Source organism: Ruegeria sp. A5, assembly GCF_056543005.1.
Window position 1 is genome coordinate 114,271 of sequence record NZ_JBQGAV010000003.1, and the last position, 115,343, is coordinate 229,613.

The window sequence follows — 115,343 nt, forward strand, 5'->3', positions numbered from 1 at the left end:
GTTGCAGTTTTGCAGATGCTCGACGCCTGGGGCGTGAATCGCGACAATATGGATGAAGCCGAACTGAACAACAGTCAAAGCGCCGAGCGTTTGGCTGACGGTCAGTTAGACGCCTATTTCTACGCTGCGGGCTGGCCAGTTGCCGCGATGGTACAACTGTCGTCGACCAAAGGCATGAACCTGCATTCGTTCAGCGATGAAGATCTGGCCAAGATCAACGAGATCATTCCGGCCTATATCCCTTCGGCTATTCCGGGTGGTGTCTATGAAGGCATAGATGCGGAAACCAAGACCCCTGCGGTCAGTGCTATGCTGGTTGTGTCCTCGGATCTGTCGGAAGATCTGGTCTATCAGCTGACCAAAGCCCTGTGGAACGACAACACCCGCAAGCTACTGGACAACGGCCATGCCAAGGGTAAGCAGATCACGCCTGATACCGCGCTGGACGGTGTAGAGGCACTGGGTGTTCCACTGCATCCGGGTGCCGAGAAGTTCTACAAAGAAGCCGGACTTCTTCAGTAAACGTAACAGACTGAACTGTATCGTCGGTGCCCCTATGTGGGGCACCGCACACTGGAACTATGCGAAATCGGGAGGCCATCATGTCCGAGACCCAGAAACTTGATGACCACGAATTGACAGCCGAGGAACTAGCGGCCATCGAGGAACAGTTCGATGAAGGTGCCGCCGTCCGGCAGGTGACGCCCACCGCTGGAAAAGTTCTCCGTGTTGTGGCCCTGATTTTAGCGTTCTACGAATTCTTCACGGCCGGATTCGGCCTGCCCGCAGACCACTGGCACATGGGCATCTACCTCGCCCTGCTGTTCATTCTGGTCTACGCCACAATCCCGATTGTCGGGGCCAAAAGCCTTTATGCCCTTAAGGTCAGCCGGTTCCGCATCGGTAACATCCCGCTCTATGATCTGGTTTTCATGGCGCTTGGCATCATTGCCGCGCTTTACGTCGGCGTTGCCTGGCGCGGCATTCCGTTCCTTGGGATTGAGGAACAAACGTTCCGGATGGGCAACCCCAACAACTATGATGTATTTCTGGGCGTCGTCATCATCCTTTTGGTGCTGGACATTGCGCGGCGCACGCTGGGCTGGGTGCTGCCCCTTATCATCTGTGTTTTCATCTCATACGCCCTGCTGGGGCCGTACTTCCCCGGACTGCTGCAGCATCCTGGCGTGAATTTCAAAACCTTCGTATCGTCGATGTATTTTCCGCAGGAAGGTATCTACGGCGTCACGCTCTGGGTGGTATCGACTATCGTCTTTCACTTTGTTTTGTTCGGCGTCATCGCGCAACGCACCGGTCTGGGGCAGCTGTTCATCGACAACGCGACTATACTTGCGGGCCGTTATACTGGCGGTCCGGCAAAGGTATCAGTGGTGTCCTCGGCTTTCTTTGGCACGATCTCGGGCTCATCGGTGGCCAACACCGTATCGACTGGAGCATTGACTATCCCCAATATGAAGCGCCTCGGATACCCGGGCCATTTTGCGGGCGGGGTTGAAGCAGCGTCTTCTGCTGGTGGCCAAATCACTCCGCCGATCATGGGCGCTGCGGCCTTCATCATGGCCGAGTTCCTTGAGGTTCCATACACCACCATTGTGATCGCGGCGATCTTCCCAGCAATACTGCACTATGTCGGCGTCTTCGCTGTGGTGCACCTGATGGCACGCAAGCTGAACCTGAAAGGTCTGGCGAAAGAGCAGCTGCCGCAACTCAAAGCCGTTTGGGCGGAAGGCTGGGCCAATATCGTGCCGCTAATCGGTCTGCTGGTGGTGCTGTTTACGGGCTACACGCCGTTCATGTCCGCTTTCTGCGGTATTTCGCTGGCGGTCATCGCGGGCATGTCGCGGATCAAACAGCCACCAACGCTGATCTATGCCGCGGCTTTCCTGGCTTTTGTGCTTTGGAAATTCTCAGATGGCGGGTTCGACCTGACGATGACCGCAATCCTCTGTGGCCTGTCGGTTATCGCCACGCTTAATCCACAGAAACGGATTGAAGTGCCCGAGATGCTGCAGGCGGTCGAGCTGGGCGTGAAATACTCGCTGGCCGTTGGTGCGGCAGCGGCAGCGGTCGGCATCGTGGTCGGTGTGATCAACACAACTGGCATCGGCTTTCGCATCGGCTTCATGGTGACACAGGGCGCAGGCAATCTGGCGTCTGACCTCTACAACATGATCTCGTTTGGCAGCTTCCAGCTGTTTGCCATGGAAGACCTGCAGCTATTCATCTCACTGGTCTTCATCGCCATCGTCTGTATCCTGATGGGCGCGGGTATCCCGACCACAGCGCTGTACATCATGCTGGTATCGGTCGCACAGCCTGCTTTGGCGCAGCTCGGCGTTCCTCCCATCGCCAGCCACCTGTTCGTGCTCTATTACGGCGTGGTGTCAGAAATCACACCCCCGGTCTGTACGTCGGCCTACGCGGCTGCTGCAATTGCCAACTCGAATCCGTTCCGCACTGGCCTGTCGGCATTCACTCTTGGATTGGGCAAGGTGATTGCGCCGATGGCTTTCGTATATGCGCCAGTTCTGCTGTTCGTATCCTCAACCGGCTTCAATTTCTGGGAGTTCACTTACACCGCCGCCAGCTGTATCGCCGGGGTCATCGCCCTGTCGGCTGCGGTTGTGGGCTACTGGCTGAAACCGATGAATGTTGCGGCGCGGATTCTGATGGCCCTTGCGGGGATTATCTTTGTCGCGCCCAGCCTGACGGCAGACCTGATCGCGCTGGCCGTTGCCTCGCCTGTCATCGTCACCCAATTGATCGCGCGCAACCGCAGTCAATCTCCGGCCTGAACTGATGACAGAACAAGTGACCATCATCGGCGCAGGAATCGTCGGCATCTGTTGCGCTTTGTCGCTGCAGGAACGGGGCATTCAGGTTCGGCTGATCGATCGAGGTGAGCCGGGTCAGGAAACCTCGTTCGGGAATGCTGGTGTGGTTTCGCCTTGGTCGATCATTCCGCAAGCAATGCCCGGTATCTGGAAAATGCTGCCCAAAATGCTGCTTGACCCAAAGAGCGCGCTGTCAGTCAGGCCCAGCTTCTGGCCCAAAATGATTCCTTGGGGGTTGCGATTTCTCGGAAACTCAGGAGAAAAAACTGTTCGCGAAGTCTCGGACGCGATGGAGGTTCTTTGTCGCCCCTCCGTCGATCTGTACCGGCGTCATTTACATGGTACTGGGCACGAGAACCTGATCACCGATAGCTATTACATCCACGCCTTTCGCCGACCAGAACAGGCTGATCTGGACGGGCTTGGATATCTTATCCGCCGAGAAAAAGGCGGCGATCTGGAACGCGTCGACGGAGACGAACTGCGCCGATTGGAGCCCGCTATGTCCGAAGCGTTCAAAGGTGCGATCGTGATCAAAGGGCAAGCGCGTGTAACCGCTCCGGGACGTGTGGGAGCGGTTTTGGCCGAAAAGGCGCAAGTGCAAGGTGCTGAAATTGTGCAAACCGAAGTCACCAAGCTTACCCCCGCAGAAGAGGGTGGTTGGCAGATTGCAACTGCGCAGGATACGCTAACCGCCAGCCATGTTGTTCTTGCGGCAGGCGTATGGTCTGCCGACCTGTTGAAACCATTGGGATTGCCTATGCCTCTCGTGGCCGAAAGGGGCTATCATGTCGAATTCCCAACCCCTGCGGTCGAACTGAACAACTCGGTCATGGATGTGGATGCAAAGGTGGTCGCAAGTTCGATGCTTGGGGGGCTTAGGGTCGCCGGTACGGCTGAATTCGGCAGCGCCGATGCACCCGCTGACCCACGGAAGAAGCAAATCCTGTCTCAACAGGCCAAGGCCATGATGCCCGAGCTTGATACAGGTGAGGCGCGGTTTTGGATGGGTCGGCGCCCGTCATTCCCGGACAGCTTGCCCGCAATCGGGCAAGTAAAAGACCAAGAGGGACTCTGTGCAGCGTTCGGGCATTCTCATTACGGGCTGATGATGGCCCCGAAAACCGGCGAGCTAGTGGCGGATATCGTCTCGGATCGCATCCCGAATATCGATCTAGCACCGTATACACCAACCCGGTTTTGAACTTTCAAATCAAAAAAGGACCTGATGACAATGCCAATTTATCAAGGCGGCCAGAATATCTGCGGGGCCTCAATCGGTGTGCTTTGCCTTGAAAGCTATTTCCCAAAGCCACCGGGCCATATCAAGAACCCGTCCAGCCTGCCATTTCCGGTTCTGTATGAAATGATCGACGGGGTGACTGTCCCGACACTTCTGAACAACCCTACGCCGGAATTGCTTGAACCCTTCATCGAAGGTGCCAAACGGCTTGAGGCCGAAGGCGTGCGCGCCATTACCGGCAGCTGTGGCTTTCTTGCGCTGTTTCAAAAAGAACTGGCTGCAGCGGTTTCAGTTCCGGTGTTTGCTTCTAGCCTGATCCAGGTGCCGCTGGCTTATCATATGACCGGCGCGAACGCTCCGGTGGGTGTTTTGACTGCAGACGCGTCTGCTTTGACCGCCCGGCATTTTGAAGGCGTCGGTGCCGCCGGTGTACCGGTGGCGGTGAAGGGACTGGAGGACACTAGTGAATTTGCAGAAGTGATCTTGCGGAATACCCGCACCCGTATGGACACAGACCTGATCGAGGCCGAGGTCCTGAACGCAGCCCGTAGCCTGATGCTTGAGGCCCCTGATATCCGCTCACTGGTTTTGGAGTGTACAGACCTGCCGCCCTACGCATCGCGCCTTCAGGAAGAACTGCGCCTTCCCGTGTATGATCTGACGACACTTGCGCAAATGGCACATTCCGTAGCGGCCCGCGAGCTATACTCTGGATTGATGCCCTGGCAGCGTTAGTGCGTGCCAATCAATTCGAATGAAGGAATGACATGGACCATGGCCGTAACCTCAGGATATCTGAGGTCTTGCAACAATGCCAAAGCTGCAGGAGTGCTATGTGACCATTGATCTGTCCATTTTGATGGCCGCCATTTGCCTCGGGGCAATGCTGCAGGTTGGCGTGGGCATCGGTTTCAGTATCATCGCGGGTCCCCCGATGATGATCCTGCTCGGCACCTCGACGGCAGTTCCCATATTGCTGTTGCTGAATACCCTTGTGTCGGTAGTCGCGACGGACCGTCATGTACTAAAGAACAACAAGCCACTCATTCTTAATGCGATCATCGCATGTTGTGTCGGTGTAGCTGCCGGTCTTACTGTTTATCCGTTGTTGAACGAGGCGTTTGTTCTGGCCTTGACGGCCTGCTTGTTGTTGATCGGTTTAATCACCACCCTGCTTCCCTTGCGCGGCACAATCGGGCGTTTTGGGTTTTCAGCCATTACAGGACTGTCCGGGCTTGCGACCGTCTGGGCAGCAACACCGGGCCCACTTATGGTGTTTGGTTTGATCGCAAAGGGCCGTTCAGCAAAAGAGGTGGCCAAGCTGGTGCAACCCATCGCGCTGGTGGCTTATGGCATTGCATTCCTGTTGCACAGCCTGTCCGAAACGCAGGCCATCACATACGGGCCGCAACTGCTCGGCTTTGTCATAATCACGCTGGTAGGCAGCCTGCTTGGACGGGCAGGGGGCCCTTACTTGCCGCAATCGGTCGTCATAGCCGCGATCCGCGTGGTTTCTTTCATCGCTTGCTGTGTCCTGTTCCAGCGCGCCTATATGATTGCATAATCCCGGGAGGTACACGATGCAACGAAACGACAATCTGGAGAGATTTCCTCGCGCCCGGCTTATGTCGGGCCCGACACCTCTGGAACGTTTGGACAGGTTGTCGGCGGAATTGGGGATCGATCTCTGGCTCAAGCGCGATGATCTGACGGAGCTTGTGTTTGGCGGCAATAAAACACGGCAGCTCGAATTCTACCTCGGCGATGCTCAGCAACAAGGTGCCGATACCATTCTAATCACCGGTGCTGTTCAGTCCAATTTTGTCCGATCTGCAGCTGCGGCGGCCGCTAAGCTGGGGATGCAATCCGTGCTTCAATTAGAAGAGCGTGTCCCAGATATGGACGAAGAGTATTACAGGTCCGGGAACGTATTTTTGGCACAGATTCTGGGTGCCGAGCATATGAGCTATCCCGAGGGCGAAGACGAAGCTGGGGCCGACGCGGCATTGCACGCGCGTGCTGACGAATTGAAGGCCCAAGGCCGCACGCCATACGTCATTCATCTGGGCTTGAATCATCCACCTCTGGGGGCGTTGGGCTATGTCGTTGGCGGACAGGAATTGTGTGCCCAGATGCCCAATTTCGATGCGGTGGTTGTGCCGTCAGGCAGTGGTGCTACGCATGGCGGTTTGCTAACCGGTCTAGCACTGGAAGGCAGCACGGCCCCGGTATTTGGAATATGCGTGCGCAGAGATCGCGAGAAGCAACACGCCCGCATGATGATCGTTCTACAGAAACTTGCAAACTTGCTGGATGTTGATGCCGCTCTATTGCAGGCGCGGATCGATGTCTATGACGATGCATTGCCGCCAGGTTACGGCAAAGTGAACGCAAGAACGCGTGCCGCACTGGAAAAAATGGCACGGACCGAAGGGGTTTTCCTCGACCCGGTTTATTCCGCCAAGACATTCGCCGGTTTGATGCATCTGGTTGAAAGCCAGAAGATTAAACCGGGTCAGAAGGTCATTCTGCTGCACACCGGCGGGCTGCCGGCCCTTTTTGGATATCAAAATGAACTGGCGGACAATCTGACTTGAAGGAAACTCGGCCTCGGAATGCCGGCTTCTGATCTATGGCTCCCATTGGCATTTCAACGCTTGTGCCGTGGGCAGCTCAAATCACTGCTAAATTCAACAATGAGAAAGTACAAGTTATGACAATCACCCGCATCGAAACCGGTCAGCGCATGAGCCGGATCGTCAAACACAACGGCGTTGCCTACCTGTGCGGTCAGACTTCGGACGCGCCGACCGTGGCAGATCAGACGCAGGACATTCTGGCCAAGGTTGAGGATCTTTTGCAAAAGGCGGGCAGCGACAAGACCCGCATCCTAAAATGCGAAATCTGGTTGGCGGATATGGCAGACTTTGCCGAGATGAATGCCGTTTGGGACGCTTGGGTGCCCGAAGGCCACGCGCCCGCCCGCGCCTGCGGAGAATCCAAGCTCGCCCGTGATGTATTGAAGGTCGAAATGATCGTGACGGCAGCTTACGACTGAGCGGCGGCTGATTGCGGTTAATAGGGTAGGTTTTCTGGACCTTTGCAAGTCCAATCCCTCGGAGATTGAGCTATTCACGGTCCAGAAAACACCCTAGGTCTTCGCGTCTGCGTTCGCGTGCCCACATTTGCGTCTCTGAAAGCGATTGCTGACGGGAGATGACGGCGATGCGTTAGTTTCGCAGTTTCACCACCAACTGGCATGTGATGCGCGCCCAGTGGGTTCATATCGATTGACCGAAGTCATCGTCGTGGATTCAAATCCTCACGCATCCTGGGTGAGTCAAGAAACAACGCACGATAAATAGCGCTATTCGAGTGCTATCTCAGAGCATTTTGGCCGATTCAGGACTGCGCTATGCCGCTGCTAATACAGCAAATTATTGCTTTCCGAATTTGACCAAATAGCTGCCGCGTATTAATCGACTTGCAACGAAACGAGCGATCAACTCTTTGTCCTTGCAAGATACGTCCAAGTTGGCCCGGCAGTTTCCCCTGATCCATCCGGCAAAGGAATACGCATCAACTTCTGCGCCAGAGACTTGATGTCATACATTGCTGGGACCAGTGACCTTAGCGCAGTCTTGTCCGTGTTGAACGCAATGTGCAGACCATCAAGCAGGCCGGACCAGGCCGCGTTAAATTCGGCAGATATTTCTTCGATCTCTGGCGCGTTCTTGAAGTCTTTTTCGGACGGATCATCCCGCATCGGGGATACCGCGCTCCAATCGACGATGAGGTCGCCACCGGTGGGCGGGCCGTCTATGCTGTCATCTGGTTTATAATACCGGCTGTGCAGGATTTCGTTGAACTTGAAATAGTGCGCAACATCCTCGCGGTGATCAGGGCCAGGGATGATGTCATTGTCGCCAGCTCTGTGACCAAGGTCTGCGCCTTCCCCTTCATCCATGATTTTCTTTATCGCCTTCAGCGCGGCCTTACGGCGCTGCGACGGCGTACCAATCACCTCGATCACCTCACCTCCAGCTCCGAAATAGTCGGCGTTGGTGATTTGTCGTACCTCATTACCTGTAAATATCGCGGCATCCCCATAAGTATCACACGCTTTGCGCAACCTTTCCCGGATGTAGATGTAAAAACCTCCGATCGTATGATAATCACCGCTTTTCGCAGCTCTTTCATCTTTTGGTGCCGTTTCAACCGCACGAAAGCTCTTTATTTGGTCTGGCGTAAACCTGCGCAGATAAACAGTTGGACCGCGCCCGTTTAGCAATGGCTGGGGGTATTTGGGCAGCAGCTTAGGATTGTTCAGCTCCGGAGTTCCGCCAATCGAATTCATGACATTAGCCGCAAGAACCATGTGGAGCATTTCTTCGACCATAACCTGCCGGATCACTTCGATGGGTTCGGCGTTTACGATTGTTGGCTCAGACCGGTCATACTGGCCTTGTTCGAGGATCGAATAACACGCAGTCGCATAGGGAGGAATGGTAGTGAGTTCAAGAATAAGCGCGTCCTGAAACAGTTTACACAGTGTCGCGCGCTCTTTCTCCAGTTTGTCTGTCGAGGTCATTTTGCACCCCCTTTCCGAACAGCATCCGATATTGCTCTGGAGGCTCGGTAAGCCATTGCCGACATCGTGAGTGTCGGGTTCGATGTTGCGATTGTTGGCATCGATCCGGCGCCTACCATCCACAAATTGTCGTGATCCCAGGTTCGCATTACATCATTAGTCACCGAATTGCGCGGGTGCGTTCCGATCCGATGGGTTCCGACAAGATGACCTGCGCCAAAGAACGTGTATCCCCGGCCGTCATAGGTGAAATATCCGGTGTCAGATGGGTTGTAGGCCGTGTGGTTTCGAATACCCAGGCGCTGAAAAATCTGGGTACAGGTGTCGTACGCCGTCGCCAAACCGGCCCGCGAATAGTCATCCAGATCATAGCTGATCACAGGGCGATATTCACCCATCGGTGTGCGATAGGCAGGATCAATCGTGACTCGGTTGGTCGCACGGGGTAGTTGTTCGACCATCGTACCGATGCGAACCTGTCTTTGAACGTCGTGATATAGTTTGTCACGAAGGGCTTTGCCAAAGAGGTTCTCCTGCTCAACAAAGCGCGCCACATCCGTGTTTGGGGCCCCGGTGGCAAAGTTCCAGCCCCAGTTTCCGATCTCGAGCCTATGTGCGGCAGTTCTGTCACGAAAGGTCCCGTCCCGGAAATTGGCGTAGCTTGACGTCGATCCCGGCCCACGAAACGGACCAACCGGCTCGGGCGCGGAACCCCAAGTCATCATGTAGGGATGATCCATCAGGTTGCGGCCCAATTCGCCGCTGGTCCGACAAATCTCGGAAGCCAGCGCAAGAGTTACGTTTTCCACCGCTCCACCGGCAAGGACGTATTGTTTGCCTTTGGCACGGCGCAGTTCGTATTGCGCGACGCCGGGGAAAGGGTACTTCTTGTAAACGATACCCGAAACCCGACCGCTTTCGGCAAGTTCGACCTTGGACGCCACGGCTTGCGTGATTGTCTTCATGTGATGTTTGCGGAGATGCCTGGCATCATCCAGCGTTTTCATCGCATTGTATTTTGCCTGGATTGGGCAGATCGGGATGCAGCTTGAGTTGCCCTCGCAGCGTTGGCCCATATAAGCAAATGGACCGGTCGATCCTCGCGGGCGAAACTGATGCCGCATCTTGCGGCCCACGGGTATGCCATTGGCATTCTTTGGCTTACGCGGGGTTGAGTTGCGGCCTTGCGGCGTGCGTGAGACTTTCAGTTTGACCGTGTCTTTAGGGTCTTCGCCAATTTCAATGGGCATGCCGTCTGCCCGGGCAAAGAACCCGTCGATATAAGACGAGGGTATCGAGTGCATGGGGAAGTCATATCCTTTGGCAAAGTACCCACGGTTATCATGCTTGCCCGAGGTCTTTATTCCCAGCGCTCTGGGTGTCTGTTCCTCGGCGTCTGCTGAGACGCCGATTTCCCACTCGGCTCTTTCATAGTCGGATCGAATATCCTTGTAGCCAAATGGCCAATCGACCCCCTGGCCGAACCTGCTCTGCATTTCGAAATCTGCGGGCATCATCCGAAGGCTGGTGCCCAGCCAATGCAAGGAGGTTCCGCCATAGGCACGCAGATAGTTGCTGCCGAAGGGCAACGGGCCACGTTGAACAAAGTACCCGTTCGTGTCCGGTTCGGTGCCGCGAACCGCCGTAATGTCCAGCACCGAAGGTGACGGCAAAGTCGGCAGATCCGGATAGGGTGAGTTCGGTGTTTTCGCCAACGAGAGGTAGTACTGATCCAGATAGGATCGGTAGGTCTCCCACGTTTTACCGTGATCTGCACCGGCCTCGAGGATCAGAACTGTATGCCCTGCTGACACAAGCTCTTTCGCCAGAATGGCACCAGAAAATCCGGCCCCGACAATGACCACATCATAGGTTCTGTCGTCGTCTGTAATCGCGTTCATTGGCCCGCCTCCCGTTTCCGAGGAGGTTCAAGCGCCCAAGCACCAAAACCCTGCTGCTTTGCCCCCATGGGATGGGCACCGATGGCGTCCCAGACCAACCCTTCCTTGTACGAGCGTGTCGAGATGATCTTGACCACATCAAAGCGAGAAGCGCCGTAGCTTTCGCGCCATTCTTGCGAAAGCGGGACCCACTGACCCGTGTACCAAAGCTGAATCAGCGAACGTGCAATCGGGCCAAGGCACCTGTCCGACAGGTATGTTTGGCGGATAATCTGATCATCGTCCCCTTGCCCGAGGGATTGAGCGTGAGACAGAAACCGGCTCAAAATCTCTTCTGGTAGAACCTGTCGGAATTGATGCCAGTATTCCCCGGTGCACCCGGTCCCTTGCAACTCGGCACTATTGTAACCCGTCAATGCCGCGCTGACCGTCAGGAAGGCCTGATGGGCGGGACTGTTGTCATGCTGTGACATGGCGGTCTCCATCAATGGCATCCACGTAGAACCCGCGCGGCTCGAAGCAGGCGGGGGGGCTTTCAAAAACCTGTACGGCGACAGGGGTGAAGTCGGTGAACAACCGATGCATGTCCCGTGTCATCGGGAAATCGTTGTTGCCGAGTTTCAGTTTGAATGTCTTGGCGATGCGCTTGCCGTCCTTGTTGTCCAGCATTGCAGTTTCGAAGAGGCCCGAGATTGTCCAGCGGGTCCAAACAGTGCGGCCAAGACCGGTCGCGAATTCTGGGATCGGAGTGCAATTTGTTGTCGTCCACTGATTGCCACTGAGCTTTCCCAAATCGGCGGTCAAATCGTAGACGATGGTTTGCGGGTCGTCGGGGTTGACCAATTGAATCCACCAGGATTTCGGAGAGATTGGCGGATGGCCTTTCATCTTGGCGTTCAGCGACGGCACTTTGTAATTGAACTGCCCCAAAAACTTGGGCTCGCCAAAGGCCTGACGCCCAGCCTTGACAGCAACCGCATTGTCTGCGGCTACGTGTATTCGCAGATGCCCGATGGTCTTGGTCTGATCGCGGCCGTGCAGATACTCGGTCAGGGACATCTTCGGAACGCCGGGCACCCGGTTCGAAGGGTAAGCCAGAAGGTTAAATTCAACCTCGTTCACAAAGCCCAAGGAATTGTCATAGTGGGCGGTGTAGCGTTGAAAATTCAATAGAATGACAGCTTTGTTCTTTCCATTTTCATCGGGGAACTCCGCCACGCACAATCCTGTACCCTTGACGAAGGGTTTGGCGGCTTCGACCGAGGTATACCAATACATCCATTGGCATTGCAGAGAGGCATAATAGAAGGGAAACGTATCAAACTGCTTGGGCAGTTTTGGCATGACACCGGTGACATTCGTCTGATGGCAGCGGTCACCTTTTGATTTCTTCTTAGTCATAATGGCTATGTCCTCCCGACTGGCTTTGACTATCTCGTATGTTTCAAATGTCCTGTGATGAGCTCTCCGTTTTTGCAGTTCCAAGTTTATTCAGAATAGCGCGTGTCTCGGCCAAATCCGGACCATCGAACCCGGCGACTTCTTCAGCCGCATTTTTGATCCGGTTCAGGCAATCTGGTGATGGATCAAGCTTTGCCAGCTCTTTGATCGTACGCAGCAGCGGACCAAAATGCCCGCGGTCCAGCGCCAAAGTGGCAGCCTGCTCGAAATGATCGATACACGCTTCTTCATGGCCTTGGGCAAGCGCCAGACGTCCTCTTAGCCGGGTCAAACCGACAATCCAGAATTGTTCCCCCCCACCCAACGTGATCTGCTCGGCTTCGTCCAAAAGCTCTTCTGCGAGTTCGAGATGTCCGTGCAGGATGGCCGCGTCTGCATAAAGATACAGAAAGAAACTCAACCCCAGCCGGCAGCCGGTATCCCGCCATTCCTGAAGACCAAGTTCGATTTCCTTCAGCGCGCCGTCGCCCAACTCGTTCCGGCGTGCCCATCCGTTCATGATCCGCGCCCATCCACGCCAGAACTGAAACGAGTACTCCTCTGACAGCGCAATCAGATTGGCCGAGCTTTCCAGTACAAGGTCTTCATCACCGCGGAACTGCGAGATCCAACCCAGAAATGCATTTGCAAAGGATTGACTGAAGGGATGCGCTGTTTCTTCCGCGTGAAGCACGGCCTTTTCGATCGCGTCCAAAGCGCTTTTCGTGTCGCCTGACAACCAGCAAGACAGCGCACGATATCCCTGAAGCGCGACGGATAGATCAACGACGTCAAAATCCAGCCCCATGAACCGGTGCTCAAGCGACAGATTGACATCAATCCCTGCCTGCAGATGCGTTAGGGCGTCCTGCGGCTGGCCAAGATATGTCTGCAGCGAGCCAAGTGATCTCTCGGCGGATACAATTGCAAGAGGGCTTTTCAGATCCTGACAAAGCGACACCAGGCGATCCGCATTCTGTTTCGATACAGCATATTCGCCCCCCAGCATTGTCGATCGGAACTGGCCATAGACGACTTTGAACAACCGCTCTGTTTCGCCGTATTCACGACACAAGGTTTGTGCCCGGGCATATGCGGAAAGGACCGAATTGTGTGCGTATCCTCGTACAAACGCCAAAGGAACCGCGATGGTGATTTGCAGATCAATCTCGCGCCGGTCGCGGTCTTGCGACGCAGGCAGTTCCTGCAGACATTCCAGGGCGTGCTGCAGATGGGTGATGGCCTCAACATTTGCAGAATGATCCAATGCCTGGCGCGCGGCCCGCATAAGGTTGAGCTCGGCCGCCAAATAATCTCCGGCCCGCCAATAGTGATGGCCCAGAATCTCTGGCTCGTGTTTAACAATTTCCTTGTAGTTCTCTTCAAGAACCGCCGCGATTTGACCGTGCCATCTGGACGCTGTCGAACGCAGCATGGATTGATACGCCGCATCCTGTACCAAGGCGTGACGGAACCGATATGTGTCTTCCACGCCTCTCAGCCCGGCGGGAACAATCAACTCTGTTTCAAGTAGCTGCTCCAGCGCTCTGGTGATTTCCTGGTCGCTCCATTTCAAAACGTGGCTAAGCAGGTTTCTTTCAAAGTTGCGCCCGATTGCAGCAGCGACCTGCACGATTTCGCGGCTGGCGGATAATCGGTCCAGCCTGGCCATCAAGGAATCCTGCAGAGACTCCGGAATCGCCATGGACAACTCGGCCTTACTTTGCCCCCGGCTTGCCAGCAGACCGGATTCCATTGCCATTTTGGTCAGTTCTTCGACAAACAGCGGCACGCCATCGGTTCGGTCTGCCAACTGGGTCAGAACCTCATCCGAAGGCCGGATCCCCGAAATGCTTTCAACCAGTTTGAAGATATCGCGCCGGACCAGACGGTTCAGCTCCAAGGTGGTAACATGTGACTGGTTTCGCCAGGGTGACTGGAATTCACTGCGGGCGGTCATCAAGACCAGGCAGCGTCTACTTGATAGTTGTTCAACCCATCCGTCGACAAACTCAAGCGTGGAAGCATCGAACCAATGTACGTCGTCCAGCAACAACATCAGCGGTGAAGATTGTTCTAATCCTGCGCAAAGCCGCAGCAACGCTTCGATCAACGCACCCTTTTCCCGTTCAGGCGCCATTGGTTCAGCCGGGATTGAAGTGTCTTCCAGCGCCACTAGGCGCAGAATGGGCATAACACAGTCAGGATCATCGAGACCGAGTTCAGACAAAAACCCGATGATCTTAGCTCGGTTCTGTTCTGGAGTCTCATCAGGTGTCATTCCGGTCAACGCCGTAAGCGCGTTTTTTATCGGGTAAAATGCGCTGCTTTGATGAAGCGGTGAGCCGAACAGAATGAATTGCGACGCATCTTCTTCGGCCAGATCATCGCTCAACCCAAAGGCGATCTTAGATTTTCCGACACCCGCATCGCCGGTCAGCAGCAGCACTTGCCCTTCACCTTCCAGCGCACCCTCCCACCGAGATCGGACCAAGGCAATTTCCGCCGTCCGACCGATGGTTGGTGTTTTGTCGTGTGAAAAGTCTTTGCGCCCCGTTTCGAACCCCAAAACCTTCTGCCGGGCCTCAAACAGCTCTAGCGGAGCGCTAATCCCTGCCAATTTCGGCGCGCCCAAAGACACAAAGTCGAGCCGTTCACCAATCAGGCGTCGTGTTACCTCGGAGATCACGACTTGCCCGACCTCGGCAACGGACTGAATACGGGCCGCCACGTTCGGTGTGTCTCCGAACAGCCACATCTTTTCGTCCAATGACGAGCTGTTGGCGGTGCCAACAACAACGGGTCCGGTATGCATTCCGATGCGAACGTTGGTCGCAACCGGCTGGCTGGAAAATCCAACTTCAATACCCTCTGCCATCTGGGTAATTTCAAGCGCGCACAGCGCGGCCGAATAGTGGCTCGCCTCTTGCGCGACGGGGTAACCAAACACAGCCACAACGCCATCACCTGCATAGTTTGCGATCTCACCGCCAAATTTAGCAACCGTGCTACCGACCAGATCGCGATATTGGGTGATAAGCTCACGATAGTCTTCGGGATCAAATTTTTCGGACAACGCGGTAGAACCAACCAGATCGCAGAACATAACGGTCAGTTGCCGCCGTTCCGCAACATTTTCGGATGCAGGCGTTAGTGGTGCTGAATTGTCTGGCTCTGAGTTTTTGACCGACGCTGATCCGACCAAAGACGCACCGCAGGCCGTGCAGAACTTTGCCTTTTGCAAAGCTGGGGCTCCGCACGCTGTACACGTAAGGGAAAGGGCGTTTCCACAGCTTTGGCAATATTTCGATCCGGCAGGATTGGCCGAACCACAATTTGGGCAATTAACGTCAGGACTTACCAAAATGGTCGCCTTCGTAAGTTTAGATAGATCAGGTCAAAATTAGAAACGATAGAACGAAATCACGGCTTCTTATAACATAATATCAACAATGCGTCGCCCAACAATTCCTGATGGATGAACCAGGCTGCAACTTTACCCGGCGCAAAGCCCCGTGGATCAACAAAATTACAGGGTTTCCTTGGGGCGGCCGGGATCGCCCGACCTACCTTTAGCCGTTGCTCGACCCAGCTTCGGGGCGCACGAATCCCTGAATGCGATCCACGTTCATGACCTGAAAGAATGGGCTCTCGCTCCCTGGGGCCGAAAGAAAAAGGTGACCACTTTTTTTCAGGAACTTCGAAAAATCCGATCCTTTGCTCAGGTGTTTTTTGAATGCCTTTTCGTTTTTGTAGATTTCCACGAACACAATCTTATCGTCATCGCATGGCGGGACCGAGTCCGCGCCACCTGAGTGCACAAGGTAACCCCAGGTATCAGGTTCGTTTTTCTTGACGTCCCTAGCAAGCCGCCGGAGTGCAGCAATACCTTCGGACCGGGTTTCTGGGTTCAGATACCAAATCGCAATCGTGGTTAGCATTTCCTCGCTCCTTTCATGGGTTGGACCGATCGTCTAAATGCGGGTCCAACGGTTTAGTTGCCGCTCAATATTGGCAACGTCACCGGCGGAACGGGTCGCTAATCCTGGGCATTTGTCGAGTTCAATTCTTCACTTACTGCACAGGTCTTTGGCCACCTTGAACCGGTGACACGATTCCGCCGAAAAATAGTCTTTAACAAGTATCCAAGCGGTGATGGCTATGCATCCAGCTGCAAGTCGGCCGCACGTGGAAGAATGCGCCCGAACTCACCGCCACCGAGGCTGTGTTTGACCTGCGTGTATATCATAAAGACGGGCGTAAATCCTGAATTTATGTTGCGACCACGCCTTCTGCGACCCATTCGTCGAACTGGGCCAATACATGATCGCAAAACGCGGCATCGTTGATATGTGCGTCTATTTCGGTCATAGGAACGCGCCCGGGCATGACTTTACGGGCCTCATCCATCATCTCGGCCAGGGCTTCGGGATTATGCGCCTCTTCACCCTCCTTGTCCCAGGCTTCGACCCCGTGAACGGGCAGAAAAAAGTGAACCGGGCCAGTTGAGGCCTCCAATCGGTTGGTAAGCTCCCGCACCCAGGCACGGCGTTCATCGCCATTGAAGACCGAGCTTTTTATCAGGCGATTATGTTCATGGAATGGGCGGTCGGCATACTGGTCAGGGATGTCCTGCCATCCGGCAAAATCCAAAAGATCCAACGCACCCGGTGCGACCAGTTGTGGCGTGCCGACACGCCCGGCATTTGTCACGCGATCCTCACCGCTGGAGACCACGGAACCCGCCATCAGGTTCCCGAATTCCTGCATGCAGAAGTCCATGACGCAGGCAAACGCCCCTTCACCCGCCAGTTTTTCGAATGCCATGCCGCCCATTCCGGTGGAATGAAAAACGGCAACCTCGAACCCGCGCTCTTCCAGCGCTGGTTTGAGCGTTTTCATATAGCGCAGACACGAGGACCCAAGGCTGGTCATCCCGATCAGCGGTTTGCTGCGATCCGGTATTGTGGCAGCTTTTGTGGCACCAACAACAGCGCCGGCCGCTTGCGCAAGCGAGGATTGGCAGATCGAATTCATACCGTAGAGCCCCCCGGCCCACAGGATCATCTGAATGTCCGGAGCCAGTCGGTGCGGCGGGATCAGCGGAGAAAAACTGACGGTCGACACGATGTATTTAGGCACCCCCATGGGCAAGGCCTGTGCACAGTCCAGGGCCAGATCGGTGCCCATAGTGCCCCCGGTCGCCAGCATCCCATCAAATCGGCCATCCGCATAGGCTTGGGCCACGGTCTTTGAGGCACCATCTGACATCACGCGAAAGGCCCTGTTCTCATCCCCTTGCGCGATGACATCTTCGATAGTCATTCCGGCCGCTTGGGCGATGTCGTGCTTGGAGATGTCGGTTGGCTCCAAAGGGTCGCCCAATACCGAGACATCCATCGTCAACACATCCGCGCCCTGCGCCTTGATCGCCTGTTCGATGAACCGCATCTCGGGTTCTTTCGTGTCGTAGGTCCCAATCAGCAGGATTGTCTTTGTGGTCATTGGTTCCTCCTATTCATGCGACCTATGGGCCCCAGACAAAGCGGTGAAAACATGTCGTACAGACACCCCGCAGTCAGAGCTTTATCCAGGCGGTTTTCAATTCAAAGTACTTCTCAAGCGCGTGCAAAGATTTGTCATGCCCGTTCCCGGATTGACCCACGCCCCCAAGCGGAACGGTCAGGTCCGAGCCGCCATAGGTGTTCACATGCATGACCCCGGTCCGCACTTCGGCCACCATGCGATGCGCGCGACTGAGGTTCGAAGTCCAGACTGCGCCTGCGAGCCCATAGACTGTGGCATTGGCAAGCCGGATCGCCTCGGCTTCGTCATTGAACGGGGTCACGGCCAAGACTGGGCCGAAGACTTCGTTCTGAAACAGATGATCCGTTTCTTTGACACCTGCCATTACTGTAGGGGACATATAGTAGCCCCCGGTTTCGGGCAGAATGCGGTTTCCGCCCGTACGACGTTCGGCACCTTCAGCTTCGGCCTTGGTAACGAACTCCAAATTGGCCTCTAACTCGGGCAGGCTATGCACGGCACCAATCTGGCTGTTCAGGTTCAACGGATCACCAACGCGAAAGGCTGCGGCGTAGCGCGTGATCTCGGCGACAAAATCCTCGTAGATGTCCTGCTGCACCAGCAGGCGCGAGCCCGCGATACAGACCTGTCCGGAGTTGCGGAAAATCCCGGCGGCCGAGACCTTTGCAGCTTCCGCCAAATCGGGCGCGTCAGCGAAAACAATATTTGGAGACTTGCCACCCAATTCCAGATAGCAGCGTTTCAGATTGGACCGCGCCGAGTATTCCAGCAGTCGCCGACCTGTCGCGCCGGATCCCGTGAAGACCATGATGTCCACATCCATCGACAAGGCCAAAGCTTCGCCCGCGACCGAACCACGCCCGGTCACCACATTGAAGACGCCATCCGGAACTCCGGCTTCGGCAGCCAGTTCAGCGATTTTCAACAGGCTGAGCGATGCGCTTTCTGCCGGTTTCAAGACGATGGAGTTGCCCGCTGCAAGGGCAGGGGCGATTTTCCAGCTGCCGATCATCAGCGGGAAGTTCCAGGGCACAATCGCCCCGACAACACCGACAGGCGCATGATGCACGAGGCCAAGAACATCGTTGCTCGTCGGGGCAATCTGCCCGTAAATCTTGTCGATGGCTTCGGCATAGTAGCGGAAAGTGGCCGCAGCCGAGAGCGCCTCGGCCTTATAGGCCATATTGATCTCGGTTCCGTTGTCGCGTACGCCTAGCACCGCGAGTTCAAGCGCGCGGGATTCGATCAGATCCGCCAGTTTCAGCAGAACCTTCTTGCGCCCTGCGGGGGTCATGCGCGACCACCGGCCATCCTCAAACGCTGCCCGCGCGGTGCTCACGGCTGTGTTCACATCCGCCGGGCTACCCTCGGCGATTTGAGCAAGAGGCTGGCCGTCGATGGGCGACAGCACCTGATGCAGGGCGCCGGTTTCTCCGGCATAAAAATCGCCATTGATAAAGTGTCCACGTGGGGCAATCTCCTGCACGCGCAAGGCATCGATGGAAGACTGATCCATGAAAGCTATCCTTGTTGGTTCGGGTGGTCGGAATCCACGGCTGGGACATGGGGTTCGGGGCGCAGCTTGTTTTTGAACTCGTAGTACAGCGTGCGAAAATGCAGGATCAGGATCAGCACGATCAGGCAGAACAGGATGGCTGCGATGGGCCGGTCGATGAAGTCCAGCGGCGTCTTGACCCGAGCCATTGCGCTGCGAAGCTTGGTTTCCATGATTCCGCCCAAAACCATACCCAGGATGATTGGAACAATTGGCAGATCAAGCCGTTTGAGGATTAGGCCAAAGACACCAAACCCAGCAGCGATCGCGCAATCGGTGATCGAGTTGCGTAAACTATAAACCCCGACAAAGGCTAAGACCAGGATCATCACACCCAGGAAGCGTGTGGGAATCTGAATGATCTTTAACAACAGGTTTGTCGAAAACAGCAGAAAGACCAGAACGATCACATTCAGCAGGATCAGCGCCATATATAGGGCCATGACGAAATCCATCTGGTTCTCAAACAGTTGCGGGCCGGGGATCACGTTGTGAACATAGAAGACCGACAGCATCATCGCCGTAAGCGCTTCGCCGGGTATACCGAGGGCGAGTAGGGGGATCATCGCTGCCCCCGGCACGGCGTTGTTCGCGGCTTCGGATGCCACCAACCCTTCGGGCGAGCCATCGCCGAATTTGTCGGGATTTTTCGAGCTTTTCTGAGCATAGGTGTAGGACAGAAACTGCGAAGTGAACTCACCTGTTCCCGGCACCATGCCCATAAATACCCCGATGCTTGAAGAAACGGTAGCGATCCGTTTCAGGCCCAACAGTTCCTTCAATCCGGCAAAGATATTACCGCTGACGTGAGTGTCTTCTGGTGCATGGTTCTTTTCCAACAGCAAAAGAAATGCCTGGCTGAGCGCAAACAGACCCAGCACAACCACGATCAGGTCAACGCCTGACGCCAGCCAGCTTTGATCGAAAGTGTAGCGGCGCGTATATTTGACGGGCTCCAGTCCGACCGTGTTCAAAAAGACGCCAAAGGCAGCAAGCATACCTGCTGCAAAGATCTGTCCTCGATGGGCTAAAACGACCAGAACAATACCTAGCAACGCGGCCAGAAAAATCTCTCGGCTGCCAAAATGCGGGGCGATCATGGCCAACACGGGCGAGAGCACCATAAGGCAGATGATCGCAAAGACACCTCCGAAGAATGAGGCTGAATAGGCCAGCGATAACGCCCTGTGGCCTTGGCCGCGCTTGGTCATGGGATAGCCATCATAGGTAGTCAGCGCATTGACCGCTGTTCCCGGCGTGTTGATCAGGATGGCCGGGATCGCGCCGCCATACATGGATGATCCGTAAATCCCCAACAACAAGGTCAGACCGACGATGGGCTCAAAGGCAAAGGTTGCGGGCAACAGGATGGCGATGGCAACGGCAGCGCCCACACCGGGCAGCGCGCCGATTATGACACCACCGATCGAGCCGATGAACAAGGCCACGATGACCTGCCATTGCAGCAGGATTGAAACACCGGACAGAAGGGTATCCATACGTGCCTCCCTACAAATACGTCAGCGCAAAGGCGCGGATCGAGCCGGGAAGGTATTCATAGACAGCCCCTGCCGGGATTTTGACTTGCAGAAACGCTCGGAACACGATGGTGACGACGAAGCCGAACAGGGCTGCGATGCCGATCGCGCCCGAGCCTCGAAACCCTGAACGCAGGGTCAGAAACACCGCGAACAACATGGTGGACGGCAGATAGCCAAGCTGTGGCACCAGTAGGACATAAATCAGGAAATAAGCCACATATTCCAGAGACCGGACCCAAAACCCGACCTCGGCCCAACGACCATCGATCCGATCGGATAAGGCAGAGCTGAGCCAATGCAAAAAGCTGAACAAGACCATGCACCACACGGCAACGGTGGGCCACAGACCGGGTTGAGCAAACCATTTGGTCCGCTTGACGACCTGCGTCTGCTCCCCAAGCTGAGACAGTAGAAACACCGAGAAAGCCAGGAACAATACGGCAAAGACAATATCACCCGGACGGCGATACCGTTTGAACATGTCCTGAAGCGTTCTTGCGATCATTTCATCCTCCCAGCCCTATGAAGAAGGCGCGGAAATCACTGCCCGCGCCTCGATCCGGGGTGTTACTCGCCTAGAATCTCTTCTATTTTGGCGAATGACGCTTTATCTTGCTCGATCTGGGCATTCGAAGCATCGGGATCCTGCCAATAGATCAGCGCACCGGTTTCTTCGGCAAGCTTTTTAGCCTTGTCCGATTGCAGTGCTTTTTGGGCTGCGGCGGTGATTTTTTCGCGAGCCTCGGGCGGCGTGTCTTTGTGAACAAACAATCCGTTCCACAGCGCCAATGGCAGGTCTGGGTTAAGCTCAACCACTGTCGGCGTATCCGGTACCAGAGCGATCCGGTCGCCGCCGATGCTGGCCAGCACGTTCACTTCATCCAGACAGGGCAGAATAAGCTGGAGCGTGGTGTTGATGACATCAACGTCACCGGACGCCAAGGTGTTGCAGTCCAGCGCATCGAACGCGGCTTCGCTGGCAAAGTCGAAACCGCTGCTGACAGCGGCGGCAAAAGTAACCTGCGTGGGTGGCAGAACCGAGCCAAAGTGGCCGAGTGCCACGTCGTTTGACTTGCCGTGTTCCACCAACTCATCCCAGCTTTGGAACGGGGCGTCTTTGCTCGACGCGATTACGAACGGGTAGGTCAGGAAGATGCCGATCGGTTCAAACGGGTTCGGGTTCAATTCAGGAATACCAATCTCGGGCCCGATGACCGGAACACCAATCACAAACGACCCGATCGTATAGCCATCCGCCGGTGCTGTGGCGACTTCGACTGCGCCGGGGAAAGGACCACCACCGCCGCCGGGCTTGTTCACAACAGCTGCCGGTACCCCGTACATCGCCTGAAATTCATCTGCGATCATTCTGGTCAGGACATCTTCAAGATCACCCGGAGGCCAAGGAACCACAAAGGATACCGGCTTTTCGGGGTATTCTGCCAAAGCGGCCGTTGCAGAGGCGGCCATCACGGCTGCAGCAATAAACTTTTTCATTTACACCTCCCAGTGATTGGTTCATTATTTGAACCGTGTTAACAATAATAATCTTGCTTTGTTAAGTTCATTCTGTCAAGGATAACCTCAGCGGAAGGAGGCAAAACACATGGGTGCCGCACTTAATGCCCTAAAAATGCTGGACTTATTCTCAAACACGATGGCCGAAATCGGCCTGAGTCAGGCCGCGCGCCTGTCAGGATTGAACAAGGCGACAGCCCTGCGTCACCTACGAGCGCTTGAAGAATTCGGGTTGATCGAACAAAACCCGCAGTCAAAGACCTATACCATTGGACCAGCTGCGCTGCGGCTTGCGGCACTGCGCGAGATTGCCAAACCCGGCCTTGAAGGCGCGCGCCAGAAAATGCACTTGGCCATGCAGGAGGTTGGCGAAAGCCTGCATCTAACGCTGCTGGAACAGGGCAGCTTGCAAACCGCCATCGTGGTTGAGACAACAAAGCACAGCGTTCGTGTCAGCCTTGATCCAAGCGAGATCATCCCGGTCAACGCGACTGCGGCGGGTCTATGTATGCTCAGCTTTGGCCCACCTTTCCTGCTGGATCGTCTGGATCAGGAAGCGCAGGTACGTTTCACCGAATCCACCCTGACAGACCCGGATCTGATCAAGGAAAAAGTTGCTTTGATCCAGCGGGCTGGCTGGGCCAACAGCAACGGCAGCTACGAAGAAGGTGTTTTTGGTTTTGCAACGCCAATCTTTGGCATCGATCAAATCGCCCTTGGAACCATTTCGATCGCCGTGCCCGAGATTAGAGCCACTCATGAGCGCCTGCCCTTGATCCTGAAATCCCTTCAATCCCTCTCGCGCGATCTGACCGCAAATTTCGGCGGCCAAATGCCCGAGGCCTTTCCAACCGAGTTCCACCCATGAGCGAAAGTGGACAACCCCGGAGAACCGCAACATGAAAGACTCCAACTTTCTTAAGGAGAACAACGCCCGCCATTTCTGGCATCCGATGGCGCACCCGGCCGACAGCCGGAACAACCCTCCGACCATTCTGACCGGCGGGGAAGGAGTTAGCATCATCGATGTGGACGGGCACAAGGCCATCGACGCCGTAGGTGGCCTTTGGAACGTCAACCTGGGCTATTCTTGCGATCCGGTGAAACAGGCGATCGCCGACCAGCTATACGCCCTGCCTTATTATTCGACCTTCCGGGGCACGAGCAACGACAAGGCGATCGAGCTGTCTTACGAGTTGGCACAGTTCTTTGCTCCTGATGGGCTGGCACGCGCCTTTTTCACCTCGGGCGGATCGGATTCTGTGGAAATCGCACTAAAGCTTGCGCGTCAGTTTCACAAAGTCCGGGGCGAGCCTGGTCGCACCAAGTTCATCAGCCTTAAGCAAGGATACCACGGTACTCATTTCGCAGCCGCCTCGGTCAACGGGAACCAGAAATTCCGTGCCGCGTATGAACCCATGATGCCCGGCTGCTTTCATGTGCCCGCACCTTGGACCTATCGCAATCCGTTTGACGAAACCGACCCTGAACGCCTGGCTCAGCTTTGCGTCAAAGCGCTTGAAGCCGAGATTGCGTTCCAGGGGGCCAACACGGTTGCCGCCTTCATCATGGAGCCGATTTTGGGCGCAGGCGGCGTAATTCCGCCGCACAAAAGCTTTATGCCCATGGTGCGTGAGGTTTGTTCGAAGAACGGTATTCTGCTGATCTCAGACGAAATCATCACGGCGTTTGGTCGAACCGGTAGTGAAAGCGGAGCGAGACATTGGGGCGTCCAGCCTGACATCATGACGACGGCCAAGGCGATCACCAATGGTTATTTCCCGTTTGGCGCCGCGATGATCTCGGGGGCAGTTGCCGAGGTATTTGAAAATGACACAACCGGGTTGGCATCCATTGATCAGGGATACACCTATTCCGGTCACCCCGTCGGCGCGGCGGCGGCACTGGCGGCTCTTTCAGAAATCAATCGTCTGCGGATTTGGGAAAACGCTGCAGCACGCGGGGATGAGCTGTTCGAGGGCTTGAAGAAACTGGCTGAAAAGCACGAGGTGATCGGTGACGTCCGAGGGGGCGAGGGCCTTATGTGCGCGCTGGAACTGGTCTCGGACCGCGCAACCAAAGCACCGATTGCCAAACAACTGCCAATACAGGTGCAAAAGGCAGCTTATGAGGATGGTGTGATGGTGCGCGTATCTGGCAACAACATCATCATTTCCCCACCTCTGATTGTCACATCCGACGATGTTGCCAAGATCCTGTCAGCGCTGGATACAGGATTGTCGAGTTTGTAGTCGTCGCGCAGACCCCGCTTGCCAACTGGCGGGGTCAAACCTTAACAGCCTGCAGCTCTTCAAGTAGGTCCAGTAGCTCATCAAGCTTCTCTCGCCCCATCTGCGCCTCAATACTATTTGAAATGGCCAATGACGCTTGAAGGTTGTCTTTCAAAATCTGCCGACCCGCATCTGTAATCATCACCATCGTCCGCCTTTTATCCTGGCTGTCCTGACGACGTGTGACCTGCCCATCGGCTTCCATACTGCGCAAAATGCGGGTCAGACTGGGCAGCAACAGACAGGCTTCTTTGGCGATGGCGCTTTGTTCGACCTCGCCAAGTTCATCCAGCACGCGCAGGACGCGCCATTTTTGCTCGGATATCTGTATATCCTGCAGCATGTCCCTGATGGGGGCCATGATCGTTTCGCGGGCGCGCAATAATGCAATGGGAAGCGACCTTGAGGTGCTCTTGGTATGGCTTTGAGTGTTCATGCCGCCTTCTAGTGTGCTGCCCTAGGAAATGCAAAGATTAACAACGCAACTTCTTGACGACATAATCTCATAATGCTAAACATGTTAATTAATAACGGAGGAATCATGCCGCATTTTCACGTCGAATATTCCGGGAATCTGGAAGACAGGATCGACATGGGCGGTCTGTGCGATTGCATCCGTGCAACGGCCGCTGAGATTGACACCTTTCCGCTAGCAGGCATTCGCGTCCGAGCGATCCGTGTTGATCACTATGCCATCGCAGACGGAAATCCAAAGCATGGGTTCATCGATATCTCGATCCGGCTGCGGGCCGGTCGTTCGCAGGCCGTCAAGAAGGACGCAACGCAGCGCATCTTCGAGGCGGCACGAACCTATCTGGAATCCGCAATGAGCCAGCATTCCATCGCGCTGTCGCTTGAGATGCGCGACATCGATCCCGACCTCTCCCCCAAAACCGGTACGATCCGCGACCATCTGGAGGCCTGACCATGAGTGACCTGCACAAGAATATTGAACGGCTTGATGGTTTCCTTGCCCGTTTCAAGAGGACTGGGATAAAGAACCGGATCGCAGGAGAAGATCAAGATGGGTCAGCAGGGGTGTTCCAGTCGATCTCTCCGGTGGATAAATCGGTGATCTGCGACGTTGCCCATGGCACGGCGGAAGATATCGATACGGCGGCACAGGCCGCGCATAATGCCTTTGCAGTCTGGCGCGACATGCCCGCTACGGAGCGCCGCAGGATATTGCTTAAAGTTGCAGATGGCATTGAGGCAAGAGCCGGAGAGATCGCGCTGTGCGAATGCTGGGATACCGGCCAGACCCTGCGCTTTATGTCCAAAGCCGCCCTGCGAGGGAGTGAGAATTTTCGCTATTTTGCCGATCAGGCGGTTCAGGCGCGGGATGGTCAACACCTGAAATCACCGACACTGATGAACATAACCACCCGCGTCCCAATCGGGCCCGTTGGTGTCATCACGCCGTGGAACACCCCGTTCATGCTGTCGACATGGAAGATCGCTCCGGCACTGGCCGCTGGCTGTACGGTCGTCCACAAACCGGCTGAAGATTCACCGCTGTCTGCGCGGCTATTGGTCGAAATCGCGGAAGAAGCCGGTCTGCCCAAGGGTGTGCTGAACACTGTCAACGGTTTTGGTCCAGACGCCGGTAAGCGGCTGACCGAACATCCATTGATCAAAGCCATTGCCTTTGTCGGTGAAAGCCGTACTGGCAGCATCATTACCAAGCAAGGCGCAGATACGCTGAAACGGATGCATCTGGAGTTGGGCGGTAAGAACCCGGTCATCGTCTTTGACGACGCCGACATGGATCGCGCGCTGGATGCGGTGATCTTCATGATCTATTCGATCAACGGCGAACGCTGCACGTCTTCTTCGCGGCTGCTGGTACATGATACAATCAAGGAAGAGTTCGAAGCCAAGCTGATCGAGCGCGTGAACAATATCAAAGTCGGCCACCCGTTGGACCCTGCAACCGAGATTGGCCCTCTTGTAACGGAAGAGCATTACAACAAGGTCACTTCATACTTCGACATCGCCAAGGAAGACGGCGCGACCGTCGCGGCCGGTGGCGTCAAGGTGGGCGAAGAGGGGTACTTCGTACGGCCCACCCTGTTTACTAACGCTAACAATCAAATGCGCATCGCACGCGAGGAAATCTTTGGCCCTGTCCTGACCGTGATCCCGTTCTCGACTGAGGAGGAGGCGCTGCAGATCGCAAATGACACGCAATATGGTCTGACCGGCTATGTCTGGACCAACGATCTGACCCGCGCGTTACGTTTCACGGACAAGCTTGAGGCCGGAATGATCTGGGTGAACTCGGAAAACGTGCGCCATCTGCCCACACCGTTTGGCGGGGTCAAAGCATCCGGCATCGGGCGCGACGGCGGCGACTGGAGCTTTGAGTTCTACATGGAACAAAAGCATGTCGGCTTTGCCACAGGCCAGCACAAGATCATGCAATTGGGTAAGCTATAGCGGCCCCTCAGACGACAATCGCGCGAAAAACCTTAACTCCAGGAGCAGACCATGGGAGAAATCGTTCTTGCCGCCAAAATGACCCATGTGCCGACATTGCTCATGTCCGAGCAGGAAGGCCCGGTGAAAGGTAAACGCCAGCCTGCCATTGATGGCCACCGCGAGATCGCGCGCCGCGCCAAAGCACTGGGGGCGACCACGGTGATCATCTGTGACACCCATTGGGTGATCAATGCCGGGTTCCACATCAACGCCAATGAGAAGTTCGAAGGCCTGTTCACGTCGAACGAGTTCCCGCAATTCATTCAGGACCTGCCGTATTCCTATACGGGCAATCCTGAAATGGGCGACGCCATTGCTAAGATAGCTTCAGAAAAGGGCGCCTATACTTTGGCGCATCACCTGGACAGCCTCGGACTGGAATACGGCACACTGGTGCCGCTGCGGTTCATGAGCCGCGAGCATGATATGAAGGTTGTCTCGGTCGCGGCCTGGGCCACGGTGCATAGCCATGATGATAGCCGAATTGTCGGCGAGGCCATCCGTGAAGCGGTTGAGGCCAGTGACGAAAAGGTGCTGCTGGTCGCGTCAGGCTCGCTGTCGCACAAAATCTGGGCCAACAAGGACTATGCCGCCAACAACGGCACTTTCACCATCAGCTCGGAATTCAACCGTCAGATGGACCTGCATGTGCTTGAGATGTGGAAGAACGGCGATCATGCCACGTTCCTGAAGATGCCGGGCGATTATGCCAATTTCTGCTGCGGCGAAGGCTCGATGCACGACACGTCGATGCTTTACGGCGCGCTGGGGTGGGATACCTATGACAAGAAATGCGAGGTTGTGACCGAGTATTTCCCAAGCTCCGGCACCGGCCAGACAAACGTTATCTTCCCCGTTTAACAGGAGGTTTCAATGCCCGTTCCAGCCCCCAACCTGTATCCCGACTTCAACACAATCCGGCTGAGCCATGTTTGCCTGAACGTCAGCGATCTTGTTGCTTCGCGCAAATTCTACTCGGAGATTCTGGGTTTGCAGGTCTCGGACGAAAGCGACACACATGTCTACCTGCGCGCTATGGAGGAACGTGGACATCATTGTGTGATCCTGCAGAATTCCGATCAGCCGGCGACTGTCGAGGTCATGGGCTTCAAAACATTCGACGAGGATGATTTGGATCGGGCCGAGGCGTATTTTATATCCAAAGGCCGACCGACCTCATGGGTTGATCGCCCCTATCAGGGCCGGACTCTGTTAACCTCGGACAATATGGGCATACCGCTGGAGTTCTATCACAAGATGGATCGCCTGGAGCCGATCCATCAGAAATACGCGCTCTATCGTGGTGTGAAACCGCTGCGGATCGATCACTTCAACTGCTTCTCGACCAATGTCGATGACAGTGTCGCATTCTACAGTGATTTCGGGTTCCGCGTGACCGAGTATACGGAAGACGAAGACAGCAAGAAACTGTGGGCCGCGTGGATGCACCGCAAGGGTGGGGTGCATGATATGGCCTTCACCAATGGCAAAGGCCCACGGATGCACCACGTGGCCTTCTGGGTGCCAACACCGCTGAACATCATCGATTTGCTCGATCTAATGGCCACCACCGGCTATGTGGACAACATCGAACGCGGCCCGGGGCGACATGGTATTTCGAATGCTTTCTTCCTGTATATACTCGATCCCGACGGACACCGGATTGAGATTTATTGCTCGGATTATCAGACCGTTGACCCCGATCTGGAGCCGATCAAATGGGACCTGAAGGACCCGCAGCGTCAGACGCTCTGGGGCGCTCCGGCGCCGCGCAGTTGGTTTGAACACGGCACATCCTTTGTCGGTGTGGATGTAAACGAGCCAGACCTGTCTGCGTCTCCCATCATCGCACCGTAAGCAAAGTATGCTTGATTTAAAACATCTTAGTATGGGCGGGTTCCATAACTCCGAGGAGGCCTGATGCGCATTGCAACCTACACTGCCAACGGTGAAACATTTTTTGGTGCGATCACTGATGAAGGCGCGGTCGCACTAAACAGCGAATTTGCCGAGTTCAAAAGCCTCTACGAGGTTGTCGCCGCAGGGGCGTTTGGCCAATTGATCAAGGCTGCTGAGGGAAAGCCGGTAACCCATACGGATTTCACCTTTGAGATGGTGATGCCGGATGTCCGCCGTATTCTGTGCGTTGGCGTGAACTTTCCAGATCGCAACGCGGAATACAAAGATGGAAGCGCCCAGCCGAAATACATGTCGCTATTTCCGCGTTTCGCCAGTGGATTTACCGGCCATAATCGCCCACTGATCCGACCGCCTGAAAATCACACGCTGGATTACGAAGGTGAAGTGGCCATCGTGATCGGCAAAGCAGGCCGCCGGATTTCGCAGGACGATGCTTATGGCCATATCGCAGCCCTGACCTTGTGCAACGAAGGTACGATCCGCGATTGGGTTCGGCACGCCAAGTTCAACGTCACCCAAGGCAAGAACTGGGACAAATCGGGTGCCATCGGCCCTTGGCTGGTCCCTTTCACTGATGCCGCGCAACTGGATGGCGCCCGCATCCAGACCCATGTGAATGGTGAGTTGCGTCAGGACGATACGTTGAACCGAATGATGTTTCCGATCCGGCGCGAGATTGAATACATATCAACCTTTATGACGCTTCAACCGGGCGATATCATCGTTACCGGCACCCCAACCGGCGCAGGTGCACGATTTGATCCGCCAAAATACTTGGCTCCCGGCGATGTGGTCGAGGTTTCCGTCGATGGGATCGGCACCCTGCGCAACACCATCGAGGATGAACACGTATGACCCCAGAAGACCATGCGCGCGCTGCCGCAGATCTACTGAATGCAGAAAGGACGCAAGCACAGATCGGTCTTTTGACACTGCGTTACCCCGAAATGGCGATGGATGACGCTTATGAAGTGCAGAATGCCATCTATCGTGCCAAATTGGCGGAAGGGCGCAAGGTCATCGGCTGGAAGATTGGGCTGACCTCGAAAGCGATGCAATATGCTTTGAATATCGACATTCCTGATAGTGGTATCCTGTTTGACAACATGGCCTTTGAAAATGGCGGGACCGTTCCCGCAAGTCGTTTCATCCAACCCCGTGTCGAAGCCGAGATCGCCTTTGTCATGAAGGAGGCCATTGGTGGCGCCGATGTGAGCCGCGATCAGGTTTTGCGGGCGACCGACTATGTTACTCCGTCCATTGAAATCCTCGACACGCGTATAAAGCGGGCAGACCCTGAGACTGGAAAGTCACGCACAGTATTCGACACGATCAGCGACAACGCCGCAAATGCCGGCATTGTACTAGGGGCGGAACGCCACCCAGCGGATGCGTTTGACCTGCGATGGGTAGGGGCCCTAACCTTCCGCAACGGTGAAATCGAGGAAACCGGCCTGGGTGCGGGCGTATTGAATGATCCGGTCGAAAGTGTGGTCTGGTTGGCCCGTCGCATGGCGCAATACGGCCAGAGCATTGAACCCGGCCACGTGATCCTGTCCGGCAGCTTCATTCGCCCGATCGAATGCCCATCGGGTGCGGAAATCCACGCCGATTTCGGATCGTTCGGATCCGTCGACATCAATTTTGCCTAAAGGAGCAGCGACATGCCCGCACCAAAGAACACCTTCAAGGCCGCATTAAAGGCTGGAAAGCCTCAGGTCGGGTGCTGGATCGGAATGGCCGACGCATATGCAGCAGAAATTTCCGCGACCGCAGGGTTCGATTGGTTGTTGGTCGATGGCGAACACGCACCAAACGACCTGCGCTCGACCCTTGAACAGGTGCGAGTGATCGAAAGTTCGGGCAGCGCGCCAGTTGCACGTCTACCGATTGGTGAGACATGGATGATCAAGCAATATCTCGATGCGGGTGTTCAGAGTATTCTGGTGCCGATGGTCGAAAGCGCTGATCAGGCGCGCGAACTGGTGCGCGCGGTGCAATACCCCCCACGCGGCGTCCGAGGAGTGGGATCATCCCTTGCGCGGGCTTCGCAATTTGCCGAAATCCCGGACTACCTCGATACGGCGGATGAGCAGATTTGTCTGCTGCTACAGGTTGAGAACAACGCGGGCATGGCCGCTCTGGACGACATTCTGACGGTTGATGGAGTAGACGGAGTTTTTATCGGACCTGCAGATCTGGCCGCCGACATGGGTCATATCGGCAACGCCGGGCATCCAGATGTTGTGGAGGCTATTGAAGACGCGCTGACCCGCATCGTCGCGGCAGGTAAAGCCGCGGGTATCCTAACACTGGAGCCAGCAATGCAGCGTAGGTGCCTTGAGATCGGCGTGACCTTTCTGGCCACTGAAATTGACGTCACCCTTTTCGCAAAAAGCATGCGCGCCAAAGCGCAAAACGGCCTCGCGCTTTTGCCGCGACAGAACGCAATCGGATCGGCGACAACAGAAAATGCCAGCAAGTACTTACAGCAATTATGCAAACATTGGTCACATAAGGGACAGGTCGAGTTCGATGCAGATACTGGAACCGTTTCTTTTGGCAGTGGCAATGCCGTTGAACTAAAGGCTACGCCAGTAGCACTGGAAGTTTGCGCCTCGGCGCAACAACGCGGTGACCTAGACAGTTGGAAGACGGTGATTTCCGATCACCTAAAACGGTTTGCCTTTCGCGAAGAGCTTGAACTGAACTGGGATGACTAGCGACTTTTGTTTTGCTGGAAATAGTATGGGTTTTTCTAAGCGTTCCTGCCTGCTCGCGTGTTTACAACTCGTTTGTTGTCAGTAACAGGGCGCCGTTGCGATGTCAGAGTATGCGCCAAGATCACTTAGGCAAGCATCTATTTCTAAGGTTATCTGAACACTTGCTCATGGATTACTCCCTAGAATGTTGTGGACGGCACTGCGGCGAGTTTGCAAGAAACCAACAGACCCGTCGGGGTGAATTGATGCGGTCAACTTGTCCAAGATCATCTTATAAGCAATTGAGTTTTATCTGTAAATTCCCAAGAACAAATAAAAGTCTTCTTCTTTTTGTTCTCATTGTTCAGCCGTATAAGAAAAAGAACCGGCTGTTACGTGGTGCAGCAGGGTCATCTAATTGAAAGACCCGCCGGTAGGATATCTCGATGAAGCTGCGGAAGAAGAACGAAACGCTCTTCGCTCACTTCAAACGCGTACTTGGGTTAGGACGGCTCCGATTTTGTGGCCCGTATGGCGCAAATTAAAAATTAACCCTCACTGCCACCGCCCAGAACATACACAAATGGGTCAATATCTTTACCGCACCGTAACAAACACGCAAAGCCTAATCGGGAAGGCGTTTTTTGCCGTGTTCAGATCATTGCATTCTGCGCGCGTAACACTTTGTTTTTGAATAAAACCAGTCGCTTTCTGCCCATTGCTCTGGAAGCATCCCAAACCGGCCTTTCAAGCACGCTGTCGCGCCCGACCAATTTCTACGATCAAAAACTTGCACCAACTACTACGCCAACAGCGGGAACCTCTGTTGGCGCGGTGACCATCGATTTATCTGCAGCTAGCTATTGGCTCAGTACTCGATCGCATATTTCCTGAGCGATTGGCATAGCGCTTGTTGCTGCCGGCGAAGGCGCATTTAATACGAACGTCATACGATCCTGAGATCTGAACAGAAAATCGTCTTCAAGTCGCCCGTCAGGATGAACGATCTGGGCACGATGGCCTGCCACGTAGTGACACAAATCCGGCAATTCAACTTTTGGACAGTATTTCTGAACTTGTTTGAGATAGTAACGCTTTGACACCGCGCTTCGAATTTCATTGGCTATGGCGCAAGGATGCTTGGCAAGAGATCGCCAAAAGCCTGCGAACAAGGCCATTTCACGAAAGTCTGCTGAGCTGAATGACACCTTGGAGTATCTTTCGCGTGCCAATGATATGATGGCATTCGGACCGACATTGATCGATCCATCAATCATAGGCGTCAAATGGATACCTAGAAACGGTAGGTTGGGGTCAGGCACAGGATAAATCAGATGCTTGACCAGTTTGGATTTTCGTTTTGGAAGACGATAATATTCCCCCCGAAACGGTACGACTTTGGCATCGCACGCAAGTCCCGCCATGCGAATTATACGGTCGGATTGCAAACCTCCACAAACAACAAGATGCTCACACCCGATCATACCCTTTAGTGTGATGAGCGCGGTTTTTCCATAACTGTTATCGATGCCTACCAAAGGGGTGGAATATAGAAATGTCCCTCCATTAGCCACGAAGTCCTCAAGGAGTGACCGAGCTATTTGGGAGTAGTCTACAATCGCGGTGTCTGGTAGCCGAACAGCGGCGCACCCCGCTACGTTGGGTTCCACGGAAGTTAGGTCGGCCAAAGACAGGTCTTGAACTGTTACGCCGTTCTGACGCGCGCGATCCGCCAGGTCGCCAAGTCGAGCTTTCTCTTGATCGTTCGTGGCGACTAAGAGCTTCCCGCGTGTCTCGTACTTCAAGCCCTTTGTCTCGCAATAGTGCTTTGTTCTAAGCAGTCCTTCACGACAAAATCGCGCCTTTTTACTGCCCGGCTTGTAGTAGGCACCAGTATGGACCACACCGCTGTTACGGCCGGTTTGGTGACGTGCTGGAGCATCTTCTTTTTCGATTAGCAATATCCGCGCTTTGGGCGCTCGTCTGGAAAGCTCCAGCGCGGTAGCTACTCCGACAATCCCGGCTCCTACTACTGCATAATCGTAAGTTCCGAGATCCATAAACTCTCCTGTATTTTGAGCCCTTGATGTGCTGGGCATAGATCAAACTACGAGGCGGTTTATAAAGTGGCAATACCCGACGGTCAGCTTCGCTTTTTCTGATATTGGCTAAGTTATTGCAAGTTTATAATGCGCAGGAGAGCCTTGGGAAGGCTCAAAAGGGAACCAGACTTCAAAGGCAACAACATGTCCGACTTGCAAGGCAATCGACTGGATGTCCGCTACCCATGATGATGTACCGTTCGTGGTATTCGAAAGTATAGCTGCGGCATTGAAAAACGCCAAAACAAGCGAGATAACGTGGCAGAGATAATCTCATCTAAAGCTCCAGCTTAATACAAACGGTCTGAGATCGACAAGGTCGATCTGAAACAGTTTATGACCCCACCGAACTCGCAGAAAACTCGCCTCAGATTTCTGCTATATGATCCTGCCGCATCGCCTAACGGCAGGCTGCTCATCAATGCCAGCGCACGGAAGTGATCGCTGACCTGCCCGGCGGTCTCAAACAGGTTTATTTGGCTCTCGAGGCTGTTGCAGATCGCGTACAGATTTGTGTTCATTTCGACCTTGGTTCTGCCAATCAGGCGCCCGCGCTCCCTTTATCATCGAAAGACTGAACGCCGTGCGACTGACTCCGAGATATGTTGCGTCAACCATCATGCTCATTTCCTCACCGTTAATCAGCAGCCAACTCTATCAAACTCGGCGCAAAGATGCCTTTATCGCTCCGGTGCTGCCAACGGTTATGTAACGAATTGCGAAGACCGCGTACGCTGGGCGCATCTTGTAGATCTGAGTGACCTTGGTTCTCTCATTGAACGGGTTCCTTAGGTGCTGGCTTTGAGGCCGATCGATCTGACTCGATGATCTAACATTGACCACCTTCAGCCTGATCAGATCGCAGCCGCGCAACTTGCTATCGATTACCATGTTGAAGAGCGCTAGATCTCGATGATTTTCGGCGAGCTCGTGGAACATTTGGATCGCCCAAACGTGTTTTGGTTTCAGCGGGCGCTGTTAACCTGCAATACGCCTTTCGTTCCAGGCTGGACGAAGTGAGCGTGTAGCAGGTAAGTTTGGCGTTTCCATGGCTGATGTTCCGATCCGCCATGCCCGCCAACAACGACAGCTCGGCGTTGATGCAATACAAAATCACAGGATGCAGCATTTGCTCCGATGGCCGCTATGGAGCCAAAAGTGACTGACAAGGCAAATCGCGCCAATGTCGGAAATGCGCTTTTCTATTATATTAACCGCCGTTGGAGCAGAAGCTTTAGGTCGTTACGCGATTACAATTGGTTGAGACGAGTTTGTTGTCGGGCATATGGATATCACATGCAGTTCGGCTCAGTTTTCTAAGTATGGTTGATGGCAGTCATATTCTCGGTCCAATCTATAAAGGCAAACCTCGAAACGAGCGGTAGCTTCCTTGTTGATGCTGGTACTATAATTACGCCCGAAAAGAACGATGTTCGCCTTTAGGGGCGTCCGACCCGTCTGGTGATAATTGACGACGAACGTGTCAATCAAGTGATCCGAGATATTGTTGAAACAATTGAAACCGCGGCTAGTTCGCCATTTGGAGCGGAGTTTCTTAGCGAGGTTATGTTTCAAAAACTTCCAAAAGGGCTTGGCGCGGGATAGCAGCCAATGTCAGTGCTGATAGAAAGGGTGGACTTTCAGGACGCAATATCCATCCGAACCTTGTTGATGCGTTTGTTCTCCAAACTAACATCGTTTCGGTCGTGGCCAGCAGGTTGACGATTGCAATGATTAACGGGCTTTGGGGTATGTCATCCAGTGACAACCAGGCCATGCTGAAGGAAGGCGGTAGTTAGTGTTCCTATTCAATCAGATCCATAATTGGCGTCAAGTATGGCGCATCGATATCGGTTTTACCTAACCAGCGTTCGAGCTAGCTGAGGATTGTCTTTTGGAAGAGATTGCTCATTCGCTGGGCCCACTAAAGGATATGCAAGGTTCACCCGTTATTTTGTATCTCGTTCATTGAACAAGGAAGGAGCGTCAATGGAGTACTGCCAATCTTGCTCAGAATGCAGTTTATACAAGCTTCGCCGCAAAATCCTTACTATTTTTAGTACCTTGGAGGGCAATCACAAATTAGCTTTCGGTTAAAAAGCTTGATATTCATTCGCCAACTAAGAGACCGCCGATGACCAAAAGTTGGCGAATAACCCTTCAAAGTCTTAGCGAGAGACATGACATGCCACCATCCAGCTTGGCGCAATCGGTGTTGTCAATTTCTACAATCTCATACCCTTCACGATCCAACATGTCTGCTGTGCGCGAGAAGCCTGCGGCCATCAGCACCAGATTGTTGAAGCGGATCGCGTTGGCAGCAGCTTCTTCCCCATCAGCAACATGAAGCACTCGGTAGCCCTCAAAGCAGCCTGATGCATCAAGTCTTCGGGTTGACAGGATTGTTTCGGCATCCATCAGTGAACAATCTGTCTTGAAGTGCAAAACGCCTTCCGGTGTAAACACTTCGCGCAGTTTGTGGCCCCACGCGGAGGTGATTTTAGACAGCTCGGCGACACCTTCAGCATCAGTGCGGTCTGATCTGCCCACCAAAATTTCGCGACCCGTTACAAGAATATCTCCGCCCTCGATATGGCCGGGGCCGTTGATTTCCAGAACCGTCTCGTAGCAAGCGCGAAGATTTGGCGCCATTTCTGCCACCTCACCCATCCGCGATGGTGCGCCTGGCCGCATCAGCACAGCGCCTTGCGGCAGGCAAACGGCCGTATCTTCGACAAACTGTGCGTCGGGGAACGCGTCAAGGGGATCAAGTTCGATCACTTCAGCCCCGGTGCTTTTCAGTGCAGCCACGTAAGCCTTGTGTGCCGCCATCATCCCTTCGAAATCGGGGTTTCCAATATCCTTCGCACGCAATCCACCAGCAATGGTCGCAGCCGGGCGGCGGGTGATTGCGCGGGAGAACTCAAAGGTCGGGTCTGACATGTTTCAATCTTTCTGAGGTTCACATTTCGGAGCGATGACTTCGATCATTGCAGGCCCATCTAAAGCGACAGTTTCGCGCAACGCCTGCGCGACAGCCTGTGGTTCGGCCGGAACCTTGGTGAATGGAATGCCAAAAGACTTGGCTGATGCAGAAAAATTCGGGGGCGAAGGATCACATCCTATGACGGTCACACCCACATCCCGCATCGACGCGGCAATTTCCTGGTATCCATGATTGTTCCAGATCACGAAGGTGACCGGCAGGTTTTCATCTGCTGCGGCCATGATTTCAGGCAATGAAAACTGTGCACCTCCATCGCCGACAATGCAGATCGCCCTTGCAGTCGGATCGGCGATCGACGCGCCGATGGCAGCGGGTATCCCGTAGCCGAGCGCGCCATATCCCGTTGCTGCGTTGAACCAACCTCCGGCCCGGTCGTGGTCGTAGAAAAGATTGCCGGCATAAATTGGTTGGGTTGAGTCTCCGACCATCAATGCATTCGGAACTTCTGAGCGAATGGCATTCAGGATTTCGACCTGATGGCGATAGTCCGGACCAATTTCCTCCCAGGCGGCGCGGCGTGTTTTGCTGGCGCGTTCGGCACCGTCGTCTTGCTTTGCCTCATTGGACAATGCCCCAAACAGCGCCGGTACAACCAAATTAACGTCACCTTGAATGGTTAGCGCTGCCTCATGTCGCGCCAGTTGATGGCTGCAGCGATCCACCCGGATCAGGCCTGACCTTCCTGCTATTTGCTCGGTGGCGTACATGTCATAGTCGGTTGGCCCCAATTCGGTTCCCAAAGCCAGAACGCAATCAGCGCTTTCTATCAGCTCGCGTACTGCTTTGAGGCTCGGGCTGGCAGGAACGGTCAGTGGATGTCCGTGCATCATGCCCCGTGCGTTGACGGTTTGCACGACGGGGGCATCGAGGGTTTCAGCCAATGTCTGTAAATCGGTTTCCGCTTTTTTCGCGCCACCGCCCGCCAGAATGACAACTCTATTTGCTTCAGCCAGTTGCCTTGCCGCTTGTGAGATTAAGTCTGGATTGACCGGGGGTGCTGGATCGAGCGTCTCTACTGGTGTTTTTTGATATTTTTCTGCTGCTACATCCAACGGGACCTCTATATGCACCGGCCCTGGGCGGCCGTTCGTCAGGTCGTGAAAAACGCGGTCCAAGACCGGGTCCAGAGCGTTGGTGTCGGGAACTTGTTCTGACACCAACGCAACTGTTCTGGCCAGCCCCAGTTGGTCTGGCAATTCATGCAGATGTCCCAAGCCCTTGCCAAGTGAAGCGGTTTTATTGACACCAGAGACCACCAACATCGGAATTGAATCAGCGCGCGCCTGCGCCATCGGTGTCAAGGTGTTGGTCAATCCGGGGCCGGTGATCACAAAGGTCACACCCGGTTTCCCCGAAACACGCGCGTAGCCATCAGCCATGAAACCAGCACCCTGTTCATGCCTGGGCGTGATATGACGAATGCCCGAAGTCGCAAGACCGCGGTAAAGTTCGACCGTGTGAACGCCCGGAATTCCGAAGACGCAGGTCACATCTCTTTGGCGAAGCTTGGCAACCAAAGCTTCACCGATTGTCATTCCGCTCATGCAACCTCGCGTGATTTGCTGTTGGCGTGATCAATGATGCGAGAAACCGCTGTGGCAAAATCGGCGTCACTAATCGTCAGCGCGACCCGGACCCAGTCTTTCAGACCGTCGCCAAAGGCGGACCCTGGCATGACAGCCACCCCTGCCTGTAACAGATCCCACGCATAAGCTTCGCCATCAAACCCGGTGGCAGAAACGTTGATGAGGGCGAACATTCCCGCCTCTGGGCGATGAACCGTCAGATCCGTTTCTGCTTGAAGACGATCAGCCAGCAGGGTGGCGCGGCCAGAGAAGCGAGTGGCCATGCCGGGGGCAACCTCGGACCCGTCGCGGATTGCCTTTTCGGTCATGTCCGCGATGAAGGGCTGATTGCCAAAGAGCATTGTTTCGGAATACGGCAGCAGCGCTTCACAAAACGCAACTGGTCCGACACACCAACCGCTACGAAACCCTGGGGCAGCATGTGATTTCGAGATGGATGATACACCTATGACACGATCCGCCAGTTTCGGGTCTGCCAATGGTGAAGCAAATTCGGCCTCGTCAAAGATCAGTTCTTCATAGACCTCGTCCGAGATGATCCATAAATCGTGCGCCATGGCGAGCTGCCCGATTTCGGCAATTTCCGTGGTAGTCAGAATTGCACCTGTCGGGTTGTGTGGCGTTGTCAGAAGAATGGCGCGGCTGCGTGGAGTGATGCGTGCAGCAATATCTTCGGCTTGCATGCGAAACCCTTGCTCTGGCCGAAGCGGCACAGGCACGATATCCGCCCCGGATGCACGCACGACTCCTTCGTATGTCGCGTACATCGGATCACCAACCAAAACCTCGTCTCCGGCCTCTGCAATCCCGGACATCACTGAGAAAAGGGCGGTTTGCGTCCCGGGAAAGCACAAAAAGTTCTCGGGTCCGAAGGGCCGCCCACGAGAGGTTGAATAGCGAGCAGCAAGCGCGTCAAGCAGTCCGGCTTCACCGCGCCCGTTGGAATACCCTGTCCGTTGTGCCCGCAAGGAGGTTACGGTGGCTTCTACCAATGCGGCTGGCACGGGCACATCCGGTTCTCCAATCGTCATTTCGACGATATCCACTCCGGCTTTGATAAGGTCGCGTGCTTTCAGGTGTACACCCCATTTGGCACCACCCAACCCCGCTAAACGCTCAGTCACAGATGTGGTCTTCATGGCTGCTCCGCCTCTTTGTTTAATGGTATCCCCAGGATGGCGCTCACGGAGTCCAAGCCGATCCGCGCCAGTTGCCCTTCGGAAAACGCGTCCGGAAGCGCACCGCCTTCCAGCCAAAGGCCGTCGATTACCGCGTTGCAAGCAATGGCCAGTTGCGTTGCCTCCGTTGCAGCAACTGAACGTCCGGTTTCCAGCAATGCGGCGACGATCAGCTCCTCGAGGAGACCCCGGAAATAGTTATAGGTCTGCTGGTGAATGCGCTGCATTTTTGAATCATGTTGCACCTTGTTCAGAAAGCTGGCCCACAACGCCACGGCGCTTGGATCAACGATTGGTGGTCGTAGCGACGCGTCAACGAAGTTGGTCAACTGAGATACCGCGCCTCCCATTCCTGACGAAGCTGCTGTCTGATCGGTTAGCGTATTCATGTGGTGCTCATACGCCGCCTGAACCAACTCTTCCTTTGAAGAGAAATAATGACGGATCAACCCTTGGGTCACGCTCGCGCGGGCTGCAATCTCACGCACCGTGGCACCGCGGACCCCCATCTCGGCGATCAGGTCCAAAGTCGCCAATATCAGCGCCTCGCGCCGAAACTCAGCAGACTCACGTTTAAATTTGCGGCTGTCATCCTGCACGTCAGTGTCATCCATGGCATGGAGTTATTATACACTTGCATAATTGCGAGATTCGAGGCTTACTGCAAGCTGAAATCAGAAGATTGTTAGATATGGACACAGCCGAAGCAGCATCACCCACACCCGAAGCCACTGAGTCCATTGAGGCGATAAAGATTGAGGACCTGCACAAATCCTTTGGTGCGCTAGAGGTCCTGAAGGGTGTCTCCCTGACTGCCAACAAGGGGGACGTTGTCGCAATCATCGGGGGATCAGGCTCGGGCAAATCCACTATGCTGCGCTGTATCAACTTCTTGGAAACGCCGAGCTCGGGAAAAATTACCATAGGCGGTGAATTGGTTGAAATGCACGCCGATGGTAGCCCCGCGAACCGCCGCCAGATCGAGCGTATCCGAACGCGGCTGGCAATGGTTTTTCAGCAGTTCAATCTGTGGACGCATCGCACGCTTCTGGAGAACGTGATCGAAGTGCCGATACATGTCCTAAAGGTGCCAAAGGCAGAGGCTATCTCGCGGGCGCACGACCTGTTGAAAAGGGTAGGGCTTGGTGACAAGGCCGACACCTTTCCGGCCTATCTATCTGGCGGTCAGCAACAGCGCGCCGCCATTGCCCGTGCGCTTGCCGTAGATCCTTCGGTGATGCTTTTCGATGAGCCCACATCGGCGCTGGACCCCGAGTTGGTCGGCGAAGTTTTGAACGTGATCCGTGATCTCGCTGGTGAAGGACGCACCATGCTGCTCGTCACCCATGAAATGAAATTTGCGCGCGAAGTTGCCAGCCACGTTGTCTATCTTTTCGAAGGCCGCATTGAAGAGCAGGGTCCACCTGCCGAGGTCTTCGGTAATCCAAAATCAGAGCGGTTGAGGCAGTTCCTCAGCTCGGTCGCCTGATTCAGTCAAAACAAACTAATGAACCAAAAGGGAGTAACAAAATGAACCTTAAGAAACTGCTTGCGTCCGGAGTTGCCGCCGCCATCCTTTCAGTTGGTGTCGCCAGTGCCGAAGAGGTCAAGATCGGTATCGCGGCTGAACCTTATCCACCATTCGCTTCGCTTGACAGCTCAGGCAACTGGGTTGGATGGGAGATCGATGTTATCAATGCTGTCTGTGCCGCTGCCGAACTGGACTGTGTTATAACGCCTGTAGCCTGGGATGGTATCATCCCATCGCTGACCGGGCAGCAAATCGACGCCATCATGGCCTCTATGTCGATCACCGAGGAGCGGCTGAAAACCATTGATTTCAGCGATCCTTACTACAACACACCCGCTGTGATCGTTGCGGACAAATCGATGGATATCGAAGCGACACCAGAGTCGCTGGCGGGTAAAGTTGTCGGCATTCAGGCTTCGACCATCCACCAGGCCTATGCGCAGGAATATTTCAAGGATGCTGAACTGCGGGTTTATCAGACACAGGATGAGGCCAATCAGGACCTGTTCGCAGGCCGTATTGATGCAACTCAAGCAGACAGCATCGCCATGGCCGACTTTGTAAACTCGGATGCGGGCGCTTGCTGTGAAATTAAAGGCGCCGTTGCAGATGATCCCGCTATTCTGGGACGCGGCGTTGGGGCTGGCGTGCGCAAAGGGCAAGATGACCTGCGTGAGGCGCTGAACAAAGGCATCGCCGCAATTCTTGCCGATGGCACGCACGAGAAGATCACATCGAACTATTTCTCGGCCAGCATTTACTAAGCCGCTGCCGTGAACGGACTGTTGGATTCACTTGGATTGGCGCAGAGCGCAGAGCTTTTGTCGCTCTCGCCGCCGGGATGGGGGGCCAATCTGCTGCGCGGATTGTCCCACTCATTGCAGATCGCTTTCGGCGCTTATGCCCTCGGTCTCGTGATCGGATTGTTCGGAGCTTATGGCAAACTCTATGGCGGGAAGGTCACGCGCGATCTTCTCGCCATCTACACGACGGTGATCCGGGCTGTGCCCGAGCTGGTCCTGATCCTGATCCTGTATTACGTGGGATCTGACATCATAAACAAAATCTCCGCCGCAATGGGCGGGGGTCGGGTTGAGGTCAGTGGTGTTGGCGCAGGCATATGGGTGCTGGGTGTGGTCCAGGGCGCTTACGCGACCGAGATTTTGCGCGGCGCTATTCAGGCGGTTCCGCCCGGTCAGATCGAAGCGGCCAAGTCCTACGGTATGCCCGCCTTCATGACCATGCGCCGCGTGACAATCCCGGCCATGATGAGCTTCGCCGTGCCAGGTCTTGCCAACCTGTGGCTGATTGCAACCAAAGATACCGCGTTGCTCGCTGTTGTGGGATTTAATGAACTGACACTGGAAACCCGCCAGGCTGCAAGCAGCACACGCGCCTATTTTACTTTCTTTCTGGCAGCGGGATTTCTTTATCTCATGGTAACGCTGTGTTCGGGCGGCATCTTCGCTCGGATTGAGAAATGGGCGCGTCGCGGCCAACCCTCCCTTAAAGGAGGGGGCAGATGATTGATTTCAGATCGTTGATGCAACCACATCGCATTGTGATGATGCTGATATTCGCTGGAATCGTTGTCTGGTGCGCCGTCTCTCTTCAGTGGGACTGGATCCCGAAATATGCGCCGCTCGCCCTTCAGGGCATTTGGACGACAATCTGGCTGTTGGTGGTCACCGTAGTTTTGGGTTTCCTACTCGCCGTTCCACTTGGATTGGCACAGGCGGTTGGGCCTTGGTATCTTGCCGCCCCTGCCAAGGCATTTTGCACTATCATCCGTGGCACACCGCTGCTGCTGCAACTCTGGTTATTGTATTATGGGCTTGGGTCTTTGTTTCCGCAGTTCCCTTGGATACGCTCTTCCGAGTTGTGGCCCTATTTGCGGCAGGCCTGGCCTTATGCAGTACTGGCGCTGACGTTGTCCTATGCCGGCTACGAAGGAGAGGTGATGCGCGGTGCCTTCAAAGGGGTCGCCAAGGGTCAGCTTGAGGCAGCCAAGGCATTTGGCATGCCACGTTTCACCATGTTTCGCCGTATCTGGTTGCCGCAGGCTATCCGCAACGTCCTGCCGACATTGGGCGGTGAAACCATATTGCAACTCAAAGCAACTCCATTGGTTGCGACGATCACTGTCGTCGACATTTACGCTGTGTCTTCACGTGTGCGCTCCGACACTTTCATTATTTACGAGCCGCTCATCCTGTTGGCCGTATTCTATATTCTCGTCGCGGGCGTGATCGCATTTGGGTTCCACTGGCTGGAAGTAAAGGTTCTTGGGACTGGAAACCGCAATGGCGGTACCAGTTAGTATCGCCAGCAGCGGAGGGGATCCATGTGCTGCGTCAGCTCCGACCAGTGCTTTGAGTTCATAGCAATCTGAGCTGCAACTTGCATTCAGCTTGGCTGAGTACTGATGGTCGATATCAATATCAGGCCCTACTGGAATGGTGCACAATTATATCTCTGCGCACCAATCCCGGCCGGTTCCGTTCACAGCTCTACAACAACTTTTCCGACCGCCGCTCCGTTTGTCAGGTGCTCATAGGCTGCATCGACATTGGTCCACCCAAACCTCTGTTCGTCAACAATTGGTTTGAGTTGGCCCGCGTCCGCCATTTCCGCCAGAGTTTTCAGGATGTCACCATGGGATTGACGCCCGACATCATGCATCATCGGGATCAGCATGAAGACGACGTGCAGAGACAGACCTTTGAAATGCACAGGTGTCAGATCAATCTCGACCATCGCGACGGTTGAGGCGACTTGGCCATTGAGCTTGGCCGCTTCGAACGAGTTCGTCATGTTAGGCCCACCCACGCTATCAAACACCACATCGAAGCCCACGCCATCAGTGTGTTCGGCCACGTAGTCCTTGACCTTTTGGGTTGTGAAATCCAACGGGCGCGCACCGAGACCCTCGATGAGGGCTAACTGATCCGCTCCACGACCTGTTGCCGACACGGTTGCGCCAAGGTGGCGCGCAACTTGAACGGCAACATGACCAACGCCACCGGCTCCGCCTTGAACCAGAACGGTCTGCCCTTCGCCGACACCGGCGCGCGTCAATCCTTCGTAGGCGGTGATGCCTACGAGAGGCAGCGCCGCGGCTTCTCGCATGCTCAGCGTCTTGGGTTTGTGTGCAATCAGGCGGGCATCCGCATTGATGTACTCGGCTAGCGAACCAGGGAGGTCCATCAAACCACCGGCGCAGCCATACACCTCATCGCCTATGGAAAAACCTCTAACACCTTCGCCAACGGCTGTGATTATGCCAGCAAAATCCATGCCAAGGACCGCGGGTAAATTGGGGGACAGAGGTAGATCCGCGCCCATGCTTCGGATCATTGTATCGACGGTATTGACGCTGGTCGCGGCCACTTTGACGACTACATGCCCAGACGTTGCGACCGGTTCGGGCATTTCTACAAGCTCGAACGGTGCATCGGGTCCGTAGTCGTTCAGAACCATTGCTTTCATTGGGATATTCCTTTTTTGACGAAGTGTCAGGCGCGGCTTTGAACAGCGCACGCCTGACGTGATCATTGTGTTGGAGGACGGATCAGTTGATATCCTGAACCTGCATAACCAGATCGCCCCACTTGCGCTGGTTTTCGATGTCGTGTTCCAGACCCTGTTCATCCGCGATGGTGAACCGTTTGACCGCCGGGGTTTTGCTTGTGGCCTGATACAGCCAATAGGCTTCGGCCTTCAGCGCTTCATCAATGGGTTTGTCGATGGATTCATAGACCATCTGCTTGCAGGCATTGATCGACTCTGCCGGGAATTTTGCGATCCGCTCGGCCAGAGCCGTCACATACGGGCCAATCTCATCTGGCTCCAAAGCCTTGTTTATGGTGCCCAGACGTTCTGCATCATCCGCATCGTAGTCTTGTGCGCTCAGGATGATCTCAAGCGCTTTTCCAAGGCCGGTTTGACGTGCCATGCGCGAAGCACCGCCGCCGCAAGGCAGGATGCCCATTCCAACTTCCATCTGCATGAACTTGTACTTACCCCGCGCTGCAAATCGCAAGTCGAGCGCCAACGCCAACTCGTGTCCGCCACCACGTGCGAACCCTTCCAGCTTTGCGATGGTGGCTTGTGGCACCTTGCTGATCCGCTCGCAGACCGATTGAAGGTCCAAAAGCTGTGCGTCCTCGCGGGATACGGCCTCAGTCGACATATCCTTGAGCAGCTCGGTATCGTAGTGGCAGACCCAGATTTCCGGGTTGGCGGATTGAAAGATCACGACCTTGGTTTCGCGGTCTCGCTCTAGCCGCATGGCCAGACTGTTGAGGTCGGCCAGCATTTCCTGGCCTTGCACGTTTACGGTGCCAAAGTTGAATGTGACTGTTGCGATGCCGTTTTCAACAGCAACGTCAAAGGTTTGAAAGTTCTCATATTTCATCAGACAGTCCTTTCTTGGGCCTCGACGCGGCACGCGCGAGGGGTAAGGGAGGTTAAAGTTGGAAGCGCGTCTGGCTTTAGCGCAGCGCGGGTCAGTTGGTCTGGTTAATCAAACCTTTGATCGTGTTCATGACGTCGGCGACGTGAGTTTTGTCCAGTGCTGCGGCATGTGGATTCGCGAAGGCACCGCTGTCATTGTCAAAATAGGCACCTGACGCATCAGCGAACCGATCACCCAATGCCGCATCAATCAGGATATCAGCGCCGATGTTCATATCGTTCCCGGCTAGGCCGAATCCTTCTTTCACCATCTTTGAGGCCAACAGCGATCCCGGATTTACCGCGACCATGACGGGTGCATCGGACAGAGATTTGGCCCATTCCCGGGTCCAGATGGTGATCGCCAGCTTGCTTTGCGCATAAGCCTCCATATCAGCCAGCGGGACACTACCCTCCAGTGCATTAATATTCACCGGGGCCTGCGCTGCCGATGACAGGTTCACGACGCGCCCGGCGGCGGGAATGATCGGCATCAGCAATTCTGTGAGCAGATAGGGTGCGAGTGTGTTGACGACAAAGCGGATGTCCTGCCCATTCGCAAGCACGGTTTGCGGAGCTTTCAGCACACCTGCATTGTTGATCAACACGTCCAGTTTGTCATGTTTGGCCTTTACGCTCTCAGCCAGTTCTCGCACTGCGGACAGATCGCTCAGATCAGCGCTATAAGTTTCGACATCGCCGCCGACTTCGGAGGCCGCGCTGTCCAATTTGGAGGTACTGCGTCCATGCAGAAGTACTTTGTGTCCATCGGCGGCCAGCTTCTTTGCCGTGAGCAAACCAATGCCGTCGGTTGAACCTGTAATGAGTATAGTCTTGGTCATTGATCTGATCCTTTAGGAAAAGTCGGGCAGTACGGTATCTGCCAAGTGTTCGAGGGTCGTATCGATGGGCGCTTGATTGAACCGTAGGTTCAGTGCAACGTGATTGACCCCAAGCGTTTCTATTTCACGTAGATAGCTACGCAGGAAATCGGTGCCAGACTGAAACCCAAGATGGATCGGGCGCGGTGGTGCGGCGTGATTGGCAACGACATCGATATACAGGGATTGCATGACAGGCTTGTCTGGCTGGCCCGCTTCCTTACCGCGCCTCCGATAGTCCGCAATAACCTGCCTTTGGGCAGTCGCATTGCGCGGATAGGTCATCCAACCATCGCCGTTCTGCGCCACCCAATCGGGGGATTGCTGGCTACCACCCGTAATAATCATCGGCAGGCGGGTCCCATGCGGCTTTGGCAGCAGGTCAATCCCGCCAGACAGCGTACCCTGTGCACTTTCACGCTCGGGATAGTCCAATCCAACGGCGCGGATATAGTCAAAGCTGTCGCGGAAACGTGCCCCGCGGTCATCATAGCTCTGGTTCATTGCCGGATACTCCTCAGGCCGGTCCCCGGAGGCTACACCCAAGAGCAACCGTCCGCCCGAGAGCACATCCGCGCTCGCCGCCGCCTTGGCTACATGAGCGGGGTGACGCAATGGCAGGATCACGCTCGCCGTTCCAAGGGCAATTCGGTCCGTCACCGCAGCAAGCGCACCCAGATAGACAAATGGATCGAAAATCTGTCCTGCATCACCAAAGCTTGGAACGTTGAATGGCACGTCGCGCAGCCAAAGTGATGCAAACCCGAGGTTCTCCGCTTTCCGAGCCGCTTCCAGATGATCCCGAAGCGTGGGCTCTGCACCGACTGCATATGCTTCGAGCGGCAACACTAGGCCAACGCTCAGCCGTCCCGGTCGAAATACCCGGTTATAGGCCACGTTGATTTGGGCAAAATCAGCAGGCTGCATTTTATCCAACATGTCCGGCTCTCCTTTAATAGCGCACCAATGTGCGGCTCTCGATGCTTTTGCGAATGGTGTTGACGTTTGAATCTTCGACCATATCAAGCGCACTATGCGCGATCGACGGAGCACCTCGATTGTCATAGATGTTGAAGATCGCGACCTCATCCGGCGTCATCTTCGATTGATAAATCCACTCATGCCTGGGGTTTCCTACCAGCCCCATTATTTGCCCATTGCGGTCGGGATAGATCAGGTCCAGTAAGATCCAGTCAGACGGTTCAACTGATGACGGGCGAACAAAGCCCAGGGGTGCTGAGTTGATAGGATGATTCACAGGGCGCCACACATTAACAAAAGCATAGTGACCGCGCGCCCACTCCGCTGCGGCCTCGGCACCCAAAAGATCGACAAGCCGCTGTTCGGCTCCGTCCTTGCTATAGTCACTGTGGACGTTGCGCGCGGGTTTGCGCGTCGCTCCTGGGTCATCTATCCGAACCGTGTGATCAAAAACCACAACCTCGCGCGCACCTAACTTGTTCGAGAGCATTGCCGTTAGCTCCGCATCGTATGTCGGTTTCCAGACCTCGCCGGTAAAATCTTGTATCTGCGTTTCCAGCAGCGCGAACTCAACAGCATCAGACGCAAATGTAACTGTGTTGCTCGTGGTGCGGGCATCTGTCAATGCAACAGCCGTGCTGGCCAGTTCGGGCGAAATCAAATTACCAGCAATCCCGCCTGCATCTAGTTCAAAGGCTTGCCGCCAGGGCTTGTGAACGTGGTAGTTGACTGTGGCTGTTCGCGTCATCTGCGTCTCCTTCCCATGCCGAGTTGCATCCATGAAGGGGATTTAACGCTAATCTATTTGCGTATAAACTGCCCATTCATGGATTGATAATTCGGGTTTGCGATATAATGGGGCTTGATACAGACGCGCTGAGATTGTTTGTGGCGGCGGCAGAAAGGCTGAACATCAGTGCGGCGGGGCGCGCTTTGGGCATGGCTCCAGCTGTCTCGAGCGCAAAGCTTGCCAAGTTGGAGCAAAGCCTGGGTTCCGAACTGTTACATCGCACAACGCGCAAAGTGTCGCTGTCTGTTGAAGGTGCCGATTTCCTGCCCTTCGCCCGAGAGATTATTGCGCAGGAAGAGGCGGCACTTACGGCGTTGGGCAAACAAACAGCGACCATCCGCGGTACATTGCGCTTCGCTGCACCCAGCACCTTTGCTCAGCTCTACATTGCACCAATCCTGCCGAAATTTCTTCAACAGCACCCCGATCTGACGCTCGATTTGCGCCTGTCGGATGTGCAGTTCGATCTTATCGAGGGGAGTTACGACCTTGCACTAAGAAATGCGCCGCTTGTCGACACCAGCCTGAAAGGCCGAAAATTGGCTGATGACCGACGCATACTGTGCGCCGCGCCGCACTATCTTGACACATACGGCACACCTAAAACACCTGCCGATCTAAAAAGCCACCACCTGATCGCTTTCCAAAATCGCCAATTGCGCACGCTAACGGGAAAGGCAGGTGAGAAAGCCACATTTGATCCAGCGATGGCCAAGGGTCAATTGATCATCGACGACGGCCAAAGTCAGGTCTGCGCCACTCTGGCCGGCGCCGGAATATCCCTAAACGCACTATGGAGCGTGTATGATCAACTGAAATCGGGCCGGTTGATGCAAATTCTGCCAGACTTTGAGGCTACGGAAGACAATGTTCTATGGCTTATCTATCCCAAGTCCAACGTATTATCTCCCAAAGTTCGGGTATTCATGGATTTTCTGATCACAGAGATTGGCTCAAATCCACCTTGGGAAACATGATCCCAATATTGGTCAAGCGCGCCTTAAGACATCACGGCACTAGTTTCGAGAAATGCACGGGCAGGGCATGCCTTGTACAATAGCAATAGCAAGGTCTGCCCAGCGGTTAATGAGTTCGCGTGAACGCGGCCAACGCGCTTGTAGCGAGTGACATGAACGACGAGCTGCATCGGAGCATCTTGACGGTTTGCCCAAGACTGGTTCAGGTCATTTTATTGAAAATTCGAAATAGCAGAAATTCAAACCGCCGCAGGCAACATTAGTTAGTAGAAAGGTAATACCCACTGTCAAAACGCAATACACCGTTGCATTTGACACTTGATTTTATTGGTCGGAGTGAGAGGATTCGAACCTCCGACCCCTGCCTCCCGAAGACAGTGCTCTACCAGGCTGAGCTACACTCCGACCGTGGCGCGTGATCTATACCTCGTCATATTGATGTGCAAGAGGGATTTTGGGCGTGCACACATATGTCGTCGCTGGATTCGAGGGGTGATTGAAACCGTTCTCCTGATCTGCGATTTCGCTGAGTTACTGCAACGGATTTGTTCGATACAGTCGGATTTTTGTTCCGCCGTGATCAACGATTGGGCCGGGGGGAAGCATTGGCAATCGCGTTGCGCGGGCAAGTCCGGGTGTGGTGGTGATGATGCCCACACGCCATCGTTGGAAACGACTGGATAATACCTTGCCTAAACTGCCATAGAGCGACCGCAGGCGCTTTTCATCACCGATGCGTGCCCCGTAGGGAGGATTGACGATGACCAGCCCAGCTGGGCCTTCTGGTGGTTTGATGTCACTGACCGAGCAGTGCTGAAATCGGGTGGCATGATCCACATGTGCTTGCTGGGCGTTGGAGCGGGAAGCCTCAATCGCGCCTGCATTACGATCTGAGCCATAGAACCTGAGCTCTGTTTCGGGCGGATCGGTTTGGGCGCGCATATCTTGCCAGACATCTGGATCGAAGCTTGCCAAATCTTCGAATGCGAACTGACGTGAGCGGCCTGGGGGCAGACCAAGTGCAATTTCAGCCGCTTCGATAACGAATGTTCCAGAGCCACACATCGGGTCCAGAACCGGTTCAGACCCGTCAAACCCACACTCACGCAGGAACATCGAAGCCATTGTTTCCCGCATCGGGGCCTTGGCGACTGCAGGCTTATGACCGCGCTTGTGCAAGGGCTCGCCGGATGTGTCGACGGAGATCGTGCATATGTCTTTTTCGATTCTTAGCAGCACACGGACTTTGCCATCGGGTGAGACTGAGGTGCCGAGCCCCTCGGATATGGCTTGTTCGATGCGCTGTCGCGCCGCTCCTGCATGATAGATACGAGATTTGCGGCAGGTTGCTTCGACCTTCACGGGAATGTCTGGACTGAGATAACTCGCCCACGGAAATTTTCGGGCGCGCTTGTCCAATTGCGCCAAATGCACGGCGGGGAAACTGCCCAGTCGCACCAGAACCTTGTTGGCACCGCGCAATTCCAGATTGGCGCGCCAGACTTCCGGCCAATCGCCACGGCACACAACACCACCTGGAACGATCCTGGCGCCTGAGAATCCGCGCTCGATGACCTCGGCACACAAAGGCGTTTCGAGCCCTGGAGTGGCAATCAGAAAAATCTCGAATTTATCATTGTTGTCCATTGTGGTTGCTTACACCGGTTGATCAGCTTGTGCGACACGCAAATTAAATGGGCAAATTGTTCTGAACGACCGTAAGCTCAAAAGAATGTGACATTCCTTTTCGATTTTGGGCGGTAACAGGTTTGCGTTTGCACTCATCCCCGCGTAAAGGAGCCGTGATCGGAAATACGCCTGCGGATTCTGGTCGGATAATGGCGCTTTCGCGACCGGACAGACGGGAAATTTCGTGTTATTTCCTGGCATCATTGTAAGATGGCGCGCAGCAGGCGCAGGACAAAGGCTTGGAAGAACGTAGCAACATGCAAACTTTCAAACTAAAAAAAGGGTTGGATTTGCCGGTTGAAGGCGCGCCCGAACAGAAAATCCAGCCGGGGCCTGAATTCTCGTCGGTTGCCGTTCTGGGCAGTGATTATATCGGATTAAAGCCCAAGATGCTGGTGCAAGAGGGCGACGCGGTCCAGCGAGGAACGCCGTTGTTCTGCCACAAGGATGAGCCCGACGCGATGATGGTCGCGCCGCTGACCGGCAAGGTCGTGGCAATTAATCGCGGGGCGCGACGTGTATTACAGAGCGTGGTGATCGAGGTTTCGGATGCCAATGACGCCGGCATAGATTTCTCGGGCACCGGCGATGCCGAGACCGCCGAAGGTGTTACGGCCAAGCTATGCGCGGCCGGGCTGTGGACTTCTTTCCGGACACGTCCTTATTCAAAGATGCCCGAACCAGGCTCCAAGCCTACAGCAATCTTCGTGACAGCCATGGACAGCGATCCACTGGCAGGTGATGCGGCATTGGTTATTGCGGATGCGGGCGAGGCATTTGCGGCTGGTCTTGCAGCTGTCTCAAATCTGACCGATGGCAAGACTTATCTGTGCCAGCAAGAGGGGGCATCCATCCCCGGTTCCGATCTGCCCGGTATAGAAGCGGCTGCGTTTTCCGGGCCACACCCCTCGGGCCTTGCTGGAACTCATATTCACTTCCTTGAGCCGCTGGGAGGGGACAAGCAGGTTTGGACCATTGGCTACCAGGACGTGATCGCGATCGGTCGTCTGATGCAGACCGGTCATCTGGATTCAAACATCGTGATTGCTTTGTCTGGACCGGGCGCGCGCCAGCCGCGCCTGATCCGCACCGTGATGGGCGCGTCGACGGATGACCTGACCCGGGATGAAGTGAACGTCGACGGGATCGCGCGGATCATCTCGGGGTCGATCTTGTCGGGGCAGCATGCCGATGGTCCGACCGCCTATCTGGGCCGTTTTGCGCGCCAGATCAGCATTATTCGCGAAGATCATGATCAGCACACACTGGGCTGGATTCTTCCTATGCCTTCGAAATATGCGGTACAGCCTGTTTTGGGATCGGCTTTTGCCAAGAAGCTCTATTCATTCACGTCAAACCTGAACGGTGGTCGCCGCGCGATGGTGCCGACGGGTGTATTCGAAGAGCTTATGCCCCAGGATTATCTGCCGACGCAATTGCTGCGGGCGCTACTGGTGATGGACACCGACACCGCGCAGGCGCTGGGTGCACTGGAACTGGACGAAGAAGATCTGGGCCTTGTGGGCTTTGCCTGCCCTGCGAAATATGAATATGGGCTGGCGCTGCGCGACTGCCTCACCAAGATTGAAAAGGAGGGCTGATCCACATGGGTTTGCGCAGCTTCTTCGATCGGATCGAGCCGAACTTTACCAAGGGCGGCAAGTACGAAAAATATTTCCCCATCTACGAGATGGTGGAAAGTTTTATCTACACTCCGAAAACCGTCACGACCGTCGCGCCGCATGCGCGCTCTTACGTGGATATGAAGCGGATCATGACCTACGTCGTGATTGCTACGATCCCCGCAATCCTCTGGGGGATGTATAACACCGGCTATCAGGCAAACTCGGCCATTGCTACGTTGGGAACGGATTCGGCAACAGGCTGGCGGATTGCGATCCTGCAGGTGTTCGGCATCTCGCTGAACCCTGACAGCATTTTCGCCAATGTGATGCATGGATTGATGTATTTCCTTCCGATCTACATTACCACACTGGTTGCGGGCGGTATTTTTGAGGTCATCTTCGCCACTGTGCGCGGCCATGAGGTCAACGAGGGTTTTCTAGTAACCTCGATGCTTTACACACTGATTATGCCTGCGACAGCGCCATTGTGGCAGGTCGCGTTAGGCATCATTTTCGGTGTCGTGATCGGTAAGGAAGTATTTGGCGGCACGGGCAAGAACTTCCTCAACCCAGCGCTGGTCGGACGCGCTTTCCTATATTTCGCCTATCCCGCGCAAATGTCGGGGGATTCAGTCTGGACCCCGGTGGATGGATTTTCCGGTGCGACTGCTTTGGGTATCTCCGCTGCTGAAGGCGTTCAAGCACTGGCGGCCGACGGGATCACCTGGGCCAATGCCTTCTTCGGGCAAATTCAGGGTAGCTTTGGAGAAACATCGACGCTGGCTTGCATGATTGGCCTGGCCTTCCTGCTGATGACCAAGATTGCCAATTATCGCCTGATAGTGGGCTGTCTTGCGGGCACCATAGGCTTCACGCTTCTGCTGAATCTTATCGGATCGGACACAAATCCGATGTTCGCGATGCCTTGGTACTGGCATATCGTTCTTGGGGGCTACGCCTTTGGTCTGGCGTTCATGGTAACCGAGCCCGTTTCGGCCAGTCACACCAATATGGGCCGCTACATCTATGGCGCGCTGATTGGTATCATGGTTGTGATGATCCGCGTCATTAACCCAGCTTTCCCAGAAGGTATGATGCTGGCAATCTTGTTCGGAAACGTTTTTGCGCCGCTGATCGACTATTTCGTCGTCCAGGCAAACATCAAACGGAGGGCGCGTCGCCATGTCTGATACGCAATCCAATGAACCCAAGGGAGCGATTGCCAAGTTTCTGGCTGCTTCGCCAGATTCGGTTGGCAAGACTATCTTTGTTGCCGTTGCCGTCTGCCTTGTAGCCTCGATGGTCGTGTCTGCTGCTGCGGTCAGCCTGCGCCCGGTGCAGGAAATCAACCGTTTGAAGGATAAGCAAGTCAACGTTCTGCAAGTTGCCGGCATCTACGAACCAGGCATTGATGTGACCGAGGCATTCGCTGCCTTTGAGCCGCATGTACTGGAATTGTCTACAGGTGAATTCGTTGACGATCAGTTCGACGCGACCACCTTCGATGATATAGCTGCTGCCAGCGATCCAGAACTGAGCGTCGCTTTGGACGATGACCCGGCTGGGATCGGGCGCAAGTCCAAGTACCGCGTAATCTATCTGCTGCGTGATGATGCCGGGGCGCTCGACAAGGTAATCCTGCCGCTTCACGGCTATGGCCTCTGGTCCACGCTCTATGGTTTCATCGCGCTGGAAAACAACGGCAACGATATCTACGGCCTGCAGTTCTATCAGCACGGTGAGACACCGGGCCTTGGCGCCGAGGTGGACAATCCTCGCTGGAAGGCGCTGTGGAATGGCAAAAAGCTGCGCGATGATGCAGGCGATCTGCAAATCACCGTTGCCAAGTCGCAGCCTGCGGCAGGCCCCGATTTCTATGTCGATGCGCTGGCTGGTGCCACGCTGACGTCGGTTGGTGTCGATAACCTGGTGAAATTCTGGATGGGCGACGCGGGCTACGCCCCGTTCCTGGCCAAACTGCAAGCAGGAGAGCTCTGATGTCTCAGACCAAGAAAGAGATGCTGGTCGACCCGCTTGTCGACAACAACCCGATCACGCTGCAGGTGCTGGGCATCTGTTCGGCGCTGGCGGTGACCTCGTCACTGCAGGTGTCTATGGTGATGGCGCTGGCGGTGATCTTCGTGACCTCGTTCTCGTCTTTCTTCATCTCGTGCCTGCGCAACCAGATCCCCGGCTCAATCCGGATCATCGTGCAGATGGTGATCATCGCCTCGCTGGTGATCCTGGTGGACCAGATCCTCAAGGCTTATGCGTTCGAGATTTCCAAAACGCTGTCCGTCTTCGTCGGCCTGATCATCACCAACTGCATCGTGATGGGCCGGGCCGAGGCGTTTGCCATGAAGAACCCCCCGGTCGCGTCCTTTATCGACGGCATGGGCAACGGCATGGGCTATGGTCTGATCCTGCTGCTGGTCGGCTTCATTCGTGAGCTGTTTGGCGCCGGGTCACTGTTCGGTGTCACCATTCTGGAGACCGTCAACAACGGCGGCTGGTATGTGCCCAACGGCATGCTGCTGCTGCCGCCGTCGGCTTTCTTCATCATCGGTCTGATCATCTGGGCCTTCCGCACATGGAAGCCGAACCAAGTGGAAGAGCGTGAATACAAAATCCAGCAGGTAGAGGCCCACTGATGGAAGGTCTGATTTCACTGGCCGTAAAGGCCATCTTTGTCGAAAACCTTGCGCTCAGCTTCTTTCTGGGGATGTGTACCTTCATCGCTGTTTCGAAGAAGATTTCAACTGCGCTGGGTCTGGGCATCTCGGTCATGGTGGTGCAGGCCATCACCGTGCCTGCCAACAATCTGCTGCTGAACTATCTGCTGAAACCGGGTGCGCTGGCTTGGGCGGGTTTCCCGGATGTGGACCTGACCTTCCTTGGACTGATCTCGTATATCGGCGTGATTGCGGCGATGGTTCAGATCCTAGAGATGGTGCTGGATAAGTACTTCCCCCCGCTCTACAACGCGCTTGGGATTTTCCTGCCGCTGATCACTGTAAACTGCGCCATTTTGGGTGGTTCACTGTTCATGGTGGAACGCGACTACAATTTTGCCGAAGCGGCGACTTACGGTCTGTCCTCTGGCTTTGGCTGGGCTCTGGCGATTACTGCGATGGCGGGTGTTCGGGAAAAGCTGAAGTATTCGGACATTCCCGATGGTCTGCAAGGCCTGGGCATCACTTTCATCACCGCTGGACTGATGGCGATGGCCTTCATGTCCTTCTCGGGCGTGAAACTGTAAGGAGGGCGGAATGGAAACCTTTGGCTTAGGTGTAGCCCTTTTCACCGTTATCGTTCTTGGTTTGGTTGCCATCATCATGGCGGCGCGGTCCAAGCTGGTTTCAACCGGTAACGTGAACATCACCATCAATGGTGAGAAAACAATCTCGGTCCCGGCGGGTGGCAAACTGCTGCAGACGCTTGCGGCAGAGAAGCTATTCGTGCCCTCCGCTTGTGGTGGTGGTGGCACCTGCGCGCAATGTCGCGTGCGCGTGCATTCCGGCGGTGGCTCGATCCTGCCGACCGAGGAAAGCCATATCACCAAGCGCGAGGCGTCTTGTGGTGACCGGCTATCCTGTCAGGTTGCAGTCAAGCAGGATATGGACATCGAAGTTCCCGAAGAGGTCTTCGGCGTCAAAAAATGGGAATGCACGGTGCGTTCGAACGAGAACGTAGCGACCTTCATTAAGGCTCTAACGCTGGACCTGCCTGAAGGCGAAGATGTGAACTTCCGCGCCGGTGGTTACATCCAGATCGAAGCGCCTGCGCACCAGTTGGCCTATACGGATTTCGACGTCGAAGAAGAATACCGCGAGGATTGGGATCGCTTCAATCTATGGCAGTACAAATCCGTCGTCGCCGAACCGATCGAACGTGCCTATTCCATGGCCAACTACCCGGACGAGAAGGGCATGATCATGCTGAACGTCCGCGTGGCGTCGCCCCCTCCTGGATCCGAAGGCATTCCTCCGGGTCAGATGTCGTCGTATATTTTCAACCTGAAACCGGGCGACAAGGTCACAATCTCAGGTCCCTTTGGCGAGTTCTTTGCTCGCGAGACTGAAAAAGAGATGGTCTTCATCGGTGGTGGTGCTGGTATGGCCCCAATGCGCAGCCATATCTTTGACCAGCTTAAACGCCTTGAAAACCGCAACCGCAAGATCAGCTTCTGGTATGGCGCGCGGTCGAAGAAAGAGATGTTCTTTGTCGAAGATTTCGACACGCTGGCCAAAGAATTTGATAATTTCGAATGGCACGTTGCGTTGTCGGACGCCCAGCCCGAGGATGACTGGAAAGGCTACACCGGCTTTATCCACAACGTTCTGTTCGAGGAATATCTGAAGAACCACCCCGCACCCGAGGATTGCGAATACTACATGTGTGGTCCGCCAATCATGAACCAGTCGGTCATCAACATGCTGCTGGATCTGGGCGTGGACCGCGAAGACATCATGCTCGACGATTTCGGCGGATAAACAGAATCGATCGGTTCCAACCCTTGGGACCGACCATTTTCATATTGGGTCTGATGTTGGGCAGGCTGCCAATATCAACGTCTGCATTTGGCGAATTCCGCATCATGTTTTGCCGCATTGGGCAGCAGGTCTTATGTTAACCGGATGGATTAAAAGGCTTATCGCATCTCAAACACCGCCTGATCGGACGGTGGATCTGCATTCTTTGGCGCCTACAGAAAAATTCTACGCAATCGGAGACATTCATGGGAGGTTGGATCTTTTACAACGGCTCCTGCCTGCGCTGGATAACGACTGTCCGGTGGTGTTTGTAGGCGACTATGTTGACCGGGGCGGATACAGCGCGCAGGTGTTGCGTCAGCTACATCACCTCGACACGAACCCCGAAACCCGGGCGATCTGCCTGAAAGGCAATCACGAAGATATGCTGCTTGGGTTTTTGTCCGATCCAACACGGATGGCGCGTGTCTGGCTGTATAATGGCGGTGCTCAGACTTTGGCTTCGTTTGGGCTTGCGGATATTGACCAGTCCAACCCGCAAGCCGTTGCCGAACAACTGCAGCAAGCGATGGGACAACCGCTTCTGGACTGGTTACAAGATCGGCCGCTGACCTGGACGAGCGGGAATGTAACGGTTGTTCATGCCGCGCTTGATCCTTCGCAGCCGGTCGATCGGCAACAGGACAGAACTTGCCTTTGGGGGCATCCTCAGTTCCGCAAGAAACGCAGGAAAGACGAGCAATGGGTGGTGCATGGCCATACCATCGTCGACGAAGCTCGGGTCGAGCATGATGTCATTTCGATCGATACAGGTGCGTTCATCACTGATAAGTTGACGGCTGCGGAAATCTCGCCTGGTTTTGTCCGATTTATCTCGACAGCGCGCACCGGAATCGAGCGCGTATCAGCGTAAGTCGCTAACCGACGATCATTTGCTTCATTCTAAGTGCTTCGTATTCCAGTTCTTTCAAGCGGAAATGAACCACATCGCCAATGGTGATCACCCCGCGCAGATTCCCATCACTCAATACCGGCATATGCCGGAACCGGCCCTCGGTCATGGTTTTCAGCACGTCGTTCAGATAGTCTTCGGGGCTGCAGGTTTTGACCTCGGTCGTCATCAGATCGGCCACTGATTGGGGTAGGGTCTGGCCGGGCGTTTCCGCCATACGGCGCACGATGTCACGTTCGGACAGGATACCCTGCAGGGCACCATTTTGATCCGTCACAACAACGGCCCCGATGCGTTTTTCGCGCAAGATATCCACGACCGAGTGAATCGTGTCGTTGGGCCGCACCGAAAAAACGGCATCCCCTTTGCCTTCCATCAGTTTCGCAACCGTTGTCTGGGTATGCGACAGATTGGTCTCAACTGATTGACTGCGGGTTGTCGCCGCGGCCTTGTCGCCGCGTGTCGGAGGCTGGTAAGAGCTTGGGGCCATGGGCGGTCTCCTCTTTCACCGGTATTGTCCTTACAACCTACCTTACCGCAGGGACCGGCCCTGTATAGGGTGCAATTTCGAAAACCGGCGTAACTTGCCCACTTCAAAAGGAAATTGCTTTTGAGCAACCTGTATTTGACACCACCAGTTGCCGCGCTGATATTCTTTATCGTGGTGGTCTGCGGCCATAATTTTCGCATGGCTTGGAAACAGCAACCGGAAGGTTGGCAAAAGCGCGCTTGGCTGTTTGGCGTCCCGGCAGCAATCGGGCTTTTCGCATTGGCGTTTTTGCCGCTCGAGATTTGAGGCCGGTTTGACTCTGAACAGGCTCACTGGCATATGCCGGGCAAGAACACTCCCGGGAGATTGCACCATGCGCCCACTGATCGCACTGGCCTTACTTTTGACTGTTTCGGCCTGCTTGTTTGGCAAAGAGCCTGACGTGGTACGCCTGTCCGGCGAGACGATGGGCACCACGTTCAACATCACCGCAATCGGCGATGATTTGGACGAAGCAGCGCTGGGGCAAGCGGTTCAGGAGACCCTGGCGCAGGTCAATGCCAAGATGTCCAACTGGGACCCGAATTCCGAGGTCTCGACCTTCTCGGCCTCAGGCAGCACGGACCCCATGCAAGTGTCAGACGAATTTGCCTTCGTCATCGAGGCCGCAAATGAGGTTCACGAGAAATCCGGCGGTACGTTTGATGTTACCCTTGGTCCGCTGATCGAATTGTGGGGGTTTGGACCGCGAAAACCTGAAGACCCAATTCCGGCAGATGACGAGATCGCGACAGCGCTAGGGCAAGTGGGACAAGCGCGGTTGTTAGACTTGGATCGCGGAGCGGGCACTTTGGCCAAGTCAGAGGCCGGAGTCGGGATCAACCTGTCTGCGATTGCCAAAGGCTATGGCATCGATGCGGTTGCCGCACAGCTGCGCGAGGCCGGGATCGAGAACTATATGGTCGAGATCGGTGGTGATCTGGTGACCATGGGCGAGAATGACAAAGGCGAAAGCTGGCGGATCGGGATCGAAAAACCCGAGACTGGCGCGCAATCAATCCAGTTGATCGTGCCGCTCGACAATCTGGGAATGGCGACCTCGGGTGATTACAAGAACTTCTTCGAACAGGACGGGGTGCGCTATTCGCATATCATTGACCCGACGACGGGCCGCCCGATTGCTCATCGCACCACTTCGGTTACTGTTTTAGCAAACAACGCCATGATGGCGGATGCGTGGGCAACGGCGATGCTGGCCTTGGGGCAGGAAAAGGGCATGGAACTGGCCGAAGAGCATAAACTTGCCGTGTTCTTCATCTCGCGGGATGTGACAAGCGGGGAAGAAGCCTATATCACCGTACAAAGCAGCGCGTTCAAGGATGCGCTGGGGACCAACTGACCGGTAGGAACCGTTATGAGCACCTTTATTCTGGCCTTTTTCCTGTTGCTGATCATCATGGTTGGCATGGCGCTGGGTGTTATGTTGATGGGAAAAACCATCAAGGGTAGCTGCGGTGGCCTGAATGCGATCTCTGGTGCCGATAAATGTGTGGTCTGCCAAAAGGATGTCGATCCCGACAGCCCTCTGCGCGACCAGTTGCAGTGCAAGCGTGCAAAAAAGATGCTGCAACAGATGGAAGGCTAGGGTACCCCTCTTGGCATGAGCAAAGCCAAGAACGTCCTCTTCATCATGTTCGACCAATTGCGCTGGGATTACCTCAGCTGCTACGGGCATCCACATCTGCATACGCCGAATATTGACCGTCTCGCCTCGATGGGTGTGCGGTTCACGCGGGCCTACATCCAGTCACCGATCTGCGGCAGTTCCCGCATGTCGACCTATACTGGTCGCTATGTGCATTCGCACGGCGCGTCTTGGAACGGTATCCCGTTGAAAGTTGGTGAGATCACCATGGGCGATCACCTGCGCAACGCAGGGATGGATTGCTGGCTGGTCGGCAAGACTCATATGCGCGCAGATGCCGAGGGCATGGCCCGTTTGGGGCTTGAGCCCGACAGCCTGATCGGCGCGCGCGTCGCTGAATGCGGGTTTGATGTCTTTGAACGCGATGACGGGATGCGCCCTGAAGGGCCGGATGGGTTTTATGACCCGGATGGCGCCAAAAGGTACAACGAGTATCTGAAAGACAAAGGCTATGAGAGTGACAACCCCTGGCACGACTTCGCCAATTCGGGGCTGGATGAAGAGGGCAATGTACTTTCAGGTTGGTTCCTGAAGAATTCGTCAGAGGCCGCGAATATTGCCGAGGAAGACAGCGAAACGCCTTATCTCACCTCTCGCGGCATGGAGTTCATGGAAAACCATGAGGGGCCGTGGTGCTGCCACCTCAGCTATATCAAACCGCATTGGCCCTATATTGTGCCGGAACCCTACGCCTCGATGTATGGTCCCGAACACATTTTGCCGGTCATTCGGTCCGAAGCTGAAAGGCAGAACGCTCATCCGGTGCTGAAAGCGTTCATGGACACCAAGATTGGCCAGACCTTCTCGCGTCAGGATGTGCGCGAAGCCGTGATCCCGGCCTATATGGGCCTGATCAAGCAGGCCGACGACCAGATGGGGCGGCTGTTCGACTGGATGGAGCAGACCGGGCGGATGCGGGACACGATGATCGTGCTGACCTCGGACCACGGGGATTTTCTGGGCGATCACTGGATGGGGGAGAAAACATTCTTCCACGATGCCTCGACCAAAATGCCGCTGATCATCTATGATCCATCGCGCGAGGCTGATGCCACGCGCGGCACCACTTGCGATGCATTGGTCGAATCCATCGATCTGGCGCCCACGTTTCTGGAGGTTGCAGGCGGTGAACCCGCAGGGCACATTCTGGAAGGGCACTCGTTGCTGCCCATCCTGCACGGTCAGGCTGAAAGCACTCCGCGCGATGTGGTGATTTGTGAGTACGACTACTCCGCATCCCCCATTGCGCAGACACTGAACGCCTCGGTTCGGGATGCGGTCATGTTCATGGTTGCAAACGAGAAATGGAAGCTGATCCATTGTGAAGGGGGCTATCGCCCGCTTTTGTTTGATTTAGAGAATGATCCGAATGAGCTGACGGACCTTGGCGTAAGCGATGAGCATGCAGACATCATCGCCGAGATGTATGATCACCTGTTCACCTGGACGCGGCGCCAGTCGCAGCGCACGACCCGGTCGGAAGAACAACTGCTAAACATGCGTGGATCAAGCCGAGGAACAGGCGTGGTGATCGGTATTTACGACGAAAACGAGATGCCGCTTGAGCTGACCGTTAAATACCGCAACCGCAAAGCGCGACCCTTTGGGGACTACAAGACAGATTAATTCTTCATTCGCGGCCCTAATGACGGTTCAACCTTGAGCGGGCAGGGGGTAGAAGACAGCAACGCCGCCTTAATCGGAGAGCTTTCATGACCGCCCCAAAGCCCGTTGTCCTTTGTATCCTTGATGGTTGGGGCCTATCCGACGACACCAAGGCCAATGCGCCTTATCTGGCAAATACGCCAACCTTTGATGCTCTCATGGCTGAAGGTCCTCATGCGCAACTGATAACGCACGGGCCGGATGTGGGTCTACCTAGTGGTCAGATGGGTAATTCCGAGGTTGGTCACACCAATATCGGGGCTGGGCGCGTGGTTGCGATGGATCTGGGGCAGATTGACCTAGCCATAGAAGACGGTTCTTTCTTTCACAATGAGGCGCTGCAGAGCTTCATCGCTAAGGTGAAAGCTGCAGGCGGGACAGCGCATCTGATGGGGCTGGTATCGGATGGGGGCGTGCACGGGCACCTGGATCACATCGTGGCTGCCGCCAAAGCGGTTACCGATGCGGGCGTGCCCGTGGCGCTACATGCGATCACCGATGGGCGCGATGTGGCCCCGAAATCGGCCTTTACCTATATCGCCGAACTCGAAGACCGGTTGCCCGATGGCGCGAAGGTCGTCACCGTCTGTGGGCGCTACTTTGCCATGGACCGCGATAATCGCTGGGAACGCGTTTCCGAGGCTTATGACGCAATAGTCAAAGGTCAGGGGCGCACCGTGGCCTCGGCCCATGAGGCCGTCGACCATGCCTACGCCCAATCCGAAACCGACGAGTTTATCGCGCCCACGGTTCTTGCTGGTTATTCCGGTATTAAGGACGGTGACGGGTTCTTTTGCCTGAACTTCCGCGCCGACCGTGCCCGAGAAATCCTGCGGGCAATTGGGGAGCCCGGTTTTGCCGAGTTCGACTCCGGTCCGCGCCCGCAGTTGTCGGCGTTACTGGGCATGGTTGAGTATTCCGATGGCCATAACGATTATATGACGACTGTATTTCCCAAGCGGGATATCGTGAACACGCTGGGCGAATGGGTTGCTAAGCAAGGCCTGCGCCAGTTCCGGCTGGCCGAAACCGAGAAGTACCCTCATGTCACTTTCTTCCTGAACGGTGGCAAAGAGCAGCCCGAGGGTGGCGAGGATCGCTTCATGCCCAAATCGCCCAAAGTGGCGACGTATGATTTGCAGCCCGAGATGTCCTCGGCCGAAGTGACAGAAAAGTTCGTCGAGGCGATCCATGGCGGATATGATCTGATCGTCACCAACTACGCCAATCCAGATATGGTTGGTCATACCGGTGATCTGCAAGCTGCGATTGAAGCCTGTGAAGCTGTTGATCAAGGGCTGGGGCAGGTGGTTGCAGCGCTGAAGCAGGTCGGGGGTGCGATGATTTTGACCGCAGATCACGGTAATTGTGAAATGATGGTTGACCCGGAAACGGGCGGTCCACATACGGCGCATACGCTGAATCCCGTGCCTGTTGTTCTGGTCGGCGGCCCCGTAGGGGCAAGCCTGCGCGATGGGCGCTTGGCCGATCTTGCTCCAACTTTGTTGCAGCTTATGGAATTGCCGAAACCCGTTGAAATGACAGGGGAAAGCTTGCTGACATGAGATTGCACCCGATCGTTGCTGCAGCGCTGATTTGGGCCACCCCTGTCGTCGCCCAAACCAGCCCGTCAAAGGCGGCACTAGAAGCGGCCGAGATGCTGGAGCAAGCCTCGATCGCGTTGACTGAGGCCGAATCTGCCCGCGACCGGGTCAAAGCCCTGACCGAAACCATAAAAGCCTACGAGGCCGGTCTGAGCGCTATGCGCGACGGCCTGCGCCGCGCGGCCTTGCGCGAGGCGCAATTGACTGCAGAATTGCAGGTACAAGAGCAGGAGGTGGCGCAGCTGTTAGGTGTTCTGCAGACGATCGAAACCACCGCGCCTCCGGTACTTATGCTGCACCCGTCCGGCCCACTTGGGGCCGCGCGCACTGGTATGATGTTGTCCGAAGTCACGCCTGGGTTGAACGCGCAGGCTCAGGCGCTTGCAAACGAATTGCAAGAGGTACAGACACTGCGACAGCTTCAACAAAACGCTGCCAATACGCTGACCGAAGGGTTGGAGGGTGTTCAGGATGCCCGCACGCAGCTTAGTGAGGCGATAGCGGACCGGACCGATCTGCCTCGCCGTTTCGTAGAAGATCCTGTGCGTACAGCGATCCTGATATCCTCGACCGAAACGCTGGATGGGTTTGCCAGTGGGTTATCCGAGATCACCGATGGTGAGATTGAAGATACAAATGCAGATGTCTCGGGCCGGAAAGGTCAAATCGCCTTGCCCGCACAAGGGGTCATGCTGCACCGGGCGGGCGAAACGGACGCAGCGGGGGTAACGCGCCCCGGGCTGGTGCTGGGCACGCGACCCCGCGCATTGGTCACCGCGCCAACGGCTGCCACGATCCGTTACCGCGGGCCCTTGCTGGATCTCGGGAATCTTGTGATCCTTGAACCCCAGCCCGGATTGCTATTCGTGTTCTCAGGTCTGCATGAGGTATATGGTCTGACCGGGGAAGTGATACCCGAGGGTACTCCGGTAGGTTTGATGCCGGGTGAAACTCCGGAAATCGGCGCTATTATGTCAACAAGCGGTGATGGCACTGGAACTGACTGGTCAGAAACGCTCTATATAGAAGTAAGACAGGATAACAGCCCAGTGGACCCGGAATCATGGTTCCGGACGGACAAGGATGGATAAACGAGTATGAAGAAATTTGTGATGGCCGGACTGGCCGGCACCGTGGCAGGGATAGTCGCAACAACACAGATCGCAGGCCCTCTGCTTGCGCAAGAGGCCGAGAACAAGGCAAGCGTTTATGAACAACTTGATCTGTTCGGTGACATTTTCGAACGTATTCGCGCCCAGTATGTCGAAGAGGTAGAAACCGACGAGCTGATCGAGGCTGCGATTGACGGGATGCTGACCTCGCTAGACCCACATTCCAGCTACCTGTCGCCTGATGATGCCGAGCAGATGCGCGTGCAGACACGTGGCGAGTTTGGCGGGCTCGGTATCGAAGTCACGCAGGAAGAAGGCTTTGTCAAAGTTGTATCGCCCATCGATGACACCCCAGCGGATGCTGCTGGTATCGAAGCGGGCGATTTCATCACTCATGTGGATGGCGAGAGCATTTTGGGGCTGACGCTGGATAAAGCCGTGGACCTGATGCGCGGCCCGGTGGGATCGGAAATCGTGATCACAGTCGTGCGTGAAGGCGAGCAAGAGCCATTCGACGTAACGATCGTTCGCGACACGATCAAGCTGACCGCAGTTCGTGCACGTACCGAAGGTACAAGTGTCGTGTTGCGTGTCACGACCTTCAATGACCAAACCTATCCGAACCTTAAGGAAGGACTGGAAGAACAGATTGAAGAGGCCGGGGGCATCGAAAACGTCAATGGGATCGTTCTGGATCTGCGTAACAATCCCGGCGGGTTGTTGACTCAGGCCATCAAGGTCTCTGACGCATTCCTGGATGAGGGCGAAATCGTCTCGACCCGGGGTCGCAATCTCGAAGATGGTGAACGATTCAACGCAACACCCGGCGATCTGACCGGAGGCAAGCCCATCGTTGTGCTGATCAACGGTGGTTCGGCCTCGGCGTCGGAAATTGTCGCGGGCGCCTTGCAGGATCACAACCGCGCCATCGTGGTTGGCACTAAGAGCTTCGGCAAGGGATCGGTGCAGACGGTCATGCCGCTTCGGGGTGACGGGGCTATGCGTCTGACAACCTCTCGCTACTACACGCCCTCGGGTCGTTCGATTCAGGCGCTTGGCGTCAGCCCGGACATCATCGTCGAACAACCACGCAACAACCCGGTTGACGAGGAAGAAGAAGATACAAACACCCGCACCCGGTCCGAGGCCGATCTGCGCGGCAGCCTGAATAATGACAGCCTCAGCGAGGACGAGATTCGCCAGATCGAAGAGGATCGCGCCAAAGCCGAAGCCACCGCAGAGCTGCGCGAAGAGGATTATCAACTGGCATATGCCATCGATATCCTCAAAGGCCTGTCCGCGTTCAATCCGACCGGGCCGTCACAATAAAGGGGAGGGGGGCCGCCATCAGCGGCCCTATTCTCGCACCCTGAAGCGTTACCCTTCGACCTTGTGCAGTTTTTTCTCATCCAGCATCAGCGCCAGGACGATTCCAGCAGCGACTGAGATCGTGGCGAATACAAAAGCCATATTCATTCCGGTATCAAAGGCCGCCGCAATGGCGGCCTGAACCTTTTCAGTTTCACCTGAATTCAACTTTTCAAGCACTGCTTTTGCCGAGTCTGTGTTCAGCGTTCCACCATTGATCGCTTTCTGATCAGCCTCGGACATTTTGATGCCTGACGCGGTCAATCGGGTTTTCAGGCTGGACAGGCTTGTCACATACATGACCGCCGTCGCACAGGCGACCGCGATTGCCCCATAGACGAGATGGGTCATGAAACTCAGGCCGCCAACCAGTCCGGCGCGTTCCGGCTTAACCGCGCATACAGCGGCTGTTCCCGAAGGCCCGACCGTCAGCGTTGCGCCCAAACCAATCAGCGCCATTCCGGGCAGAATCTGAAAATATCCGGTCCCGGAAGGCATGATGACAACGCTTGCCGCCCCGACTGTGGCGCAAATATACCCCCAAAACAGCAGTCGCTTGGGCCCAAAATCGTTATACAGCGTACCCGAGACGATTGATCCGACCGCTAGCAACACCGTCAGCGGTGCCAAACCCAGCGCCGATTGGAACACAGACCATCCCAAGACTTTTTGCATATACTGCGGAAAATAAAGCAGCCCGACAAAAGCTGCCGAGACGTTGAACATATTCAGACCCAAGGTAATCAGAAACTCTCGGTTCTGCAGCAACTGAGGCATTAGCAAGGGTTCCTTGACCCTCTTTTCGACTTTCGGAAACAGGAAGAACAAAACGGCGCTGACAAAAAACAGCAGCAAAAGCGGCAGCGAAGTCCAGCCCCAATCGGCACCAACATCCAAACCGTAAAGCAAGAGCAAAACTGCAAAAGACAGGATGCCCATCCCGGCAAAGTCGATGTGTTCACCTTTCTTATGCTCGGTCTCACGCTCCATCAGCAGGATCGCAGTCGTCATCGAAATGCTGGAAAACACCACATTGGCGAGGAAAAACAACCGCCAATCACCCAGATTGACCACCGCGCCGCTAATCATCGGTCCAAAGACATTACCAGTGGTGACACCCGCCAGTATCAGCCCCATCACCAATGCGCGGTGTTCTTCTTTCGACACTTTGGTGGCTCCAAATGCCAGTGTGCAGGGCCACACGCATCCCGCCCCGATCCCCTGCAAGGCGCGTGCGCCGATCAGGTAGTCCAAACCGGGTGAGACAAAGCATAAAACCGACGCAAACAGAAAGATCGAAAGACCGATGATCATCATCTTGCGATGACCATACATGTCGCCCAGGCGACCTCCGGCCACCATCGTCATCGCAAAGAACAGAGCGTAAATATTCAGAACCCACTGGGTGCTGGTGATGTCGGCGTCAAAGCTGTTTTCGATTGCCGGGACCAGCATCAGGGCACCGGTAAAATCGATCCCGATCCCGAAACCCGTCACCATCAGCGCGATGACCTTTATGATGCTGTTGCGATCCATAGGCCAATCCAATGATGCACGTATGGACCTGAAAAGATAGGGACAATCCTATCGGTACTGTGGTCAGGTTTCGCTTTGAGATGCCTGAGAGCGGCGGAACGCGCGCTTTAACATGTCCAACTCGGCGCGCAACAAAGCGACTTCGGCCCTCAGATCATCTGCGGCGGGTGAACCGGCGATGATGGTGAAATCCCCCAGCTTATAGCCTGTTGTTCCATCGTGAATCACGACAGTATGAACACCTTCCGACAGGGCGGCGGGCGGCACTGGGATGCGCAAGGCCCAGCCATCTGTTGCTGGTTCCAACTCAACATCAGTCAAAGGCTCACCAAGAAACAGCACCTTGATCTGAGGGGGGCTTTCGCTGGTCAAATGGCCTTCCCACAGGCCGTTGTCGAAGCGGATTGGTGTCAGGGTGGTATGAGACATTGAGTACCCTTTACAGATCGGCCCGGTGGTAACGGCAGAATGTCAGGTCACGAAACACCACACGGTTCATCGCGGGTTGATCAATGATCAGATCCAGCCAGAGTTTCTCAATTCGACGCTCATTCACGTTCAGATGGGCCAGATCAAAATCTACAGTCGCCGCAGGTGTTGAAAGATCAAGTTCGCGCAGAACCTGCTCGGTATTTGGGCCATGCTGAATGTTCAGGCGGGCGAAGACAACGGTAGAACGCTCGCACTCAACCAGAGTGTCGACCCTCATCAGATGCTGGCGGGACAGATTTATGGCGGCATCCGTGGGCAGATCAATGGAAAGCGACAGGAAAGATCCCTGAAAATCAAATACCTCAACGGCCAGACTGAAAGGCGCCAAATCCTTGTCTCGCCGATTTCGGATTTGCTGCAGCCCGATCTCGACCTGGCTGCAATCGTGAAACAGGATGACCTGCCCATCCATCCGCGCCTTGCGCGGGGCCGAGGCTATACCTTTGCGGATCAGTGGCGTCCGCCACAGGTCCGGTCGCCACGACCAATCCGTTCCCAGGGGTTTTGGAAACTGCGTCGCCCCAATCAAGGGTTGGATCAGGCGAGCATCAGCTTTTTGAATTGCTTGTTCAAGTTTGCCGCGCAACCGCCGGGCGTCATCACGTTGGCGGCGAAGCTCAGGCAGTGCGAGGTGGTCAGACTGCTGCGCGGCACGCTGCCAGCGCCCGAGAGCCTTTAGTTGAACATATCGATCCAGTAATCTGCCCATCGCCCCATCTTTCAAGACAGCCCCTCTTTAGTCAAAGTCGGGGCAGGGGACAAACCAGTCTTACTTGATTAGCGGATAAATCTTCCCGAATCCTAAATGTGATCTCCTATCCAGCTGGTTTCTGCGTCGCAAAGAGCCGCCATTCTTGCAATAGCTCGGGCCGAGGCTTACCGTCGGCGCTCGGGCAATCGGCATTTGTCCCGGATCATACAGGCTCATCATGAGGCAGGGGAATGGAACCCACCCTATTTTCATTCATATGGAAGCATTCGAAAAAACAGCAATTGGTCCTGCTATTGCTGACCGTTTTGTCATTTCCGTTCCTTTACGCTTCGTTGGAGCTTCCTAAGCAGATCATCAATGACGCGATTGGTGCGCCCGCAGACACCGTGACAGTACTCGGTATCACCGTGACACAGGTGCAGTACCTGCTGATTCTGTGCTTTGCCTTTTTGGCAACTGTCATCGCCAGTGGCGTGATGAAAATGCGCATCAATACCATGAAAGGCATTCTCGCCGAGCGGATGTTGCGTCGCCTTCGCTTTACCTTGATCAGCCGCTCGATGCGCTTTCCCAAATCCTATTTCGCCACCACCAGCCAAGGTGAACTGGTATCGATGATCACGTCCGAGGCCGAACCCATGGGCGGGTTGATGGGAGATGCCATCGCGCAGCCCGTTTTTCAGTTCGGCCAGATGATGACGATCGTCACGTTTCTTTTCATGCAAAGCGTGTGGTTTGGTCTGGCCAGTATTGCATTGATCCCTTTGCAGGCTTGGCTGATTCCCAAATTGCAACGTCAGATCAACCTTCTGAACAAGGATCGCATTCAGGAGGTCCGGCGGCTGAGCTCTGAGATTGGCGAAAGCGCTGCTGGTATTAGCGATCTGCGCACCAATGGCGGCTGGCGCTATCGTCTGGCGCAATTCAGCCATCGGCTGGGAACCTTGTTCGAGATTCGCTTTAAGATCTACAACAAGAAGTTCTTCATGAAGTTCCTCAACAATCTGATCACTCAGATGACACCCTTCCTATTCTATTCAGTAGGCGGCTATCTGGCGATCACGGGCGAGGTGACAGTGGGCGCATTGGTCGCTGCGTTGGGTGCATATAAAGACCTCAGCGGCCCTTGGAAAGATCTTCTGACCTACTACAACCAGGTACAGGACATGTCACTGCGCTGGGAAATTGTGACCGAACGGTTTGCCCCATCGAATATGATACCCGAACAGTTGTTTGAGGGCGTCCCCGAGGCAATCCCGCACCTGACCGGCGATATCGAGCTGCGCAACGTGACCGTTCGTGATGATGACGGCAAGACCATACTTGAGGATATTGATCTTACCATTCCCCAAGGCGCTCGGGTTGCGATTCAGTCGAAACACGCTTCGGAACGCAGTGCGCTCGCGCAGTTGCTGACGCGCGAAGTGCTGCCGGTTCAAGGCGAGGTTCTGATGGCTGGCCACAACCTCAACAGCCTGCATCAGGCGGTGATTGCGGCGCGGATCGGCTATGCCTATTCACGCCCTTACCTGTTCGACGGAACATTGGGTGATAACCTGCTAATGCCGCTGCGCACGCATCCTCAACACGAAAGTGGTGCATTGCAGGCCCCCTCACGCCGCCAGATCGAAGCCGTGCGCGCCGGGAACCCACCCGATTCACTGTCCGATGAATGGATCGATCCAAGCCTCGCGGGTCTTGATGACATCGAGGATATTCGCGATTGGTGGTTCCAGCTTGTCGAAGCGATGGGCATTGATGAATTTATGTTCCGGCGCACTTTGCGCTCTCAGTTCGACCCGGAAGTACACCCGGTGCTGGCGAAAGAAATAGTCGATCTGCGAGATACCGTTGCCACACGCCTCCAAGAGCGCGGTTTGGACAAGTATGTCTATCGATTCGATCCTGACCAGTTCAATCCCGCCGTGCCCTTGGGCGGGAACCTGCTGTTCGCTTCACCGACGCATGATATCGCACCGGACATTCTGGCGGGGGACCACCGGTTTCTGTCGTTGCTTACGGGCAATGGCCTGGATGATGACGCGCTCAGCATCGCTCAGGCCGTTCTGGAAACCCTAAACCAGACTTTCGGTCGAGATGGGGCCGATCACCCGTTGTTCTTGCGGCTTGGCATGTCAAAAGACATGTACCACCGTCTGCTCGATATCGAAGAGCGCCGCAAAACCAAGGGCGAAGAAGCCATCGGCGATCAGGAACGTGCGCTGCTGTTGACCGTCCCATTCATGCTGACCGCTGAACAAATCGGCCCAAGTTTCCCTGAGGAGTACAAGGACAAAATCCTTTCCATTCGTCACAGTCAGGCCGTACGGCTGCGGGGCGCTATGGGTGCGATGTTCGTGCCGGTGTCACCGGACGTCTACGTTCCCCGCCTGACAGCAATGGAAAACGCTCTGTATGGTCGGGTATCCATCATGGCTGGTGCTCATGCAGAAGAGATCGAAGATCTGGTCGCGGAGGTTCTGAACGAGGCCGGGCTGCGCCGAAGGGCCGCCGCGATCATCTACGACCTGCCGTCCGGGTTAGGTGGGAATAACCTTCCGACAGTGTTTCAGGAGCGTGCTGCCTTTTCCCGTGCTGGGATCAAACGCCCCGATATCCTGATACTCGACAAGGCACTGGCCAGCCACGACTCTGAAAGCCGCCTGCGGACCCGTCTGAAGCTGCGCGAGTTATTACCCGACTCGATCATGATTTTTATGGAGGATCATTTTGCCCATCCGGAAGCCTATGATTTGTTTGTTGAAATAAAGGACGGTCGCATCGATGGAGTCTCGCGCGTGTCCACCGATGCCGAAGATACCGGGACGGACGACCTGAGCCGGAAACTCAAGATCATTTCTTCTACCGAGTTGTTTTCACGAGTCGATGGGCGCAACCAGCGTCTTCTGGCGTTTTCGGCCCAATGGTACGAGGTCGCGGCAGGTCAAACCATTTTCGCACGTGGCCAGGCTCCCGATGCGGCGTATTTGTGTATTTCGGGTTCGGCGAGCCTGAATTGGCTGAATGAACACGGTGAAATGCGTTCGCTCTCGATAGTAGAACCCGGGCGCCTTATCGGCGATCTTGCGATTATCACCAATGAGCCGCGACAATTGGATTTGGTGGCCCTCACGGATTGCTCGTTCCTGCGGATCGGCGCGGAGGAATTGCGTGCTGTGATTGAAAGTGACGCGGGCGTTGCGATGAGGTTGCTTGAAACCGTGGCCGGATATTTGTCCACGGTGTCCGAGCGGTTGCGTGACCCCAACACTCCAATTGGGGATGACCTGCCTTCTGTAAATGCTGAGCAATCCGATGAGCACTAACGAAAGGCAGGGTGCCTATTCAAGTCATCAGCAATTGCTAGGTGGCGCCCGCAGATATCCCGAGATATGGCGCTTGTTGGCTGGTCTTGCGCTGGTCTCAGTGGTTGTGGTCACGCTCAATGCAATCTTGTTCGCAATCGTTGCCAGTCTTGGCTCATCAGGGTCGGCGGTCACATTCTTGAATGGATCGTCGCCAACAGCGCTCCTTATTGTGCTCTCCAGCTTTATTTTTGTCACTATTGGCGTGGCGTTGGGGGCACGACTATTTCAGCACCGGTCACTTGCCTCGGTCCTGGGCGAACAATCCATCGCAATCTGGCAGTTTTGGCGCGTTGTTCGCGCATTGCTTCTGCTGGGTGCAGTCATATTCATACTCCCCCCCTATGACCTTGGTGCACCATTGGTGGCGAATCTCGCGTTAACCAAATGGCTTTTGCTGCTTCCCTTATCCGCTGTTGCGGTGCTGATTCAGACCAGCGCCGAGGAAATCCTGTTCCGAGGCTATATGCAACAGGGCCTGGCCGCGCGGTTTCGGTCTCCGCTGATCTGGATGGGTCTGCCATCAATCTTGTTCGCAGCTGGCCACTACAGCCCCGCGACGGTCGGAGACAATGCGGTCTTGATTGCCATCTGGGCGTTGACATTTGGGCTTTTGACCGCCGATCTGACCGCGCGAGCGGGCACGCTGGGCCCCGCCATTGCGCTGCATTTCTTCAATAACATCGCGGCTCTGCTTGTCATTTCGCTTCCCGACAACCTTGGTGGCCTGGCCTTGTTCCATCTTCCTTATGAGGCATCGGAGGCCGAAGCGTTGCGACCTTGGTTGCTAGTCGACTTTGCGCTGATGATCGTGGGGTGGCTCACCGCAAGATTGGTCCTCAGGCGCTGATTGCATTTCCCGGCATTGCGTCTTATTTGACGTCAACGCCGCATTATCAAGGTTCCGACATGAACTGGATCACAAACTACGTCCGCCCCCGGATCAATTCGATCTTCTCGCGCCGCGAAGTGCCCGAAAACCTTTGGCACAAGTGTGATGAGTGTGGAACCATGCTGTTCCACCGCGAATTGGCGGAAAACCAGAATGTCTGCACCCAGTGCGACCATCACATGGCAATCACGCCGCGCGATCGGTTCCAACATCTGTTTGATGGCGGTATTTTTTCCGAGGTTGATGTCCCGGCACCGAAAGACGATCCCCTGCAGTTTCGGGATCAGAAAAAATACCCTGACCGCATGAAGGCGGCCCAGAAAAAGACCGGCGAGAAAGAAGCGATGCTGGTCGCCGTTGGCGAAATCGGCCGTACCCCGATCGTGGCTGCCGCGCAGGATTTTTCGTTCATGGGCGGATCGATGGGCATGTATGTAGGCAATGCCATCATTGCTGCAGCACAGGAGGCTGTTAGGCTACAGCGGCCCCTGATCCTGTTTTCGGCAGCCGGCGGCGCGCGGATGCAGGAAGGCATTCTGAGCCTGATGCAAATGCCGCGTACGACGGTCGCAGTGGAGATGCTCAAAGAAGCAAACCTGCCCTATATTGTTGTCCTGACCCACCCGACTACAGGCGGCGTTACAGCCTCGTACGCGATGCTGGGTGACGTTCATATTTCGGAACCCAATGCCCTGATCTGTTTCGCCGGACCCCGTGTGATCGAACAGACCATTCGTGAGAAACTGCCCGAAGGATTCCAGCGCGCTGAATATCTGCTGGATCACGGAATGCTCGACCGAGTGACCAAACGCACCGAGATGCGGGATGAGCTGATCACCATCACCCGAATGCTGATGAAGCAGCCCCCTGCGGTCAAAGGCGACCTTCCTGCGCCCGAGCCGGAAGAAGCCCCAACCGAGGCACCCACCGAGGACGCGGTCGAAAAATGACCTCCCCATCTTCGGATGCCATCCTAGACCGGATGATGGCGCTGCACCCCAAGATCATCGACCTGACCTTGGACAGGGTATGGCGTTTGCTGGCGGCACTAGACAATCCTCAGGTTAAGCTGCCTCCGGTCATTCATATCGCTGGAACCAATGGCAAGGGCTCGACCCAGGCCATGATCCGGGCGGGGCTTGAAGGGGCAGGGCATGCGGTCCATGCCTATACCTCACCTCATCTGGCCCGGTTTCACGAGCGAATCCGACTGGCAGGTGAGCTGATTTCCGAGCCCGACCTTACCGCCGTGCTGGATGAGTGTTACGCCGCAAATGGCGGTGAGAACATCACCTATTTTGAAATCACCACCTGCGCCGCGCTGCTGGCATTTTCCCGCACCAAAGCTGACTATACGCTGCTCGAAGTCGGGCTGGGCGGGCGGCTGGACGCCACCAACGTGATCGAACGGCCCGAGTTGACGGTCATCACCCCCGTCTCGATCGACCATGAGCAGTTCCTGGGCGACACTTTGGGCAAGATCGCCGCTGAAAAAGCCGGAATCATCAAGCCGGGCGTTCCCTGCATCGTCGGCCCGCAGCAAGATGAGGCGCTGGAAGTCATCGAATATACCGCAGCCCGTCTGGGCGCTCCGCTAATGGTCCACGGGCAGCACTGGCATGTTCATACTGAGAACGGTCGCCTTATTTATCAGGACGAAACCGGTTTGCGCGATCTGCCTATGCCAAACCTACTGGGTGCTCATCAGATCGAAAATGCAGGCGCGACGTTGGCTGCGTTGCGCCACCTGCAAATGGGCGATGATGCCTACGAGGCCGCTGTGGCCAAGGCCGAATGGCCCGCGCGTATGCAGCGGCTAAAAATCGGTCCTCTGGTTGAGCAGGCCCCTCAAGCTGAGTTGTGGTTGGATGGTGGTCACAACGCGGCTGCAGGCACTGCTTTGGCCGAGGTTTTAGCGTCACTACCAGAACGTCCCACGCATTTGATTTGTGGTATGCTGAATACCAAAGATGTCACCGGTTATCTCGCGCCATTGGCCCAAAGGGCAGACAGCCTGACGGCCGTATCGATCCCGGGTGAGCAGAATACGCTGAGCGCGGACGAAACCGCCGCCGCTGCTGCTAAGGTGAATCTGGCCGCCGCGACAGCAGACAGCGTCACAGACGCGCTCGCCGCAATCACCGCTCAAACCCCTGATGCACGCATTCTGATCTGCGGGTCGCTTTATCTTGCGGGAAACATCCTTAGAGAAAACGCCTGATGAAAAAGATCCTGCGCCAGGGCAGCAGCCCCTATCTGCCCCAATCCTTGTCTTGCATCTCCCGCAGGCGCGAGGCCGTACGCTCAAACTCAAAAGTTCCTTCCCCTTCGACATAGAGCATCTCGGGCTCGGCGGCGGCGGAACAAATCAGCCGAACTTTCGCCTCATAAAGCGCATCGATCAGGGTGACGAAGCGCTTTGCCTCATTGAAGTTATTGCGTGACAAACGCGGGATGTCTTCAAGAACCAGTACCTTCAGCGCTTCTGCGATAGCCAGGTAATCTCCTGGACCCAACATTCGTCCGCAGAGGTCATAAAACGAGGCCCGTGCAACGCCGTTGCGAAAGGCGGGCAGGACAACTTCGCGACCCTTCACCTGAAGGGCCAGCTCTTCTGCCGGTCCACCCGACAGATCATTCCACACCTCACGAATCTTTTCCCGCGCTTCGGGCCCGATGGGGGTGAAGTAAACCGACGAGCCTTCAAGTCGGTTCTGCCGGTAATCCGTGGGTGAAACCAACTCCCACACTTCCAGTTGCTCTTTGATATGCTGAATGAAAGGCAGAAAAAGCTGCCGGTTCAACCCATCCTTATATAGATCATCCGGATGCCTGTTCGAAGTCGTAACGATAACGACACCACCCTTGTAGAGCAGATCAAACAACCGCCCCACGATCATCGCGTCGGTGATATCGATGATCTGCATCTCATCAAAGGCCAGCACCCGCGCCGATTTGATGACTGCATCGGCCACAGGGACCAGCGCGTCCTCAACGCCGTCTTCACGCGCCTTGTGCAGACCGGAATGGATTTCCTGCATGAACGCATGAAAATGCACCCGTCGAACTGGGATTTCACCCAATGTCTCGACAAACATGTCCATCAACATCGACTTGCCGCGCCCAACACCTCCCCAAAGATACAAACCCTTGGGTGGCGGCGGCGCTTTGCGGAAAAATCCACGCTTAACCGGTTCGGCCAAGGCTGCCCGAATGCGCTCAAACCGGGGCAGCACAGCCTCTTGCGCGTCGTCCCGGGTCAGTGTCCCATCAGCAATAAGATCTTCATAGTGTGAAATTAGATCCGTCATGAGTTGAGCCATACCGATCGCTTCGTGTGTTGAAAAGAAACCTTTTTTCCAGACACATCAATTTTGCTGAACTGGCGTCACAAAACTCCTGAATTGACGCGCCGAGTTGTACCGCTAACGTCTGCTGGAACCAATCTTCGGAGCCTTAATGTCGCAATCCACCCGTTTGCTGAACCCGATCCTGATCGTCGGCTGTATCGTAATTACAGTCAGTTTTGCCGTACGCGCCTCTTTTGGTGTGTTCCAGATACCGATTGCGGATGAGTTCGGCTGGCTACGCAGCGATTTTTCGATGGCGATCGCCATACAAAACCTGGCTTGGGGGATCGGCCAGCCGATCTTTGGCGCCATTGCGGAAAAGATTGGGGATCGGCGCGCCATCGTCCTGGGCGCTCTGACCTATACGGCGGGAATGGTCCTGACGGCATGGTCCGTTACCCCGTTTGAACATCAGATGTATGCCTGGCTCGTGGGTTTCGGGATCGCTGGGACGGGGTTTGGCGTGGTCCTTGCGGTCGTAGGTCGTGCCTCATCGGATGCGAACCGCTCGATGTCATTGGCGATTGTCACCGCAGCGGGCAGTTTCGGGCAAGTCATTGGCGCACCCACAGCAGAGTGGTTGCTGACTTTCTTACCCTGGCAGCAAGTGTTCCTGATCTTTGCGGTGGCTATCCTTGCATTGATCCTGACATTGCCATTCATGCGCGCGCCTCAGCCTATCAGCAGGACGGAGCTAGAGGAGAGTATGGGGCAGATCCTGTCCAAGGCATTCCGCGACCCGTCTTATTCGCTGATTGCGATCGGCTTTTTCAGTTGTGGCTATCAACTGGGCTTTGTCACAGCCCATTTCCCCGCCTTCGTCACCGAGATGTGCGGCCCGATCCAACCCGGAGGCGTCTTACATTCGATGGGGATCACCACAACTTCAGCCTTGGGGGCGATTGCGATTTCGTTGATTGGGTTGGCCAATATCGGCGGAACCCTTTTGGCCGGATGGGCTGGAAATCTCTTTCCGAAGAAGTACCTGCTCGCGGCGGTTTACACCGGCCGAACGCTTGCCGCAGGTGCCTTCATCGTGTTCCCAATCACGCCCTTGTCCGTGATCGCATTCTCGCTTGTGATGGGGTCGCTCTGGTTGGCGACCGTACCGCTAACATCTGGCCTTGTCGCACATCTCTATGGCCTGCGGTACATGGGCACGCTCTACGGGATCGTATTCCTGAGCCATCAGATCGGCAGTTTTCTGGGCATCTGGCTAGGCGGGCGCATGTACGACCAATTCGGTGATTACACCATGGTTTGGTGGATCGGCGTCGCTATCGGAGCGTTCAGCGCCATCATTCACCTGCCCATCCGCGAAAATCGCTCACCAACCGGCGTGACAGCCTGAGCTATGCGGCCTCTTCAGCGGTCAGCAGCCCCTCTGAAACCAATCGATCCGCCCAACCTTGCGGATCGATGAAGTGATGCGTTTGCCATCCGCGCGCCCTTGCTGTTTCGATATTCTCGATCCTGTCATCTGCAAACAAAAGCGCCGAGGGAGGGATGCCGCAATCGGCCTCAACCATTTCGTAAATTGGCATATGAGGTTTGACCGTCTTCATCCGACCCGAGACGTATTGACGATCAAACTCATTCAGAAACGGATAAACGGTAGTGGCATAGTCAAAATTCTGAACCCCAAAATTCGTCAGGGCAAAGACCGGGATCTTCTTGGTCCGCAACGCGCGCAGCAGTCGCGCTGAATGTGGGATCTCGGGCGCGGCCAGTTCGATCCAGTTGTCATGCCACATTCGGATTTCATCGCGCCATTCCGGGTACTTGTCCGCCCAATTGTAAATCGTATCCGTGAAATGATGGCCCTGATCTACCAGATCATTCATCCCATGCAGATCAACCTCGTCAAACATGGCGCGACGACGATCCTCGCCGATTACCCGATCATAATAGCGCTCGGGCTGCCACTCGATCAGCACATTTCCGATGTCAAAGATGACGGCTTCAACGGCCATGACTTAATTCCATACCAGTTCAATCACCACCGACTGAACCAAGCGCAGGTCAGAGATGCAAGCGCCAACCGCAGCGCGGCACGCGCTGCCCAGCCCAACGGGAGGATACGCATCTTTGATGCGATTCTGACCGGCGGGAGCACTACCTGCGTAGGGCAGCGCGTATCTCGCGCTCAAGCGCATCTAGAAAACGCGACCGGTCGGCTTTGCTAAATGGTTTTCCCCCGCCACCTGTCCCCAGCGGATTTGCCGCGCGAAGGTCTGCCATCAGATCGCGCATTGCCAATTGTTGACCGATATTGGCCGCAGTGAAAGCCTCACCACTGGGCCGAAGCACGCGTGCTTCGGCTTCAATACACTTGGCGGCCAGCGGTATATCAGAGGTAACGACAATATCGCCGGTGCCGCAGCGTTCGGCAATCCACTTATCCGCCTCATCTGCTCCCGAGGCGACGATCACGACTTGCACCAACGGGTTGGCAGAGGGGCGTAGCCCTCCGTTTGAGACCAGAACCATCGGCACCTTATGCCGGGTTGCCACCCGTTCAGCCTCGGCCTTGACCGGGCAGGCATCCCCGTCGATGTAAAGCGTCGTCACGCCTCTTTGACCTTTGGTTCTGACTTCGCCTTTGGCGTCGATTTGCGCACCTTGAATTCGTCCGGAATGGGCATCCGGTTAAAGGCATCCAGCCCCGCGATTTTGTAAGCTTCGGCAAGGGTCGGATAGTTGAACGTGTTCTGCACGAAGTAATCCACCGTGCCTTTCAGGTTCAGCACCGCCTGCGCGATATGGATCAGCTCGGTTGCGCCTTCGCCGACAATCTGAACCCCTAAGACCCGGCGGGTCTTGAGCGAGAACAGCATCTTCAGCATGCCATGCTCCAACCCCATGATGTGCCCGCGCGAGGTTTCGCGGAACCGGGCCACACCCACTTCGTAGGGAATACCACGCTCCCGCAGTTCTTCCTCGGACATCCCGCAGGTTGAGATTTCGGGGACCGAGTAGATCCCATACGGATACCAGGGGCTTTCTGGCAGGGTTGGAGTCTCCAGCGCATGACAGGCCGCGACCCGTCCCTGTTGCAACGAAGTTGAGGCCAACGACGGATGCCCGATGACGTCTCCGGTGGCATAGATATGCGGCACCGAGGTCTGATAGGTCTTGCGGTCCACGCTGATACGATTGCGATGATCCGTTTCAATGCCAACCGCGTCCAAGTTCAGCGCCGAGGTCGCCCCCATCCGGCCGGCTGCAAACAGCAGCATCTCGGCACGGACGTGCCGCCCATTGTCCAGCGTGATCTCAACATGGCTACCGGCGTCTTCTATTTTCTCGACGGCTGCCCCCAACCGCAGATCGACGCCATTTTCACGGATCTGATGTGTGAAATCGTGGATCAGTGTCTTGTCGATGAAATCCAGAAACGTCTCGCGCGGTTCGATCAACGTCACCCGGACATCAAGCGCCGAGAACATAGTTGCATATTCAACGCCGATTACGCCCGCACCGATCACGCAGAGCGATCGCGGGATTTCCTCCATCTCAAGGAAATCATCCCCATCGACGACAGTTTTGCCATTGAAAGGCACGTAATCTGGCCGGTAGGTCTTGGTGCCGGTGGCGATCAGGAATTTGGCTGCTGTCAGACGCGTGGATTCGCCTGCATCCGTAGCCACCTCGATCTCGTGTGGCCCCGTGAACGTCGCCAACCCGTTCAGCGTTTCAACATGGTTGCGGTTGAACTGATGCTCCAGCACATCGACCTCATGATCGAGTGTCATGTGCAGCCGTGCTTTCAGATCCTCGGCGCTGATCTGATCCTTGACCCGGTAGGAGCGCCCATAAAAACTGCGCTCGCGCCAGCCTGACAGGTTCAGCACCGTCTCTCGCAAGGTTTTCGATGGGATCGTTCCGGTATGAACAGAGACACCACCAAAACGATCTTTGCGGTCAATCACCAGCACCCGGCGCTGCAATTTGCCTGCCTGAATCGCCGCCGCCCGGCCTGAAGGGCCCGAGCCGATGATGATCAGGTCATAGTCATATTTGCTCATGCCTCAGTCCCCATACAGCGCTTCGGCGTGGAAGGTGATGTGATCCTCCATAAAGGTGGACACGAAATAGTAGGAATGGTCATAGCCGGGCTGCAGTCGGTAAGTGGCCTGCTGGCGACGCTCGGCAATTGCCTGCGCCAGTGCCTCCGGGCGCAACAGATCCATAAACTGATCGTTTGCACCGGTGTCGATCAGGATCGGTCCGTCAAAGCCTGTGCTTTTCATCATCGCCGACGCGTCATGCTTGGCCCATGCGGTCTCATCAACGCCCAGATACGCGCTGAGTTGCTTGCGGCCCCAATCCGCCCCCATGGGGTTCGAGATCGGCGAGAAGGCCGAAACAGAGCGGTAACGCCCGGGCAGGTTCATCGCCAGCGTCAATGCGCCATGCCCACCCATCGAATGTCCTGTGATGGCCTGACGATCAGGATCAATCGCAAAGTTCTTGGCCAGAAGGGCCGGCAACTCTTCGGCAACATAATCCCACATGTTGAAGTGAGGCGTCCAAGGGCCTTGCGTGGCATTGACATAGAACCCTGCACCTTGGCCAAGGTCATAGTCCTCGTGATCCGCCACACCTTCGCCGCGTGGCGAGGTATCGGGGAATACCAGAGCAATGCCTTGTTCGGCCGCCCAGCCCTGGGCACCCGCCTTCGTCATGGCATTTTCATGGGTGCAGGTCAGGCCCGACAGGTACCACAGAACAGGAACGGGGCCGTCCTTGGCTTCGGCTGGAAGAAACAGGCCAAATGTCATATCACATTTGCAGGCCGAGGAAGCATGGCGATAAACGCCCTGCACACCACCAAAACAGGCATTTTCCGAAAGGGTTTCCATCAAGCTGATCCTTACGTTGTTTCCGGGCCATGGCTACCGGTCTGCAGCGTCGGCGTAAAGTGCAGCCACCTCTGGAAAGCTCATTTTTCGAAAAGGTGAAGATCAGAATCCGCTGACCCATCCTATCGCCAGCGGGACGGTCAGAATGCTGGCGATGGTAGATAACAGGATGGCAGCAGATGCCCGTTGCGGGGCAACACCGTAGTGCGCGGCCAGCATGTAAACATTGCCTGCAACTGGTAAAGACGCCGCCGCGATTGCGACCATCGCAGGGAATGAGGCAACCGGGATCAGCCAAATCACCATAAGTGCCACGAAAAACGGATGCAGCACCAGTTTGCAAAAACTCAACCAGCCCGCGATCTGGATGCGCTCGGCCGATTTGTCTGCCAGTGACGCCCCGATGGCAAACAGCGCCCCCGGCGTAGCCGCACCGCCCAGAATTGTCAGAAAATCATTAAGCGGGGCTGGTACAGGCACCTCTAACGCAGACCAGATCAATCCGGCGGAGATTGACAAGATCATGGGGTTTCTCAGCAGGCCAATCCCGATCAGGCGCATCGTCCCCAGGCTGAGCCGACCATCGCGGCCACCGTTGATCAGAATCACGATCAATGAGGAAAACACAACCAGATCAACTGTCAGCACCAACATCACGGGACCAATGGCAGCTTCGGAGAATAACAGCGCAAGCATGGGCAGGCCCAGAAACCCAACATTGCCAATAGCAGCACATTGCGCCTCGACCGCGGCGGTGGGGATGTCCAGCCCTCGGAGATAAGCGATAGCCGTCGCCAGCGCATAGACGCCAGCAGTGCCGATCAGATACCCGATCACCAGCCGACCGTTGAAAATTTCGGCAAAGGGCAGGGTGGCGGCAAACCGAAATAGCATAGCCGACAAAGCAAAGAAAAACACGAACTTGGTTAGATATGCTGTCGCCTCGGGAGGGAAAAACCGGCTGCGTCCGGCCCAGAACCCCAGGCCGATGATTGCGAAAAAGGGGAGAGTGCGCAGAAATATCTCGACCATGGCAACGTGTTAACATGGCTGGTCTGGCTCGCAAGGTTGACGCACGGTCGGCGGTACGATTGAAGCCGTAACGTTGTGCCAAAACCGCTATCGGAGTGAAAAGCGTTGAAACTGAACCGAACGGTTTATAGTGTTGCAGGATATCGCAATCCGGAGACACCATGACCCAAGCCGCCACCATCCTGCGTACAGGCCGTAAATTCGACCAGGTGTTACGTGGGGCCCGAGAGGTTTTCATGGCGGATGGGTTTGAAGGTGCAAGCGTCGATGACATCGCGCGTGCGGCGGGTGTTTCGAAGGCAACGCTATACAGCTATTTCCCCGACAAGCGACTGTTGTTCACCGAGGTTGCCCAGACCGAATGTCGCCTGATGTCCGAGCGCATCCTGTCGATGATCGATGAGACCAAGCCAGCCCGCGAGGTGCTGACGATAGCAGCCACTCAGCTTACGGCTTTTCTCGTCTCGGACTTCGCGCAACAGGTCTTTCGCATATGTGTGGCCGAACGCGACCGATTCCCCGAGCTTGGTAAAGCGTTTTATGAAGCAGGACCGAGGAACGGCCAACGCCAGATGGCCGAATATTTGACCAAGGCGGTTAGCAAAGGTGAGTTGGCGGTTGAAGACGTCAACATCGCGGCCGAGCAGTTTTCTGAACTGTGCAAAGTCCGACTATGGGGCCGCGCGGCGTTCGGTATCCAAAATCGATTTGACCAGAACGAAATCGACGAGGTCGCATTGCAGGCCGTCGACATGTTTATGGCCCGCTACGGCGTTTGAACTGCGTAAGTTCGCCAGCGATAAGTCACATTGATGGTAAGAAGTCGTGTTGGTGCGGGTGGAGGGACTTGAACCCCCACGCCTTGCGGCGCCAGAACCTAAATCTGGTGCGTCTACCAATTTCGCCACACCCGCAACCCGATGCCGAAGCACCGCGACGACGCGCTGAATAGCAAAGCTTTTGAATGAGTGCGAGAGGTAAAATCAAGCGAGAGGGCAGTTTATTATCGTCTCGCTGGAAACAATCTTTTGCCCAAGTAAGTTTAACCAGAACTCGCATGTGCCAAATGTTAAAGAACGTGCCTTGGACAGTGAGAATGCGGTTTGGCCAGTCTTTTCAGCACGAACAGTGCTCAGGTGCTGGTATTGGTCGTAATTTCACCTGTGTGAAGGCCCGTTTTCTGGTCCTTCTTTTTGTTTCCATTTAGCGAACATTTATCGCAATTTTTCTCTTTATCTTAAACTCGCATACGTTGAGTCGCTCAGAGATTACTTTGTGTGGGGCACATTTCAAAAAAGTGTAACTTGAGGTGAGTGGTTTCGTATCGAATTTCAATCAGAGGTTCCTTCGATCACAGAAATAGAAATTATTTCTATATATTTCAAAAAAGTAAGAAGCAGCATGTAAATCCTTGACGCCACGGAACCTCGGACTTTTTAACAAGCAATCAAAGCCATAAAAACTTGGACAACTCGTCAACGTCGTGGCTTACACTCTCATAGGTTGAGGTTTTTCTATGAGACGCCATCATAATTGTGCCACATTTCAAACGCCAAAATATCCTATTCGCGTCAAAATAACACCGCGGTAATCGTAATTGATTGGGCGCAGGAGTTAATGAGTCTTTTTGCCTTCTGGCACCGTGCGAGTTTCTGCTCAACTCCAGAACAAGGGTCTCTGTCGTGACCAACCAGATCAAATCCGTTGCTTCCGAGCAAGACGCTGTCAGCCTTGCGCGTGAAAGCTTTATTGGCGAACTGAAAACCCTGAACCGTCAGCACCCTGGCACAGGATTCGGCGTCGCTCTCCGTACGCATTCGGGCAATCGCTACTTGCTGGCTAATGCCCGCATGCCGCTGCCTGTCAACAAAACAGATGATTTTCCGACCGGACGCCGTGTGGCTTGTTTGGAAAATGGTGAAGGCTTCAGTTCAATCGAAGTTCTGGCTGATTCTTTCGCATATGAATCGATTTCACCGCGAACCGAGGCCGCAATCCTCGGCAACGCGCTGGACCTGATCGCACGAATCGACACGCTTGCAAGCCTGCCTGACGGGGCAGGGAACCACATCGCTGCAACTGGTACCGGAGGCTGACCATGGCGCGTAACGACCACCTTCTGTCTGTCGGAAACGAGTCCCTGTCTGAGATGACAGAGGCAATGACCTCGTTGACGACACAGATCGACCAACTGACAGAGGTGGCGGATGCGCGGTCTTCCGCACGGCTGGCTGCGCTCAAGACCAAAATGGAGAATTTCACCGCCAGTGTCACGATGGTCGGGCAGGTGAAGGCCGGCAAATCCTCTATCGTGAACATATTGGCCGGGCGGCCAAATCTTTTGCCTTCGGATGTGAACCCGTGGACCTCGGTGGTTACAACGCTGAACATCAACACCCGCACAGAAGGCGACACCCGTTCCAAATTCACATTCTTCGAGCAGGAAGAATGGGATAATCTGATGGTTGGCGGCGGTCGTCTGGGCGAGTTGGCCAATCGAGCCGGTGCCGATGATGAGATGGACGATATTCGCCGTCAAATCGGCGAGATGAAGGCCAAATCAGAAGAGCGGCTTGGGAAGCACTTTGACCTGATTCTCGGTCAGAGCCACCAGTATGATTACTTCGATGATGAACTGATACAGCGGTATGTGTGCCTTGGGGATGAGGATGACCCGGATATCGACCCCAAGACGGGCCGTTTCGCCGATGTGACCAAATCGGCCGAGCTGTTCATGGATATCCCGCAATACCCGATCTCGCTCAAGCTCTGCGATACCCCAGGTGTGAACGATACCTTTATGGTACGCGAACAAATCACCCTACGCAGCCTGCGTGGATCAGAGGTGTGTGTTGTTGTTTTGGCTGCCAGCCAGGCGCTGACTACGATGGACATGGCGCTAATGCGGATCATCGCGCAGTTCGAGAACCGCCAGATCATCCTGTTCGTGAACCGCATCGATGAATTGTCTGACCCGGTCAATCAAGTGCCTGAGATACGTGATCGTATTCAAGATACACTGAAACAGAACAACATAGACGCCAACACCAGCGTTGTTTTTGGCAGCGCTCTGTGGGCCGAGGCTGCGCTAACCGGAAACCCGGACATTCTAACTGAGGAATCGCGCGAGGCGTTGAACACCTTCTATCTGGCGGCTGGATTTGGCGATCAGGCTGCATCGCTGGATAAGATCTGGGCGCTATCAGGATTGCCTGATCTGCTGCTCGCCATGAATGAGCGTATCGCTGAGGGTGCAGGAACGCGTCTTTTGGATCGCGTTCGCCATCGGGCGCGCAACATTGCCAGCCAGATCCGGGCGACTGCAGTGGCCAAGACGCTGTCTAACTCTGACGGTATCGTTCGGGATCTGGACGGTGCGTCGCCCGAAGAAGCGATCGCAAAGGTTTCGGCTGAGTACGAAAAGAAAGCCTCGGAACTGACAACCAAGCTTCGCGACAAGGTATTAGAGCGACTTGCGTCTGCGGAAGCAAATTTTGTCAAACGTGCGACGGATTCTCTGATCTCACATCTGGAACAGAATGGTGAGCAGGGTACATGGCAATATGATCCGGCAGGTCTGCGCACCTTGCAGAAGGCGGCATATTTCAGCTTTGCCCGATCCATGCGTAAGGATGCCGGTGCTCTGTATTCGGCTGCTGCAGCGGACGTGGAGGCACTGTATCAGAAGCTGCTGGGCAACCACTTGGGTGAATTCAACATTGAAGCTCCGATCGTGCCGCGTGTACCCCCGCCATTAGGGATTGGCCGCACAATCGCACTGGACCTGCAGAGCACATGGTGGCGACGTTGGTGGCAACGCCGCAAAGGGTTCGAAGCCTATGCCGCAGATTATACGCGACTGATCGCGTCGGAGGCGAACTCGATCACCAAAGACATCGAGGAAAACCAGATCGCCGCCGTCCTAGAGAACGTGCGGGCCGCGCTGACCGACTTTATTGCCGAACAGAAAGACACGCTGCTCAGTATCTCGCAATCGCCTGAAAGGGCTGCGGCCCAGATGGCCGAGCAGAAGCCGCAGAAATCACGTGACGATATTCTGGGCGATATCCTGAAAGACCTTAGTAACGAAGCAGCATAAGAAGAGTTATGGTAAAAGAATCACAAACCCGCTTCGTCTCTCCCAAGGCTTGGAACCGCATCGAGCAGTGGTCCCGCCGCAAACCTGTGTTTGCGCTCATGGGGGAATTCAGTGCAGGCAAATCGACGTTGATGAATTTCCTGCTGCGCAAACAGGCACTGCCGACGCAGGTCACAGCCACGCAACTGCCGCCGATCTGGTTCAGCTGGGGCAATCGACCCGCCTATATCAAACGCCATGATGGTAGTACGCAGAATATCGAATTGGATCAGCTTGAACAGGTTGGTGTCAACGACGCCCAGTTCATTCGCATCTTCCTTGAAGCCGATATTCTTGAAGCGGTCGACCTGATCGACACACCCGGCATTTCGGACCCGAAGATTTCGACGGATGTCTGGCAACGCGCAGTTGGCCAGGCCAATGGTGTGTTGTGGTGCACGCACTCGACCCAAGCTTGGCGCGAGACTGAACGTGCCACTTGGGTTTCGCTGCCAGAACGTCTGCAGCACAAGTCGCTGTTGTTGGTGACGCGCGCAGATGCCTTGAATCAGAAAGACCGTCAAAAGGTCTTACGCCGTGTAAATCGGGAAGCGGGTCATTTGTTCAATCGCACGATCCTGTTCTCGGCCCGCGATGCCATCATGGCCCGTGACAAAACCGGCGACGCCGAGCTGTGGTCACGCAGCGGCGGCGGCAAGATGGTCGACAGTTTCCTTGAGATCACTGAGCAGATCATGGACAGCCGTGCGGATATGCTGTCGCGCTATCAAATTGACAAATCCCTGTCAGACGCACCCAAAATTCAGCCATCGCGGCCCGAGAAAACCTCTGGCGAAGCACCGCTGAAACTTGTCACGCCGATGGAAGATGACTCTGCCGAGAATGATGTGGTTACAAGTTTCCCGGTACGCCCTGCCCGCGTGGAACGCCGCACCGAGGAGTCCGGACAGGCGCGGATTGATGCAGAAGAAGCCGAGCGGATGCGCGCGGAAATGGCTACCGAAGCGGAGCCCGCTGATGAAGACTTACGTGCCTTGTTCTCTGACAAGACGGAAGATCCGCTGGATCTGAACCTCTTGGCAAACCCCATCACCGACGTGGATGAGTTTGATTTCATGGATGACGATGATGAGGAAGAGCAGGAAGATGCCGAACTGATCGTCTTGGGTGAAGAAGAGGACGAAGCGGAAGCAGTCGAAGCTGCGGACACCGAACAAGAGCCGTCGGAGGACGCCGAAGAATCATCAGATATCGAAGTATCGGTTTCGTCGATTACGGCCCTGTTGGCGGAACAGTCGGAAAACTCGGCAGACGAATATGAACCGGAGCCCGAATCGAATGCGCTGGCTCCAAACCGCGTCGTATCAATGGTGGGTGAAGCTGCTGCCGAAGAGATTGAAGATGCAGCCGATGACAAGGCAGATGATTTGGGCGATCGCCTCATAGAAACGCCACTCAGTGCTGCAGCAATGTGGGGTGAAATCGTGGCGCGTGAGAACCTGCCTGACGATGCAAATGGCCTGAAAAGCGCCTTTGCAGCATTCTTGTCCGAGTTTGACCAGATTGCGTTGGAACATGACGCTAAGCGGAATCAAGACATACCGCGCGCCGTTTCTGAGGCTCGCAAGAACGGCGGAGCGGAGTGGCATGCGATTTAGATTAAACCCGAAGGTGGGCATCTGAATGTCGATTGACTCTGCTCTGGCTTCGGCCATCGAAACCATACCCGACTGCATCGCAGCCGGGTATGTCGACATGGAGACCGGCATGTTATTGGGCGTCGACGCGGCGGACCAAGACAGCGCTGATGCGCTCGAAAATCTCGCACTTGCAGTAGCTAATCTGTTTCAGGGACGCGGTATGAAGGGATTCGAAGAACTCCTGCGTGCGGCAAAAATCGACGATACTGAACACCCCGGATTTGGGGAAATCGCGGTGTTCTCAAACGACCGGCTGCACATCTTTCTCAGGACAACAGAATATCCTGATCACGTGGTATGCTATATCTGCCGCGACAGCGCGAATGTCGGGCTGGCGCTTACGAAATCACATCTCAGCCTCGGGCCGGTGGCGGCCGCGGTGTAGACGGGACCAGAGGGGGTCACGCATGATGGATAGTGAAATACTGGATATGCTCGAAGGGATCGGGCGGACTTCGATCGCGCGCTTATCGCCTGCAATCTACCTATCGGGTAGCAGCGCACTGTTACGCCGGAATGAGGTGCTGGGGGCCATCCGGGGCACGATCTTGCCTCGGCGTTTGGAATTTACGGCGGCTGACGGGGCAACTTTGGCTATCGAAGTCAACAGCTCTCGGGTCACCGACGTATTCCGCTGTGCTTCGGGCCCTGTCCCGGATTTTGAAACCGAAGCACGCGAAAAACTGATCGAACGACTGGCGCAAGTGGTGTCGGAAATTGCAACGGCACCCGGCCCGCTTGAGTTGGTTTCTCTGCGCCCGGATACGGCGCTTGAGGCTGATGACGTAGGGGTTACCTTTTCGGAGGTCGAAGCGGCCTGCGCGCGGATTGAACTAATCGAAGAGCCGCGCATGGCCATCGTTTCCGACCAGACCTTAGAACCAGAAGCCCAGCCAGAAACTGCGTCACAAGGCGCCACCAGTATTGCTGGAAAATTCTTTGAGGGCGCGGATCGGTTCGCATTAGGTCGAATACTGATTGGGTCGACTGAAGACGAGATGCAATTTGACGGGTTGTGTGCGCAAGGCCAAGACGCACATCCGGACACGGATATATTGGCCCGATTCACCCGGGATCTGGCGGGATGGCAGGCCGATGGTTCCGATGCTTTAACTGATCCACAGCTGATCGTCATTCGCCCGACAGGTGGACAAGGCGCGGGTCTCGCCATTTTGTGCGACGGTCAGGAAACCGCCGCCGCCGTTCATGACGCCCGCAAGCTGGGCGCTGTCGTCAACCTATGGAAAACATTGAATAGCGCCGTTGAATAACCGCGTTCCTGCCAAATAGTGTCCACTTTGCAAAGTTAAACAAAATACGAGTTACCAGGGTAAATCTTATGAGTGAGTTAAACCGCCGCGAGCTTATTCGCATCGCAGAAGACATGAACGGGACGAGCAATGACGAAACGCGTCACTTCATCTCGCGCATCGTTGACGACTTGTCGAACCTCAAGCCTTCGATAGCATTCGTAGGTCAAATCAAGGCCGGAAAATCGCGCTTGATCAACGGTTTCACCGGGCACGCAGAATATCTGCCCTCGGACGTGAACCCATGGACGACAGTGATCACCGACATGCATTTCGGTCATCCGTCCGGTCGGACGTCGGGCGCCGAGTTTCATTTCTTCGACAATCGCCAATGGCAGGCCCTGATCGCCGAAGGTGAAGAGTTGCGCAACATGTTCCCTGATGAAGAGGACAGCTACAAGCGCGAGATGATCGAAGAGCAGGTCGAGGCAATGAAAACCCGCGCCAAGCTACGCTTGGGGGAAAGCTACAAACACCTTCTTGGCGAGCATCACGATCTGGATGAACTGACCTCGGATGACCTAGCGCGCTATGTCTGTGCCGGGGATGACCCGACAGATGAAGACCAGTATGACCCCGGTTCAGATCGGGGCCTTTACAGCGACATCACCCGTAAGGCCGAGGTCTATTTTGACATTGGCCATTTTCCGTATCCGGTGACAGTCACAGACACACCCGGTGTCAATGACCCGCTGCTGATCCGTGAAGAGATCTCGCGCCAGTATCTCAAGGAATCCGACTTTTTCGTCGTCGTGCTGTCTGCGCATCAGGCGTTGTCGCGGGCCGATCTGAAGCTATTCCGCCTGATGCAAGCGCTAGAGCTTGGTCAGATCGTGGTCTTCATCAACCGCGTGGACGAATTGGGTGGTGGCGCCGAAGATGCCGGCAAGGTGCGTACTGACGTATTGGATGGGCTCGAGCAGGCGCTTGGCAACTCGGAGATTGACGTTCTGATGGGCAGCGCCCAATGGGCCCATTATGCGCTGACCGGGGATGAAACCGGAATCGACCATGATCAGATATTGGCGTGGTTGAGGGCGCATCCCGAACAGATGAAGCAATATCTTGACGGCGTCGAAGAGATCAAACAAGGTCCCGGCCCCATCAGCCGCGAAGGTGTATTGCGATTTGCCGCGATGATCGCGTCGGGCCTGCCCGATCTGCGCCGTCATGTGACCAAAGCCCTGACCGAAGGACCGCGCCAAGAACAGCTTAATATTGCGTGGCAGCACCTCAACAGTTTTGCCCAAGGTGAGCTTGAGCGCAGCACTGCGCGGCTTCGTGCGATTGAAGAAAAGGATGGTCCCGACACAGCGGATGTCGAAGAAAACAACAAAACGCTTTCTGAGTTGCGCGCGCTAGTTGAAGATAAATCCAAGGCCATCACCAATGATATGGACGATGTACTGGCCAATTTGCGAGGTGTTATGGATGACACCGTCGCCGAGGCTGTCTCGATCGTTGTGCGCGGCCCTGATGGGCAATCGCCTTTGCTGGCCAAAGACGGAGATACCGAGCTGAACTTTACGCCTCTGCGTGAGCGGATGCGCGAGCTTGTCCAGGGCGCGACACAGGTGGTACGGCAGCGCATGCTTAGTGAGCTTTACGCGATCGATATGCAGACCAATGCTGCTTTGCGCGCCTTGCCCGGATGGCAGGAACCCGTGGACAATCGCATGAATACCAGCGCGGTGCGTTGGTTCCGTCCGAATACAAGCGCGCTGACGCGTGGCATTACGGTTGAGTTACGTGTGACATGGCTGTCGCGACTGATATCGCGTCGCAGTGTGTTGAACCGCGCCGAACGGATGATCGTTCAAGAGTTTGAGATGATCGGAGACGATCTTGTAGATACCGCCAGAAGCGACCTGATCGAACGGATGAAAACCGTTCTTGACCACTATATGGCGCTGCTGGCCGGGCATCTGGAACATCGCTCAGGCCCCGATGGGTCGAACGCGCGCGCCGAAGCGCAACGTGCGGTTGACCAAGCGCGGCGCATCAGCGATGAACTAGGGGCGGTGCACGGAACTGCACCCGTGGACACTCGACAGGCAGAGGCCGCAGAATGATTGAATTCCCCGGAACCGAGAAGGAAGTGCGCCAGCTAGAGCGTTTCCTGACCGCCACCGAAAATGCACCCTCATCGGCAGAGCTGGATGATATGCGCGCCCGCGCGCTGGCCCATGCCGAGCGGCTTTCGAACGCGGTTTCCATTGGTTTTGCCGGGGAGTTTGGAGCCGGAAAGTCCAGCCTTGCCAACATGCTGGCGGGGGCAGACATTCTGCCCACCGGGCCGCAGCATCTGAAATTGCCCCTGGTGATCGTGGCCTATGCCGATACGCCTGAGACAACCGTTGGTTGGTGGGACAAGGAACCCAAAGTCTATTCCGGCATAGCGCTGGAAAAGGCAGCGGCGGATGAACCCGATTTCATCTCGGTCGGGTTGAATACCCCTGCCCTGCAGGAGATTTCGCTGTTTGATTTGCCCGGTGCCGGTGCACTGGATGATACCTACAAACAGACTCTAAATTTGCTCGACTATGTGGATTGTGCGATCTGGTGCACCAATGGCACCAACGCCTGGCGTGAAACCGAACGCCATTTGTGGTCGCAGGTCCCTCAAAAGCTGCGCGATAACAGCTTGTTGGCTGTAACACATGCCGATTTGCCTCCGGTGCGGGATGCTCTGGATCGGGTAGTCGCACGCCTGAACAAGGAGAAGGGCGATTTGTTTCGCGCGGTTGTGACCATCGGCACCCCGGTAGCGGTACGGGCCATGGAACAAGAGCCTGAACCCGACTTTGCTTTGTGGGAAACCTGTGGCGGGCAGAACTTGGCAGAACAGGTTTTGCACATAGCCTCTGATCACCGTCGCCATGATCTTGAGGCCGCCCAAAAAGATCTGGCTGAAGAGTTTATGCCTTATCTGGAGAACCTTACTGGTGCGGCTTCGACAGATGGCGCTGAGGCCGACGGCAATACTGTGCAGGCAAGCCTAGAGGCCGCCCTGCCCCCCCTGGACAATCCAATCCTTGAAGACTGGCTTGCGGCCATCGCCAGCATTTACAACGATCTGCGCGAAAGCTCAGATATTGAACCGGCGGCCTTCCTGCAAAGCTGTCAGGAAATCGTCGAGGATTTTGCCGAAAGGTTAGAATCTGGTACCGAAATCGATCCCAAAGCAGACTGGATTCCGGCCGAGTTTGAAAAGGCCACTGACCTGTTGCTGTTGCTGCAGTTTGAAACCGGGGACGCACCGCTGAAGGATGCAATAAGCATTCTCGCACAACTCAGCGACAATCTGGCTTGGGCAGGCAGCTCTGTTGCGTCGGCGCCCCCAAAAACCGGCACATAAGTTTTTCCCGCTTGAATTGAGCCGCATCGCAGCGATTCGAAGCGTTCGGAATCAGCGCGATATTGTTTCGAATTCGTGGACCAAGCGTCTATTTCGGCGGTATAGAATCCATTTCTTCCATCAGGCGAACACAACATATTGTGGTATGAGGATCTGTACTCACTATATAGGCGATTTTGATTTTTGTGATCCATAGTGAAGCCATCAGGCGGCCCCAATAAAGTCAAATTTGAAACGTCTAACCGTTTTAAGTGTCCTGCGGTTGTGTTTGGTTGTGAGTTCGCGGGCTGAAGCCTTGGTTATCTATGCCGCAATAAACGAGTAGAATGGGCGGGAAGAAATGAGCCACAACCAGGCGGTCGGCGCAACGCACGACGAACCTCAGATCGAAGGATTGCAGCCAGGCGCAAAGCTGCTGCGCGGACAGTATGAAATCCTCCGGTTCCTAAGCAACGGCGGGTTTGGGATCACCTATCTCGCGCGCGATAGTCTGGATCGCGATGTGGTCATCAAAGAATGCTATCCGGGGGCGCTCTGCCAGCGGAATGGTGATCTGGTCGAACCTGCCAACCCCGACCACAAAGAAGACCTGCGCGCCATTATCGACCTGTTCATTCAGGAAGCACGCAACCATGCGCGGCTGGTTCATCCCAACATCGTCGACGTGCATCAGGTGTTTGAGGACAACGACACCGCTTATATCGCGATGGACCTGATCCGCGGATGCGATCTTCTGGATTATGTCGAAAAACCCGAAAACAAGAGCGGACCGGACTTTATCGTTCAGGTCACCGAAAAAATGCTGTCTGCGGTGTCGTTCATTCACCAAAGCGGCATGCTACATCGCGATATTTCACCCGACAATATCCTGATCGATGAGAATGGCGAACCCATCCTGATCGACTTTGGCGCAGCACGCGAGCAGGCGGCACACAAGTCAGCGGCGCTATTGACGCTGCGCGTGATTAAGGACGGGTATTCGCCGCACGAATTTTATGTGCGTGGCGCGGATCAGGGCCCCAGCAGTGACCTCTATGTACTGGCTGCAACGCTGTATCATGCGATCAGCGGCGAGCGACCGATTGATGGCCAGACACGTTTGAATGCGTTCAACAACGGCCAAGACGATCCTTATGAACCGCTGACAGGGCGATTCAAAGGTTATCCTGACGGGTTCCTTGAGGCGATCGACAAAGCAATGGAAGTGCACGCCACTGACCGTGTGCAAACCGCATTGGACTGGCTGCGTATGTTCCGTGGTCCCGGTGTGATGTTCGACAGTTTCGCGTATCGCCCTGTTTCGGTCATTGTTGGCATGGATCGCAAAGACGAAGAGGCCGAAAAAGAACGGATCAAAGCCGAAAGCGAGAATGCGGAGGCCGTCGTGACCGCGCTGCTGGCCGGGAACTCTGATCTGGCCCTCGGGAACGAGGAAAAAACGGAAGACACTCTTGCTAAATTTGCACCTCAGGACGAGGCCGTTGCTGCAGTCGACACCGTTGTAAAAAGCGGCTCGGGCGGCAGTGGCAAGATGATCGCGGGTATCGCGATTGTATTGGCGGCTCTGGCCGGAGGTGGATACTTCGTAATGACGGGCGATCAGAAATCGCCCGAGGCAACGCCGGTGACTGCAGAGGCTCCGACTACTCCGGTGCCCGCAGAAGCAGCTCCGGAACCTGTCGAGCAGACCGCCGAAGCCACAACAGAGCCGCAACAGGCCGAAGTCGCTTTGGCATCAGAACCAGAAGCGGCGCAGGAACAACCTGTCGAGCAGGCTAATGAGGTGCCGGAAGCCGCCATTGTGTCAGAGCAGCAACCCGAAGAAATCGCCTTGGTGGAACCTGAAGTGGCGGAACCTGCGGTTGAAGACATCACACCCATCGCACCTGCGACGCCGGTAAATCTCGCCGAAAACCAGGTCGCATTTGGGCACTGGGATATTGAGATTCCATTCACGATGTCCAAGCGTCGCAGCTCGACCGGGAGTGTCATTGCCATCAATGCATTGAACGCCGGGCAAGATAGGTCGGTGATCGGGGATTGGGTCGAACGGGGCGCTACGATTTTTACTCTGAATGGTGAACCTATTCGTCCGGACACAACGCTTGCATCGTATGTTCTAGATAATTTCTCGGTCGATCCAGACGGGTATATCCGTGTAGCAGCGCGCTATCGCAGTCTGGGCGAAACACGCGCGCAGAATGGATTGCTGGCCCTGCCCGCCTTCCGCAGTTTTGGCCTTCTGAACGGTTATTCGTTTGATGTGGCTCATGCGGGCGAGGCAGGTTGGCAAACCGTCGTCGCATCTGTTCCGGAAGAAGTTGCTGGCAGTTTGCAGCGGGGGGATGTGCTGCTGCGCGAAACACAGACTGGTGTCTCGATCAATGAGCCCGAAAGTCTGGACGGCATCCTTGCTCAACTTGTTTCCGACAACCAACCCGAGGCGCGCCTAAGCATTCTGCGCAACGGAGCTGAAAGTACTGCGGTCATGCAACTAACGCAGGAGTGATCGCCCAGTTGATGTGACTATCGCCAGTTTCAGTGTGCTGGGGGTGCCGCCCATCGCGTCACCCCGTCGGGGACCAACCCGTCGCGACGTAAATGTTTCTCTGTTTCCTCTTCATCAGTGCCCTGCGCCTACGGCGAAGCGGTTTGTAGCAGTCCCGCGGGTAAAACCCCGCATCAGAAATCAAAGAAGGTGACGACACCATGTTCAAATACAAAAGCCCTCTGAGCCGGCTTCTAGAAGGTGCCGGAAAACCGAAAGAAGAAGATGCGGTGGAAACCGAAACCGAAACCGTTGCGGAAGCGGTCGAAACAGAAAGCGCTGCTCCGATTGCGGATTTCAACGCCCTGCGCGCGGCCCTTGCGGGTGGAAACGTTAGCTCGGACAGCTACGAGGAAGCAGACGAACTGATCCCCGAAGAACCGATGCCCGAGTTTACGGAAGACCAGATCGAAGATCAGGCGACCGAAGAAGAAGTGGCCGAGGTTCAAGAGGTCGAAGAAGATGAACAGATTGTCACGCTTCATCTGACTGCGGAAGACGAGGTTCAGGACGATAAACCCGAAGTCACCGTAGAAGAACCAGACGCCATCGAACCTGAAGTCGTATCTGAAGTTGCGGGCGAGGTGGAAATCGTCGCAGAACCCACACCGGAACCGGAGCCAGTTGATGTAACCCCGGAACCCGCCATGGTCGCACCCGCACCCGCACCCGCACCGGCTGAAGATCGGCGTTCTCGTGTGAAGACGACGTTTTTGGGTTTCGAGCGTGCAGACACGCATGTTCAGGAGCTGATGGAAACAGCTGAGCCCGTTGAAAAGACAGAAGCGGCCGAACAGACATTCCCGGTTGGCTGGCTGGTTGTGACCGCCGGACCGGGTCGGGGTGCCGCGATTACCTTGACCGAGGGATTGATGCAGATCGGTCGGAATGACGATCAGGCTATTCAGCTGGATTTCGGCGACACCGGGATCTCTCGCAGCAATCACGCCGTCATCGCATATGACCCAGAGGACCGGAAATGCTATCTGGGCCATGGCGGCAAGGCCAACTTGGTGCGCCTGAATGGCAAGCCTGTGCTCAGCACCATAGCCTTGTCCAGCGGCGATCTGATCCGGATCAGCGAAACCTCGATCCGCTTCACCGCTTTCTGTGATGACGGCTTTGACTGGCGGGATGCCGATTAATGCTGGCGACCCCTGCATATGATATTGCCCTGATCCTGGACCAGGGTCAGCGCGACTCGCAGGAAGACGCGATTGCTGCGCGGGTCTCTGACGCGGCAGACGCGGGTTATGTTGTGATTGCCGACGGTATGGGTGGTCATGAAGCGGGTGAAGTCGCTTCGCAGTTGGTCATTTCAGCCTGGCGCGATGCGATGGATGCCCAGTTGGATGGGCCCGACCTTGCTGAGAGCGCACTGCTCGACGCTCTGCCGTTGGCCGCAATGCAGGCAAACGCCGCTATGGCGAGCCATAGTGAGGAAAACGAGGTCAATCTGGGCTCCACCCTTCTGGGCATGTTGATGCTGGATCAACGCGTATTCTGGATCTCGATCGGTGACAGTCCACTTTACCTGTTCCGCAATGATGCCCTGTCACAGGTCAACGAAGATCACTCGATGGCCCCGGTGATCGACGAACAGCTCGCACAAGGATTACTGAGCGCGGAAGAGGCGCAGGGCCATCCGGATCGTAACCAACTGACTTCGGTGATCATGGGGGCTGCGATTCCAAAAGTGGATTGTCCGGAACAACCATTGGCGCTGATTGCGGCAGATGTACTGATCCTTGGCAGTGATGGTCTGCAATATCTCGGCAATTCCGAGATCGAAACGCTGGTGCGCACGCATATTCATTCCCCGGCTCGCGATATTGCTGATGCGCTGCTTCAAGCACTGCATGCAAAGGCAGACCCGGATCAGGACAACATTTCAATCGCCGTGGTCAAACCGGCACAGACTTAGACAGGCAGTGAAACAGGACAAAATGCGAAACCATCTTATCATATCCACCCTCGCTCTTGCTGCTGCAACAGGTGCAGCATCGGCGCAAGAGGCGTGTTCGACTTATGAAATCCAGCCCGGTGACAGCTTGCGGGAACTGGCAATTGCCGTCTACGCGACGGAAGATTACCGGGTCATCTATGATGCGAACCGGGAAACGATCGGGTCGAACCCCAATATCATTCGCGTCGGTGATGTCCTGACTTTCCCTTGTCTTGAAGATATCGGGCGCGCGGCGCAACTGCCGGATACCGAAGCTGGCCGCATGGCTGCGGAAATGGCCTCGGAACTGGTCAAAGCTGCCGAGGAACGGGCTGAAAAAGCCATTGCCGAGGCCGAAGCCCGCGTGGCCGCTGCAGAGGCCGAAGCTAAAAAGACCAGCGAAGAAGCCGTAATCGCGGCCAAGGCTGCGGCCAAGAAAGAGATCGAAGCAGCGCGTGCGGAAGGTGCCGCATTGATCCGCAACGCGGATGGTGGCGAAAGCCCTGAAATTCGTGACCGTCAGATTTTGTTGATCACGGGTGGTAACTACGCCCCGTTTACGGATGAAGCGCTGCCAAATCGTGGGCTTTATACCAACCTGGTTGAAACCGCGATGCTGCGGGCCGCGCCCGAGCAGTCCTACAAGATTCAGTTCGTTAATGACTGGTCGTCGCATCTGGACCTATTGATGCCGACTCTCGCCTTTGACGCCACATTCCCTTGGTCGCGGCCGAACTGTGAACAAGCCGCTACGTTGTCGGAAAATGATCGTTCACGGTGCGAAACCTATAATTTCTCAAACCCATTCTACGAGGTCGTTGATACGTTCTTCGCAAAAAGCGGTTCGGGTTACGAAGAGACTCTGACTTATGCAGATTTCGCGGGCACAACGATTTGTAGGCCGGAAGGTTGGTCACTGTCGCATATGGATGCAGTTGGTCTTTACGAGCCTGCAATCACTTTGATGCGCCCCGTTTCACCCGATGATTGTTTTCGCGCAGTCATGGATGGCACAGCCGATATTGTCGCGATCGAAGCGCATCTGGCGGTCGAAGCAATCGGGCGTCTGGGCTACGAACATCAGATCATCGAAAACCCCAACCTAGCGGCAATCAAGTCGCTTAACGTCATGACCCACAAAGATAATCCGGATGGGGAAGCGATCCTTGAGACGCTCAACCAGGGTCTGGCGATCATGCAGCAATCAGGCGAGTGGCGCGACATCGTATCTACCGCACTGCGCTATCAAATGGAAAATGGCTAAGGCCTTGATTGGCCCAACGAAACAAAGTCTGGAGGAAGTGGACATGTTTAACAAGAAATTGAAGAAAGCAGTACTGTCGGCATCGGCCTTCACCGCCCTGAGCGCAGGTGCAGCCGCCGCTCAAGAGGCCTGCTCCAACTATACGGTTCAGGATGGTGATACATTGGCGACCATCGCCATTGCCGCCTACGGCACCTCAAACTATCAGCCGATCTTTAACGCTAACCGCAACGCAATCACCAATCCCGGTTCGCTAACCCCCGGTCTGGTACTGGCGCTGCCCTGTGAGGATGGCAGCCTGCCCAACGGTCAGAGCGCGCAAGAACTGATCGCGGCAGAAGAACAACGTGCTGCAAGCGTCAAGCGCTCGAATGTCTACGCGCCTCCGATCAAGATGGTCGCTGGCAACGGTTGGGAACCGTTCACTACTGAAGATCTGAGCGGCGGTGGCATCATGACCCGTCTGGCGACGACAAGCCTTCAGCGTGCTGGTAACAGCCGCGATTTCTCGGTCAGCTTTGTAGATGACTGGAGTTCGCATCTGGACACACTGTTGCCACTGGGTGCGTTTGATATTTCGATCGCGTGGACTGTACCGGATTGTACCAACCGCTCATATGAGTGGTCTGCAGAGACCGAAGCCCGGTGTACCCAATTTGTCGCTTCTGTTCCGGTATATGACATTGTCGGAGGTTTCTTCACTTTGCCTGAAAGCGAATACGCAAAGGCGACAGATTTCTCCGACCTTGAGGGCTCGACCGTTTGCCGCATGGCAGGCTGGAGCATGGTGGTGCTGGAAGAACAAGGGCTGAACCGCGAGAACACAACCGTGGTCCAACCCAATTCGGCTCGCGAATGTCTCGATGCCGTATTGACCGGCACAGCAGACGTGGCTGCATTCGAAGTCGATCTGTTTGCCTCGACAATGAAAGACATGGGTTTGACCTCGGCAGATATTGTTGAGAACCCGTATGTCTCGACACTGTCTTCGATGAGCTTCCTTGCACACCGCACCAATCCATTCGCGCGCGAGTACATCGCGATGATGAACAAAGGTTTGATCGAGATGCGCGAATCCGGCGAATGGTACGCGATTATTTCCGACACGCTGCGTGAACAAAATGAAAAGCTGAACGCAGCATCAAACTAATCCCTCGGTCGTTATGACCTTTCTTAGGGGCCGGTCTTCGGACTGGCCCTTTTTTTGTCGGTGGGTCAGAATCTTCAATAATAACGGCAAAGCCAACTGACTAGGCCTCAGACGTGGCGCAGTCAGCATTTGGTCATATTTGCACATACATAATGATTATTTTTATCCTTAATCGCTCATAAAAGGCGGCCGTCTACGGGAATCCCCGAATATTCAGCGTGAACGATAAGCGTAGGATGAACTCAACTGCACCGGTGAGGCGTAAGCCCCGCCACTCACTCAGAAAGAGGCTGGCTATGGGGGCTGGCCTTTTTCTTTTTCAGGGCACGAAAAAACCGGCCCTCTTCGGACCGGTTTCTCTTTAGGCGTTTATGCAACCCTGGCTTATCCGATGATCGCATTCAGGGTTGCACTTGGCCGCATCACCGCAGCCGCTTTGGCCGGATCAGTGTGGTAGTATCCACCCAGATCGGCGGGTGCGCCCTGCGCTGCCGCCAACTCGGACAAAATCTGTTCTTCTTTGTCCGCCAACTCTTTCGCGAGCGGTGCAAACTCGGCGGCAAGCCCAGCATCATCGGATTGCCCCGCCAAAGCTTCGGCCCAGTAACGAGCGAACCAGTAGTGGCTATCGCGGTTATCCGGCTGGCCGACTTTGCGGCTGGGTGACTTGTTGTTATCCAAAATTCCCTGCGTGGCAGCCTCGGCAGCGGCGCCCAGGACGCCCGCTTTGGCGTTGCCCTTGCTGTCAGCGAGGAAGTTCAGGGATTCTCCGAGCGCACAGAATTCACCCATGGAGTCCCAGCGCAAGTGGTTTTCTTCAACCAGTTGCTGAACATGTTTCGGCGCCGAACCACCTGCACCGGTTTCGAACAGACCGCCGCCATTCATCAGTTTAACGATTGATAGCATCTTGGCCGACGTCCCCAGTTCGAGGATCGGGAACAAGTCGGTCAGATAATCCCGTAATACGTTACCGGTGATGGCGATGCTGTCCTTGCCCGCCGTGATAGTTTCCAGCGACTGGCGGGTTGCTTCACGCGGGGCCATAGTCAAGAACTTGTCGGCCACGCCTGCAGCTTCAAGCGCTGGTTTGACATACTTGATCAGCTCGGCGTCATGTGCGCGGTTGGCATCCAGCCAAAAGATCGCCTCGGACCCGGTCAGGCGCTGACGGTCCATCGCCAGCTGGATCCAGTTCTCGATCGGGGCCTTCTTGACGGTGCAGGCGCGCCAGATGTCGCCCTTTTCGACGTCATGGGAATGCAGCGTTTCGCCATTGGCCAGAACGATACGGATTGTACCATCTGCGGGCGCTTCAAACGTCGTCGGGTGCGAGCCGTACTCCTCGGCCTTCTGTGCCATCAATCCAACGTTGGCGACGGCTCCTGCGGTGGCTGGGTTCAGTGCACCATTGGCTTTGAAGAAATTGATGGCCTCATCATACACCGGTGCATAGCAACGGTCAGGGATCACACAGTTGGTATCGCCCTTGGCGCCGGTTTCGTCCCAACCCTTGCCACCAGCACGGATCACTGCGGGCATCGAGGCGTCAATGATAACATCAGACGGGACATGCAGGTTGGTGATGCCACGGTCCGAATCCACCATATACATCGACGGACGATCCCCTTTGATCGCATTGATTGCGGCGACGATGTCTGCGTTGCCCTGAACCCGCTCAAGCAGGTCCCCCAGACCCGAGTTCGGGTTTACACCCAGTGCGTCCAGCTCTGCACCGAATTTTTCGAACACGGGGGCAAGCCACGCCTTGACTGCATAGCCGAAGATAATCGGGTCACTGACCTTCATCATCGTCGCCTTCATGTGCAGCGAGAACATGGTGCCGTCTTTCTTGGTGTCCTCAATGGCTTCGGTCAGGAACGACGACAGCGCCTTGACCGACATGAATGTTGCGTCGGCCACAGTTCCTTCGGCCAGTGGCCAAGCGTCTTTCAGAACCGTAACGCTGCCATCTTTGCCCACAAACTCAATCTTGGCATCGCCGGCTTGCGCCGCAGTGATCGTTGCCGATTTCTCATTGGCGTAAAAATCATTGCCCGGCATCGAAGACACTTTGGTCTTGCTGTCCGCGCTCCACTCTCCCATCGAATGAGGGTTCTTCTGGGCATAGTTCTTCACAGCGCGCGCTGCGCGGCGATCGCTGTTGCCTTCGCGCAGGACCGGGTTCACGGCCGAACCCTTGATGGCGTCATAACGCGCACGGATCGCCTTTTCGTCGTCCGTCGAAGGCTCTTCGGGGTAGTTCGGAATGTCATAACCCTGTGATTGCAGCTCTTCGATGGCAGCCACCAGCTGGGGCACCGACGCCGAGATGTTGGGCAGTTTAATGACATTTGCGTCCGGTGTTTTCACCAGCTCACCTAAAGCAGCCAGATCATCAGTAATACGCTGTTGGTCTGTCAGCTTTTCGGGGAAGGTCGCGATAATACGCCCGGCCAGCGAAATGTCTTTGGTTCCGACGCTGACACCGGCTGCTGACGCAAACTTGCGGATAATGGGCAGGAACGAGGCGCTCGCCAGCTCGGGCGCTTCGTCTACAATGGTATACAATACGTCGAAGTTCGATTTTTCTGCCATATTCCCTTACCTTTTTTAAGCCTTTCAGGGGCGTGCGATCCAAGAGCATGTGCCGCCGTGACATAGGCACCAATCCCAAAGGGGACATGACGGCCCCACGGGTGACTCTGATTTGACAGGGCCTCCCTTAAATGAGGATTGGCTTGGGATCAATCGTATTGAGCGGCGCAAATTGACACGGGTCGAATTAGTTTGGGCTATTGAGTGATATCACACACCCGGAAACACCAACTCAAATCGCGCACCGGTCTTGGAAGGCACCAGCAAAATCCGCCCGCCATGTGCCCCCAACAGGTTTGTAACGATGGTCAGGCCCATCCCGGTCCCTCCCTTCTCGCGCGCGGTTGTGAAGAATGGGTTGAAGATGCGGTCCCGATTACCGTCGGATATGCCGGAACCATCGTCTTGGACAACCAATCGACCGAGTTCTGCGTGCAGGACCACCTGCCATGCCCCGTGACGGCGTGCATTATCCAGAAGATGTTGCAGGGCAATTTTCAGGCCAGAGGCTGCAAGGTTCAATGCCTGATCGCCGCCTTCTATGCTGATGTCCAATTCGGGAAACGAAGCGCGTAACTGATCGGCAAGATCGTTCAGGCTTGCCTCCCCATGATGTTCCGGCACTCGTGCCTGTGCAACCGTGTTAAGAGCGCTGAGCTGCGTTTGCATCTGATCGCTTGCGCCCAATATCTGTTGCAGCAATGCGTGATCCTGGTCCGAGAGCGTTTCGGCCTCGGCCAACAACTCTCCTGCCGCACGGATCGCGGTGACAGGGGTTTTCAACTCATGCGTGACATGATCTGCAAAGACGCGGATCGAAGCTTCGCGCCGTTGCAGTGTATCCGCCATGCTCAGAACCGAACCGGCGAGGCGCGACAGTTCTTTTGTGCCGTAGTGATCGGGCGGCTCGGCGCGTTGCCCTTGTTCAATTGCCCCTGAATAGGTCACCAGCGACGTTATGGGGCGGAGCAGAAGCCGAACCATAAGGTATCCGACCACTCCGGTCGCACATCCGATCACGATCGCCAGCAAACCCGCAGCGTTTCGAAACCCGATCTCAGGTCCAAGATACCGCAGCGCGATCAGACCCAGCAGAGACAGGGCGAGCGTACCCGCGAGACCTCCGCCAAGAACAAAACCCAGCGAAGGGCGCCATTTGCGTCTCAGCCCGGCCATGCACCCATCCGCAATCCGATCCCATGCACGGTTTCGATGGCACCGGCCCAGCCCTGATCCCCCAACTTGCGTCGTAAGTTCCGCAAATGACTATCCAGTGTCCTATCCGAGACCGGACTGCCTGCGCCATAAATCGCATCAACCAATTGTGGTCGCGAGACGATGGCGGCGGGCGTTTGCATCAGGCGACGCAAAATCGACAGCTCGGTTGCGGTTAAGGCAAGCGCATTGCCGTCGACCCGAACCAAATGCGCCGACACATCCATTTCAACCGGGCCATGCCGCAGGAGAAGCTCTGCAGCACCCGGTTTGCTGCGTTTCAGGATGGCTTTGATCCGTGCAACCAACTCACGGGGGCTGAAAGGTTTGGTCACGTAATCATCCGCTCCCAACTCGAGGCCCAAAATGCGATCAATCTCGTCATCACGCGCGGTCAGGAACAAGATTGGTACGTCCGAGCGTGCCCGCAAGCGGCGACAAACCTCAAGCCCATCGATCTCAGGCAGGCCGACATCCAGCACGACAAGATCAGGCGCTTCCCGCATCGCGTGGGTTAGAGCCATTTGGCCATCGCGGGCGGTAACCGTTTGGTAGCCCGCGCGCTCAAGCGTGATCGAGACCAGCTCTCGCAGGCGTGGATCATCATCCACGACGAGGATTTTCATCTACCTTCTCCGGCATGGGTTCGACGGCCAGATTACGGATCACCCGATCTGCGCGAAAGCCCCAATTCCTCCAATTGTCGACGACCGGAGGGGTTACGCAATTGCGTACCCGTTTGTCCTTCAGCAACTCTGCCGCCGCCATCTCATTGAGCTGACATGCGTAGTAGGCATCAAACCGTATCGGATTTTCCAGATTCCAACGGGCGATTAAGGCTGAAAAATTCACGAAGCAGCATGCATAGAGCACGCCAATCCCCAGGATCGCAGATCGCAGCAATAACCAACGGTTCGATTTACCCAGCAAAATTTGCCAACCGGTCAGACACAAGCCCACAGCAACCAGCGCCATCCATATTGCCGCATGAACACGCAAATAGGTCAGCCCGTAGAAATCAACGTAAAGCGACAGGCGCATCAGCGATGAGATCACCAGCAGTACATTCTGCGCCAGCCACAGCATCATCCATCTTGTCAGCCCCTGCCGCTCGTTCAGATAGGGTCGCGCGGCCAAGGCAAATGCGCCCGCCAGCAAAGCTGTGACCAAGAGTGGGTATGCCCCGCGATGAGCATATTCAGCATAGGTCATCCCCTCGGGCAACTTGGCATTGCCCCAGAGAAAGACCATGTCCATCCCAGTTTGCACCGCCAGCAGCAAGTTGAACACCATTAGCGCATTGGCAACGGATTGGGCATTCAAGCCAAAGGCAGGCAATGGGCGCTTGCGTCCGGGGCCAAATCGGTGGGCAAGCAAGTCAGGCTGTAAGGTGACCGCAAGAAAGGGCCAGATCGTGATTGCCGCCCCGATCCAGAATAGCAGTCGGTCGAACCGCAGATCAAATCGCCAAATCCGATCGATCCAATCAGACAAGACCGGATTGGCCGCAACCATCAGCGAAGCAAAGATCAGTGCGCCTCCGATCGGGAAACTCCAGTTGCGCAGTGTACGAAGGGCAACCCCGTCAACGCGGGAAACCGAATGACCTTTCTGAACCGCCTCTACCCCGTGTCTGAGCGCCAATATTGGAAACAGGGACAGAAACCGGCGAACCGAAGCGACCTCATGATTGCCCAGCACGGCCCAACACAGCGCAATGGTCGATCCACCCAGCAAGAAAGCTACGGACAGGGCTTGAACATATTCCACCACCGGAAGAATGCTAAGCAGCAAAAGAAGGGCTGGCCCGACAAGTCCACCACGGCGGCGCAGCAAGGCAAACACGACAGCGGAAACCGCCAACACAAAGAGTGCGATTGAAAGGCCAGGAGAATGGTCGAAAAACAGAAAATCGGCGAGCGCAACCAGAAACACCAAACCCAAAAAAGCGTGGCGATTGCCGGGTTCCGCTAAGCCATCGGCTCGGTTTGTGCCTCGATCAGGGGTGTCCAGCCACCAACTATCTTGTAAAACTGATGCCGGTACACCGCGCACGATGAACTGTCCCATTTAACTGCTCCTTGTTTGTGTTGGTTCTGTCTGGCCTAGGCAGGTGCAGATCACCGCGTAAGGGTCGTGCATTTTTTGTGCAGAGGTGCTTTTCGCAGCGCAGCCTCTTCCCCTTGTGCGTGCCGGTGGCTAAGACGATCTTCCAACCGCAAGTCAGGAGGCCCCTTTGGACCGTATCGCCCGCACTATCGCCACCGAGATTAACGCCCGCGCGGAACAGGTTGGGGCCGCGGTCAGGTTGTTGGATGAAGGTGCGACCGTGCCCTTTGTCGCCCGTTATCGGAAGGAAGTGACCGGCGGGCTGGATGATACCCAATTGCGCACCCTTTCCGAGCGACTGAATTATCTGCGTGAGCTTGAGGCCCGGCGCGAGGCGATTCTGTCCTCGATCAAGGATCAGGGGAAACTGACGGACGATCTGGTGAAATCGATCGCCCAAGCCGAAACCAAGGCGCAGTTGGAAGACATTTATCTGCCGTACAAGCCCAAACGCCGGACCACGGCGATGATTGCCCGCGAGAATGGTCTGGAGCCGCTGGCCGATGCGATTCTGTCGGGCCGGTTGGCTGAACCAGAAGGGCTGGCTGAAGGGTATCTGATTGAGGCTGTCCCCACGACCAAAGACGCGCTGAATGGTGCACGGGACATCATCACAGAGCGGCTTTCCGAAAACGCTGCTTTGCTGGGAGAGCTCCGAAACTTCATGCAACGTGAGGCGTTGCTGAGCGCAAAGGTCGTCGAGGGCAAGGAACAGGAAGGTGCCAAGTTCAGCGATTACTTTGATCATTCCGAGCTTTGGTCGAAAACCCCGTCACATCGAGCGCTGGCAATGTTGCGCGCCTCGAAGGAAGGGATCGTAACGCTAGACATTGCTCCCGAACCCGAAGCGGGCGCCGCGCGGGCCGAGGCCATGGTTGCGGCTCATCTGAACACGCGGGGCGATGCGCCGGGTGACAAATGGCTGCGCAAGGTTGCGGGCTGGACATGGCGGGTCAAGCTGTCGCTGTCGATGATGGTCGAACTGATGGCCGACCTGCGCAGCCGCGCACAAGACGAGGCAATTCAAGTGTTTTCGCGCAACCTAAAGGATCTGCTATTCGCTGCTCCGGCGGGGGCACGTCCGACGCTTGGGTTGGATCCCGGCATTCGCACCGGGGTCAAAGCCGCCGTGGTGGATGCAACCGGTAAGGTGGTTGCAACGGATACGCTATATCCGTTTCAGCCCAAGAATGATCTGCGTGGTGCACAAGCGGCAATCCTGAACCTTATCGCTACACATAAAATCGAGCTTATTGCCATCGGCAACGGCACAGCCAGCCGCGAGACTGAGCGTTTGGTGGCCGATACGCTGTCGCTTCTGCCCAAGACTGTCAAAGCACCGACCAAGGTCGTCGTTTCCGAGGCTGGAGCCTCGGTCTACTCGGCATCCGAGCTTGCCGCACGCGAATTTCCCGAGCTCGACGTCTCACTACGTGGAGCGGTCTCGATTGCCCGCCGGCTACAAGATCCCTTGGCTGAACTGGTCAAGATTGAACCCAAGAGCATCGGCGTCGGTCAGTATCAGCACGATGTTGATCAGCACCGCTTGTCACAGTCACTGGAGTCGGTGATCGAAGATGTGGTGAACGCTGTGGGCGTGGATCTGAATACAGCTTCAGCCCCCTTGCTTTCGCACGTCTCGGGTCTGGGACCGGGATTGGCCGAGGCGATCGTCACGCACCGAGATATTCATGGTGCCTTTGCGTCTCGCAAGGATTTGCTAAAGGTGGCGCGTCTTGGTCCACGCGCCTTCGAGCAGTGTGCAGGTTTCCTGCGAATTCGCGACGGTTCAGAGCCTCTGGACGCCTCCTCGGTTCACCCCGAGGCTTACGATGTCGCCCGTCGGGTAGTGGCAGCATGTGGGCGCGACATTCGCCAAATCATGGGGCATGAAGGCGCGCTGAAAGACCTGCGCGCCGAGCAGTTTTTGAGTGACACCTTCGGCTTGCCAACGGTTCGCGACATTTTCACCGAATTGGAGAAGCCCGGCCGAGACCCGCGACCCAGTTTCAAAACGGCGTCGTTTACGGACGGGGTTGAGGAAATCACGGACCTGAAGCCCGGCATGGTGCTGGAGGGTACCGTCACCAACGTCGCCGCCTTCGGCGCGTTTGTCGACATTGGCGTGCATCAGGACGGGTTGGTTCATGTCAGCCAACTGGCCGATCGGTTCGTGAAGGACCCGCATGAGGTGGTCAAAACCGGGCAAGTTGTCAAAGTGACGGTGGTCGAAGTCGACGTTCCACGTAAGCGCATTGGGCTGTCCATGCGCAAGGACGGTGGTGCTTCGGCACGCGAGGGCAATGCACTCCGTGGCAAGGGCAAACCGGCACGAACACCCAAGCCAGGGGAACAGCGGCGCAGCCATGGGGGTCAGAGCACCCAGAACGGGGCCTTTGGTGACGCTCTTAGAGACGCCTTGAATAAACGTTAGGCGGCAACCCTGTCATAGGGCTAAATACGAGGCGTGTTTCTGCATGACCTACATTCACCTAAGCCCCGGCAGACAGAAAGAAAAGCAGGGCGCTAACATTCGGGTGTTGCAACTCGGACCATGATCTGGATGATGCTGGCCCATGATGGCCGAAAAATTCGGCCAACCGTATGAAAATGCGGCCACAACAAAAAATGGGGAGACGACTTATGTCATTCAAAACTCTGATGCTTGCCGCCAGTGCAACGGCGATGATCGCGGCGGGCGCTTCGGCGGAGACGCTGCGATGGGCCCGTGCAGGTGATGCGCTGACGCTGGACCCGCATGCGCAAAACGAAGGCCCGACCTCGGCCATGGCGCACCAGATCATGGAAACGCTGGTGATGCGTGATCACTCAGGTGCACTGGTTCCATCGCTGGCGACCGAATGGGCACCATCGGAAGAAAATCCGAATGTCTGGGTGTTCAAACTGCGCGAGGGCGTTACCTTCCACGACGGTGCCGAGTTCGACAGCGAGGACGTCGTGTTTTCGCTGAACCGCGCGATGACGCCGGATTCGGATTACAAAGAACTGCTGGCGTCTGTGAAAGAGGTGCGTGCGCCCGACAAGTTCACGATCGAGATCGAAACTGACGGCCCGAACCCGATCATGCCCAACAACCTGACCAACATGTTCATGATGGACAAAGGTTGGGCCGAGGCAAACAACGCTGTCAAGGTTCAGGACTATGAGGGCGGCGAAGACACGTTTGCGGCCAAGAACGCCAATGGCACCGGTCCCTACAAGCTGGTCAGCCGCGAGCCGGACGTGAAAACCGTCCTGGCCGCCTATGACGGCTATTGGGGCAAGGATGAGTTCCCGCTGCAGGTAACCGAGATCATCTATACCCCGATCCAGAACGCCGCGACCCGTGTTGCCGCGCTGCTGTCGGGTGAGGTTGATTTCATTCAGGACGTGCCCGTACAGGACCTCGAGCGTGTAGCCGGAACCGATGGTCTGGACGTACGCACCGCGCCGCAGAACCGGGTGATTTTCTTTGGCATGAATATGGGCGATGCTGATCTGACCTCGGACAATGTGGATGGTAAGAACCCGCTGGCTGATGTCCGCGTTCGACAGGCGATGTCAAAGGCGATCAATCGTGATGCGATCAAACAGGTCGTGATGCGTGGTCAGTCTGCTCCTGCTGGCATGATCTCACCTCCGTTTGTGAATGGTTGGGATGCAGATATGGATGCGTCCTCGTCAACCGATATCGAAGGGGCCAAGGCGTTGATGGCCGAAGCAGGCTATCCTGATGGATTCTCGCTGACCCTGAACTGCCCGAATGACCGCTACATCAATGATGAGGCGATCTGTCAGGCAGCGGTTGGAATGCTGGCCCAGATCGGCGTCACAGTTAACCTGGACGCCAAACCGAAAGCCCAGCATTTCCCGTTGATCAACAACCTAGAAACAGATTTCTACATGCTGGGCTGGGGTGTTCCGACTTATGACTCGGAGTACATCTTCAACTTCCTCGTCCATTCGAAGGGCGAAAAGTACGGCTCGTGGAATGGCACACGCTACTCCAACCCGGATCTGGATGCCAAAATCGTGGCCCTTGCCTCTGAAACTGATCTACCCGCACGTGATCAGCAGATCGGTGATATCTGGCAGGTTGTTCAGGATGAACAGCTTTATATCCCGATCCACCATCAGGTGCTGAACTGGGGTATGAAATCGGGCGTGGGCACCATCGTCGAGCCGGAAGATTCACCGAAGATCAAATACTTTGAGATGAACTAAACTATCCTCTGTGATGGTATGCAGGGCGCGGAAACGCGCCCTGTTCTTGTTTACGCCGTCGGTAACGGACCTGTGATCTCGGCGCAGGAACGGCTTTACGTGGCAGCGAAAAAGCTGGATTGTTTCTGCGCTAACAGGGAGATTTCGCCATGATCCTCAGAAACAGTGCAATCGGCCTGACCATGTTGCTTGCAAGCGCCGCGCAGGCGGCCGAATTCAAGTGGGCCTCGACCACCGATCCGCAGACGATGGACCCTCACGCGGTCAACTCGGCCCCAGTTCTCGGGTTCCTGAACAACGTCTACGAAGGGCTGGTCCGCCGCGGTAAGGATATGAGCGTTGAGCCCGCGTTGGCTGTCAGTTGGGAGCCAATCGGCGACGGCGAAGGATGGCGGTTCAATCTGCGTCAGGGCGTGACCTTTCACGACGGAAGCAGCTTTGACGCGCAAGATGTGCTGTTCAGCTACCAACGCGCCTCGGGTGAGGCGGCGGACACGCGCAGTTGGTTCGCGCCTGTCAGTGACGTCATTGTAGTTGATGACTACACCGTTGATATCATGACCACAGCACCTAACCCGCTGTTTCCGTCATCGATTGCCAACTGGATGATCATGGATCAAGACTGGACTGAGGCCAACGACGCCGTGGTCCCCGACAAAGAAACCGGAAACTACGCCACCATCAACGCCAACGGCACCGGCGCGTTCAAGGTGACCGAGCGCGAGCCGGGTCTTAAGACCGTGTTGGAACCTTATGAAGGCTGGTGGGGGGATGTTGAACACAACATCACCCGTGCAGAATTTAATCCGATCCAAAATCCTGCCACGGCCGTAGCGGCGCTGCTATCGGGCGATGTGGACATGATCAACCCGGTCCCCATTCAGGACGTCGCACGGCTGCAGCAGAACGCAGAGGTCGATGTCATCCAGGGCATTGAAGCGCGTGTGATCATGCTGGGCTTCGACCACGAGGCTGACACGCTGAAATACACAGACGATGCGGGCAAACCCAACCCGTTCCGTGACGCGCGCGTGCGGCAGGCAGTTGCGCAAGCGGTGAATGTCGACGCCATTCTGGCCACGATCATGCGCGGAAATGCCGAGCCCGCATCGCAGCTTGTCAGCCCAGCCATGAGCGGGTTTTCCGAAGCGAACGCCGGGCGCCCCGCGTTTGATGTGGAATCGGCAAAGGCGCTGCTGGCCGAGGCCGGATATGCAGATGGTTTCTCATTTGGCCTGAAATGCCCCAATGACCGCTACCTTAATGACGAGGCCGTCTGTCAGGCCGTCGTTGGTATGCTGGCTCAGATCGGGATCACCGCCGAGCTGGACGCGATGCCAGTGCGGAACTATTGGCCGGAACTGCGCGAAGATAATTACGACATGTACCTGCTGGGCTGGAGCCCCGGTACGTTCGACGCCGAGCATCCGGTCCGGTTCCTTGTCGCAACCCCGAACGAAGAGAAAAAGCTGGGTAGCTGGAACTTCGGCGGCTTCTCGAATGCACGTGTCGATGAGCTGTTGCCGATGATCCAGTCAGAACTGGATGAGGCCAAGCGTCAGGCGATGCTGGACGAGGTTACCCAAATCTATCAGGACGAACACGTTTATGTGCCGATGTATGTCCAGCCGCTGGTTTGGGGCACGCGCAGCAATGTCGAGGTCACGCAGCGTCCGGACAACTTCTTTCTGCTGCGTTGGGTGAATGTGAATTGATCGGCGGCAACGTCGCGTTGAGTTGACAGCACTCTCTTGACCATCTGGTCAAGGTCGGCCTAGAGAGACCGATCTACGAGGGAAACATATGTTCGCATATATCGTCAGACGGATGTTCCAGTCCGTCATAGTGCTGTTGGTCGTGGGGTTGGTCGCCTTTTCGATGTTCCGATTTGTTGGCGACCCGATCGACAACATGCTGGGCCAAGAGCGCACGCAGGCCGACATTGACCGCCTACGGACCGAGCTTGGGTTGGACCAACCCTTTGTTGTGCAATACGCCAAGTTCCTGCAAGGCGCTGTTCAGGGCAATTTCGGTGTGTCTTATCGCCAGGGGCGACCGGTCTCGACCATCCTGGTGGAACGCGCCCCGGCGACGTTGGAATTGGCCTTTGTGTCCGGCTTTCTTGCGATCACGATGGGCATTGCCCTCGGTGTCTTTACTGCAATCCGACGACAAGGGATCGCTGCCAATGTGATCATGACTGTTTCCTTGATCGGGGTTTCGCTGCCGACGTTCCTCATAGGTATCCTGCTGATCTATGTTTTCTCGGTTGAACTTGACCTACTGCCCAGTTTCGGGAGGGGCGAGACCGTTATGATTGGCAGTTGGTCCACCGGGTTTCTGACGACCTCGGGGCTCAAGGCGTTGATATTGCCTGCAATCACGCTGGGCCTCTATCAAATGACACTGATCATGCGGCTTGTCCGGTCCGAGATGCTGGAGGTTCTGCGCGCTGACTATGTCCGCTTTGCCCGCGCCCGAGGGCTGTCGGACCGGGTGATCAATTTCCGCCACGCGCTGAAGAACACTCTTGTGCCGGTGATCACCATCACGGGCCTGCAGCTGGGGTCGATCATCGCTTTTGCCATCATCACCGAAACGGTGTTCCAATGGCCGGGCGTCGGCTTGCTGTTCATCAACGCGATCCAATTCGTGGATATCCCCGTTATGGCTGCCTATCTGATGCTGATCTCGGTGATGTTCGTGACAATCAACCTGATTGTCGACCTTCTGTACTATGCCATTGACCCGCGCCTGCGTGTCGACGCGAGGGCCACATGACCGAAACGATGGAAACCCCGAAAGTCGCGCCTAAATCGCGCACGGCCAAGTTCTGGGATAGCGATTTCGCTTGGTCGTTCCGGCACTCTCCCGTAGCCATGATCGCATCTTTGGTCGTGGTCATTCTGGTGCTGGCGGCGATCTTTGCCCCGCTGATCGCGCCATATAACCCGTTCGATCCAGCAACACTGAACCTGATGAACGGGTTCACACCACCAGGTACGCCCAATGCGTTCACGCAAGAGACCTTTTTGCTAGGCACAGATGACCAAGGGCGCGATGTGTTCTCGACCATCCTCTACGGGTTGCGCATTTCATTGTTCGTAGGTGCCTCTGCTGTGCTTCTTGCCTTGATCATCGGCGTGATCCTCGGTCTGATCGCTGCGTATTTCGGAGGTTGGATCGAGACGCTGATCATGCGTATCGCAGACGTGCAACTGACGTTCCCGGCCATTCTGGTCGCAATGCTGATCTTTGGGATTGCCAAAGGAATCACTCCGCCGGAATACCGCGATGAGATGGCAATCTATGTTCTGATCATCGCGATTGCGTTGTCGGACTGGGTGCAGTTCGCACGCGTCGTCCGTGGTGCTGCTCTGGTCGAGAAAAACAAGGAATACGTGCAAGCCGCGCGTCTGATCGGGCGTGGATCGTTCCCGATCATGTTCCGTCACATCCTACCCAATGTCCTTAGCCCGGTTCTGGTCATCGCCACCATCTCACTGGCGCTGGCGATCATTGCTGAGGCCACATTGAGTTTTCTGGGTGTGGGCGCTCCCCCGACCCAGCCGTCGCTGGGAACACTAATCCGGATCGGGCAAGGTTTCCTGTTCTCGGGCGAATGGTGGATTTTATTCTTCCCGGCCTGCACGCTTCTGGCCCTCGCCCTGTCGGTCAACTTGTTGGGCGACTGGCTGCGCGACGCGCTGAACCCAAAACTGCGGTGATTTCATGAGCCTTCTGACCATCCAAGACCTCACCGTCGAATTCCCGACCCGCCGCCAGCTATTTACCGCAGTGGACCACGCCAGCCTTTCTGTAGAACCCGGCGAAATCCACGGGCTTGTGGGCGAATCCGGGGCAGGTAAATCCACCATCGGCGCTGCCGTGATGGGCCTTCTGGAACGCCCGGGTCGCATTGCCAGCGGCCAGATTAAGCTGGGCGGCGATAAGATCAGCGGCATCGATGCCGAGGCGATGCGCGGGCTGCGCGGCAAGAAGATCTCGATGATCTTTCAAGACCCGCTTACGTCGCTGAACCCGCTATTTACAGTGCGTGAGCAACTGGTCGAGACGATCCAGACCCATCTGGGTGGTTCCGAGGCCGAAGCAAGCAAGCGCGCCCGTGATTTGATCGACCGCGTTGGCATCCCAGACCCGGATACTCGGCTGGATCAGTACCCGCACCAGTTCTCGGGCGGCATGCGGCAACGCGTAGTGATTGCTCTGGCACTTTGCACCGAACCGGATGTGATCATCGCCGATGAACCCACGACGGCTTTGGATGTTTCGGTTCAGGCCCAGATTTTGGACCTGATCAAGGAACTGGCACAAGAGCGTCAGGTGGGTGTCATCCTGATCACCCATGACATGGGCGTGATCGCCGATACAACTGACCGCGTGACCGTGATGTATGCGGGCAAGGTGGTTGAAAGCGGCACCACGGCACAGGTGATGGGCCAGCCGCAACACGAATACACCAAGTCCCTGATCGCCGCCGTACCACGCCCGACGCTGAAACTGCATCGCTTCCCTCAGATCAGCTATGGCGGGCGTGAAACGCGTTTCGCGATCGAGGATATGGCACGCCACTGGCCCAAGGTGGATAACGACGCCAGCAAACCGATCTTTGAAATCCGCGATCTGACCAAGAAATTCCTGCAAAAGCGTGGATTACTGCCTTGGGATCGTACCTACTTCACCGCTGTCGACAACGTCAGCTTTGACATTCGCGCAGGTGAGGTCTTTGGGGTTGTCGGTGAGTCCGGATCGGGCAAGTCCACCGTCGCGCGGATGATTGCGGGGCTCTATCCTGTGGATGGTGGTACCATCACCTTTGACGGGCAACTGGTAAGCGATCTGAGTAATCGTACGGTGCAGGAAGAGTACCGCAAAAACATCCAGATGATCTTTCAGGACCCCTACTCGTCTCTCAATCCGCGTATGCGGGTGGATGAAATTGTGGCGGAGCCGATCCGCCATCACCGCCTGATGGAAGGTGCCGACGTCAAGCGCCGCGTGGACGAATTGCTGGATCAAGTGGGGTTGGGGTCAGAGGCCGGGCTGAAATATCCACATGAGTTCTCGGGCGGTCAGCGCCAGCGTATTTCGATTGCCCGCGCATTGGCGACACAACCCCGGTTCCTGATCTGCGATGAGCCCACAAGCGCGCTCGACGTTTCGATCCAGGCGCAGATATTGAACATCCTGAAAGACCTGCAAGAGCATCTGGGCCTGACCATGCTGTTCATTAGCCACGACCTACCGGTGGTGCGCCAGATGTGTGACCGAGTTGCGGTCATGAAACAGGGACAAATCGTCGAGGTTCAGGACACCAGCGATCTGTTTGCCAGTCCGAATACCGAATACGCGCAAGAACTGTTGCGGTTGATGCCGAAACTCGATGACCTGTCGACTGACGGGCTTGGGGTCGAAGCAGAATAAGGCCGCGACACCCGTTGCAGGCGCTCCGTGACTAGAAGCCTTGTTCGAATGCCCGGAACTCGGCAGCGATAGCCGCAGCTGCTATCGCCAGCAGACGCTCGCCATCCTGAGGATTGGCCAAAGCTGAATGCGATCCAACGCGGCCATCCGGGAAGTCCGCGCGATGCTCGTCGGGTGGACCATGGCGATCACCTGCGTGATCCCGGATGTATTCGGCGCTGAGTTTCTGGGGCGGCTCAGCGGCCTGATTGGCAGGCAATGGTCCAAGCAAAGACTGGGTTATGGCAATCTCCGAGGGGGTGGCGTGCATCCCTTCCCAATCTCCATAGAGCTGCTGTCGCAGAACATTCACTGCGTT

At 55.7% G+C, this 115,343-nt stretch carries 97 protein-coding genes, 2 tRNA genes and 1 pseudogene (2 of these 100 only partly in view); 60 read left to right on the forward strand and 40 right to left on the reverse strand.

All coding sequences use genetic code 11. The features are described from left to right. From ACR0AY_RS08905 to ACR0AY_RS08935, 7 genes are all read left to right on the forward strand, one after another. Positions 1 to 522, forward strand: partial view of a TAXI family TRAP transporter solute-binding subunit gene (locus tag ACR0AY_RS08905; RefSeq protein ID WP_170394045.1) — the 3' portion only. 486 nt of this gene lie to the left of the window's left edge; the window shows 522 of its 1,008 coding nt (coding positions 487–1,008); its start codon lies off the left edge, out of view; it ends in the stop codon at positions 520 to 522. A gap of 80 nt (positions 523 to 602) precedes the next feature. Next, the gene (locus tag ACR0AY_RS08910; RefSeq protein ID WP_170511774.1) at positions 603 to 2,816 is read left to right on the forward strand and encodes a TRAP transporter fused permease subunit; all 2,214 of its coding nucleotides are present in this window, start codon (positions 603 to 605) and stop codon (positions 2,814 to 2,816) included. A gap of 4 nt (positions 2,817 to 2,820) precedes the next feature. Further along, on the forward strand, positions 2,821 to 4,059 hold the full coding sequence (locus ACR0AY_RS08915; protein WP_170511776.1) for an FAD-dependent oxidoreductase: 1,239 nt from the start codon (positions 2,821 to 2,823) through the stop codon (positions 4,057 to 4,059). Positions 4,060 to 4,089: 30 nt separating this feature from the next. Further along, positions 4,090 to 4,833, forward strand: a complete 744-nt coding sequence (locus ACR0AY_RS08920) for an aspartate/glutamate racemase family protein (protein ID WP_170395044.1) — start codon at positions 4,090 to 4,092, stop codon at positions 4,831 to 4,833. Positions 4,834 to 4,909: 76 nt separating this feature from the next. After that, positions 4,910 to 5,662, forward strand: a complete 753-nt coding sequence (locus ACR0AY_RS08925; RefSeq protein WP_170596468.1) for a TSUP family transporter — start codon at positions 4,910 to 4,912, stop codon at positions 5,660 to 5,662. A 16-nt stretch (positions 5,663 to 5,678) separates the two neighbouring features. Beyond that, positions 5,679 to 6,695: a D-cysteine desulfhydrase family protein gene (locus ACR0AY_RS08930; RefSeq protein WP_170509155.1), complete on the forward strand. Its 1,017-nt coding sequence runs from the start codon at positions 5,679 to 5,681 to the stop codon at positions 6,693 to 6,695. Positions 6,696 to 6,811: 116 nt separating this feature from the next. Further along, positions 6,812 to 7,156: a RidA family protein gene (locus tag ACR0AY_RS08935; RefSeq protein ID WP_170394035.1), complete on the forward strand. Its 345-nt coding sequence runs from the start codon at positions 6,812 to 6,814 to the stop codon at positions 7,154 to 7,156. Between the two features lie 444 nt (positions 7,157 to 7,600). Here the strand turns inward: ACR0AY_RS08935 and ACR0AY_RS08940 are convergent, their stop codons facing one another. The 11 genes from ACR0AY_RS08940 to ACR0AY_RS08990 all read right to left on the reverse strand — a co-directional run bounded on the left by ACR0AY_RS08940 (position 7,601) and on the right by ACR0AY_RS08990 (position 22,170). Beyond that, positions 7,601 to 8,689, reverse strand: a complete 1,089-nt coding sequence (locus ACR0AY_RS08940) for a ferritin-like domain-containing protein (RefSeq protein ID WP_170511780.1) — start codon at positions 8,687 to 8,689, stop codon at positions 7,601 to 7,603. Further along, positions 8,686 to 10,590: a GMC family oxidoreductase gene (locus ACR0AY_RS08945; protein WP_170511782.1), complete on the reverse strand. Its 1,905-nt coding sequence runs from the start codon at positions 10,588 to 10,590 to the stop codon at positions 8,686 to 8,688. Before ACR0AY_RS08945 ends, ACR0AY_RS08940 begins: the two co-directional genes overlap by 4 nt. Next, on the reverse strand, positions 10,587 to 11,063 hold the full coding sequence (locus ACR0AY_RS08950) for a hypothetical protein (protein ID WP_170511783.1): 477 nt from the start codon (positions 11,061 to 11,063) through the stop codon (positions 10,587 to 10,589). The genes ACR0AY_RS08945 and ACR0AY_RS08950 overlap by 4 nt, the downstream gene beginning before the upstream one ends. After that, positions 11,050 to 11,991 carry a hypothetical protein gene (locus ACR0AY_RS08955; protein ID WP_170511785.1) on the reverse strand — a complete coding sequence of 314 codons (942 nt, stop codon included), beginning with the start codon at positions 11,989 to 11,991 and terminating at the stop codon, positions 11,050 to 11,052. Before ACR0AY_RS08955 ends, ACR0AY_RS08950 begins: the two co-directional genes overlap by 14 nt. A gap of 43 nt (positions 11,992 to 12,034) precedes the next feature. After that, complete coding sequence (locus ACR0AY_RS08960) at positions 12,035 to 15,394, reverse strand: adenylate/guanylate cyclase domain-containing protein (protein ID WP_170511787.1); 3,360 nt, start codon at positions 15,392 to 15,394, stop codon at positions 12,035 to 12,037. 208 nt (positions 15,395 to 15,602) lie between these two features. After that, complete coding sequence (locus tag ACR0AY_RS08965) at positions 15,603 to 15,971, reverse strand: antibiotic biosynthesis monooxygenase (RefSeq protein ID WP_170407142.1); 369 nt, start codon at positions 15,969 to 15,971, stop codon at positions 15,603 to 15,605. A gap of 331 nt (positions 15,972 to 16,302) precedes the next feature. Next, positions 16,303 to 17,535, reverse strand: coding sequence for a Tm-1-like ATP-binding domain-containing protein (locus ACR0AY_RS08970; protein ID WP_170511789.1), 1,233 nt, complete (start codon positions 17,533 to 17,535; stop codon positions 16,303 to 16,305). Positions 17,536 to 17,608: 73 nt separating this feature from the next. Then, positions 17,609 to 19,093 carry an aldehyde dehydrogenase gene (locus ACR0AY_RS08975; protein WP_170511791.1) on the reverse strand — a complete coding sequence of 495 codons (1,485 nt, stop codon included), beginning with the start codon at positions 19,091 to 19,093 and terminating at the stop codon, positions 17,609 to 17,611. Between the two features lie 5 nt (positions 19,094 to 19,098). Next, positions 19,099 to 20,631 carry a tripartite tricarboxylate transporter permease gene (locus tag ACR0AY_RS08980; protein ID WP_170511793.1) on the reverse strand — a complete coding sequence of 511 codons (1,533 nt, stop codon included), beginning with the start codon at positions 20,629 to 20,631 and terminating at the stop codon, positions 19,099 to 19,101. A gap of 10 nt (positions 20,632 to 20,641) precedes the next feature. Further along, a complete protein-coding gene (locus ACR0AY_RS08985) occupies positions 20,642 to 21,178 on the reverse strand; it encodes a tripartite tricarboxylate transporter TctB family protein (protein WP_170511795.1) in 537 nt (178 codons plus the stop codon). A gap of 62 nt (positions 21,179 to 21,240) precedes the next feature. Then, positions 21,241 to 22,170 carry a tripartite tricarboxylate transporter substrate binding protein gene (locus tag ACR0AY_RS08990; protein WP_170394012.1) on the reverse strand — a complete coding sequence of 310 codons (930 nt, stop codon included), beginning with the start codon at positions 22,168 to 22,170 and terminating at the stop codon, positions 21,241 to 21,243. 109 nt (positions 22,171 to 22,279) lie between these two features. On the opposite strand from ACR0AY_RS08990, the gene ACR0AY_RS08995 reads away from it, so the two are divergent. After that, entirely contained in the window at positions 22,280 to 23,059 is a 780-nt protein-coding gene (locus ACR0AY_RS08995) for an IclR family transcriptional regulator (protein ID WP_170511797.1), read from the forward strand. Between the two features lie 31 nt (positions 23,060 to 23,090). Beyond that, positions 23,091 to 24,443, forward strand: a complete 1,353-nt coding sequence (locus ACR0AY_RS09000; RefSeq protein ID WP_170511799.1) for an aminotransferase class III-fold pyridoxal phosphate-dependent enzyme — start codon at positions 23,091 to 23,093, stop codon at positions 24,441 to 24,443. A 34-nt stretch (positions 24,444 to 24,477) separates the two neighbouring features. On the opposite strand, the gene hpaR is transcribed toward ACR0AY_RS09000, so the two are convergent. Next, positions 24,478 to 24,918, reverse strand: a complete 441-nt coding sequence (hpaR, locus tag ACR0AY_RS09005; protein WP_170394006.1) for a homoprotocatechuate degradation operon regulator HpaR — start codon at positions 24,916 to 24,918, stop codon at positions 24,478 to 24,480. Positions 24,919 to 25,023: 105 nt separating this feature from the next. Between hpaR and ACR0AY_RS09010 the strand changes: the two genes are divergently transcribed. The 8 genes and pseudogenes from ACR0AY_RS09010 to ACR0AY_RS09045 form a co-directional block, all read left to right on the forward strand. After that, positions 25,024 to 25,407, forward strand: a complete 384-nt coding sequence (locus ACR0AY_RS09010; protein WP_170511801.1) for a 5-carboxymethyl-2-hydroxymuconate Delta-isomerase — start codon at positions 25,024 to 25,026, stop codon at positions 25,405 to 25,407. Between the two features lie 2 nt (positions 25,408 to 25,409). Next, on the forward strand, positions 25,410 to 26,921 hold the full coding sequence (gene hpaE, locus ACR0AY_RS09015; protein ID WP_170511803.1) for a 5-carboxymethyl-2-hydroxymuconate semialdehyde dehydrogenase: 1,512 nt from the start codon (positions 25,410 to 25,412) through the stop codon (positions 26,919 to 26,921). 51 nt (positions 26,922 to 26,972) lie between these two features. After that, positions 26,973 to 27,824: a 3,4-dihydroxyphenylacetate 2,3-dioxygenase gene (gene hpaD / locus ACR0AY_RS09020; protein ID WP_170511805.1), complete on the forward strand. Its 852-nt coding sequence runs from the start codon at positions 26,973 to 26,975 to the stop codon at positions 27,822 to 27,824. A 12-nt stretch (positions 27,825 to 27,836) separates the two neighbouring features. Further along, a complete protein-coding gene (gene hpaD, locus ACR0AY_RS09025; RefSeq protein ID WP_170511807.1) occupies positions 27,837 to 28,820 on the forward strand; it encodes a 3,4-dihydroxyphenylacetate 2,3-dioxygenase in 984 nt (327 codons plus the stop codon). 63 nt (positions 28,821 to 28,883) lie between these two features. Beyond that, complete coding sequence (locus ACR0AY_RS09030) at positions 28,884 to 29,738, forward strand: fumarylacetoacetate hydrolase family protein (protein ID WP_170511809.1); 855 nt, start codon at positions 28,884 to 28,886, stop codon at positions 29,736 to 29,738. Further along, positions 29,735 to 30,535 (forward strand): 2-oxo-hept-4-ene-1,7-dioate hydratase, encoded by an 801-nt coding sequence (gene hpaH / locus ACR0AY_RS09035; RefSeq protein WP_170511810.1) that lies wholly within the window; start codon positions 29,735 to 29,737, stop codon positions 30,533 to 30,535. Before ACR0AY_RS09030 ends, hpaH begins: the two co-directional genes overlap by 4 nt. A gap of 12 nt (positions 30,536 to 30,547) precedes the next feature. Continuing rightward, positions 30,548 to 31,606 (forward strand): aldolase/citrate lyase family protein, encoded by a 1,059-nt coding sequence (locus tag ACR0AY_RS09040; protein ID WP_170511812.1) that lies wholly within the window; start codon positions 30,548 to 30,550, stop codon positions 31,604 to 31,606. Between the two features lie 419 nt (positions 31,607 to 32,025). Continuing rightward, a pseudogene (locus tag ACR0AY_RS09045) lies at positions 32,026 to 32,196 on the forward strand (IS5/IS1182 family transposase); the annotation flags it as partial. Positions 32,197 to 32,445: 249 nt separating this feature from the next. Here the strand turns inward: ACR0AY_RS09045 and lhgO are convergent. From lhgO to ACR0AY_RS09070, 5 genes are all read right to left on the reverse strand, one after another. Continuing rightward, positions 32,446 to 33,645, reverse strand: coding sequence for an L-2-hydroxyglutarate oxidase (lhgO, locus tag ACR0AY_RS09050; protein ID WP_170511814.1), 1,200 nt, complete (start codon positions 33,643 to 33,645; stop codon positions 32,446 to 32,448). 2,202 nt (positions 33,646 to 35,847) lie between these two features. Continuing rightward, entirely contained in the window at positions 35,848 to 36,630 is a 783-nt protein-coding gene (locus ACR0AY_RS09055; RefSeq protein ID WP_170511816.1) for an arginine deiminase family protein, read from the reverse strand. Between the two features lie 3 nt (positions 36,631 to 36,633). Further along, positions 36,634 to 38,238: a 5-guanidino-2-oxopentanoate decarboxylase gene (locus tag ACR0AY_RS09060; RefSeq protein ID WP_170511818.1), complete on the reverse strand. Its 1,605-nt coding sequence runs from the start codon at positions 38,236 to 38,238 to the stop codon at positions 36,634 to 36,636. Further along, complete coding sequence (locus ACR0AY_RS09065) at positions 38,235 to 39,419, reverse strand: pyridoxal phosphate-dependent aminotransferase (protein WP_170511820.1); 1,185 nt, start codon at positions 39,417 to 39,419, stop codon at positions 38,235 to 38,237. Before ACR0AY_RS09065 ends, ACR0AY_RS09060 begins: the two co-directional genes overlap by 4 nt. Then, positions 39,416 to 40,072: a TetR/AcrR family transcriptional regulator gene (locus tag ACR0AY_RS09070; protein WP_480454042.1), complete on the reverse strand. Its 657-nt coding sequence runs from the start codon at positions 40,070 to 40,072 to the stop codon at positions 39,416 to 39,418. Before ACR0AY_RS09070 ends, ACR0AY_RS09065 begins: the two co-directional genes overlap by 4 nt. A 77-nt stretch (positions 40,073 to 40,149) precedes the next feature. Here ACR0AY_RS09070 and ACR0AY_RS09075 point away from each other — a divergent pair, with 77 nt between their 5' ends. The 4 genes from ACR0AY_RS09075 to ACR0AY_RS09090 are packed head-to-tail and all read left to right on the forward strand — an operon-like array spanning position 40,150 to position 43,309. Then, entirely contained in the window at positions 40,150 to 40,947 is a 798-nt protein-coding gene (locus ACR0AY_RS09075) for an ATP-binding cassette domain-containing protein (RefSeq protein ID WP_170511822.1), read from the forward strand. A 41-nt stretch (positions 40,948 to 40,988) separates the two neighbouring features. Beyond that, complete coding sequence (locus ACR0AY_RS09080; RefSeq protein WP_170394204.1) at positions 40,989 to 41,753, forward strand: transporter substrate-binding domain-containing protein; 765 nt, start codon at positions 40,989 to 40,991, stop codon at positions 41,751 to 41,753. 9 nt (positions 41,754 to 41,762) lie between these two features. Further along, positions 41,763 to 42,515 carry an ABC transporter permease gene (locus tag ACR0AY_RS09085; RefSeq protein WP_170423024.1) on the forward strand — a complete coding sequence of 251 codons (753 nt, stop codon included), beginning with the start codon at positions 41,763 to 41,765 and terminating at the stop codon, positions 42,513 to 42,515. Continuing rightward, the gene (locus ACR0AY_RS09090; RefSeq protein WP_170407528.1) at positions 42,512 to 43,309 is read left to right on the forward strand and encodes an ABC transporter permease; all 798 of its coding nucleotides are present in this window, start codon (positions 42,512 to 42,514) and stop codon (positions 43,307 to 43,309) included. Before ACR0AY_RS09085 ends, ACR0AY_RS09090 begins: the two co-directional genes overlap by 4 nt. Before the next feature lie 182 nt (positions 43,310 to 43,491). Here the strand turns inward: ACR0AY_RS09090 and ACR0AY_RS09095 are convergent, their stop codons facing one another. The 5 genes from ACR0AY_RS09095 to ACR0AY_RS09115 form a co-directional block, all read right to left on the reverse strand. After that, positions 43,492 to 44,478 (reverse strand): zinc-dependent alcohol dehydrogenase family protein, encoded by a 987-nt coding sequence (locus ACR0AY_RS09095; RefSeq protein WP_170511824.1) that lies wholly within the window; start codon positions 44,476 to 44,478, stop codon positions 43,492 to 43,494. Between the two features lie 82 nt (positions 44,479 to 44,560). Then, positions 44,561 to 45,406: an enoyl-CoA hydratase/isomerase family protein gene (locus tag ACR0AY_RS09100; RefSeq protein WP_170511826.1), complete on the reverse strand. Its 846-nt coding sequence runs from the start codon at positions 45,404 to 45,406 to the stop codon at positions 44,561 to 44,563. Positions 45,407 to 45,497: 91 nt separating this feature from the next. Next, positions 45,498 to 46,286 (reverse strand): SDR family NAD(P)-dependent oxidoreductase, encoded by a 789-nt coding sequence (locus ACR0AY_RS09105; protein WP_170423028.1) that lies wholly within the window; start codon positions 46,284 to 46,286, stop codon positions 45,498 to 45,500. 12 nt (positions 46,287 to 46,298) lie between these two features. Further along, positions 46,299 to 47,264 carry an LLM class oxidoreductase gene (locus ACR0AY_RS09110; RefSeq protein ID WP_170511828.1) on the reverse strand — a complete coding sequence of 322 codons (966 nt, stop codon included), beginning with the start codon at positions 47,262 to 47,264 and terminating at the stop codon, positions 46,299 to 46,301. A gap of 13 nt (positions 47,265 to 47,277) precedes the next feature. Then, positions 47,278 to 48,054, reverse strand: coding sequence for a CmcJ/NvfI family oxidoreductase (locus ACR0AY_RS09115; protein WP_170511830.1), 777 nt, complete (start codon positions 48,052 to 48,054; stop codon positions 47,278 to 47,280). Positions 48,055 to 48,161: 107 nt separating this feature from the next. Between ACR0AY_RS09115 and ACR0AY_RS09120 the strand changes: the two genes are divergently transcribed. Then, positions 48,162 to 49,073: a LysR family transcriptional regulator gene (locus ACR0AY_RS09120; protein ID WP_170511831.1), complete on the forward strand. Its 912-nt coding sequence runs from the start codon at positions 48,162 to 48,164 to the stop codon at positions 49,071 to 49,073. Between the two features lie 328 nt (positions 49,074 to 49,401). On the opposite strand, the gene ACR0AY_RS09125 is transcribed toward ACR0AY_RS09120, so the two are convergent. Together ACR0AY_RS09125 and ACR0AY_RS09130 are read right to left on the reverse strand one after the other, a co-directional pair. After that, positions 49,402 to 49,478 (reverse strand) — tRNA-Pro (locus ACR0AY_RS09125). A 126-nt stretch (positions 49,479 to 49,604) separates the two neighbouring features. Next, entirely contained in the window at positions 49,605 to 50,720 is a 1,116-nt protein-coding gene (locus ACR0AY_RS09130; protein WP_170511833.1) for a THUMP domain-containing protein, read from the reverse strand. Positions 50,721 to 51,019: 299 nt separating this feature from the next. On the opposite strand from ACR0AY_RS09130, the gene ACR0AY_RS09135 reads away from it, so the two are divergent. The 7 genes from ACR0AY_RS09135 to ACR0AY_RS09165 all read left to right on the forward strand — a co-directional run bounded on the left by ACR0AY_RS09135 (position 51,020) and on the right by ACR0AY_RS09165 (position 57,793). Beyond that, a complete protein-coding gene (locus tag ACR0AY_RS09135; RefSeq protein WP_170509240.1) occupies positions 51,020 to 52,363 on the forward strand; it encodes a Na(+)-translocating NADH-quinone reductase subunit A in 1,344 nt (447 codons plus the stop codon). 5 nt (positions 52,364 to 52,368) lie between these two features. After that, on the forward strand, positions 52,369 to 53,577 hold the full coding sequence (locus ACR0AY_RS09140; protein ID WP_170511835.1) for an NADH:ubiquinone reductase (Na(+)-transporting) subunit B: 1,209 nt from the start codon (positions 52,369 to 52,371) through the stop codon (positions 53,575 to 53,577). Continuing rightward, positions 53,570 to 54,385, forward strand: a complete 816-nt coding sequence (locus ACR0AY_RS09145) for a Na(+)-translocating NADH-quinone reductase subunit C (RefSeq protein WP_170393983.1) — start codon at positions 53,570 to 53,572, stop codon at positions 54,383 to 54,385. The genes ACR0AY_RS09140 and ACR0AY_RS09145 overlap by 8 nt, the downstream gene beginning before the upstream one ends. Continuing rightward, entirely contained in the window at positions 54,385 to 55,038 is a 654-nt protein-coding gene (locus ACR0AY_RS09150; RefSeq protein ID WP_152460184.1) for an NADH:ubiquinone reductase (Na(+)-transporting) subunit D, read from the forward strand. Before ACR0AY_RS09145 ends, ACR0AY_RS09150 begins: the two co-directional genes overlap by 1 nt. Further along, positions 55,038 to 55,646, forward strand: a complete 609-nt coding sequence (nqrE, locus tag ACR0AY_RS09155) for an NADH:ubiquinone reductase (Na(+)-transporting) subunit E (protein WP_050603817.1) — start codon at positions 55,038 to 55,040, stop codon at positions 55,644 to 55,646. Before ACR0AY_RS09150 ends, nqrE begins: the two co-directional genes overlap by 1 nt. A 10-nt stretch (positions 55,647 to 55,656) precedes the next feature. Beyond that, positions 55,657 to 56,880: an NADH:ubiquinone reductase (Na(+)-transporting) subunit F gene (gene nqrF, locus ACR0AY_RS09160; protein ID WP_170393981.1), complete on the forward strand. Its 1,224-nt coding sequence runs from the start codon at positions 55,657 to 55,659 to the stop codon at positions 56,878 to 56,880. A 133-nt stretch (positions 56,881 to 57,013) separates the two neighbouring features. Next, on the forward strand, positions 57,014 to 57,793 hold the full coding sequence (locus ACR0AY_RS09165) for a metallophosphoesterase (RefSeq protein WP_170511838.1): 780 nt from the start codon (positions 57,014 to 57,016) through the stop codon (positions 57,791 to 57,793). Between the two features lie 4 nt (positions 57,794 to 57,797). On the opposite strand, the gene ACR0AY_RS09170 is transcribed toward ACR0AY_RS09165, so the two are convergent. Continuing rightward, positions 57,798 to 58,322, reverse strand: coding sequence for a CBS domain-containing protein (locus ACR0AY_RS09170; protein ID WP_170393976.1), 525 nt, complete (start codon positions 58,320 to 58,322; stop codon positions 57,798 to 57,800). A 120-nt stretch (positions 58,323 to 58,442) separates the two neighbouring features. On the opposite strand from ACR0AY_RS09170, the gene ACR0AY_RS09175 reads away from it, so the two are divergent. The 7 genes from ACR0AY_RS09175 (at position 58,443) to ACR0AY_RS09205 (ending at position 65,737) form a co-directional block, all read left to right on the forward strand. After that, positions 58,443 to 58,628 carry a hypothetical protein gene (locus ACR0AY_RS09175; protein WP_170511840.1) on the forward strand — a complete coding sequence of 62 codons (186 nt, stop codon included), beginning with the start codon at positions 58,443 to 58,445 and terminating at the stop codon, positions 58,626 to 58,628. 67 nt (positions 58,629 to 58,695) lie between these two features. Then, complete coding sequence (locus tag ACR0AY_RS09180; protein WP_170511842.1) at positions 58,696 to 59,721, forward strand: FAD:protein FMN transferase; 1,026 nt, start codon at positions 58,696 to 58,698, stop codon at positions 59,719 to 59,721. 15 nt (positions 59,722 to 59,736) lie between these two features. Beyond that, entirely contained in the window at positions 59,737 to 59,967 is a 231-nt protein-coding gene (nqrM, locus tag ACR0AY_RS09185) for a (Na+)-NQR maturation NqrM (RefSeq protein WP_170511844.1), read from the forward strand. A 15-nt stretch (positions 59,968 to 59,982) separates the two neighbouring features. Then, positions 59,983 to 61,653 (forward strand): sulfatase-like hydrolase/transferase, encoded by a 1,671-nt coding sequence (locus ACR0AY_RS09190; protein WP_480454047.1) that lies wholly within the window; start codon positions 59,983 to 59,985, stop codon positions 61,651 to 61,653. Positions 61,654 to 61,739: 86 nt separating this feature from the next. After that, positions 61,740 to 63,257 (forward strand): 2,3-bisphosphoglycerate-independent phosphoglycerate mutase, encoded by a 1,518-nt coding sequence (gene gpmI, locus ACR0AY_RS09195; RefSeq protein WP_170511848.1) that lies wholly within the window; start codon positions 61,740 to 61,742, stop codon positions 63,255 to 63,257. Next, positions 63,254 to 64,387, forward strand: a complete 1,134-nt coding sequence (locus tag ACR0AY_RS09200; protein ID WP_170511849.1) for a peptidase M23 — start codon at positions 63,254 to 63,256, stop codon at positions 64,385 to 64,387. Before gpmI ends, ACR0AY_RS09200 begins: the two co-directional genes overlap by 4 nt. 6 nt (positions 64,388 to 64,393) lie before the next feature. After that, positions 64,394 to 65,737, forward strand: a complete 1,344-nt coding sequence (locus tag ACR0AY_RS09205) for a S41 family peptidase (protein WP_170393963.1) — start codon at positions 64,394 to 64,396, stop codon at positions 65,735 to 65,737. Positions 65,738 to 65,785: 48 nt separating this feature from the next. Here the strand turns inward: ACR0AY_RS09205 and ACR0AY_RS09210 are convergent, their stop codons facing one another. From ACR0AY_RS09210 to ACR0AY_RS09220, 3 genes are all read right to left on the reverse strand, one after another. Next, the gene (locus ACR0AY_RS09210; protein WP_480454050.1) at positions 65,786 to 67,312 is read right to left on the reverse strand and encodes an MFS transporter; all 1,527 of its coding nucleotides are present in this window, start codon (positions 67,310 to 67,312) and stop codon (positions 65,786 to 65,788) included. A 63-nt stretch (positions 67,313 to 67,375) separates the two neighbouring features. Next, positions 67,376 to 67,741 (reverse strand): hypothetical protein, encoded by a 366-nt coding sequence (locus ACR0AY_RS09215; RefSeq protein WP_170511853.1) that lies wholly within the window; start codon positions 67,739 to 67,741, stop codon positions 67,376 to 67,378. 10 nt (positions 67,742 to 67,751) lie between these two features. Continuing rightward, positions 67,752 to 68,513 carry a DUF6478 family protein gene (locus tag ACR0AY_RS09220; RefSeq protein ID WP_170511855.1) on the reverse strand — a complete coding sequence of 254 codons (762 nt, stop codon included), beginning with the start codon at positions 68,511 to 68,513 and terminating at the stop codon, positions 67,752 to 67,754. Between the two features lie 233 nt (positions 68,514 to 68,746). Between ACR0AY_RS09220 and ACR0AY_RS09225 the strand changes: the two genes are divergently transcribed. The 4 genes from ACR0AY_RS09225 to ACR0AY_RS09240 are packed head-to-tail and all read left to right on the forward strand — an operon-like array spanning position 68,747 to position 74,994. Further along, positions 68,747 to 71,842, forward strand: coding sequence for an ABC transporter transmembrane domain-containing protein (locus tag ACR0AY_RS09225; RefSeq protein WP_170511857.1), 3,096 nt, complete (start codon positions 68,747 to 68,749; stop codon positions 71,840 to 71,842). Then, positions 71,832 to 72,731, forward strand: coding sequence for a type II CAAX endopeptidase family protein (locus tag ACR0AY_RS09230; protein WP_170511859.1), 900 nt, complete (start codon positions 71,832 to 71,834; stop codon positions 72,729 to 72,731). The genes ACR0AY_RS09225 and ACR0AY_RS09230 overlap by 11 nt, the downstream gene beginning before the upstream one ends. 59 nt (positions 72,732 to 72,790) lie before the next feature. Further along, entirely contained in the window at positions 72,791 to 73,723 is a 933-nt protein-coding gene (accD, locus tag ACR0AY_RS09235; protein ID WP_170393952.1) for an acetyl-CoA carboxylase, carboxyltransferase subunit beta, read from the forward strand. After that, entirely contained in the window at positions 73,720 to 74,994 is a 1,275-nt protein-coding gene (locus tag ACR0AY_RS09240) for a bifunctional folylpolyglutamate synthase/dihydrofolate synthase (RefSeq protein ID WP_170511861.1), read from the forward strand. The genes accD and ACR0AY_RS09240 overlap by 4 nt, the downstream gene beginning before the upstream one ends. A 31-nt stretch (positions 74,995 to 75,025) precedes the next feature. Here ACR0AY_RS09240 and zapE read toward each other — a convergent pair whose 3' ends face one another. Further along, complete coding sequence (gene zapE, locus ACR0AY_RS09245) at positions 75,026 to 76,084, reverse strand: cell division protein ZapE (RefSeq protein ID WP_170511863.1); 1,059 nt, start codon at positions 76,082 to 76,084, stop codon at positions 75,026 to 75,028. 148 nt (positions 76,085 to 76,232) lie between these two features. Between zapE and ACR0AY_RS09250 the strand changes: the two genes are divergently transcribed. Next, positions 76,233 to 77,474: an MFS transporter gene (locus ACR0AY_RS09250; RefSeq protein ID WP_170511865.1), complete on the forward strand. Its 1,242-nt coding sequence runs from the start codon at positions 76,233 to 76,235 to the stop codon at positions 77,472 to 77,474. Position 77,475: 1 nt separating this feature from the next. Here ACR0AY_RS09250 and ACR0AY_RS09255 read toward each other — a convergent pair whose 3' ends face one another. From ACR0AY_RS09255 to ACR0AY_RS09275, 5 genes are all read right to left on the reverse strand, one after another. After that, entirely contained in the window at positions 77,476 to 78,096 is a 621-nt protein-coding gene (locus ACR0AY_RS09255; RefSeq protein ID WP_170422724.1) for an HAD family hydrolase, read from the reverse strand. Between the two features lie 142 nt (positions 78,097 to 78,238). Beyond that, the gene (locus ACR0AY_RS09260) at positions 78,239 to 78,694 is read right to left on the reverse strand and encodes a YaiI/YqxD family protein (RefSeq protein WP_170511868.1); all 456 of its coding nucleotides are present in this window, start codon (positions 78,692 to 78,694) and stop codon (positions 78,239 to 78,241) included. Further along, on the reverse strand, positions 78,691 to 80,151 hold the full coding sequence (sthA, locus tag ACR0AY_RS09265) for a Si-specific NAD(P)(+) transhydrogenase (protein WP_170511870.1): 1,461 nt from the start codon (positions 80,149 to 80,151) through the stop codon (positions 78,691 to 78,693). The genes ACR0AY_RS09260 and sthA overlap by 4 nt, the downstream gene beginning before the upstream one ends. Before the next feature lie 3 nt (positions 80,152 to 80,154). Next, positions 80,155 to 80,988: an S-formylglutathione hydrolase gene (fghA, locus tag ACR0AY_RS09270; RefSeq protein ID WP_170511872.1), complete on the reverse strand. Its 834-nt coding sequence runs from the start codon at positions 80,986 to 80,988 to the stop codon at positions 80,155 to 80,157. Between the two features lie 102 nt (positions 80,989 to 81,090). Next, positions 81,091 to 82,020, reverse strand: coding sequence for an AEC family transporter (locus ACR0AY_RS09275; RefSeq protein WP_170393935.1), 930 nt, complete (start codon positions 82,018 to 82,020; stop codon positions 81,091 to 81,093). A 161-nt stretch (positions 82,021 to 82,181) separates the two neighbouring features. Here ACR0AY_RS09275 and ACR0AY_RS09280 point away from each other — a divergent pair, with 161 nt between their 5' ends. Beyond that, positions 82,182 to 82,799, forward strand: coding sequence for a TetR/AcrR family transcriptional regulator (locus ACR0AY_RS09280; protein WP_170407287.1), 618 nt, complete (start codon positions 82,182 to 82,184; stop codon positions 82,797 to 82,799). Between the two features lie 50 nt (positions 82,800 to 82,849). Here ACR0AY_RS09280 and ACR0AY_RS09285 read toward each other — a convergent pair. Further along, positions 82,850 to 82,934 (reverse strand) — tRNA-Leu (locus ACR0AY_RS09285). A 768-nt stretch (positions 82,935 to 83,702) separates the two neighbouring features. On the opposite strand from ACR0AY_RS09285, the gene ACR0AY_RS09290 reads away from it, so the two are divergent. From ACR0AY_RS09290 to ACR0AY_RS09345, 12 genes are all read left to right on the forward strand, one after another. Continuing rightward, entirely contained in the window at positions 83,703 to 84,116 is a 414-nt protein-coding gene (locus ACR0AY_RS09290; protein ID WP_170511874.1) for a hypothetical protein, read from the forward strand. 2 nt (positions 84,117 to 84,118) lie between these two features. Continuing rightward, positions 84,119 to 86,119: a dynamin family protein gene (locus ACR0AY_RS09295; protein ID WP_170511876.1), complete on the forward strand. Its 2,001-nt coding sequence runs from the start codon at positions 84,119 to 84,121 to the stop codon at positions 86,117 to 86,119. An 8-nt stretch (positions 86,120 to 86,127) separates the two neighbouring features. Then, a complete protein-coding gene (locus tag ACR0AY_RS09300; RefSeq protein WP_170511878.1) occupies positions 86,128 to 87,777 on the forward strand; it encodes a dynamin family protein in 1,650 nt (549 codons plus the stop codon). Between the two features lie 25 nt (positions 87,778 to 87,802). Continuing rightward, complete coding sequence (locus ACR0AY_RS09305) at positions 87,803 to 88,204, forward strand: hypothetical protein (RefSeq protein WP_170511880.1); 402 nt, start codon at positions 87,803 to 87,805, stop codon at positions 88,202 to 88,204. 22 nt (positions 88,205 to 88,226) lie between these two features. Beyond that, entirely contained in the window at positions 88,227 to 89,090 is an 864-nt protein-coding gene (locus ACR0AY_RS09310; RefSeq protein ID WP_170407298.1) for a hypothetical protein, read from the forward strand. A gap of 68 nt (positions 89,091 to 89,158) precedes the next feature. Further along, complete coding sequence (locus ACR0AY_RS09315) at positions 89,159 to 91,201, forward strand: dynamin family protein (protein ID WP_170511882.1); 2,043 nt, start codon at positions 89,159 to 89,161, stop codon at positions 91,199 to 91,201. Further along, positions 91,198 to 92,487 (forward strand): dynamin family protein, encoded by a 1,290-nt coding sequence (locus tag ACR0AY_RS09320; RefSeq protein ID WP_170511884.1) that lies wholly within the window; start codon positions 91,198 to 91,200, stop codon positions 92,485 to 92,487. The genes ACR0AY_RS09315 and ACR0AY_RS09320 overlap by 4 nt, the downstream gene beginning before the upstream one ends. 340 nt (positions 92,488 to 92,827) lie before the next feature. After that, on the forward strand, positions 92,828 to 94,996 hold the full coding sequence (locus ACR0AY_RS09325; protein ID WP_170511886.1) for a serine/threonine protein kinase: 2,169 nt from the start codon (positions 92,828 to 92,830) through the stop codon (positions 94,994 to 94,996). Between the two features lie 200 nt (positions 94,997 to 95,196). Then, positions 95,197 to 96,180 carry an FHA domain-containing protein gene (locus tag ACR0AY_RS09330; protein ID WP_170511888.1) on the forward strand — a complete coding sequence of 328 codons (984 nt, stop codon included), beginning with the start codon at positions 95,197 to 95,199 and terminating at the stop codon, positions 96,178 to 96,180. Continuing rightward, positions 96,180 to 96,959 (forward strand): PP2C family protein-serine/threonine phosphatase, encoded by a 780-nt coding sequence (locus ACR0AY_RS09335; protein ID WP_170393913.1) that lies wholly within the window; start codon positions 96,180 to 96,182, stop codon positions 96,957 to 96,959. The genes ACR0AY_RS09330 and ACR0AY_RS09335 overlap by 1 nt, the downstream gene beginning before the upstream one ends. 22 nt (positions 96,960 to 96,981) lie before the next feature. After that, positions 96,982 to 98,244, forward strand: a complete 1,263-nt coding sequence (locus ACR0AY_RS09340) for a transporter substrate-binding domain-containing protein (RefSeq protein ID WP_170511889.1) — start codon at positions 96,982 to 96,984, stop codon at positions 98,242 to 98,244. A gap of 43 nt (positions 98,245 to 98,287) precedes the next feature. Beyond that, positions 98,288 to 99,394 (forward strand): transporter substrate-binding domain-containing protein, encoded by a 1,107-nt coding sequence (locus ACR0AY_RS09345; RefSeq protein WP_170393909.1) that lies wholly within the window; start codon positions 98,288 to 98,290, stop codon positions 99,392 to 99,394. 384 nt (positions 99,395 to 99,778) lie between these two features. Here ACR0AY_RS09345 and ACR0AY_RS09350 read toward each other — a convergent pair whose 3' ends face one another. The 4 genes from ACR0AY_RS09350 to ACR0AY_RS09365 all read right to left on the reverse strand — a co-directional run bounded on the left by ACR0AY_RS09350 (position 99,779) and on the right by ACR0AY_RS09365 (position 105,277). Then, entirely contained in the window at positions 99,779 to 101,992 is a 2,214-nt protein-coding gene (locus ACR0AY_RS09350; protein WP_170511891.1) for an NADP-dependent isocitrate dehydrogenase, read from the reverse strand. A 210-nt stretch (positions 101,993 to 102,202) separates the two neighbouring features. Continuing rightward, positions 102,203 to 103,168 (reverse strand): ATP-binding protein, encoded by a 966-nt coding sequence (locus ACR0AY_RS09355; RefSeq protein WP_170818338.1) that lies wholly within the window; start codon positions 103,166 to 103,168, stop codon positions 102,203 to 102,205. After that, positions 103,156 to 103,833: a response regulator transcription factor gene (locus ACR0AY_RS09360; RefSeq protein WP_170393903.1), complete on the reverse strand. Its 678-nt coding sequence runs from the start codon at positions 103,831 to 103,833 to the stop codon at positions 103,156 to 103,158. Before ACR0AY_RS09360 ends, ACR0AY_RS09355 begins: the two co-directional genes overlap by 13 nt. Continuing rightward, positions 103,811 to 105,277 (reverse strand): DUF4153 domain-containing protein, encoded by a 1,467-nt coding sequence (locus ACR0AY_RS09365; protein WP_170511895.1) that lies wholly within the window; start codon positions 105,275 to 105,277, stop codon positions 103,811 to 103,813. Before ACR0AY_RS09365 ends, ACR0AY_RS09360 begins: the two co-directional genes overlap by 23 nt. 166 nt (positions 105,278 to 105,443) lie before the next feature. On the opposite strand from ACR0AY_RS09365, the gene ACR0AY_RS09370 reads away from it, so the two are divergent. The 6 genes from ACR0AY_RS09370 (at position 105,444) to ACR0AY_RS09395 (ending at position 114,985) form a co-directional block, all read left to right on the forward strand. Next, entirely contained in the window at positions 105,444 to 107,750 is a 2,307-nt protein-coding gene (locus ACR0AY_RS09370; protein WP_480454055.1) for a Tex family protein, read from the forward strand. Between the two features lie 209 nt (positions 107,751 to 107,959). Continuing rightward, positions 107,960 to 109,540, forward strand: coding sequence for an ABC transporter substrate-binding protein (locus ACR0AY_RS09375; RefSeq protein ID WP_170393897.1), 1,581 nt, complete (start codon positions 107,960 to 107,962; stop codon positions 109,538 to 109,540). A gap of 149 nt (positions 109,541 to 109,689) precedes the next feature. Further along, entirely contained in the window at positions 109,690 to 111,255 is a 1,566-nt protein-coding gene (locus ACR0AY_RS09380; RefSeq protein WP_170393895.1) for an ABC transporter substrate-binding protein, read from the forward strand. Between the two features lie 88 nt (positions 111,256 to 111,343). Further along, complete coding sequence (locus ACR0AY_RS09385) at positions 111,344 to 112,321, forward strand: ABC transporter permease (RefSeq protein WP_170393893.1); 978 nt, start codon at positions 111,344 to 111,346, stop codon at positions 112,319 to 112,321. Beyond that, positions 112,318 to 113,268, forward strand: coding sequence for an ABC transporter permease (locus ACR0AY_RS09390; RefSeq protein WP_170393891.1), 951 nt, complete (start codon positions 112,318 to 112,320; stop codon positions 113,266 to 113,268). Before ACR0AY_RS09385 ends, ACR0AY_RS09390 begins: the two co-directional genes overlap by 4 nt. A gap of 4 nt (positions 113,269 to 113,272) precedes the next feature. After that, positions 113,273 to 114,985: an ABC transporter ATP-binding protein gene (locus ACR0AY_RS09395; protein WP_170511898.1), complete on the forward strand. Its 1,713-nt coding sequence runs from the start codon at positions 113,273 to 113,275 to the stop codon at positions 114,983 to 114,985. Positions 114,986 to 115,016: 31 nt separating this feature from the next. Here the strand turns inward: ACR0AY_RS09395 and ACR0AY_RS09400 are convergent, their stop codons facing one another. Further along, positions 115,017 to 115,343 carry the final stretch of a creatininase family protein gene (locus ACR0AY_RS09400; RefSeq protein ID WP_170511900.1) on the reverse strand. 411 nt of this gene lie beyond the right edge of the window, so 327 of the gene's 738 nt are visible here — the last part of the coding sequence; the start codon falls outside the window, past its right edge — the gene reads right to left on this strand; the stop codon is at positions 115,017 to 115,019.

Coding starts and splice junctions, on each gene's coding strand:
- ACR0AY_RS08930 (WP_170509155.1), top strand. CDS start 5,679: ATGCAACGAAACGACAATCTGGAGAGATTTCCTCGCGCCCGGCTTATG.
- ACR0AY_RS09255 (WP_170422724.1), bottom strand. CDS start 78,096: ATGGCCGTTGAAGCCGTCATCTTTGACATCGGAAATGTGCTGATCGAG.
- ACR0AY_RS09375 (WP_170393897.1), top strand. CDS start 107,960: ATGTCATTCAAAACTCTGATGCTTGCCGCCAGTGCAACGGCGATGATC.
- ACR0AY_RS09060 (WP_170511818.1), bottom strand. CDS start 38,238: ATGAGCGGAATGACAATCGGTGAAGCTTTGGTTGCCAAGCTTCGCCAA.
- ACR0AY_RS08990 (WP_170394012.1), bottom strand. CDS start 22,170: ATGAAAAAGTTTATTGCTGCAGCCGTGATGGCCGCCTCTGCAACGGCC.
- ACR0AY_RS09065 (WP_170511820.1), bottom strand. CDS start 39,419: ATGAAGACCACATCTGTGACTGAGCGTTTAGCGGGGTTGGGTGGTGCC.
- ACR0AY_RS09330 (WP_170511888.1), top strand. CDS start 95,197: ATGTTCAAATACAAAAGCCCTCTGAGCCGGCTTCTAGAAGGTGCCGGA.
- ACR0AY_RS09170 (WP_170393976.1), bottom strand. CDS start 58,322: ATGGCCCCAAGCTCTTACCAGCCTCCGACACGCGGCGACAAGGCCGCG.
- ACR0AY_RS08975 (WP_170511791.1), bottom strand. CDS start 19,093: ATGGATCAGTCTTCCATCGATGCCTTGCGCGTGCAGGAGATTGCCCCA.
- ACR0AY_RS08995 (WP_170511797.1), top strand. CDS start 22,280: ATGGGTGCCGCACTTAATGCCCTAAAAATGCTGGACTTATTCTCAAAC.
- ACR0AY_RS09110 (WP_170511828.1), bottom strand. CDS start 47,264: ATGTTGGATAAAATGCAGCCTGCTGATTTTGCCCAAATCAACGTGGCC.
- nqrF (WP_170393981.1), top strand. CDS start 55,657: ATGGAAACCTTTGGCTTAGGTGTAGCCCTTTTCACCGTTATCGTTCTT.
- ACR0AY_RS09090 (WP_170407528.1), top strand. CDS start 42,512: ATGATTGATTTCAGATCGTTGATGCAACCACATCGCATTGTGATGATG.
- ACR0AY_RS09280 (WP_170407287.1), top strand. CDS start 82,182: ATGACCCAAGCCGCCACCATCCTGCGTACAGGCCGTAAATTCGACCAG.
- ACR0AY_RS09315 (WP_170511882.1), top strand. CDS start 89,159: ATGAGTGAGTTAAACCGCCGCGAGCTTATTCGCATCGCAGAAGACATG.
- ACR0AY_RS08970 (WP_170511789.1), bottom strand. CDS start 17,535: ATGACCACAAAGACAATCCTGCTGATTGGGACCTACGACACGAAAGAA.
- ACR0AY_RS08935 (WP_170394035.1), top strand. CDS start 6,812: ATGACAATCACCCGCATCGAAACCGGTCAGCGCATGAGCCGGATCGTC.
- ACR0AY_RS09145 (WP_170393983.1), top strand. CDS start 53,570: ATGTCTGATACGCAATCCAATGAACCCAAGGGAGCGATTGCCAAGTTT.
- sthA (WP_170511870.1), bottom strand. CDS start 80,151: ATGAGCAAATATGACTATGACCTGATCATCATCGGCTCGGGCCCTTCA.
- hpaR (WP_170394006.1), bottom strand. CDS start 24,918: ATGAACACTCAAAGCCATACCAAGAGCACCTCAAGGTCGCTTCCCATT.
- ACR0AY_RS09150 (WP_152460184.1), top strand. CDS start 54,385: ATGTCTCAGACCAAGAAAGAGATGCTGGTCGACCCGCTTGTCGACAAC.
- ACR0AY_RS09320 (WP_170511884.1), top strand. CDS start 91,198: ATGATTGAATTCCCCGGAACCGAGAAGGAAGTGCGCCAGCTAGAGCGT.
- ACR0AY_RS09325 (WP_170511886.1), top strand. CDS start 92,828: ATGAGCCACAACCAGGCGGTCGGCGCAACGCACGACGAACCTCAGATC.
- ACR0AY_RS08920 (WP_170395044.1), top strand. CDS start 4,090: ATGCCAATTTATCAAGGCGGCCAGAATATCTGCGGGGCCTCAATCGGT.
- ACR0AY_RS09295 (WP_170511876.1), top strand. CDS start 84,119: ATGGCGCGTAACGACCACCTTCTGTCTGTCGGAAACGAGTCCCTGTCT.
- ACR0AY_RS09070 (WP_480454042.1), bottom strand. CDS start 40,072: ATGGATGACACTGACGTGCAGGATGACAGCCGCAAATTTAAACGTGAG.
- ACR0AY_RS09230 (WP_170511859.1), top strand. CDS start 71,832: ATGAGCACTAACGAAAGGCAGGGTGCCTATTCAAGTCATCAGCAATTG.
- ACR0AY_RS09000 (WP_170511799.1), top strand. CDS start 23,091: ATGAAAGACTCCAACTTTCTTAAGGAGAACAACGCCCGCCATTTCTGG.
- ACR0AY_RS09130 (WP_170511833.1), bottom strand. CDS start 50,720: ATGGACAACAATGATAAATTCGAGATTTTTCTGATTGCCACTCCAGGG.
- ACR0AY_RS09240 (WP_170511861.1), top strand. CDS start 73,720: ATGACCTCCCCATCTTCGGATGCCATCCTAGACCGGATGATGGCGCTG.
- ACR0AY_RS09105 (WP_170423028.1), bottom strand. CDS start 46,286: ATGACCAAGACTATACTCATTACAGGTTCAACCGACGGCATTGGTTTG.
- ACR0AY_RS09385 (WP_170393893.1), top strand. CDS start 111,344: ATGTTCGCATATATCGTCAGACGGATGTTCCAGTCCGTCATAGTGCTG.
- ACR0AY_RS09380 (WP_170393895.1), top strand. CDS start 109,690: ATGATCCTCAGAAACAGTGCAATCGGCCTGACCATGTTGCTTGCAAGC.
- ACR0AY_RS09115 (WP_170511830.1), bottom strand. CDS start 48,054: ATGACGCGAACAGCCACAGTCAACTACCACGTTCACAAGCCCTGGCGG.
- hpaH (WP_170511810.1), top strand. CDS start 29,735: ATGACCCCAGAAGACCATGCGCGCGCTGCCGCAGATCTACTGAATGCA.
- hpaE (WP_170511803.1), top strand. CDS start 25,410: ATGAGTGACCTGCACAAGAATATTGAACGGCTTGATGGTTTCCTTGCC.
- ACR0AY_RS09010 (WP_170511801.1), top strand. CDS start 25,024: ATGCCGCATTTTCACGTCGAATATTCCGGGAATCTGGAAGACAGGATC.
- hpaD (WP_170511807.1), top strand. CDS start 27,837: ATGCCCGTTCCAGCCCCCAACCTGTATCCCGACTTCAACACAATCCGG.
- ACR0AY_RS08955 (WP_170511785.1), bottom strand. CDS start 11,991: ATGACTAAGAAGAAATCAAAAGGTGACCGCTGCCATCAGACGAATGTC.
- ACR0AY_RS08925 (WP_170596468.1), top strand. CDS start 4,910: ATGCCAAAGCTGCAGGAGTGCTATGTGACCATTGATCTGTCCATTTTG.
- ACR0AY_RS09190 (WP_480454047.1), top strand. CDS start 59,983: ATGAGCAAAGCCAAGAACGTCCTCTTCATCATGTTCGACCAATTGCGC.
- ACR0AY_RS09040 (WP_170511812.1), top strand. CDS start 30,548: ATGCCCGCACCAAAGAACACCTTCAAGGCCGCATTAAAGGCTGGAAAG.
- nqrE (WP_050603817.1), top strand. CDS start 55,038: ATGGAAGGTCTGATTTCACTGGCCGTAAAGGCCATCTTTGTCGAAAAC.
- ACR0AY_RS09225 (WP_170511857.1), top strand. CDS start 68,747: ATGGAACCCACCCTATTTTCATTCATATGGAAGCATTCGAAAAAACAG.
- ACR0AY_RS09120 (WP_170511831.1), top strand. CDS start 48,162: ATGGGGCTTGATACAGACGCGCTGAGATTGTTTGTGGCGGCGGCAGAA.
- ACR0AY_RS09165 (WP_170511838.1), top strand. CDS start 57,014: ATGTTAACCGGATGGATTAAAAGGCTTATCGCATCTCAAACACCGCCT.
- ACR0AY_RS09300 (WP_170511878.1), top strand. CDS start 86,128: ATGGTAAAAGAATCACAAACCCGCTTCGTCTCTCCCAAGGCTTGGAAC.
- ACR0AY_RS09205 (WP_170393963.1), top strand. CDS start 64,394: ATGAAGAAATTTGTGATGGCCGGACTGGCCGGCACCGTGGCAGGGATA.
- lhgO (WP_170511814.1), bottom strand. CDS start 33,645: ATGGATCTCGGAACTTACGATTATGCAGTAGTAGGAGCCGGGATTGTC.
- ACR0AY_RS09355 (WP_170818338.1), bottom strand. CDS start 103,168: ATGGCCGGGCTGAGACGCAAATGGCGCCCTTCGCTGGGTTTTGTTCTT.
- ACR0AY_RS09310 (WP_170407298.1), top strand. CDS start 88,227: ATGATGGATAGTGAAATACTGGATATGCTCGAAGGGATCGGGCGGACT.
- ACR0AY_RS09275 (WP_170393935.1), bottom strand. CDS start 82,020: ATGGTCGAGATATTTCTGCGCACTCTCCCCTTTTTCGCAATCATCGGC.
- ACR0AY_RS09055 (WP_170511816.1), bottom strand. CDS start 36,630: ATGTCAGACCCGACCTTTGAGTTCTCCCGCGCAATCACCCGCCGCCCG.
- ACR0AY_RS08910 (WP_170511774.1), top strand. CDS start 603: ATGTCCGAGACCCAGAAACTTGATGACCACGAATTGACAGCCGAGGAA.
- ACR0AY_RS09100 (WP_170511826.1), bottom strand. CDS start 45,406: ATGAAATATGAGAACTTTCAAACCTTTGACGTTGCTGTTGAAAACGGC.
- ACR0AY_RS08940 (WP_170511780.1), bottom strand. CDS start 8,689: ATGACCTCGACAGACAAACTGGAGAAAGAGCGCGCGACACTGTGTAAA.
- accD (WP_170393952.1), top strand. CDS start 72,791: ATGAACTGGATCACAAACTACGTCCGCCCCCGGATCAATTCGATCTTC.
- zapE (WP_170511863.1), bottom strand. CDS start 76,084: ATGACGGATCTAATTTCACACTATGAAGATCTTATTGCTGATGGGACA.
- ACR0AY_RS08945 (WP_170511782.1), bottom strand. CDS start 10,590: ATGAACGCGATTACAGACGACGACAGAACCTATGATGTGGTCATTGTC.
- ACR0AY_RS09095 (WP_170511824.1), bottom strand. CDS start 44,478: ATGAAAGCAATGGTTCTGAACGACTACGGACCCGATGCACCGTTCGAG.
- ACR0AY_RS09140 (WP_170511835.1), top strand. CDS start 52,369: ATGGGTTTGCGCAGCTTCTTCGATCGGATCGAGCCGAACTTTACCAAG.
- ACR0AY_RS09080 (WP_170394204.1), top strand. CDS start 40,989: ATGAACCTTAAGAAACTGCTTGCGTCCGGAGTTGCCGCCGCCATCCTT.
- ACR0AY_RS09210 (WP_480454050.1), bottom strand. CDS start 67,312: ATGGATCGCAACAGCATCATAAAGGTCATCGCGCTGATGGTGACGGGT.
- ACR0AY_RS09215 (WP_170511853.1), bottom strand. CDS start 67,741: ATGTCTCATACCACCCTGACACCAATCCGCTTCGACAACGGCCTGTGG.
- ACR0AY_RS09250 (WP_170511865.1), top strand. CDS start 76,233: ATGTCGCAATCCACCCGTTTGCTGAACCCGATCCTGATCGTCGGCTGT.
- ACR0AY_RS09340 (WP_170511889.1), top strand. CDS start 96,982: ATGCGAAACCATCTTATCATATCCACCCTCGCTCTTGCTGCTGCAACA.
- ACR0AY_RS09390 (WP_170393891.1), top strand. CDS start 112,318: ATGACCGAAACGATGGAAACCCCGAAAGTCGCGCCTAAATCGCGCACG.
- ACR0AY_RS09345 (WP_170393909.1), top strand. CDS start 98,288: ATGTTTAACAAGAAATTGAAGAAAGCAGTACTGTCGGCATCGGCCTTC.
- ACR0AY_RS09350 (WP_170511891.1), bottom strand. CDS start 101,992: ATGGCAGAAAAATCGAACTTCGACGTATTGTATACCATTGTAGACGAA.
- ACR0AY_RS09030 (WP_170511809.1), top strand. CDS start 28,884: ATGCGCATTGCAACCTACACTGCCAACGGTGAAACATTTTTTGGTGCG.
- ACR0AY_RS09200 (WP_170511849.1), top strand. CDS start 63,254: ATGAGATTGCACCCGATCGTTGCTGCAGCGCTGATTTGGGCCACCCCT.
- ACR0AY_RS09360 (WP_170393903.1), bottom strand. CDS start 103,833: ATGAAAATCCTCGTCGTGGATGATGATCCACGCCTGCGAGAGCTGGTC.
- ACR0AY_RS08965 (WP_170407142.1), bottom strand. CDS start 15,971: ATGCTAACCACGATTGCGATTTGGTATCTGAACCCAGAAACCCGGTCC.
- ACR0AY_RS09135 (WP_170509240.1), top strand. CDS start 51,020: ATGCAAACTTTCAAACTAAAAAAAGGGTTGGATTTGCCGGTTGAAGGC.
- nqrM (WP_170511844.1), top strand. CDS start 59,737: ATGAGCACCTTTATTCTGGCCTTTTTCCTGTTGCTGATCATCATGGTT.
- ACR0AY_RS08980 (WP_170511793.1), bottom strand. CDS start 20,631: ATGGATACCCTTCTGTCCGGTGTTTCAATCCTGCTGCAATGGCAGGTC.
- ACR0AY_RS09180 (WP_170511842.1), top strand. CDS start 58,696: ATGCGCCCACTGATCGCACTGGCCTTACTTTTGACTGTTTCGGCCTGC.
- ACR0AY_RS08985 (WP_170511795.1), bottom strand. CDS start 21,178: ATGATCGCAAGAACGCTTCAGGACATGTTCAAACGGTATCGCCGTCCG.
- ACR0AY_RS08950 (WP_170511783.1), bottom strand. CDS start 11,063: ATGTCACAGCATGACAACAGTCCCGCCCATCAGGCCTTCCTGACGGTC.
- ACR0AY_RS09365 (WP_170511895.1), bottom strand. CDS start 105,277: ATGGGACAGTTCATCGTGCGCGGTGTACCGGCATCAGTTTTACAAGAT.
- ACR0AY_RS09335 (WP_170393913.1), top strand. CDS start 96,180: ATGCTGGCGACCCCTGCATATGATATTGCCCTGATCCTGGACCAGGGT.
- ACR0AY_RS09220 (WP_170511855.1), bottom strand. CDS start 68,513: ATGGGCAGATTACTGGATCGATATGTTCAACTAAAGGCTCTCGGGCGC.
- hpaD (WP_170511805.1), top strand. CDS start 26,973: ATGGGAGAAATCGTTCTTGCCGCCAAAATGACCCATGTGCCGACATTG.
- fghA (WP_170511872.1), bottom strand. CDS start 80,988: ATGGAAACCCTTTCGGAAAATGCCTGTTTTGGTGGTGTGCAGGGCGTT.
- ACR0AY_RS09395 (WP_170511898.1), top strand. CDS start 113,273: ATGAGCCTTCTGACCATCCAAGACCTCACCGTCGAATTCCCGACCCGC.
- ACR0AY_RS08915 (WP_170511776.1), top strand. CDS start 2,821: ATGACAGAACAAGTGACCATCATCGGCGCAGGAATCGTCGGCATCTGT.
- ACR0AY_RS09075 (WP_170511822.1), top strand. CDS start 40,150: ATGGACACAGCCGAAGCAGCATCACCCACACCCGAAGCCACTGAGTCC.
- ACR0AY_RS09305 (WP_170511880.1), top strand. CDS start 87,803: ATGTCGATTGACTCTGCTCTGGCTTCGGCCATCGAAACCATACCCGAC.
- gpmI (WP_170511848.1), top strand. CDS start 61,740: ATGACCGCCCCAAAGCCCGTTGTCCTTTGTATCCTTGATGGTTGGGGC.